89 protein-coding genes and 1 riboswitch (2 of these 90 cut by a window edge) are annotated in these 115,343 nt (G+C 61.4%); of the genes, 46 read left to right on the forward strand and 43 right to left on the reverse strand.

Annotated features, from left to right (window positions below):
- Together AC1DX3_RS14720 and AC1DX3_RS14725 are read right to left on the reverse strand one after the other, a co-directional pair.
- A protein-coding gene (locus AC1DX3_RS14720; protein ID WP_476990069.1) for an amino acid--[acyl-carrier-protein] ligase crosses the window boundary here: on the reverse strand, nucleotides 1-498 show its 5' portion. 423 nt of this gene lie to the left of the window's left edge; the window shows 498 of its 921 coding nt (coding positions 1-498); its start codon is at nucleotides 496-498; the stop codon falls past the left edge of the window.
- A gap of 12 nt (nucleotides 499-510) precedes the next feature.
- Nucleotides 511-1,710, reverse strand: coding sequence for an acyl-CoA dehydrogenase family protein (locus AC1DX3_RS14725; RefSeq protein WP_476990070.1), 1,200 nt, complete (start codon nucleotides 1,708-1,710; stop codon nucleotides 511-513).
- Nucleotides 1,711-1,952: 242 nt separating this feature from the next.
- Here AC1DX3_RS14725 and AC1DX3_RS14730 point away from each other — a divergent pair, with 242 nt between their 5' ends.
- The 3 genes from AC1DX3_RS14730 to AC1DX3_RS14740 all read left to right on the forward strand — a co-directional run bounded on the left by AC1DX3_RS14730 (nucleotide 1,953) and on the right by AC1DX3_RS14740 (nucleotide 4,162).
- On the forward strand, nucleotides 1,953-2,231 hold the full coding sequence (locus tag AC1DX3_RS14730; protein WP_476990071.1) for a phosphopantetheine-binding protein: 279 nt from the start codon (nucleotides 1,953-1,955) through the stop codon (nucleotides 2,229-2,231).
- 105 nt (nucleotides 2,232-2,336) lie between these two features.
- The gene (locus AC1DX3_RS14735; protein ID WP_476990072.1) at nucleotides 2,337-3,209 is read left to right on the forward strand and encodes an alpha/beta hydrolase; all 873 of its coding nucleotides are present in this window, start codon (nucleotides 2,337-2,339) and stop codon (nucleotides 3,207-3,209) included.
- A gap of 47 nt (nucleotides 3,210-3,256) precedes the next feature.
- Nucleotides 3,257-4,162 (forward strand): DMT family transporter, encoded by a 906-nt coding sequence (locus tag AC1DX3_RS14740; protein ID WP_476990073.1) that lies wholly within the window; start codon nucleotides 3,257-3,259, stop codon nucleotides 4,160-4,162.
- On the opposite strand, the gene AC1DX3_RS14745 is transcribed toward AC1DX3_RS14740, so the two are convergent.
- Nucleotides 4,150-4,989 carry a CHAD domain-containing protein gene (locus AC1DX3_RS14745; RefSeq protein WP_476990074.1) on the reverse strand — a complete coding sequence of 280 codons (840 nt, stop codon included), beginning with the start codon at nucleotides 4,987-4,989 and terminating at the stop codon, nucleotides 4,150-4,152. The genes AC1DX3_RS14740 and AC1DX3_RS14745 overlap by 13 nt on opposite strands.
- A 126-nt stretch (nucleotides 4,990-5,115) precedes the next feature.
- On the opposite strand from AC1DX3_RS14745, the gene AC1DX3_RS14750 reads away from it, so the two are divergent.
- Together AC1DX3_RS14750 and AC1DX3_RS14755 are read left to right on the forward strand one after the other, a co-directional pair.
- The gene (locus tag AC1DX3_RS14750; protein ID WP_476990075.1) at nucleotides 5,116-6,348 is read left to right on the forward strand and encodes a flavin monoamine oxidase family protein; all 1,233 of its coding nucleotides are present in this window, start codon (nucleotides 5,116-5,118) and stop codon (nucleotides 6,346-6,348) included.
- 184 nt (nucleotides 6,349-6,532) lie between these two features.
- Nucleotides 6,533-6,826: a hypothetical protein gene (locus AC1DX3_RS14755; RefSeq protein WP_476990076.1), complete on the forward strand. Its 294-nt coding sequence runs from the start codon at nucleotides 6,533-6,535 to the stop codon at nucleotides 6,824-6,826.
- Between the two features lie 12 nt (nucleotides 6,827-6,838).
- Here AC1DX3_RS14755 and AC1DX3_RS14760 read toward each other — a convergent pair whose 3' ends face one another.
- Entirely contained in the window at nucleotides 6,839-9,040 is a 2,202-nt protein-coding gene (locus AC1DX3_RS14760; RefSeq protein WP_476990077.1) for a hypothetical protein, read from the reverse strand.
- Nucleotides 9,041-9,091: 51 nt separating this feature from the next.
- Nucleotides 9,092-9,649 (reverse strand): cysteine hydrolase family protein, encoded by a 558-nt coding sequence (locus tag AC1DX3_RS14765; protein ID WP_476990078.1) that lies wholly within the window; start codon nucleotides 9,647-9,649, stop codon nucleotides 9,092-9,094.
- Nucleotides 9,650-9,821: 172 nt separating this feature from the next.
- Here AC1DX3_RS14765 and AC1DX3_RS14770 point away from each other — a divergent pair, with 172 nt between their 5' ends.
- On the forward strand, nucleotides 9,822-12,557 hold the full coding sequence (locus tag AC1DX3_RS14770) for a S8 family serine peptidase (RefSeq protein WP_476990079.1): 2,736 nt from the start codon (nucleotides 9,822-9,824) through the stop codon (nucleotides 12,555-12,557).
- A gap of 272 nt (nucleotides 12,558-12,829) precedes the next feature.
- On the opposite strand, the gene AC1DX3_RS14775 is transcribed toward AC1DX3_RS14770, so the two are convergent.
- From AC1DX3_RS14775 to AC1DX3_RS14785, 3 genes are read right to left on the reverse strand one after another with little or no spacing between them, the layout of a single operon-like run.
- Nucleotides 12,830-15,277 carry an ABC transporter permease gene (locus tag AC1DX3_RS14775; RefSeq protein ID WP_476990080.1) on the reverse strand — a complete coding sequence of 816 codons (2,448 nt, stop codon included), beginning with the start codon at nucleotides 15,275-15,277 and terminating at the stop codon, nucleotides 12,830-12,832.
- A 7-nt stretch (nucleotides 15,278-15,284) separates the two neighbouring features.
- Complete coding sequence (locus AC1DX3_RS14780; protein WP_476990081.1) at nucleotides 15,285-15,974, reverse strand: ABC transporter ATP-binding protein; 690 nt, start codon at nucleotides 15,972-15,974, stop codon at nucleotides 15,285-15,287.
- Nucleotides 15,975-15,976: 2 nt separating this feature from the next.
- On the reverse strand, nucleotides 15,977-17,299 hold the full coding sequence (locus tag AC1DX3_RS14785; protein WP_476990082.1) for an efflux RND transporter periplasmic adaptor subunit: 1,323 nt from the start codon (nucleotides 17,297-17,299) through the stop codon (nucleotides 15,977-15,979).
- 117 nt (nucleotides 17,300-17,416) lie between these two features.
- Between AC1DX3_RS14785 and AC1DX3_RS14790 the strand changes: the two genes are divergently transcribed.
- Nucleotides 17,417-17,986, forward strand: coding sequence for a response regulator transcription factor (locus AC1DX3_RS14790; RefSeq protein WP_476990083.1), 570 nt, complete (start codon nucleotides 17,417-17,419; stop codon nucleotides 17,984-17,986).
- Nucleotides 17,976-19,190 (forward strand): sensor histidine kinase, encoded by a 1,215-nt coding sequence (locus tag AC1DX3_RS14795; RefSeq protein WP_476990084.1) that lies wholly within the window; start codon nucleotides 17,976-17,978, stop codon nucleotides 19,188-19,190. The genes AC1DX3_RS14790 and AC1DX3_RS14795 overlap by 11 nt, the downstream gene beginning before the upstream one ends.
- A 263-nt stretch (nucleotides 19,191-19,453) precedes the next feature.
- On the opposite strand, the gene AC1DX3_RS14800 is transcribed toward AC1DX3_RS14795, so the two are convergent.
- Entirely contained in the window at nucleotides 19,454-21,610 is a 2,157-nt protein-coding gene (locus tag AC1DX3_RS14800) for an exonuclease domain-containing protein (protein ID WP_476990085.1), read from the reverse strand.
- Between the two features lie 289 nt (nucleotides 21,611-21,899).
- Here AC1DX3_RS14800 and AC1DX3_RS14805 point away from each other — a divergent pair, with 289 nt between their 5' ends.
- The 5 genes from AC1DX3_RS14805 (at nucleotide 21,900) to AC1DX3_RS14825 (ending at nucleotide 28,997) form a co-directional block, all read left to right on the forward strand.
- Nucleotides 21,900-25,298, forward strand: coding sequence for a response regulator (locus AC1DX3_RS14805; protein ID WP_476990086.1), 3,399 nt, complete (start codon nucleotides 21,900-21,902; stop codon nucleotides 25,296-25,298).
- A gap of 82 nt (nucleotides 25,299-25,380) precedes the next feature.
- Nucleotides 25,381-26,181, forward strand: a complete 801-nt coding sequence (locus AC1DX3_RS14810; RefSeq protein ID WP_476990227.1) for a CheR family methyltransferase — start codon at nucleotides 25,381-25,383, stop codon at nucleotides 26,179-26,181.
- Entirely contained in the window at nucleotides 26,178-26,768 is a 591-nt protein-coding gene (locus AC1DX3_RS14815) for a chemotaxis protein CheB (RefSeq protein WP_476990087.1), read from the forward strand. Before AC1DX3_RS14810 ends, AC1DX3_RS14815 begins: the two co-directional genes overlap by 4 nt.
- The gene (locus AC1DX3_RS14820) at nucleotides 26,765-28,399 is read left to right on the forward strand and encodes a response regulator (RefSeq protein ID WP_476990088.1); all 1,635 of its coding nucleotides are present in this window, start codon (nucleotides 26,765-26,767) and stop codon (nucleotides 28,397-28,399) included. The genes AC1DX3_RS14815 and AC1DX3_RS14820 overlap by 4 nt, the downstream gene beginning before the upstream one ends.
- 196 nt (nucleotides 28,400-28,595) lie before the next feature.
- Nucleotides 28,596-28,997, forward strand: a complete 402-nt coding sequence (locus AC1DX3_RS14825; protein WP_476990089.1) for a response regulator — start codon at nucleotides 28,596-28,598, stop codon at nucleotides 28,995-28,997.
- Between the two features lie 3 nt (nucleotides 28,998-29,000).
- Here AC1DX3_RS14825 and AC1DX3_RS14830 read toward each other — a convergent pair whose 3' ends face one another.
- Entirely contained in the window at nucleotides 29,001-29,231 is a 231-nt protein-coding gene (locus tag AC1DX3_RS14830) for a hypothetical protein (protein ID WP_476990090.1), read from the reverse strand.
- Nucleotides 29,232-29,349: 118 nt separating this feature from the next.
- Between AC1DX3_RS14830 and AC1DX3_RS14835 the strand changes: the two genes are divergently transcribed.
- The gene (locus tag AC1DX3_RS14835; RefSeq protein WP_476990091.1) at nucleotides 29,350-30,183 is read left to right on the forward strand and encodes an IclR family transcriptional regulator; all 834 of its coding nucleotides are present in this window, start codon (nucleotides 29,350-29,352) and stop codon (nucleotides 30,181-30,183) included.
- Between the two features lie 12 nt (nucleotides 30,184-30,195).
- On the opposite strand, the gene AC1DX3_RS14840 is transcribed toward AC1DX3_RS14835, so the two are convergent.
- The 3 genes from AC1DX3_RS14840 to AC1DX3_RS14850 all read right to left on the reverse strand — a co-directional run bounded on the left by AC1DX3_RS14840 (nucleotide 30,196) and on the right by AC1DX3_RS14850 (nucleotide 36,126).
- On the reverse strand, nucleotides 30,196-31,206 hold the full coding sequence (locus AC1DX3_RS14840) for a zinc-binding alcohol dehydrogenase family protein (protein WP_476990092.1): 1,011 nt from the start codon (nucleotides 31,204-31,206) through the stop codon (nucleotides 30,196-30,198).
- Nucleotides 31,207-31,287: 81 nt separating this feature from the next.
- Nucleotides 31,288-32,793 (reverse strand): tryptophan halogenase family protein, encoded by a 1,506-nt coding sequence (locus tag AC1DX3_RS14845; protein ID WP_476990093.1) that lies wholly within the window; start codon nucleotides 32,791-32,793, stop codon nucleotides 31,288-31,290.
- A 261-nt stretch (nucleotides 32,794-33,054) separates the two neighbouring features.
- Complete coding sequence (locus tag AC1DX3_RS14850; RefSeq protein ID WP_476990094.1) at nucleotides 33,055-36,126, reverse strand: TonB-dependent receptor; 3,072 nt, start codon at nucleotides 36,124-36,126, stop codon at nucleotides 33,055-33,057.
- Nucleotides 36,127-36,847: 721 nt separating this feature from the next.
- On the opposite strand from AC1DX3_RS14850, the gene AC1DX3_RS14855 reads away from it, so the two are divergent.
- Nucleotides 36,848-37,777 (forward strand): sugar phosphate isomerase/epimerase family protein, encoded by a 930-nt coding sequence (locus AC1DX3_RS14855; RefSeq protein WP_476990095.1) that lies wholly within the window; start codon nucleotides 36,848-36,850, stop codon nucleotides 37,775-37,777.
- 141 nt (nucleotides 37,778-37,918) lie between these two features.
- Here the strand turns inward: AC1DX3_RS14855 and AC1DX3_RS14860 are convergent, their stop codons facing one another.
- The 3 genes from AC1DX3_RS14860 to manD form a co-directional block, all read right to left on the reverse strand.
- Nucleotides 37,919-39,952 (reverse strand): TonB-dependent receptor, encoded by a 2,034-nt coding sequence (locus AC1DX3_RS14860; protein WP_476990096.1) that lies wholly within the window; start codon nucleotides 39,950-39,952, stop codon nucleotides 37,919-37,921.
- A 74-nt stretch (nucleotides 39,953-40,026) separates the two neighbouring features.
- On the reverse strand, nucleotides 40,027-42,222 hold the full coding sequence (locus AC1DX3_RS14865) for an alpha-glucuronidase family glycosyl hydrolase (protein WP_476990097.1): 2,196 nt from the start codon (nucleotides 42,220-42,222) through the stop codon (nucleotides 40,027-40,029).
- Between the two features lie 58 nt (nucleotides 42,223-42,280).
- Nucleotides 42,281-43,543 carry a D-mannonate dehydratase ManD gene (gene manD, locus AC1DX3_RS14870; protein ID WP_476990228.1) on the reverse strand — a complete coding sequence of 421 codons (1,263 nt, stop codon included), beginning with the start codon at nucleotides 43,541-43,543 and terminating at the stop codon, nucleotides 42,281-42,283.
- A gap of 390 nt (nucleotides 43,544-43,933) precedes the next feature.
- Here manD and AC1DX3_RS14875 point away from each other — a divergent pair, with 390 nt between their 5' ends.
- The 3 genes from AC1DX3_RS14875 (at nucleotide 43,934) to AC1DX3_RS14885 (ending at nucleotide 49,609) form a co-directional block, all read left to right on the forward strand.
- Nucleotides 43,934-46,915 carry a TonB-dependent receptor gene (locus tag AC1DX3_RS14875; protein ID WP_476990098.1) on the forward strand — a complete coding sequence of 994 codons (2,982 nt, stop codon included), beginning with the start codon at nucleotides 43,934-43,936 and terminating at the stop codon, nucleotides 46,913-46,915.
- A gap of 202 nt (nucleotides 46,916-47,117) precedes the next feature.
- On the forward strand, nucleotides 47,118-48,767 hold the full coding sequence (locus AC1DX3_RS14880; protein ID WP_476990099.1) for a GH35 family beta-galactosidase: 1,650 nt from the start codon (nucleotides 47,118-47,120) through the stop codon (nucleotides 48,765-48,767).
- An 83-nt stretch (nucleotides 48,768-48,850) separates the two neighbouring features.
- Nucleotides 48,851-49,609 carry a FadR/GntR family transcriptional regulator gene (locus tag AC1DX3_RS14885; RefSeq protein WP_476990100.1) on the forward strand — a complete coding sequence of 253 codons (759 nt, stop codon included), beginning with the start codon at nucleotides 48,851-48,853 and terminating at the stop codon, nucleotides 49,607-49,609.
- Nucleotides 49,610-49,733: 124 nt separating this feature from the next.
- Here AC1DX3_RS14885 and AC1DX3_RS14890 read toward each other — a convergent pair whose 3' ends face one another.
- Nucleotides 49,734-50,240, reverse strand: coding sequence for a GAF domain-containing protein (locus tag AC1DX3_RS14890; protein WP_476990101.1), 507 nt, complete (start codon nucleotides 50,238-50,240; stop codon nucleotides 49,734-49,736).
- Between the two features lie 318 nt (nucleotides 50,241-50,558).
- Between AC1DX3_RS14890 and AC1DX3_RS14895 the strand changes: the two genes are divergently transcribed.
- Both AC1DX3_RS14895 and AC1DX3_RS14900 read left to right on the forward strand, forming a co-directional pair.
- Nucleotides 50,559-52,079: a tetratricopeptide repeat protein gene (locus AC1DX3_RS14895; RefSeq protein ID WP_476990102.1), complete on the forward strand. Its 1,521-nt coding sequence runs from the start codon at nucleotides 50,559-50,561 to the stop codon at nucleotides 52,077-52,079.
- Between the two features lie 70 nt (nucleotides 52,080-52,149).
- A complete protein-coding gene (locus AC1DX3_RS14900; protein ID WP_476990103.1) occupies nucleotides 52,150-53,586 on the forward strand; it encodes a right-handed parallel beta-helix repeat-containing protein in 1,437 nt (478 codons plus the stop codon).
- Nucleotides 53,587-53,912: 326 nt separating this feature from the next.
- Here AC1DX3_RS14900 and AC1DX3_RS14905 read toward each other — a convergent pair whose 3' ends face one another.
- The 4 genes from AC1DX3_RS14905 to AC1DX3_RS14920 all read right to left on the reverse strand — a co-directional run bounded on the left by AC1DX3_RS14905 (nucleotide 53,913) and on the right by AC1DX3_RS14920 (nucleotide 56,871).
- Nucleotides 53,913-54,311, reverse strand: coding sequence for a hypothetical protein (locus tag AC1DX3_RS14905; protein WP_476990104.1), 399 nt, complete (start codon nucleotides 54,309-54,311; stop codon nucleotides 53,913-53,915).
- A 137-nt stretch (nucleotides 54,312-54,448) separates the two neighbouring features.
- On the reverse strand, nucleotides 54,449-55,207 hold the full coding sequence (locus AC1DX3_RS14910) for a YebC/PmpR family DNA-binding transcriptional regulator (protein ID WP_476990105.1): 759 nt from the start codon (nucleotides 55,205-55,207) through the stop codon (nucleotides 54,449-54,451).
- Nucleotides 55,208-55,404: 197 nt separating this feature from the next.
- Nucleotides 55,405-56,262, reverse strand: coding sequence for a TIGR00282 family metallophosphoesterase (locus AC1DX3_RS14915; RefSeq protein ID WP_476990229.1), 858 nt, complete (start codon nucleotides 56,260-56,262; stop codon nucleotides 55,405-55,407).
- 18 nt (nucleotides 56,263-56,280) lie between these two features.
- Nucleotides 56,281-56,871 carry a 5-formyltetrahydrofolate cyclo-ligase gene (locus tag AC1DX3_RS14920; RefSeq protein WP_476990106.1) on the reverse strand — a complete coding sequence of 197 codons (591 nt, stop codon included), beginning with the start codon at nucleotides 56,869-56,871 and terminating at the stop codon, nucleotides 56,281-56,283.
- A gap of 341 nt (nucleotides 56,872-57,212) precedes the next feature.
- Nucleotides 57,213-57,394, forward strand: a riboswitch (yybP-ykoY riboswitch).
- Here AC1DX3_RS14920 and AC1DX3_RS14925 point away from each other — a divergent pair.
- Both AC1DX3_RS14925 and AC1DX3_RS14930 read left to right on the forward strand, forming a co-directional pair.
- Nucleotides 57,395-58,408: a sodium:calcium antiporter gene (locus AC1DX3_RS14925; protein ID WP_476990107.1), complete on the forward strand. Its 1,014-nt coding sequence runs from the start codon at nucleotides 57,395-57,397 to the stop codon at nucleotides 58,406-58,408.
- Between the two features lie 20 nt (nucleotides 58,409-58,428).
- Nucleotides 58,429-58,713 (forward strand): 4Fe-4S dicluster domain-containing protein, encoded by a 285-nt coding sequence (locus AC1DX3_RS14930; protein ID WP_476990108.1) that lies wholly within the window; start codon nucleotides 58,429-58,431, stop codon nucleotides 58,711-58,713.
- A 3-nt stretch (nucleotides 58,714-58,716) separates the two neighbouring features.
- Here AC1DX3_RS14930 and AC1DX3_RS14935 read toward each other — a convergent pair whose 3' ends face one another.
- From AC1DX3_RS14935 to AC1DX3_RS14960, 6 genes are all read right to left on the reverse strand, one after another.
- Nucleotides 58,717-59,820, reverse strand: coding sequence for an aminotransferase class V-fold PLP-dependent enzyme (locus tag AC1DX3_RS14935; protein WP_476990109.1), 1,104 nt, complete (start codon nucleotides 59,818-59,820; stop codon nucleotides 58,717-58,719).
- Nucleotides 59,817-60,605: a tryptophan 2,3-dioxygenase family protein gene (locus AC1DX3_RS14940; protein WP_476990110.1), complete on the reverse strand. Its 789-nt coding sequence runs from the start codon at nucleotides 60,603-60,605 to the stop codon at nucleotides 59,817-59,819. Before AC1DX3_RS14940 ends, AC1DX3_RS14935 begins: the two co-directional genes overlap by 4 nt.
- Nucleotides 60,606-60,655: 50 nt before the next feature.
- The gene (locus AC1DX3_RS14945; protein ID WP_476990111.1) at nucleotides 60,656-61,447 is read right to left on the reverse strand and encodes a GDSL-type esterase/lipase family protein; all 792 of its coding nucleotides are present in this window, start codon (nucleotides 61,445-61,447) and stop codon (nucleotides 60,656-60,658) included.
- A complete protein-coding gene (locus AC1DX3_RS14950) occupies nucleotides 61,444-61,875 on the reverse strand; it encodes a GNAT family N-acetyltransferase (RefSeq protein ID WP_476990112.1) in 432 nt (143 codons plus the stop codon). Before AC1DX3_RS14950 ends, AC1DX3_RS14945 begins: the two co-directional genes overlap by 4 nt.
- Complete coding sequence (locus tag AC1DX3_RS14955; protein WP_476990113.1) at nucleotides 61,875-64,163, reverse strand: glycoside hydrolase family 3 C-terminal domain-containing protein; 2,289 nt, start codon at nucleotides 64,161-64,163, stop codon at nucleotides 61,875-61,877. Before AC1DX3_RS14955 ends, AC1DX3_RS14950 begins: the two co-directional genes overlap by 1 nt.
- Nucleotides 64,164-64,320: 157 nt before the next feature.
- Nucleotides 64,321-64,923: a hypothetical protein gene (locus tag AC1DX3_RS14960; RefSeq protein ID WP_476990114.1), complete on the reverse strand. Its 603-nt coding sequence runs from the start codon at nucleotides 64,921-64,923 to the stop codon at nucleotides 64,321-64,323.
- Between the two features lie 120 nt (nucleotides 64,924-65,043).
- On the opposite strand from AC1DX3_RS14960, the gene AC1DX3_RS14965 reads away from it, so the two are divergent.
- The gene (locus AC1DX3_RS14965) at nucleotides 65,044-66,585 is read left to right on the forward strand and encodes an MDR family MFS transporter (protein WP_476990115.1); all 1,542 of its coding nucleotides are present in this window, start codon (nucleotides 65,044-65,046) and stop codon (nucleotides 66,583-66,585) included.
- Between the two features lie 152 nt (nucleotides 66,586-66,737).
- Nucleotides 66,738-68,606, forward strand: a complete 1,869-nt coding sequence (locus tag AC1DX3_RS14970) for a CocE/NonD family hydrolase (protein ID WP_476990116.1) — start codon at nucleotides 66,738-66,740, stop codon at nucleotides 68,604-68,606.
- 128 nt (nucleotides 68,607-68,734) lie between these two features.
- Here AC1DX3_RS14970 and AC1DX3_RS14975 read toward each other — a convergent pair whose 3' ends face one another.
- From AC1DX3_RS14975 to AC1DX3_RS14985, 3 genes are read right to left on the reverse strand one after another with little or no spacing between them, the layout of a single operon-like run.
- Nucleotides 68,735-69,307, reverse strand: coding sequence for a DUF3237 family protein (locus AC1DX3_RS14975; RefSeq protein ID WP_476990117.1), 573 nt, complete (start codon nucleotides 69,305-69,307; stop codon nucleotides 68,735-68,737).
- Nucleotides 69,308-69,321: 14 nt separating this feature from the next.
- On the reverse strand, nucleotides 69,322-71,571 hold the full coding sequence (locus tag AC1DX3_RS14980; protein ID WP_476990118.1) for a TonB-dependent receptor: 2,250 nt from the start codon (nucleotides 71,569-71,571) through the stop codon (nucleotides 69,322-69,324).
- A 42-nt stretch (nucleotides 71,572-71,613) separates the two neighbouring features.
- The gene (locus AC1DX3_RS14985; protein WP_476990119.1) at nucleotides 71,614-72,903 is read right to left on the reverse strand and encodes a serine hydrolase domain-containing protein; all 1,290 of its coding nucleotides are present in this window, start codon (nucleotides 72,901-72,903) and stop codon (nucleotides 71,614-71,616) included.
- Between the two features lie 322 nt (nucleotides 72,904-73,225).
- Here AC1DX3_RS14985 and AC1DX3_RS14990 point away from each other — a divergent pair, with 322 nt between their 5' ends.
- Nucleotides 73,226-74,362 carry a helix-turn-helix transcriptional regulator gene (locus tag AC1DX3_RS14990; protein ID WP_476990120.1) on the forward strand — a complete coding sequence of 379 codons (1,137 nt, stop codon included), beginning with the start codon at nucleotides 73,226-73,228 and terminating at the stop codon, nucleotides 74,360-74,362.
- A gap of 151 nt (nucleotides 74,363-74,513) precedes the next feature.
- Here the strand turns inward: AC1DX3_RS14990 and AC1DX3_RS14995 are convergent, their stop codons facing one another.
- Nucleotides 74,514-75,671, reverse strand: a complete 1,158-nt coding sequence (locus AC1DX3_RS14995) for a M20 aminoacylase family protein (protein WP_476990121.1) — start codon at nucleotides 75,669-75,671, stop codon at nucleotides 74,514-74,516.
- Nucleotides 75,672-75,827: 156 nt separating this feature from the next.
- Between AC1DX3_RS14995 and AC1DX3_RS15000 the strand changes: the two genes are divergently transcribed.
- From AC1DX3_RS15000 to AC1DX3_RS15010, 3 genes are read left to right on the forward strand one after another with little or no spacing between them, the layout of a single operon-like run.
- Nucleotides 75,828-76,646 (forward strand): hypothetical protein, encoded by an 819-nt coding sequence (locus AC1DX3_RS15000; protein WP_476990122.1) that lies wholly within the window; start codon nucleotides 75,828-75,830, stop codon nucleotides 76,644-76,646.
- Between the two features lie 57 nt (nucleotides 76,647-76,703).
- Nucleotides 76,704-78,308 (forward strand): DUF4331 domain-containing protein, encoded by a 1,605-nt coding sequence (locus AC1DX3_RS15005; RefSeq protein WP_476990123.1) that lies wholly within the window; start codon nucleotides 76,704-76,706, stop codon nucleotides 78,306-78,308.
- 25 nt (nucleotides 78,309-78,333) lie between these two features.
- A complete protein-coding gene (locus tag AC1DX3_RS15010; RefSeq protein ID WP_476990124.1) occupies nucleotides 78,334-78,576 on the forward strand; it encodes a hypothetical protein in 243 nt (80 codons plus the stop codon).
- A gap of 90 nt (nucleotides 78,577-78,666) precedes the next feature.
- Here AC1DX3_RS15010 and AC1DX3_RS15015 read toward each other — a convergent pair whose 3' ends face one another.
- Nucleotides 78,667-79,527 carry a DUF4198 domain-containing protein gene (locus tag AC1DX3_RS15015; RefSeq protein ID WP_476990125.1) on the reverse strand — a complete coding sequence of 287 codons (861 nt, stop codon included), beginning with the start codon at nucleotides 79,525-79,527 and terminating at the stop codon, nucleotides 78,667-78,669.
- A gap of 177 nt (nucleotides 79,528-79,704) precedes the next feature.
- Between AC1DX3_RS15015 and AC1DX3_RS15020 the strand changes: the two genes are divergently transcribed.
- Together AC1DX3_RS15020 and AC1DX3_RS15025 are read left to right on the forward strand one after the other, a co-directional pair.
- Nucleotides 79,705-80,265 carry a HupE/UreJ family protein gene (locus AC1DX3_RS15020; protein WP_476990126.1) on the forward strand — a complete coding sequence of 187 codons (561 nt, stop codon included), beginning with the start codon at nucleotides 79,705-79,707 and terminating at the stop codon, nucleotides 80,263-80,265.
- On the forward strand, nucleotides 80,265-80,747 hold the full coding sequence (locus tag AC1DX3_RS15025) for a hypothetical protein (protein ID WP_476990127.1): 483 nt from the start codon (nucleotides 80,265-80,267) through the stop codon (nucleotides 80,745-80,747). Before AC1DX3_RS15020 ends, AC1DX3_RS15025 begins: the two co-directional genes overlap by 1 nt.
- Here AC1DX3_RS15025 and AC1DX3_RS15030 read toward each other — a convergent pair whose 3' ends face one another.
- From AC1DX3_RS15030 to AC1DX3_RS15040, 3 genes are all read right to left on the reverse strand, one after another.
- A complete protein-coding gene (locus AC1DX3_RS15030; RefSeq protein WP_476990128.1) occupies nucleotides 80,748-81,296 on the reverse strand; it encodes a cupin domain-containing protein in 549 nt (182 codons plus the stop codon).
- A complete protein-coding gene (locus AC1DX3_RS15035) occupies nucleotides 81,283-81,888 on the reverse strand; it encodes a sigma-70 family RNA polymerase sigma factor (RefSeq protein ID WP_476990129.1) in 606 nt (201 codons plus the stop codon). The genes AC1DX3_RS15030 and AC1DX3_RS15035 overlap by 14 nt, the downstream gene beginning before the upstream one ends.
- Nucleotides 81,889-82,236: 348 nt before the next feature.
- The gene (locus tag AC1DX3_RS15040) at nucleotides 82,237-83,073 is read right to left on the reverse strand and encodes an outer membrane protein (protein WP_476990130.1); all 837 of its coding nucleotides are present in this window, start codon (nucleotides 83,071-83,073) and stop codon (nucleotides 82,237-82,239) included.
- Between the two features lie 582 nt (nucleotides 83,074-83,655).
- Between AC1DX3_RS15040 and AC1DX3_RS15045 the strand changes: the two genes are divergently transcribed.
- The gene (locus AC1DX3_RS15045; RefSeq protein ID WP_476990131.1) at nucleotides 83,656-84,063 is read left to right on the forward strand and encodes a helix-turn-helix domain-containing protein; all 408 of its coding nucleotides are present in this window, start codon (nucleotides 83,656-83,658) and stop codon (nucleotides 84,061-84,063) included.
- 63 nt (nucleotides 84,064-84,126) lie between these two features.
- On the opposite strand, the gene AC1DX3_RS15050 is transcribed toward AC1DX3_RS15045, so the two are convergent.
- Nucleotides 84,127-90,216 carry a hypothetical protein gene (locus tag AC1DX3_RS15050; protein ID WP_476990132.1) on the reverse strand — a complete coding sequence of 2,030 codons (6,090 nt, stop codon included), beginning with the start codon at nucleotides 90,214-90,216 and terminating at the stop codon, nucleotides 84,127-84,129.
- Between the two features lie 173 nt (nucleotides 90,217-90,389).
- On the opposite strand from AC1DX3_RS15050, the gene AC1DX3_RS15055 reads away from it, so the two are divergent.
- The 3 genes from AC1DX3_RS15055 (at nucleotide 90,390) to AC1DX3_RS15065 (ending at nucleotide 95,002) form a co-directional block, all read left to right on the forward strand.
- On the forward strand, nucleotides 90,390-91,307 hold the full coding sequence (locus AC1DX3_RS15055; RefSeq protein WP_476990133.1) for a peptidylprolyl isomerase: 918 nt from the start codon (nucleotides 90,390-90,392) through the stop codon (nucleotides 91,305-91,307).
- Nucleotides 91,308-91,433: 126 nt separating this feature from the next.
- On the forward strand, nucleotides 91,434-92,906 hold the full coding sequence (locus AC1DX3_RS15060; protein ID WP_476990134.1) for a methyl-accepting chemotaxis protein: 1,473 nt from the start codon (nucleotides 91,434-91,436) through the stop codon (nucleotides 92,904-92,906).
- A gap of 134 nt (nucleotides 92,907-93,040) precedes the next feature.
- Complete coding sequence (locus tag AC1DX3_RS15065) at nucleotides 93,041-95,002, forward strand: putative bifunctional diguanylate cyclase/phosphodiesterase (RefSeq protein ID WP_476990135.1); 1,962 nt, start codon at nucleotides 93,041-93,043, stop codon at nucleotides 95,000-95,002.
- Nucleotides 95,003-95,238: 236 nt separating this feature from the next.
- On the opposite strand, the gene AC1DX3_RS15070 is transcribed toward AC1DX3_RS15065, so the two are convergent.
- Entirely contained in the window at nucleotides 95,239-96,873 is a 1,635-nt protein-coding gene (locus AC1DX3_RS15070; RefSeq protein WP_476990136.1) for a long-chain fatty acid--CoA ligase, read from the reverse strand.
- A gap of 448 nt (nucleotides 96,874-97,321) precedes the next feature.
- On the reverse strand, nucleotides 97,322-98,005 hold the full coding sequence (locus AC1DX3_RS15075; RefSeq protein ID WP_476990137.1) for a DUF4197 domain-containing protein: 684 nt from the start codon (nucleotides 98,003-98,005) through the stop codon (nucleotides 97,322-97,324).
- A 209-nt stretch (nucleotides 98,006-98,214) separates the two neighbouring features.
- On the opposite strand from AC1DX3_RS15075, the gene AC1DX3_RS15080 reads away from it, so the two are divergent.
- The 3 genes from AC1DX3_RS15080 to AC1DX3_RS15090 all read left to right on the forward strand — a co-directional run bounded on the left by AC1DX3_RS15080 (nucleotide 98,215) and on the right by AC1DX3_RS15090 (nucleotide 100,200).
- On the forward strand, nucleotides 98,215-99,030 hold the full coding sequence (locus AC1DX3_RS15080) for an OmpA family protein (protein ID WP_476990138.1): 816 nt from the start codon (nucleotides 98,215-98,217) through the stop codon (nucleotides 99,028-99,030).
- A gap of 94 nt (nucleotides 99,031-99,124) precedes the next feature.
- Complete coding sequence (locus AC1DX3_RS15085; protein ID WP_476990139.1) at nucleotides 99,125-99,748, forward strand: hypothetical protein; 624 nt, start codon at nucleotides 99,125-99,127, stop codon at nucleotides 99,746-99,748.
- Entirely contained in the window at nucleotides 99,745-100,200 is a 456-nt protein-coding gene (locus AC1DX3_RS15090; protein ID WP_476990140.1) for an OmpA family protein, read from the forward strand. The genes AC1DX3_RS15085 and AC1DX3_RS15090 overlap by 4 nt, the downstream gene beginning before the upstream one ends.
- A 453-nt stretch (nucleotides 100,201-100,653) precedes the next feature.
- On the opposite strand, the gene ilvD is transcribed toward AC1DX3_RS15090, so the two are convergent.
- The 4 genes from ilvD to AC1DX3_RS15110 form a co-directional block, all read right to left on the reverse strand.
- On the reverse strand, nucleotides 100,654-102,519 hold the full coding sequence (gene ilvD / locus AC1DX3_RS15095) for a dihydroxy-acid dehydratase (RefSeq protein WP_476990141.1): 1,866 nt from the start codon (nucleotides 102,517-102,519) through the stop codon (nucleotides 100,654-100,656).
- Between the two features lie 356 nt (nucleotides 102,520-102,875).
- Nucleotides 102,876-103,262, reverse strand: a complete 387-nt coding sequence (locus tag AC1DX3_RS15100; RefSeq protein WP_476990142.1) for a VOC family protein — start codon at nucleotides 103,260-103,262, stop codon at nucleotides 102,876-102,878.
- A 61-nt stretch (nucleotides 103,263-103,323) separates the two neighbouring features.
- Nucleotides 103,324-104,304 carry a helix-turn-helix transcriptional regulator gene (locus tag AC1DX3_RS15105; RefSeq protein ID WP_476990143.1) on the reverse strand — a complete coding sequence of 327 codons (981 nt, stop codon included), beginning with the start codon at nucleotides 104,302-104,304 and terminating at the stop codon, nucleotides 103,324-103,326.
- Between the two features lie 300 nt (nucleotides 104,305-104,604).
- Complete coding sequence (locus AC1DX3_RS15110) at nucleotides 104,605-105,087, reverse strand: hypothetical protein (protein WP_476990144.1); 483 nt, start codon at nucleotides 105,085-105,087, stop codon at nucleotides 104,605-104,607.
- Nucleotides 105,088-105,646: 559 nt separating this feature from the next.
- On the opposite strand from AC1DX3_RS15110, the gene AC1DX3_RS15115 reads away from it, so the two are divergent.
- The 9 genes from AC1DX3_RS15115 (at nucleotide 105,647) to leuB (ending at nucleotide 115,230) form a co-directional block, all read left to right on the forward strand.
- Entirely contained in the window at nucleotides 105,647-106,192 is a 546-nt protein-coding gene (locus tag AC1DX3_RS15115; protein ID WP_476990145.1) for a hypothetical protein, read from the forward strand.
- A gap of 41 nt (nucleotides 106,193-106,233) precedes the next feature.
- Nucleotides 106,234-107,241: a ketol-acid reductoisomerase gene (gene ilvC, locus AC1DX3_RS15120; protein ID WP_476990146.1), complete on the forward strand. Its 1,008-nt coding sequence runs from the start codon at nucleotides 106,234-106,236 to the stop codon at nucleotides 107,239-107,241.
- A gap of 228 nt (nucleotides 107,242-107,469) precedes the next feature.
- Nucleotides 107,470-109,155 (forward strand): acetolactate synthase 2 catalytic subunit, encoded by a 1,686-nt coding sequence (gene ilvG / locus AC1DX3_RS15125; protein WP_476990147.1) that lies wholly within the window; start codon nucleotides 107,470-107,472, stop codon nucleotides 109,153-109,155.
- Complete coding sequence (locus AC1DX3_RS15130; RefSeq protein ID WP_476990148.1) at nucleotides 109,133-109,417, forward strand: ACT domain-containing protein; 285 nt, start codon at nucleotides 109,133-109,135, stop codon at nucleotides 109,415-109,417. Before ilvG ends, AC1DX3_RS15130 begins: the two co-directional genes overlap by 23 nt.
- The gene (locus AC1DX3_RS15135) at nucleotides 109,414-110,997 is read left to right on the forward strand and encodes a 2-isopropylmalate synthase (RefSeq protein WP_476990149.1); all 1,584 of its coding nucleotides are present in this window, start codon (nucleotides 109,414-109,416) and stop codon (nucleotides 110,995-110,997) included. Before AC1DX3_RS15130 ends, AC1DX3_RS15135 begins: the two co-directional genes overlap by 4 nt.
- The gene (locus AC1DX3_RS15140; RefSeq protein ID WP_476990150.1) at nucleotides 110,994-111,935 is read left to right on the forward strand and encodes a branched-chain amino acid transaminase; all 942 of its coding nucleotides are present in this window, start codon (nucleotides 110,994-110,996) and stop codon (nucleotides 111,933-111,935) included. Before AC1DX3_RS15135 ends, AC1DX3_RS15140 begins: the two co-directional genes overlap by 4 nt.
- Before the next feature lie 216 nt (nucleotides 111,936-112,151).
- Nucleotides 112,152-113,564 carry a 3-isopropylmalate dehydratase large subunit gene (gene leuC / locus AC1DX3_RS15145; RefSeq protein WP_476990151.1) on the forward strand — a complete coding sequence of 471 codons (1,413 nt, stop codon included), beginning with the start codon at nucleotides 112,152-112,154 and terminating at the stop codon, nucleotides 113,562-113,564.
- On the forward strand, nucleotides 113,564-114,163 hold the full coding sequence (gene leuD, locus AC1DX3_RS15150; RefSeq protein ID WP_476990152.1) for a 3-isopropylmalate dehydratase small subunit: 600 nt from the start codon (nucleotides 113,564-113,566) through the stop codon (nucleotides 114,161-114,163). Before leuC ends, leuD begins: the two co-directional genes overlap by 1 nt.
- Nucleotides 114,163-115,230 carry a 3-isopropylmalate dehydrogenase gene (gene leuB / locus AC1DX3_RS15155; protein ID WP_476990153.1) on the forward strand — a complete coding sequence of 356 codons (1,068 nt, stop codon included), beginning with the start codon at nucleotides 114,163-114,165 and terminating at the stop codon, nucleotides 115,228-115,230. The genes leuD and leuB overlap by 1 nt, the downstream gene beginning before the upstream one ends.
- On the opposite strand, the gene AC1DX3_RS15160 is transcribed toward leuB, so the two are convergent.
- Nucleotides 115,227-115,343, reverse strand: partial view of a DUF167 family protein gene (locus tag AC1DX3_RS15160; RefSeq protein ID WP_476990154.1) — the end only. Its footprint extends 153 nt past the window's final position; 117 of the gene's 270 nt are visible here — the last part of the coding sequence; its start codon lies off the right edge, out of view — the gene reads right to left on this strand; its stop codon occupies nucleotides 115,227-115,229. The genes leuB and AC1DX3_RS15160 overlap by 4 nt on opposite strands.

A 115,343-nucleotide genomic window follows, 5' to 3' on the forward strand; every position in this document is an offset into this window, starting at 1 on the left:
GAAGGACTGCAACCGGTCGAGGTCCTTGGACGGCTCGCGGCGGAAGCAGTCGCAACCGACATCGAAAATATAACCTTCATCCGGCACCGGGCCGCGTTCGGCGGCAATCGGATAGACGGGATAGCACGAGGCCGGCGACAGGACGAGATCGCCGACACTTAAGCCTTGCGTCCAGTCGTCGCTGTTGACGGCATTGAGAATTTCGTTGGTCGTACCGCTCATGCAGGACATGCAGCCGAGCAGGTTCGGAAAGCTTTTGAGATAGCCCGAGCGCTCGATCATGGCGCGGGTCATGACCGGCGGGAAGCGGAAGATTTCGGCGCCGGCCGGACGGCTCTTGCTGATCAAAGCGGTCAGCGCCTCGACCACGCCTTCATAGAGGCCGGTACGGGCATAGACGCCGTCGGCGCCCATGGGACGGAACAGGCGCCACTTCAGGGTTTCTAAATCACGCGACGCGGCAGGGACGGCGGCTTTATTCAGCAGGGGCTTGTTCATGGGAGTCTTCCATTAATCGCGAAGGGAAAGGGGAGTTTCCGACAACATCACCGAGGCGGCGAGGTTGGCGACGATACGTTCGTTATTGATCATGATCGGCGACGACAGGATGTCGCGAAGGCTGCGGCCGATGCTGACGTCGGTGTCGTTGCGATAGCCCGACAGGCCGGTGGCGCGCATGGCGCTCATCACGGTGGCGACGGCCAATTCGGAGGCTTCGACCTTCAACATGGCGATCGAGGTCTGGAAATCGGTCGCCTGCAAGGCGGCGTGATCGTCGGCCAGGGCTTCGAAGCGGCTGAGATTGGCGATCAACAAAGCGCGCAATTGGCGCAACTGGGCCGAGGCCTTGGTATAGTGGATGGCGCCCGGGGGCAATTGACCGCCGGCGCCGCGGGCGGCTTTACGGGTAAAGAGACGGGCTCTTTCGACAGCGCCAGCGGCGATGCCGGCCCAGACCGACGACCACATCAGGTGGGCCGACGGCACCATCGAAACCGTATGGATCGAGGCATAGGCTTCCGGCAGGATTTGATGTTCGACGCCTTCTGCCTTGAAATTGAAACCAGCCGACGAGGTGCCGCGCATGCCGAGCGTATCCCACGAGGTGGTCGGGTCGAGCGTGTAGTCGGCCTTTTCAAAGGCGATCAGGACCTGGTCCGACGGCGCCGCTTCGGGCGAACGGCGGGCCGTGGTGACGACGGCGTCGGCCTGGGCGCCATAGGACATGACGGTGGCGTCGCGGGTCAGGGAGATATTGGAACCGCTGTAGACGACGGCGCCGGCGCTGGAGCGGACATCGCCGCCGCCATTGCCTTCGGTGGTCGAGGACGCGAGCAACAGTTCGTTTTGCGCGATGCGACGCATGAAATCGCCATGCCATGGCGAGTTGTGATGGTGACGAATGACGCAGAAGACCTTGACCTGATGCATGGCGAAGATCAGGGCGGTCGAAGAACAGACCTGGCCCAAGCGATAGCAGACCTCCATAACGGCGCCGGCGTCGGCGCCCTCACCGCCGAATTCGGCCGGGATCATCATGGAGAGAAGCTGTTCGGCCTTCAGAGCGGCGAAGGCTTCGGCGGGGAAGCGGGCGTCGCGATCGACGACAGCGGCGAATTGCGCGGCGACGGCGGCGGCGCGGCCGGCACGTACACTAAAGTCCTCACCACGTACCTCTGTGGCGTCAATCTTGCGAGCGGCTACGGCCATGGTGATATTCCCCATTCTGGTTCATTCATCGCAAGCGGTCCGCTTCCGAAATCAAGACAATCGACCGCTGATATTCCCCAAACAAGCAAGTGGCGTGCCACGGCACACCTATCCCCAGGGGAGCGGCTGAGCATCTGAATACCTTATAATCCTTGATAAACGATTGGCACGGAACTTGAATTCCAGTTTTTTCGAGTGGGACATGTGTCCTGCAATCAGACATCGCCCATCTGGAGAATCCCATGTCGGCTCAGCCCGTTACCCTCAATGAACGCATTATCACCCAGGTCGTCAGCGTTTTGGCGCGCCGCCATCCGGGCAAGACCCTGGCTGCCAACGACGTCACGCCGGAACGGGAATTGCGCGAACTGGGGCTGGACTCCCTGGCGACCGTCAACCTGATGCTCGCCATCGAATCCGAGTTCGACATCTTTATCCCGCAGGCCGATATGGTGCCGCAGAACTTCCGATCGGTGAACGCCATCACGGCGATGATTTCGAACATGGCCATCGCCGCTTGATTTGGCTCAAGCGCCGCCGGGCTCCTCGCATAAGCTCGGGCGGGCGCTTGCCCTTGCCAACGGCCGTGCTTACGCCGCGCCGTTGGAATCCGGATTTTTACTGATATGGCCGAGCTTCACCCTTCCGTGCAACGCCTGTTGCGCATGCTGTCGGCCGGCCGCGATAGCGGTGCCGGAGACGTCGCCGGGCGGCGTAACGGCTTGGAAACCCTAGCAAAAATGGCCGGCGGATCGAGTTGTGTCGTGGCCAATGTCGAAGATCGCCGGCTGAACGACGACGTCGGCATGCGCGTCTATACGCCGGACGGCGCCCAAGGTGTCATGCTTTATCTTCATGGCGGAGGCTGGGTGGCGGGCAGTCTCGATACCCATGACGGCGTCTGCCGCCGGCTGGCATTATCCTCCAAACGCAAGGTGGTCGCACTCGATTATCGTCGCGCGCCGGAACACCCTTTCCCGGCCGCACTCGACGATGCCTGGGCGGCATTGAACCTATTGGCCACGGAGGGACCGGTTGCTGTGGCGGGCGATTCTGCCGGCGGCGCCATCGCCGCGGCCTTGTGCCTGAAAGGGCGCGACGCGGGCGGGCCGGTGATCGATCGCCTGCTGTTGATCTGTCCCATTCTGGACCTGGCCGGCGAAACCGAGTCGCGGACCGCGTTCGCCACGGGCTATTTTATCGAACGCGCCGCCTTCGAAGCCGATGTCGCCGCCTGGTGTCCCGATATTGCGCTGCGTCAAAATGAGGCAGTCTCGCCGCTGCGGGCCAAATCGCTCGGCGGTTTGCCACCAGTCAATATCCATACGGCGGAATTCGACCCTTTCCGCGATGAAGGCGAGGCCTTCGCCAAACGGCTTGATGAGGCCGGTGTGCCGGTGCGATTGACGCGTCACGACGGCATGATCCATTATTTCTACGCCCTGCCCGACTTGTTGCCCTATGCCGAGACGGCCCTCAAGGAGATGGGCTCCTTCTGAAGCGGTAGCCGCTTGAACTGGTACGACGATCCCGTTAAGGACACGCCATGTTCGCCAAGATGACCAGCCTCCAGGCCGACGGCCTGCTGCTCCTGACCGCCGCCATCTGGGGACTGGCCTTCGTAGCGCAGAAAAGCGGTATGGTGGGATTGGGGCCGCTCGGCTTTATCGGCATCCGTTCGGCTTTTTCCGCCCTGATGGTCCTGCCGTTATTCGTCATGGAGCGCCGCGCCGAGGCCGACAAACCCCACATGTCGCGGATGGACTGGCTGTTGATGTGCGGTACGGCCCTGGCTTTTTTCGGCGGCGTATGGTGCCAGCAGGCCGGCATGGTCAGCGCCAGCGTCACCAATGCGGGCTTTTTGACCGCGCTCTATGTCGTGTGCACGCCGGTGATCGGTCTGCTGCTGTTTCGTCACCGTCAATCGGTCATAGTCTGGCCGGCCTGTCTGTTGGCCATGGCCGGCGTCTATCTGCTCAATGGCGCGTCCTTGTCACGTTTCGCGCCAGGCGATTGGCTGATCATGTTGTGCGCCGTGTTTTTCGGCGTGCAGATCAATCTGATGGGTATGCTGATGCGGCGTATCCAGCGGCCGGTGACCATCTGTTTGATGCAAAGCGTATTTTGCGCCGTTATGGGAGTGGGGCTCGGCGGCGTGACCGAGGGCGTTTCCTGGACCGGCTTTACCGCCAACCTGATGCCCCTGCTCTATGCCGGCGTGGTCTCCGGCGGTATCGGCTTTACGCTCCAGGCTTTTTCGCAGCAGCATACGCCTTCGGCCGACGCCGCCATCATCATGTCGGCCGAAGCCCTATTCGCTGCGTTGGGCGGCGCCGTTTTGCTGCGTGAACGCCTGGGTCTGATCAGCTGGATCGGCTGCGGGCTGATCTTCACCGCCATCCTGGCTGTCGAACTGTATCCCTTGCTCAGGAAAAGGCCTCAGGCGGGCTGATTGTCGCTGATACGACGGAAGAAGGCGCCCGCCTTGGCTTCGCACAGCCGGTCGCCGCGCTTGAGCGCCCTGGCCTGGACGACGGCGCGACGGCGAGCAATGACGGCGTCGGGCTTGGAAGCCGCGGCCGTCGTACTTAAGCCGTCGTGCAGGCTGGCCAGGTCGTGGTCGACGCCCAACAGATCGCCGAGTTTTTTCAGGCGCTTGCGCCAGGGCGCGGCGGCGGGCCACAGCTCGATGCAGGCCGCCAGGGCGTAGCGCAGATATTTCGCCTGTTTGCGCCATTCGTGCAGGCAGACGGTCGAGCGGCGTTTGTTCGCCTTGGCAAAACTGCGGCGGTGGCGGCGATAGAGGTGCTTGACGGCACGCTTCAGGTCGAGTTGGCCATCGACCGGCGTGGCAAAGCGCGCCTGGGCGGCGGTGATGGCGGCGGCGATGCGGGTCTTCGACATGTCCTCGCTGTCGGGCACGGGCAGGCGTTTCGCCACGGCACGCAGGGTGTCGATTTCGGCCGGCGACAGGGCATCGGGTTCGGCGGCGATCAGGGCGTCGACAGTCTGTTGCGCCACCTCGATATCGCGCAATTGACCGAATGGCCGCGCCAGATTACGGAAATAGACGTTTTCGTAGCCGTAGCGTTCCTCGCCGAGCGGCTGACGCATCAGGCGCAGATAGCTGCGGATGCGTTTGCAGCCGAGATGGATGCGGTGGGCGCGGTCATCGGCTGTGGTCGCCGCGGCGTCGAGGATCTCGGCCATCTGCTCAAGCGTCAGGCGTTGCAGGCCGGCCAGCGGGGTCTCTTCGGATTTGAGCGTGGTGGCGGACATGAAAGCTCTTTCGCGCGAACCGATGAGCTTGGGCCGCATCGCCGGGATTGGCAAGCCACCCGGACTTGACTTGCCTGCCGGGCAATCGCATTGCCTTTTTATGGCGGGGTTCCGGAAGGTGCGGGTATGACCAAGGTGATCATTATCGGCGCGGGTATGGCGGGGTTGGCGGCAGCGCTCGCATTGAAGGCGCGCGGCATCAGCTATGTCATCCTGGAAGCGGCTGGCCATCCCGGTGGCCGCGCCGTGACGGTGACGACCGCCACGGGTACGCCGGTCGATCTCGGCGCCCATTGGCTGCACGGCGAAGATACGCCTTTGAAGCCCCTTCTCGACAGCTACGGTATCGGTTACCGCGCCGACGAAGAGAGCGGCATGTTGATCTGCGAGAACGGCACGACGCGCCACGCCGACAGCGAGGATTGGCTCGACAGCGTCGTGGACCAAGGTAAGGCAGACGGCATCAGGGCCGGCACTCTGCCCGATTGTCCCCTGCCCGATCTCGGCAAGGATGCCAGGGCGCGCAGGATGCTGACCGTGTTCGGCCAGTTATGGAACGGCGTCGAGCCGCCGCTGGAGCCGTCGGCAATGGAATTCCTCACCGACGAGAACACGCCGGGCGGCCTGCAACCCGACGGCGGTGTGGGCGCGGTGATCGCGTCGATGGCCGAGGACGCGGGCGATATTCGCTACGATACGGTTGTGACCGGTGTCAGCGCCGATGCCGACGGCATCGTCGTACATAGCACTGCAGAGACCTGGCATGCGGACTATGTGCTGGTGACCGTGTCCCTGGGCGTGCTGAAGTCGGAGGCGATCGCTTTCAGTCCACCGCTCGGTTCCGCCATGACCGATTATCTCGGCGGCATCACCATGGGCACGATGAACAAGATCATAGCCGAGGTCGATCCGGCCTTTTTCCATGCGCGGAACATACCCGTCGACTTCGCGCTGGAACTACTGGACGGCGACCCACCCCATTTTTGCCATCTCCATAGCGCCGGCCAGCCGGTTATCACCCTGTTCGTCTGCGGTAAGCATGCGGCCGAAGTCGAAGCCATGGACGATGCCGCGGCCTTGGCCTACCTGATTCGCGTCCTGGCGCCGGTTGAGCAACTGACAGATTTCGAAAAACATATGGTCGGCGCGCCTACCCGTTCCGGCTGGGTCGGCAACCCCTTCACCCGTGGCGCCTACAGCGCCTGCCTGCCGGGGGGCAAACGGACAGGACCGCGCTTCGAAGGCCGTGTCGGCTTTTGCGGCGATACGTTCGATCCGCGCTTTCCGGCATCGTTGGCCGGCGCCTTTCGATCGGGTCAAGCCGCAGCCGAAGAGATCGCCAGGCTTACCGCCTTTTGACAAGCACAGCTTCATGTGGTGCGGCAATTTTATGGATGAATGCCTAGGGTGAAGGCTCCGCATTCCAGGTTGCATAAGCTAAGCGTCATGCAATCTGGCAAGGCCAAGTGGCCGCCCGAGCTTTTGCGAGGAGTCATGGGGGGCGCCCAGTCCGGCGCCTGAGCTCAAAAATGGAGAGTCCGCCATGGACAATTACACCGTCGCCCACGACATCGAACCGCCCCTGCCGCACGCCTTGGCCCCGGAAGATGCGCCGGCGCGCGAACCCGGCATTCCGCACCTCGATTACAGGGTGCGCGATTACAGCGAACCCGGCCCCAGCACCGAAATCGGCCGTGCCCAGCGCATGGATGCCGTGGCGCGCAATATCCCGAAAGCGCAAATGCTGCTGGCCGGTATGGCCGGTGCCGGCGTGCTGGCTGCGGCTATCGGCGCCGTTTTCCTGCTGCGTCCGCGCAGACCTGTCGTGGCGGCTTAAAACCGCCTCACGTCACGCCTTGGTCCAGGTCAGGACCAGGGCGGAGTCGGCGGGTATGGCATATTCGCGGAAATCCTTGCCGCGACGGTGCAAGCGAACGGCCTGGTCGTTCAGGCGCAGGGACAGGCCCGGCATGTGTTTGCGGCTTTTGCGCAGGATGCGGACGGTGGCCGTGCCGCCCTTCGGGCCGTCGACCTTGATGAAAACCGCGCCGTCGCGCTCCGTGACGGTCGCCGGGTAGTCGCAAAACAAGCGAAACGGCGCCTTGCCGCAATCGAAGAAGGCGCGCGCCGCGAAGATGAAAGCGCCGCCGCAGCCATAGACCTCCTGGCCCACCTGACCGGCGGGCTGGCCGTCGCCATAGACGTCTTCCAGCGGAAACGACAGGCTGCGATCGATATGGCCGTTGCGAATATTGTCCTTGGCGACGACCTCCTCCGGCAAGGCGTCGGGGTAGAAATACCAGGCGACATCGAGGGCATAGCGGCGGTATTCGCACAGCAGTTTGCGAACATCGGACGGCAGGCGCTCGCCGCCGGCGCGGAGGTATTCATCGAAGGCCGAAAAGGCCTCGAAGCTTTCATAGGCCGCCATGTAAGGCGCGTCGTGCAGACAGGTCAGGCCGAAGAAATTGACATAGGACTTCGCATGGTCGATCTGCGAATCCCACAGTTCGCAATTGTGCAGGCAATTGGCGATGAAGACGCAGCTCTGATCGAACCAGGCGTCATCGCCCTCGGTCAGCCACAGCTTGAGACAGGCGACGGCGCCCCACGCCGTCAGATTGGTCTGGTAAGCCAGGTTGAAGCGTACGCCTTCGAGGGCTTTCAGCGCGGCCTTGGCTTCGGCGCGATAGGTGTCGTCGCCGGTCAGGTCCCAAGCCTGGAGCATGACATAGGCGTAGAGGCCGCCGACATCGGTCTGACCCCGGCCCTGGGGACTGCGCGCCTTGGTGATGACGGAAAAGTCGGTGACCTTGAACTGGATGGGCCAGACATATTTGAAATGATGGGCGGCCTTGACGGCAAAGCCCAGCGAGTCGCGAAATATGCGTTCGGCCGTCTTGTCGCCGGCCTTGGCGAGGCGCGCCAGGTTCATCAGCGGATGGTAGAGATACCAGGAATCGACGGCCGCGGCGTCCTTATCGGGACCGATATCGGGAAGATAGCGGCGGATGGTGCCGAGATCCTTGTCGTAGAAACGGCCGATACCTTCGGCCAGGCGTTCGGCCAGGACACTCGAATGGCCAAAAGCCTGCTCGTAGGCGTGCAAGGACGCCAGGACGGTCATCTGCACCATGCTGTCGGGCACTTCGGCGCCGACATAGGGGCGCAGGTAGAGGTGGCCGTAGTGCTCTTCGCGCGCGGCGGCGGCATGGTTGAGATCGTGGACCGTGCGATCGGCGCGGTCCAGCCAGTCGTGGAAGGCGGGCTCCGGCTTATCGAGATAAGGATAGACAGCGGCGAGGAGCGATATGAACTGTTTGGCGCTATCGGTTTCGCTGACTTCGGTAGCGTGGCCGAAGGCGACCAGGGCGTCCGAAATGACGCAGGTTTCACCGGCCGGCAGCGGATTGACCGGCGGCGAATTACCCATGGGCGCCGTCGGTGGCTGATAACCCAGTTCCGGCCACTCGCCCCCGACCACACCGTCGGGCTTGGTATGGGTGGCTTTGAAATAGGGGTTCAGCGCCGTCAGGTTCTGCATATAGAGGACGCTGCCGAAGGCCGGCTGGTCGAGCGTGAAGTAGCACAGGCCGCCGTTAAAGCCGCGCTGTCCGGCTTCGACCCGGCCGATGGCGCCGGTCGGGTCGTCGTCATTGTCGAGCGGATAGAGGTCGCGCGGCCAGAAGGTCAGCAGGACGTCTTCGGATGGCGTCAGGCGCAGGGTGAGACGCATCATGTCGTTACCGAGCACACGCAGCACGATCGTCCATATACCGGTGACCGTCTCGACGCGCCAATGGACGGCGCCGCGCACCTTGCGGCCCTTGCCGACACGATAGGGTCCGGCCCATGGAATGGTGCGCAAAGCGATGGCGCCCTTGCCCCGCCTGCGGACAACCAGCCACAAGGTATCGCGGCCGGGACGGACCTCGATCGTGCGGTCGCCCAGCCTGAAAGTGGCGACACTGCGACGGCGATGACGGAATTCATCGCGCACAGCCAGGGTTTCGGGCGTGAAGCCCGGAATATCCGTAGTGACATTATCCATGGCGCCACCTTGGTCGCAGCGTCGTAAGTTCGATATAGGCGGTGACCGGCGTCACATAAATTTGGGATAAGGAGCGGTTACATCTTGCCCAGCCGCATCGTCGTGCAGGCCGCTATGGATAATGTTGCCGGGATCGATCAGCTTGCCGATGACCTTCAGCGCGCTGTCGTGGAATTCCGCGCCCTTGTCGCTGGCGCACATGTCTTCGAGTACGAGCGGCCGGATGTCGTGTTCGAACAGGTCGACCGCGGTTTTCAGCACGCACGCTTCGGTGGCGATGCCGGCGATATGGACCGTGTCGGCGTCCCAGGCCTTGAGTTGAGCCAGCAAGGCCGGTGTAACGCAGGTATAGAGCGGCCGGTCGATAAAGGTGGCGTCGGGGCGCGGCTCCAGGGCAAGCTGCGCCTCCGCGCTCTGGGGCGCCAGCTTGTAATATTTAAGAATCCGGCGAAACGGCGATCGATCAGGGTTATAGAACCGGGCAAAGACGACGTGGTCGAAATCGTATTGCAGGCTCTCCAGGGGCTCGACAATATGTTGCGAACAGGGGGTGACAAAGCCTTTCTGGACATCGATGACGAGCAGCACGTGGGGCGAATTGATCGGCATGAGGAACTCCTGAACACACAATGTATACGGAGCATTTTACATCTGCCCGGAGTCATGAATCGATACGGAAGCCTGTATACAATAACTTGGTTACGTGACTGGACAAGCCGGCGGAGACGGTAGACAGTGCCCCCAAAAGCTCAACAAAGAGCCAGCCTCAGGGAGTCAGGACATGACTGTTCCAAACGATCCGTATCTGCCCTTGCAGTGGTATATCGACCGCACGGCCACGCCCGATGTCGCCCTCGATATCGACCTGCTGCCGGTATGGGACGGCGGCGGCGGCCTGGCCTATACCGGCCACGGCGTCCATGTCGCGGTCATCGACAGCCTGATCGAAATGACCCATCCGGATATCGCGGCCAATTATAACGACTGGCTGAGGATCGAGGGGCTGAATTACGATGGCACGGCCAGCGCCCACGGCACCGAATGCGCCGGCGTCATTGCCGGGGTCGCGAACAATGGCATCGGCATGACCGGCATCGCCTATGGCGCTACCGTGACGTCAATGCCGGTTAGCTTTTCCGGCTATATCGTTACCAGTTATCTTATGCTGGCCATGCCGCATGCCCGCGATTTCGACGTCGTCAATATGAGTTATGGCAGCAGTGTCATCTTCGAAAATGAAGACGATCGCTTCCTTTGGGCGACGCAGCTGGCGGGCGATTACAAGGCGGCGGCGGATGAAGGGCGCGGTGGCCTGGGCACGATCTTGGTGGCTGCCGGTGGCAATAACCGTCAGGACCGCACCCATCCCGACGCCAATAGCAGCCGCTTCCAGAATGAGCGCCATACCATCACGGTCGGCGCTGTCGATTCGACCGGCTATGTGTCGGAATATTCATCGGGCGGGGCCAGCTATCTGGTGTGCGGCCTGACGAGCGGCGGTTATCTCAGCCGCGGCGTGACCACCACCGACCTGACCGGCATCTGGGGCAATAATGACGGTACCAATCCGGTCTATGACCCGGTGACCATCGATTACACCACCCATTTCGGCGGGACGTCGGCGGCGGCGCCGGAAATCACCGCGGTGGCAGCCCTGATGCTGGAAGCCAATCCCAATCTGGGCTGGCGCGACGTCCGCGACATCCTGGCCCTGTCGGCGCGCCATGTCGGCTCGGATATCGGCGCGGAACCGACATGGTCAGAAGCCGTGCCGTGGGGGCTGAACGCGTCGTCGAACCTGAACGGCGCCGGCATGCATTTTTCCAACACCTACGGGTTCGGCCTGGTCGACGCCAGGGCGGCCGTGCGCCTGGCTGAAAGCTGGACGGAGAGCCGCACCTCCGCCAACGAAGATTCGCGAACCGCCGACCTGGCCGAGGCGGTGGCCATGCCRGTCTATGGCGAGACGGATATCAATTTCGTCATCGCGGGCGGCATGACCGCCGACAGCGTCACGCTTTTTCTCGATATCGCCCAGGACAATATCAGCGGCTTTACCGTTACCCTGATTGCGCCGTCTGGGACGTCGAGCCTGCTGTTCTCGCACCGCAGCGGCTATACGGCGACGGCCTGGATACCGTGGACGTTTTCGTCCAATGCCTTTCTCGGTGAAGACCCGACCGGCACCTGGCAGGTGATCATCACCAATAATGGCAGCGCGCGGCCCGGCTCGCTCAATGCCGCCACCTTGTCGGTCTATGGCGACGCGGTACGCGATGACAACACCTACCTGTACAACAACGAGTTCGGCACGCTGGCCGGCGTCACGGCGTCGCACACGCTGAGTGACGGGGCAGGCATCGATACGATCAATGCCGCCATGGTGAGCTCGGCCTTGCGCGTCGACCTGCATGACGGCAAGACCAGTCTGATCAATGGCCAGGACCTGACGATCGCCCGGGGCACGATCATCGAAAACGTCATCGGCGGCGATGCAGGCGACAGCCTGACCGGCAATGCCGCCGCCAATCACCTGAGCGGCATGCGCGGCAATGACGTGCTCAACGGTGGTGGTGGCGACGATGTCCTGAACGGCGGGGCCGGCAATGACACCCTCCAGGGCGGGATCGGCGCCGATAGCCTGAGCGGTGGGGCAGGCGTCGACCGGGTCAGCTATGGCGCGTCGCTCGTTGGGGTCGTTATCGACCTCGGCTTGGGCGAGGCTTCGGGCGGGGACGCCACGGGCGATCACCTGTCGGGTTTCGAAAATGTGCTGGGCAGCGGTTTCGGCGACCGCTTCAGCGGCGATGACGGGGCCAACAGCCTGCAGGGCAATGGCGGCGCCGATGTGCTGTCGGGCATGGGCGGCAACGACTATCTGCTGGGCGGTTCGGGCAATGATACGGTCGACGGCGGCGACGGCAATGACATTATCGAAGGCGGGGTCGGCAGCGACACCCTGAGCGGCGGCGCCGGGACGGACCGGGTGAGCTATGCCGGGTCGTCGTCGGGTGTCAGCATCAACCTGGCTCTGGGGACGGCGAAATATGGCGATGCCGGCGGTGACCATATTTCCGGCTTCGAGAATATCGGCGGCAGTGCCTTTGACGACCGGCTGAGCGGCGACGGCGGCGCGAACAGCCTGCAGGGCTATGACGGCCAGGACCGGCTGGATGGCGGACTGGGCGACGACCGTCTGGAAGGCGGACGCGGCAGCGATGATCTTTACGGCGGCTGGGGACGCGACAGCTTCGTGTTTTCGGCGCTGGATTTCGGGTCGGTCGATACCGTTCACGATTTCCGTCCGGGCGACAATATCGACCTGCGCGCCGTCGACGCCATAGCTGGCGGCAGCGACGATGCGTTCAGCTTTATCGGCGAGGCTGCGTTCAGCGCCGCGGGGCAGATCCGTTTCTGGTTCGACGGCACGGATACCCATGTCCAGGCCAATGGATTGGACTTCCAACTGGTGCTTAGCCATGCGGTCGCTTTGAGCGCGGCCGACTTTTTCCTGTAGCCGGCTTTAGGCGTGAATCGGAGTAGTTCAGGCCCTATTTGCGCAAAACCCGCACTCCGAATGACGGGAGCCGCCCTTGTTTCAAGTATTATAATACCCTTTAATTGGGCGGCAGAGTTTGTACCCTGCCGCCCGGTTAAACGGCCGTAAGAGACGGCTCACAGCCAGCCATCTGGCATTCGGAGTGCGGATTTTGCGCGAAAAGGGCCCCGGCTACTCCGTTTCTTGCCAGTCACGCCGGGGGCTAACGTCAAAACCATTGGCCGTTGGTCTTATTCGTGGCGGAGAGCCTTGCCGGGTTCCGTGCTGGCACTGGCGAAGGCGAGCCATGAGACGGTGACCAGGGCAATGGCGATGGCCAGGCCCGAGGCGGCGATGAAGAAGAGCGGGCTCATGGCGATCGGGTCGTCGAACTGCGCCAGCCAGGTTTTCAGGCCGTACCAGGCGAGCGGCCAGGCCAGGAAATTGGCGAGCACGACCGGGCGCAGGAATTGCCCGACCAGGAGGCCGACAACCTTGCCTCCCGAGGCGCCCAGAACCTTGCGCAGGCCGATTTCACGAGCGCGGCGCGAGGTATTGAAGGCCGCCATGCCGTAGAGGCCGATACAGCCGATCAGGGCCGCCACGCCGGCGCCGACGCTGAAGAGGTTGGAGCGGTTGCGGTCGGGTTTGTAAAACTGTTCGACATTTTCCGTCGCAGACACCGCCTTGAACGGCACGTCGGGTGCGATGGACCGCCAGGCTGTCAGCATACGGGCGCGCATGTCGGGTTCGCTGACCCCGGCATAGCGCAGGCCGGTGATCGCGTGGTCGTTAGGCTGGTCGTCATAGACATAGAGGGTGGCGGGAATCGGGTCCTTGGGCGAACGGAAACGCATGTCGTCGATAACGCCGATAATGCGGGCCGGATGGTCGTCGAACTTGACCATCTGCCCGACCGCGGCTTCGGGGGATTTGTAGTGCAGGAGTTTCAACGCGCGGCGATTGATGACTACGCTGCTGACGGAGGTCGTGTCGAGCGGGCCCGTGCGCTTGCCGTCGGCCGCCGTATGGTAATACAGGTCTTCACCGCGCGCCGGATCGAACAGACGGCCGTGGAGGAGACGGGCCTGATAGGTCGAAAAGAAGTCGGGCCCGGTGGCGATAAAGGTGATCGACAGATCCGCTCCGGTATAGCCGGTCGGCACGATATTGGTGTTGTTGGTCAAGGAGTTGTCGCCGGGTGCACCGGTACCGGCGGTGACCGCCTGGACGCCCGGAATGGCACGGAAGGCGGCCCAGATGGCGGCGCGCTGGCTGTCGCTCAGCGCAGGATCGGTGGTCGAATCGGTCACCATGACGCCTTCGCGGCTGAAGCCGAGATCGGCGGTCTTCATGTGCTGGATCTGGCTGAGGAAGCCGGCGACCATGATGAAGAAGGCAACGACGACCGTGAATTGCAGAACGACCAGGGCTTCGCGGATGCGGATAGCGAGACGGCCGCCGCCCGGGCTGCGCGACGAGGCCAGGACCTGGGCCGGCTTGAAGCCTGCCAGGACGAAGGCGGGATAAAGCCCGGCCAAAAGGCCTACGAACAGAATGAAGGCGCCGGCAATGGCGAGGGCTACGGCTTCGCCGGCATAGTCGAGCTTGAGGTGCAGGTCGCCGAAGGTATTGATCTCCTTGAGGCTGACCTCGACCAGGCTAAGCCCAATCAAGCCGGCGATCAGGGTCGTCAACAAGGCTTCGAGCAGGAACTGTGAACGCAAGGCCCCCTGGGTCGCGCCCAAGGTCTTGCGCACCGCCACTTCCTTGGCACGCATGCCCGCGCGGGCGGTTGCCAGATTGATGTAATTGATGGCGGCGATGAAGAAGGCCAGGATGCCGACGATACCCAGGACATAGACCGAGGTCCGCGTTTTCGGATCGGAGAGATGGTCGTTGACCATGGGTAAGAGGGTCGTGGTCAGAATCTTGCTGGGTTGGTCCGTGCCGAATTGGCCGGCGGCGTGACGGTCAATGAATTTCGGAAAGGCCTTGTCGAGTTGGGCCGCCTGCTGGGGCTGGTTGAGCATCAGGACGGTTTGCATGCGCTGGGAGCCGTAGGCGTTCCAACGCCCGACCGAGTTCATGTAGGGCCTGGTCAGCACGCGGGCAAAGCCGAAATTGAGCTGGCTGTTGGACGGAAAGGTCTTCATGACGGCGCTGACGCGGTAGTTGAACGTGCCTTGTTCGTCGGTCAGGCGCACGGTCTTGCCCATGGCCTTGCCGCCGAAATACTTGTCGGCCATCTCCTGGGTCACCATGACCGAATTGGGCGAGGCCAGGGCTGTCGTCTTGTCGCCGGCGACCAACGGCACATCGAAGACCTTGAAGAAGGCGCCGTCGACCAGCATCATCTGTTCCTGGGTGCTCTGGGCGCCGATATGGACGGTGACATTGTTGCTCCACAACCGGGTGCCGGCAATGTTGGGGTAATCGGTCTGGATATCATCGAGCATGCCGCCGGAGGTGTAGGGTTGAGGCTCACCCTGCACGCCCGACATCAGCCAGGCGTTTTCGACGAAATATAACTTGTCAGCATTGGGAATCCAGCGCTCGTAGGTCGTCTCGAAGCGGTAGAACAGTGAAAGCGTGATGAAGACGGCGATACCGAGCGACAGGCCGAGCAGGTTCAGCAGGCCATAGAGCGGATGACGCGTAAAGGAACGGAAAAAGGCGGTGAAGGTGCTTTTCAACATGACTTCCTCACAGGACCTGGCGGACGGAGGCGACCAGCTGGCCGTCGAGAATGTCGACCTGGCGCGAGGCCTGATCGGCGTGGGATTGCGAGTGGGTGACCATGATGATGGTGGCGCCGGCCTTGTTGAGGCCTTTCAGGATATCCATGACCTGGGCGCCATTTTCGGTGTCGAGATTGCCGGTCGGTTCGTCGGCCAAGATCAGGTCGGGTTGACCGACAATGGCGCGGGCGATGGCGGCGCGCTGCTGCTGGCCGCCCGACAACTGATGCGGGAAGTGGCGGGCACGGTGAGCGATGCCGACGCGGTCCATAGCGGATTCGATGGCCGTGCGGCGCGAGCCTTTCAGGCCCTTGCGGTAGAGCAGACCCAGTTCGATGTTTTCATAGATGGTCAGGTCGTCGACCAGGTTGAAGCTCTGGAAGATGAAGCCAAGGTGGGCGGCGCGGTGCTTGGCGAGATTGACCTCGCTCATCTTGGCCAGGTCCTGGCCGCTGAACAAATAGGCGCCGGCGGTCGGGCGGTCGATCGTGCCGAGGATGTTGAGCAGGGTCGATTTCCCGCACCCCGACGGTCCCATGATGGCGACGAATTCGCCGCGCCCGATGCCGAGCGAGATATTGTGCAGGGCCGTGGTTTCGATCTCGTCGGACCGGTAGAGGCGGGTGATGTTTTGCAGCTCGATGAGGTTGGTCATGATCAGGACTCGGTGTTCTTGCTTTTGGTGAGATGGATGTGTTGGGCTTTGACGAGGTTGGACGTGCCGCCGGTAACGATGCGCTCGCCGGGCTTTAGGCCGCTGAGGATTTCGACGAATTCGGGATTGCGGCGGCCGACCGTGATGGTGCGGCGGTCGGCCTTGTCGCCGGCAGCGTTGAGGACGAAGACCGAGGTCCCGTTGGTGTCGTTGACCCAGGCGCCGGCCGGTGCCAACAGGGCCTGTTGGGTATCGCCCAGCGAGAGACGGACGTCGACGGCCTCGCCGCGGGTCAAACCGGTCGGCATTTGACCATCAAATTCGAGTTCGACGGTGATGCGGGCATTGGTGACCTGGGGGAAGACCTTGCTGATATGGACGCCGACGGTTTGGCCGTGGACATTGGCCTGGGCCTTTTGACCGGTCGCCAGGCGCGACAGATAGAATTCGTCGACCTGGGCGGTCAGCTTGTAGGTGCCTTCGGAATCGACTTCGCCGAGCGGATCGCCCTGTTTGACGGCCTGGCCGGGTTTGAGATCGAAGTCGGTCAGGCGGCCGGACGTCGGCGCCGAGATGGTCAGGGCGCTCAGGCCCTGGCGGACTTCGCCCAGCGATCGGCGCAGGTCGTTGGCGGAGGCCAGAATCTGCTGGCGTTGGTCCTTGTAGAAGGCGGCTTCGGAGCCCTGGCTTTGCTGCAACGCGTTGAGGCGGGACTTCTGGTACTCGACCTCGTCAAGATAGGGTTTGACGGCGGCGTCATTCAGGACGTTTTGCGCGCGCAGGGCTTGGCGTTTGGCCAGTTCCTGTTCGGCCTTGTGCAGGGCGTAGGTGACGTCGGCCGTGGTCTGTTCGCTAGCCTTTTGCTGGGTCTGCAGGTTCATCAGCTGGCTGTTGGTGTCGCTGAGGCGACCGGAAATGTCGGCTTCGCGCGAGGATACGTCGAGCGTCAGGTCGGGATTGCTGAGGCGGGCGAGCGGTTGGCCGGGCGTGACCTGCTGGCCGTCCTGGGCGATGACTGTATCGACGCGGCCGTTGGTCTGGGCCGTGATATAGATGACGTCGAGGGGCATGACCTCGCTACGCAGCGCAATATAGTCCTGATAGGGGGCGCGGACGACCTCGCCGCTGTCTATGCTGTTGCCGTCGACGGTCACCGTATTGGCCGGTGGGACAACGATCATGATGAGGACCGCGAGCGCGGCCAAGGTCGCGGCGCCGGCGGCGATCTGGAACGGACGGCGCTTCCACCATTTGCGCGCCAGGACGCGATCGGTGCGGCCGGCGGAGGCGAAGGACGGGGGCGGATTGAGAGGTGTATCGGGCATGGTAAGAAGCTAACACAGGTTTAGCAATAGGCATAAACCACTCTTTTTATTTGACTTTTAGATCATTTTCCGGCAAAATCACTGCCTGAACCACCCTTAAAGTGTCCGTTTTCGAACATGTCTAGCGATTCCCCTCACGGCCGCATCAAGGCGCTGTTTCTCGACGACGACGCCGATGTGCTCGAGTCGGCGCGGCTGGTTTTGACGCGGCATGGCTTCGATCTGAGGATGGCCCAGACGCCGGACGATGCCCGCGCGGCGCTCGATGCCGAGCCAGCCGATATCCTGCTGCTGGACCTCAATTTCCGCCGCGGCGATACATCGGGCGAGGCGGGTTTGGCTTTCCTGAAGGAACGCATGGCCGTCACACCGCAATTACCGGTGGTCGTGGTCACTGGGCACAGCGGCATGAGCATCGCCATCCAGGCCATGCGCATGGGAGCGCAGGATTTCGTCGTCAAGCCATGGAACAATGATCGCTTTTTGGCCTCTATCAAGGCGGCTTTGGCGGCGCCGCGGGTGGTGCCGCAACCCGTCGTGCCGCAGGACCTCAATCTGGAACGATCGGAGCGCGAACTGATCACCGCGGCGCTTAACCGCCATCAGTTTAACATCTCTCAGGCGGCCAAGGATCTCGGCCTGACGCGGGCGGCCCTTTACCGGCGCATGGAAAAACATGGTCTTTAGCCGCACCCTCCTCCCTCTGGCCGGCCAGCTGGGCGTCTTCGTCCTGGGCGGACTGGGCTGGCTGGCCTTCGCCCATGGCCTCTATGCCAGCGCGCTGTTGTGCGGTCTGGGTGCGGTGACGCTCGCCGCCATGGCCTTGAATACACGCGCCTTTACGCTGGGCCGCGACCTGTTGAAGCGCCATCAGGCGGGCGCCATCTTCACCGCCGAACTGTCGCGACGGCGATTGCAGGTGTTGTTGGACCAGACACCTTCGCCCCTGCTGTTGCAGCCGGATACGGGGCAATTGATCGCCGTCAACCGCGCCGCGCGAACCTTGTTCGACGTTGCCTACGGTTTGCCGGCGGCCAGCCGCAAGGTGCTGCTGGGCGAGGCCGGCGTCTTGTCCGCCCTGCCCGGCCAGATCAAGTGGAAGGGCCAGACCTACGCCGTCCACCTGTCGGAAATGGCGCAGGAAGATCATGTCTCGCACCTGGCCGTTCTGACCGACATCTCGGCCGATGTCCGCGCCGCCGAGGCCAGCGCCCTGCGCGACCTGTTGAAAGTGTTGAACCACGAACTGATGAACGCCCTGACGCCGGTGGCATCGATGAGCAAGAGCGCGCTCGACCTGCTGGCCGACGATACGCCGGAATCGCGGGCGACGGCGGCCAAGGCGTTGGAGCGGGTGGTGGCGCGGACCGAGGGGTTGACGGCCTTCGTGAACGCCTATCGGGCGCTGACGCGATTGCCGCCACCTGTGGTGCGGAGTGTGTCGTTGAAAGACTGGCTGGAGGTGGCGGTCGAAAGCTTCGAAGCGCAATGGGGTGAGCGCGGAGTCGTGCTGGAGCATGAGGCCATGGAGGCCGATGTCGACGTCATGATGGATGAAGACCAGATGTGGCTGTGCGTGTCGAACCTGTTAAACAACGGGGCCCAGGCGGCGTTGGAGAAGGAAGCGCCGCGTGTGCGGCTGAGTTTGCAGCGCGACGGCGATGTCGTGGTGTTTCATCTCGAGGATTCCGGCAAGGGCATCCCGGAGGATCAGGCGGATTCGGTGTTTATGCCGTTTTACACGACCAAGGCGACCGGCACGGGCGTGGGGTTGAGTTTGGCGCGGCAGATCGTCCAAGGCCATGGCAGCGCGTTAATTTTGGATCACGAACCAAGGCGCGATGCCCTGGGTGGGGCGTGTTTCCGCTTTCAACTGCGCTGCGATGGATAGGGCTGTGGTAGTGGCTTGTATCGTAAGGGTTTTATCCACAGATTACACAGATTACGCAGATTAAGTGGGACGCTACCGCGTCCCTGATGCGACTCCGGCAGTGGCTTTACTTGACGCGCAGCGTCTGTAGATCGTTGTCGACGCTTCGCGTCAAAGAGCGCACCAGTCGTACCGCAGCGGGCTGCGGTAGCAGCCCACTTAATCTGCGCAATCTGCGTAATCTGCGGATAAAAACCCTTACTAAACTGGGTCCCAACGCGAGATCAACCGATCTTGCGCAGACTCTCGTCGACGGCCGGCAGGCGGCGCTCATTGACCAGGTTAAGTAACTGCGCGGCGGCGCGGGCGTCGGCCAAGGCGCGGTGATGGTCGGTCAGGTCGATGGCGAAGTGACGCGTCAAGGGCGCCAGGCCATAGGCGGCAAGGCCGGGATAGTAGCGGCGCATCGAGGCCACAGTGCAGAGTTTGGGGTAGTGGAAGCGTTGCTCCAGCCGGCGATATTCGCTGGCGATAAAGCCGTGGTCGAAATTGACATTGTGCGCCACAAAGATGGCATTGCCCATGAAGGCGGCGAAGTCGTCGGCGATCTCGGCGAAGGTCGGCGCGTCAGCGACCATGGCATTGGTAATGCCGGTCAGTTGCGTGATGAACTGCGGTATGCGTCTTTCCGGATTGATCAGGGACTGCCATTCGTCGATGACCCGGCCGTGCTGGATCTTGACGGCTCCGATCTCGGTGACGCGGTCATTAGGCGGCCGCCCGCCGGTGGTTTCGACGTCGACCACGACATAGACCTGGTCAGGATCGACGCGATAGGCGACGCGGCAGATGTCCGCCTGGAAACCGGCCGTGCGCAAGAGGTTGAGGCGCGCCAATTGGTGACGGCGGATCTGGTCGCCCTCGCCCTTGATTTCGATGAAGCGGACGGTGTCGTCCTTGATGGCCAGGAGGTCGGGGAAACCGTCGCGCATGCCGCGGAAATCCTGGGTCATCTTTTCCAGAATGCTGGCCACCGCCGCAGGCGGGGCAGCGTCGAGGAATTGCCACATCAATAGCGGCAGGCCATCGAACCAGGCGAACAGGCCGTTCTCCTTGCCCTGGTGGTGCAGGAAAGTCTGCTTGATCAGGGACAGGGTACCACCTTCGCGAATGGCGGCCAGTTTTGCGCCGATTTCTTCGGCGAAGCGGATATGGAAGGTGCGGTCCTTCAAAGCCTTGGGCATCCAGTCGAAACCTGAGCTCAAGGCGCCCGGCGCTTCGAACAGTTCGCCCCAGAAGACGAGGCCGAACAGGGCCGGCCACAGGCCGTTTTCGGTATGGTGCGCCGTCCAGCCCCGGGCTTCGAAATGGCGGATGGCGGCGTGTTCGGCGTGACCGCGATAGAGTTCGTCGGCATGGATAATTTCGCAGTTGCGCAGGAGGTCGGTGAAGACGCCCGTCCTCTGGCCGCCGAACTTGCGGGCATGGAAATCGCTGGCGAAGATATATTCCTCGTCGTGATCCGGATTGGCCATCATTCTGTCGAGCATGAGCTGGACTCTTTCCATCTGACCGGTGGCGTGGAGCAGGCGGACCGTGCGCTCATGGCTGTCGAACGCGGTCGAGCGGCCGTAGAGATCGAGCGCGCGGGCGGTGTCCTTGCGTTTCTCGAAGGCTTGGCCGAGCGCGAACAGAACATTGTCGCGCAGACGCAGGGTGAAATCGGTCTCGGCCGGCGGAAAGGTGTCGACGCTATCGGCAAGCGCGAGGGCTTCACCGCCGGCCTTCAGGGTTTTCAGGGTCGAATGATAGAAATAGCCCGAACGCGCCTCGGCGATATCCTCGAAGCGCGCCTGATAGCTGTCTTTGGCGCGCACCGACACCACGCCCATGTCGCGCAGGGCGAACGAGGTCAGGTTGTTGTTGAGTTTGCCGAAATAGAGGTACAGCAGGAAGCCGACAGTGTCGCGGTGTCGCGGCACGAAGCGGTCGCTGCTCTTGTTTTCGGTGAAGGCGTCATAGGCCACGGTGTCGTGGACGACATCGACCAGGCGCGCCTTGGGCCAGCCGGACTTGAAAGCCACGCCATGATCGCGGGCGAGGTCGACCAGGTCGGGCTTGGCAAGGTCGTCGAGGCAGTCGCGATAGTCGCGCGCATCGACGGGGCGGATAAATCCGTGCTCGCGAAGTTGGTCCAGGCCGCCCCAGATATCGCCGATTTCGTCGTAGTGCAGGTCACCGACGCAAAACACCGCCTTCTTGCGGTTGCTCATGCGGATATAGAGGCATTGCGCCCATTGATCCAGGCGACCGAAATCGGCAATGAAAGCCCGTTCCGCGTCGCCCAGCATGTCGCCATAGATCGACGTGACGAAGCCGATCATTTCATTAAAATGATCGTGATAATAGAATTGCGGCAAAACGATTTGAGGACGAGGCATACACCGCGTTCTATATTCGTTCCGGCGGCAAAAAGCAAGAGTCGACCGGTCCCATGGTGCAAACGTCAAGATTGACAAAGAGTCCGGACTTCGCGCTTATGGCTAATTTATACAGGTACGCGTGCTCGTTATTGGATGCTTACCATTGTGCCCCTAGGGTCGCGGCGATCATCCGACGGACGGAGGCGCTTGCCCGGTTTTTCGGCGCGCGGATTTTTGGCGCACGGGTTCAAGGGATGACGTAATGCCAACGAAAAATTTCGCTTTGCTGCCTAATAAACAGACTCGCATGGATCTGACGGTTTCGCTCAGCCTGGCCCTGATCGCCGTCTTCTTTATCATCAGCGGAACGGTCTCCTATCTCAATATTCGTACCTATAGCCGCGACGCCACGGCGGTTACTCGTACCCACGAGGTCCTGCTGGGGCTGAGCGAGGTCCTGTCGAGCATGAAGGACGCTGAAACCGGCCAGCGCGGCTATATCCTGACCGGTGAGACCAGCTATCTCGATCCGTATAATGCCGCCCTGACCAATATCGAAGAACAGGTGCTGAAGGTCGAGCAGGAGGTCGCCGGCAATCCCGACCAAATGCGCCGCATCGCACCGTTGAAATCGCATATCGCCGCCAAGCTCAATGAGCTGAGCCTGACGATCCAGATGCGTCGCACCGCCGGTTTTCAACCGGCATTGGACGAGGTCCTGACCAATCGCGGCAAGGCGGACATGGACGCTATCCGCTCCATAGTCGACACCATGGACCAGGCCGAAACCGACCTGCGTCAGGTGCGGTTGGCCGAGATGGACAATGCCTATGCCACGGCGGTGGCGAGCACGATCGTCACCGCCGTAATCGGCGTCATCCTGTCGATCTGCATCACCTGGATGATCAGCCGGGCCTCGGCCATGCGCCGGCGTGAGGAATGGCTGCAGGCCGGTCAGGTCGGGCTGAATACGGCCATGATGGGCGAACAGACGGTGGGTGAAATCGGGGAGCATGTCCTGGCCTTCCTGGCCAAATATTGCAACGCCCATGCCGGCGCCTTCTTTGCCCGGGTGGACGGCCTTTATCAGCGTGTCGCCACCCACGGCGTGCCGGCCGGCAGCGACGTGCCGGCCAGTTTCGGCCGCGGTGACGGACTGCTGGGGCAGGCGGTCGTTGAAGCCAAGACCATCATCCTGCGCGATGTCTCGGACAGTCATTTGAGCGTTGGTGCGGCGCTCGGCCAATGGCGCCCGAAGCACCTGGTGATCGCGCCCGCCGAATCGGAAGACGTGATCGACGCTGTCGTGGAACTGGGCTTCATCCATCCCCTGGGCGACGATACGATCGAGCTGATGGCGCGGGTGTCGGAATTCATCGGTGTCGCCGTGCGATCGGCCAATTACCGCGCCACCTTGCAAAACTTCCTCGAGGAAACCCAGCGCCAGTCCGAAGAACTGCAAAGCCAGGGCGAGGAGCTGCGCGTCAATAACGAGGAGCTGGAAGAACAAGGCCGCGCGCTCAAGGAGTCGCACTTCCGCCTGGAACAACAACAGGCCGAGCTGGAACAGACCAATGCCCAGTTGGAGGAACAGGCCTCGATTTTGGAGCAGCAGCGCGACGACATTTCGCGCAGCCAGCAGGCCGTGCAGTTGAAGGCCGACGAGTTGGAGCAGGCCAGCCGCTACAAATCCGACTTCCTGGCCAATATGTCGCACGAACTACGTACGCCGCTCAATTCGTCGCTGATCCTAGCCAAGCTGCTGGCCGACAATACGGACGGCAACCTGACCGAGGAACAGGTCACTTTTGCCAAGACGATCCAGTCGTCGGGCAACGACCTGCTGACCCTGATCAACGACATACTCGACCTGTCGAAGATCGAGGCCGGCCAGATGGAAATGCGACCTGAATCGATATCGCTGGAACGCATGGTGCGCGACATGTCGCGGACCTTCGATCCGGTCGCCAACCAGAAGGGCCTGAAATTCAAGACGACGGTGGCCGACGACCTGCCCGACTTCATCGAGGCCGACCGGTTACGCTTGGAGCAGGTGCTGAAAAACCTGTTGTCGAACGCTTTCAAATTCACCGAAAAGGGTTCGGTCGAGCTCAAACTGTCGCTGATGGGCGCCGACCGGATCGCCTTTTCCGTCATCGACACCGGCATCGGCATTTCCGACGATCACCAGCAGGCGATTTTCGACGCCTTCCGGCAAGCGGACGGCACGATCAGCCGCAAATACGGCGGCACTGGCCTCGGCCTGTCGATTTCGCGCGAGCTGGCGCGACTTCTGGGCGGCAGCATCCAGCTCAGCAGCAAGCTGGGCCAGGGCTCGACCTTTACGGTCAGCGTTCCCCTCACCTACGACCCGGCCCAGGTCAGCGCCCGCGTCATCCAGCCGGTGGCGCAGCCGCAACCACGGGAACCGGCTGTCCAGGCACCGCCCCCCGAGATGCCGGCGCGCACCTTGCGTCCATCGCGCGTCCAGGACGACCGCGACCGCTTAACCGGCGATCAGCGCAGCATATTGATCATCGAGGACGACGACGCCTTCGCGCGTATCCTTTACGACCTGGCCCACGATCTCGACTTCCTGTGCCTGATCGCGCAGAACGCCGAGGAGGCGCTGGCCACGGTGCAGCAATATATGCCGAGCGCCGTCGTGCTCGATATCGGCCTGCCCGACCATTCCGGTCTGTCGGTCCTCGACCGGTTGAAGCGCGATGCCCGCACCCGCCATATTCCGGTCCACGTCGTCTCGGGCAGCGACTATACCCACACGGCCCTCTCGCTGGGGGCCATCGGCTATATGCTGAAGCCGGTCAAGCGCGAGGAACTGGTCGACGCCTTCAAGCAGTTGGAAAGCCGGCTGACCCAGCGCGTGCGCCATGTGCTGATCGTCGAGGACGACAAGGTCCAGCGCGAAAGCGTGGCCAAGCTGCTCAGGGCCCACGACGTCGAAACGACGGCGGTCGGGACGGCGGCGGAATGCCTGGACAAGCTGAAAGAACAGACCTTCGACTGCATGGTGCTGGACCTGTCCCTGCCCGACGCCACCGGCTACCAGTTGTTAGAGACGCTCAGCCACGAGGACGCCTATTCCTTCCCACCGGTCATCGTCTATACCGGCCACGACCTCAGCTATGACGACGAACAGAAGCTGCGGCGTTATTCGAAATCGATCATCATCAAGGGCGCCAAGTCGCCGGAGCGCCTGCTGGACGAGGTGACGCTGTTCCTGCACCAGGTGGTGTCGGAACTGTCACCTGAACAGCAAAAGCTGCTGAAAAAGGCCAAGTCGCGTGACGCCATGCTGGAGGGCCGGCGCATCCTCATCGTCGAGGACGATGTCCGCAATGTCTATGCCGTCACCAATATTTTCGAGCCGCTGGGCGCCACCGTCTCGATCGCCCGCAACGGATTGGAAGCGCTGGATACGCTGGAAAAATCGCAGGGCAATCCGGAAACGGCCGTCGACCTGGTGCTGATGGACGTCATGATGCCGGAGATGGACGGGCTGACGGCGACGCGCGAGATCCGCAAGAAGAGCGAATGGAAGAAGCTGCCCGTCATCATGCTGACCGCCAAGGCGATGAAGGACGACCACGAACGCTGTATCGAAGCCGGCGCCAACGACTATATGGCCAAGCCGCTCGACGTCGAAAAGCTCATATCGCTGGTGCGGGTCTGGATGCCGCGATAAGATGACAGTGCCGCCAAAATCAGTCGCCAGGACATCCGCCAAGACTTCGGCCAAGACACCCGAAAGGATTGAGGATATCGAGATGCGGCTGCTGCTGGAGGCCATCTTCCAGCGCTACCATTACGATTTCCGCGGCTATGCTATGGCGTCGATCAAGCGGCGTTTGCTGCAGGCGCGCGATCATTTCCAGTGCCGGTCGTTTTCGATGCTGCAAGACCTGGTGCTGCATGATCCGGACATGCTGGGGCAACTTCTGCCCTATCTTACCGTCCAGGTCAGCGAACTGTTCCGCGACCCGCTCTATTTCCGCACCATCCGCGAAAAGGTGGTGCCGCACCTGCGCACCTATCCCTCGCTCAAGGTGTGGATCGCCGGCTGCAGCACCGGCGAGGAACTCTATTCCTTCGCCATCCTGTTCCGCGAGGAGGGCCTGTTCGACCGCACCCTGTTCTATGCCACCGATATCAGTAACGAGGCGCTGAAACGCGCCGAGGCCGGGGTCTACGATCTCGACCGCCTCAAGCTGTTCAGCGAAAACCACCGCCTGTCGGGAGGCCGCACCTCGCTGTCCGACTACTATAATGCGGCCTATGGCGCAGCGTCGTTCGACAAGTCGCTGCGCAAGAACGTCGTCTTTTCCGATCACAGCCTGGCGACCGACGCCGTCTTCGCCGAAACCCAGATGGTGTCGTGCCGCAATGTGCTGATCTATTTCAACAAGGAACTCCAGGACCGCGCCATCGGCCTGTTCCGCGACTCGCTGTCGCGCAAGGGTTTCCTCGGGCTGGGGTCAAAGGAGACCCTGCGTTTTTCGTCGTCGGTTGACGCCTTTACGGAATTCGCCCGCGACGAGCGCCTGTACCAGAAACGGGACAAGTCATGAAGGCCGTGAAGGTAAGCCCGACAACGGCGGAAGCCGTGGTCATCGGCGTTTCGGCCGGCGGTCTTAAGGCCCTATCGGCCATCCTGCCGAGCCTGCCCGGCGACTATCCCCTGCCGGTCCTGGTCGTCATCCACCTGCCGCCGTCGGGCAAGAGCCTGGTGGCGGAACTGTTCGACAACAAATGCGCCGTCAAGGTCGTCGAGGCGGAGGACAAGGACGCCATCGCGCCCGGCACCGTCTATTTCGCGCCGCCGGACTATCACCTGCTGGTCGAACTGGACCGCACCTTGTCCCTGTCGAGCGAGGAGCCCGTGCTGTTCTCCCGCCCCAGCGTCGATGTCCTGTTCGAGACCGCCGCCGACGCCTATGGGCCGGGACTGATCGGCATAGTCCTGACCGGCGCCAATACGGACGGTGCGCAAGGGCTCAAGGCGATCGTGGCCGCCGGTGGCGTCGCCCTGGTGCAAACACCCGAAGACGCCTTCGCCAGCGCCATGCCGGAAGCGGCCCTGGAACAGGTCCCCGAGGCCATGGCGATGACACTGGAAGACATTTCCCACTACCTGCAGAAAGCCGTGGTGCCATGACTCCGTTGAAAACGAGTCCCGTTCATATCCTGCTGGTCGACGACCTGGAAGAAAACCTGTTGTCGCTGGAAGCCCTGCTGCGCCGCGACGACCTGGTCATGCTGAAGGCGCGAACGGGCCGCCAGGCCCTGGAGCTGCTATTGAAGCACGATGTTGCTCTGGCCCTGCTCGACGTCCAGATGCCCGAAATGGACGGTTTCGAACTGGCCGAACTGATGCGCGGCAGCGAACGCACCAAGCATGTCCCGATCATATTCCTGACCGCCGGCATGGCGGACCGGACGCGGCGCTTCCGCGGCTATGAGGCGGGCGCGGTCGACTTCCTGCAAAAACCGCTGGAAGCCGATATATTGCGCAGCAAGGTGTCGGTGTTTTTCGAGCTGTACCTGCAGCGCCAGCAGATCGCCGCCCAGCGCGACCATCTCAAGATCATCGCCAACGAAAACGTCCGCCTGCTCAAGGAGAGCCGCAGCCAGGCCGAGGCGTTGAAGGAGGCCGACCAGCGTAAGGACGAGTTCCTCGCCACCCTGGCCCACGAACTGCGCAATCCGCTGGCGCCCATCCGCAACGGCCTGCAGATCCTGCGCATGTCGCCGGACGGCGAGCGCGCCGAAGAGGTTCGCGGCATGATGGATCGGCAGCTGACCCATATGGTGCGGCTGATCGACGATCTGCTGGACGTATCGCGCGTCAGCCGCGGCAAGATCGAGCTGCGCCGCGAACGTATCGCCATCCAGGACGTCGTCCATGCGGCGCTCGAATCGGCGCGGCCGCTGATCGACGCCGACGGCCACACCCTGACCGTGACCATGCCGGAAGCGCCGTTGTGGGTCGACGGCGACGCGACCCGGCTGGCCCAGGTCGTCAGCAACCTGGTCAATAACGCCGCCAAATATACGCCCGAAGGCGGACGGATCGGCGTCGATGTGACGGTAAAGGCCGACACGACTGGCAAGGGCGGCAGGGTCGAGATTGCCGTCAGCGACAACGGATTGGGGATCGGCAAGGACATGCTGCCGCATGTCTTCGACCTGTTCACTCAGGTCGACTGCCACCTCGACCGCAGCCAGGGCGGGCTGGGCATCGGCCTGGCTTTGGTGCGCAAGCTTGTCGACATGCACGGCGGCACCAGCCGGGCGGAAAGCGCCGGCGCCGACAAGGGCTCGACCTTCACCATAGCCCTGCCCTTGCCGGCCCAGCATGGACCGAAGGATGCCGCGGACGATGTCGGGGCGACGCGGACCACAACGCCGCTCGATGTGCTGATCGTCGACGATAATATCGATTCCGCCCAAACGACGCGGTGGATGCTGGAACTGATCGGCCATCATTCCGCCGTCGCCCACGAGGGACGCGAAGCCATTGCGACGGCGGAGACGTCGCATCCGGACGTCATCCTTCTGGATATCGGCATGCCGGGCATGGACGGTTACGAGGTCTGCCGCACCCTGCGCCGCAACGATACTTTGAAGGATACGGTCATCGTCGCCCAAACCGGCTGGGGCCAGGAAAGCGATCGCGCCAGGGCGTTCGAAGCCGGCTTCGATCACCATATCACCAAACCGGTCAGCCTGGATCTCCTGACCAAACTGCTGAGCGACATCCAGGCGGGTGAAAAGGAAAGTATCTAGGAGGGTCGGCTTGGGTGAAATATGACGCTTATCATTATTTTATAAATAGCCCGTCCGCTCCCAGCTTTCCTCTTATATAAAAATCCGCATTGTGCCGCTTGGACAAACGGCGGTTTGATCGTATCATGCCGCCACACCAGGGGTCGGAAATTGCCAAATATATCAAGCGTTCCGCCAGCACCCAGCGGAGGTTCCCATGGCTGACGGCAGCCCAGGCGGCGCCACCATGCGCGTCATGATCGTCGAAGACAATGAAGCCCTGGCTCAGACCACGGGCTGGCTGGTCGAGATGCTCGGCTACGACTACAAGCTGGCGGCCAACGGCAAGCAGGCGCTCGAGATAGCGCCGCAATACCGTCCCGATGTCATGATGCTGGATATCGGCCTGCCCGGTATGAGCGGTTACGAGCTGTGTCAGCACCTGAAACCTATGCCCGAACTGGCCAAGACCGTGTTTATCGCCCAGACCGGCTGGGGCGAAAGCGAACACCGCCGCCTGACGCGCGAAGCCGGCTTCGATCACCACATGGTCAAGCCGCTCTATCTCGAAGCTCTGCAATCGGTACTGGGCGATATCGAGGCCAAGGTAAGCCGCTAAACCTTAATAGGTAAGGCTTTGACCGCGAACAGCGCGCCCGACCATCAGGCTCAGGGCCACCATGCCAGCGCCGAAAAGTGCCGCCAGCACGATGCTGGTGACCGGAAAATTCTCGACATTGGCCTGCAGGCGGCGCGCCGGATTGGGGCGCTTGACGTCGTCTTCGTCGATGATCAGGGCGGTGTCGATACTGTCGTCGAACGGTTCTCTCACCAGCGGGGCAGCGGTATCCATCGTGTCTCTCCTGTTCAGCCCGATATTCAGCCCTGGCACCTTAGCAAATGCGAGATAAGGAAACGCAGGCCAAGTCTGGCGTGAGCATCAAATATCGGTAAGGACATTGACCTCACCCATGCCTTTGCGGCAGATCTGGTCTTGCCTCATCAACCGCAACATTCTATCCACTTCTATGGACGAAAAAATTATTCCCCAAACCAACACGCAAACCACCAGCGCCTCTTATGTCGCGCCGGCGCTTGAAAAGGGATTCAATGTCATTGAACTCCTGGCGAAAACTCCGCGTGGCTTGACGATCTCCGAGATCGCGGCAGGGCTCGGGCTGTCCATGGGCGAAATTTTCCGCATTATAATGGTGATGGAGCGCCGGCGTTGGCTCAGGAAGGATGACGGCGACAAATATCGCGTAACGCCCCTTGTCCTGGATCTGGCGTTTAAAGCGACACCAGCCGAAGAACTTGCGGCAGTCGCAACCCCTTTCATGAAGGCATTCTCCCACGCGACGGACCAATCGTGCCATCTGGTCATCCGCAACAACCGAAAGGGCCTGGTTGTAATGCGCTATCAAAACCCGGGCCCAACGGGATTTCATGTCCGAATCGGCAGCGAAATCGATCTCGAGACGACCTGCTCGGGGCATGTCTTATTGGCGTTCGACCCTTCAGAAAACTCCGTTGCCGACGCCAGCCAGCCGATGGATCCTCGTCTGAAAGCTCTTCTAAACGCTGTCCGCCAACGCGGCTACGAGCGCATGGAGAGCGCCAGGACCTTGGGCGTGACCGACATAAGCTATCCGATTTTCGATTTCCACGGTGGCATTGCCGCCGCCCTCACCGTGCCGTTTCTCAAGATGATAGATGGCTCGCAGATCGTGCATATGGACCGCGCCCAGGAATTGCTGAGCGAGGCCGCCAAACATATTACCCTGGAGATTTCAGGGAAGGAATAGCGTCAGGTGCGATCAAAATGTTCCGATCGCCTTCAACACGGTGGAAAGCCGTTCCTTTAAGGCCGGGATGACCGTTGCAGCTTCCGCGAGTTCGAAGGCGTGGGTTTGCAAGGCATCAGTCGGGATATCACCCGCCCGCATCAGATCGATGACCATTTGGAAGTCATGGCGGGTAGCGTTCCGGCTACCGATCAATTGCATTTCTCGCTTGTGGAACTCCGTGTCCTTAAAACTGATCATGTCCTTGACGACGCTGACCAGGACATAGCGGCCGCCGTGCGCCACATAACCAAAGCCCGTTTCGATCGCTGCGGCGCTGCCGGTTGCGTCGAAGACGGCGTCGAAATACTCGCCCCGGGTTCGCGCCTCCAACCAGGCGGCGACCTGGTCATCCGCTACGGCGACATTCGCGATGCCCACGACATCCCGGGCATAGGTGAGCCGTTCAATACTGGTGTCGATCAAGGTCACCTCCGCACCGGCCAGGCCGGCAAAGATAGCCACGGCCACGCCAATCGGCCCGGCCCCGACCACCAGGACCGACTCCTCATGCAAGATAGCGCCGCGACGCACCGCATGTAAGCCGATCGCCAGGAATTCAACCATGGCCGCCTGCTCCAGCGTTAGCCCCTCCGCCGGCACGATCGCCGCTTCCGGGACGGAAATATATTCCGTCATGCCGCCGTCGATATGCACCCCCAGGACCTTGATGTTGACGCAGCAATTCGGCTTCTGCTTCCGGCAGGCGACACATCGACCACATGGCAGGTAGGGATTTATCGTTACCTGGCTTTGCGGTTTAAGCGGTGAATTTTCATCGACCTCGACGATATACCCCGCCAATTCATGCCCCATCACCCGCGGATAGGAGAGAAAGGGTTGATTGCCCGAAAAGATATGAAAGTCCGTGCCGCATAGACCCACGCGCTTGATCTGCACCAGGGCTTCCCCCGCCGCTCGAACCGGGCGATCCCGTTGCGCCATTTCAAGAGAAAACGGCCGCTCGCAAACGATGGTCTTCATGGTCTCGACTCCACTGATTTTCATATACGCAATCTATTCTCATAAGCGCCATTAAGGCAAGCCCCCATCGCTGACGACCAGTCATAATTTCAGGTCACCGCCGCAAATGTTTTTAAGAAAGTCCCGGTGGCTTGGCATGTAGGCGCAGCAGTTGGCGATGACCTCACGCGTGTCGGATAGCCAGCGGTTCATGTCGGCCGTCTTGATGCTTAGCGCCAGTGGGTCGGGCGCGCGCGGCCTCAAGCCCTGCCCGTACATGACCGCGAACCAACTGGGGACGCGAAATTGCTCGTTGCGTTCAACGGGGATTCGGCCGCGGCTTTTGAATAAGGCAAGCCTGTCGGCCAGGCTTTCGGGAATGCTCATATGGCGGCAATGGCGCCAAAATTCCGAGTCGTCCCGTTCGCCGACATGATAGTGGAGGATCAGGAAGTCACGGATCTCTTCGTATTCCCGGACCATGTCGCGATTATAGGTATCGATGTCGGCCGGCTCGAAGGCCATGTCGGGGAAGAGATACTGGAGGCGTACGATACTGTTTTGAATCAGCATGATCGATGTCGATTCCAGCGGTTCGAGGAATCCCGCCGACAGTCCGACCGCCACGCAGTTCTTATGCCAGAACTTTTCCCGGCGTCCGGTCGCGAAGCGTAGAAGGCGCGGATCTGCCAATCTCTGGCCCGGCAAGTTCGCGCACAAACGGTCGAGCATTTGGCCCTCGTCGGCAAAGGCACTCGAAAAAACAAGGCCATTGCCATCCCTGTGCTGCAAGGGAATACGCCATTGCCAGCCGTCCGCGTGGGCGATGGAGCGCGTGAACGGCGGGATCTCGCCTTGCCTTTGGGTGGGGACCGCGAAAGCGCGATCTGCGGGCAGCCAGCAGCTCCAGTCGACAAAACCGATGTTCAATGTTTCCGCCAGGAGCAACGCCCTGAAACCTGTGCAGTCGATGAAAAGGTCCGCCTCAAGGCGTCTGTCGCCATCCAGGACAAGGCCTTCAATAAAGCCGTCATCTTTCAGCAGAACACGGCTTATCTTGCCCTCTACGCGCTTTACGCCGCGTTTTTCGGAAAAATCGCGGAGGAAGAGCGCATAGAGAGAGGCATCGAAATGATAGGCATAGGCCAGTTCCGCCAGGGGCGAATTGGCGCCGGTCGGACGCATGAATTTGTTGTGCGAGGCCGCAAGCGCCGCCAGGCTGTAGGGTTCAAGCCCCGGCGCGTTGTTTTCCAGGGCATGCCGCAACCACACTGAGTGAAAGGGCAGAGAGCCGAACTCGCGACCATATTTGCCGAAGGCATGATGATAGGTGTGGCCAAGCTTGCCCCAGTTCACGAACTCTATGCCGAGCTTGAAGGTGCCGCGGGTAAACCTGATGAATTCGTCTTCGTCGATGCCCAGGGTCTTGTTGAAAATCTGGATATAGGGGGTCGTGGCCTCGCCGACGCCGATGGTCCCGATGTCTTCACTCTCGACCAGGATGATCTCTTCGAGGTCGTCGCGCAGGACCTTGGAAAACCACGCCGCCGTCATCCAGCCGGCCGTTCCGCCACCGGCGATGATCACCCTTGTGACCGGTTTGCGCATGTCGACTCCTTGGCGAAGATTCGGTGGGCCCTCGGTTGCCGCAGCCGGCGATCGGAAGGCATCTGAAGTGGAAAAGGAAGCCTGGCCCCTTAAGGCCAGGCTTCAAGTTTGCCGGCGCCGCCAGGAAAGAGCATTGCCGGCCGGAACCTCGGTGGAAAGGGCTGCAGAGCCCTTGCGATCTTTTGGGGCGATAGCAACGGCCACGCAAATGGCCATTGATTCTCGCCTCTCCCGTACGGCCGGGTGAACCAGCCGCAGAATTTAGAAGGTGCCCTTCAGGGTGAAGGTGTAGGTACGGCCGTCATACTTGATCGATCGCACGAGACGCGGATCGACTTCGAATTCCTTCACGGGAGAATTCGTCACATTGTAGCCGTCGAACGAGAGGGTCAGCCTGTCCGTCAGATTGTACGACGCGGCAATGTCCAACTGACCACGTTCAGCCGCGTTGCGGGAATTGCCGGTATAGGTGCCGGCCGCCGTCAGCGGATAGGTGGTGCGGTGGTTGTAGACGCCGCGGATGCCGAACTTCGGCGTTTCGTAGTACAGGATGGCGTTATAGGCGAACTTCGAAATACCCGGGAACGGCGCGGCTTTCGCTCCGGCTCCGCGTTGCTTTGCCGTCGTGAAGGCGTAGTTGAAGGCACCGCCGAAGTTTTTCCAGAAGCTTGGCAGGAAGTCGAAGTTTTGCTGGATGTTGAGCTCGAGGCCGTTCACATAGGTCGGCTTATCGACGTTATACGACCCGTTGGCGTTGATATGATACTCAAGCGCCGCAGTCGACGAACTGGCCTTACAGAAGGTGCCGTCCCAGGTCAGGGTGCCGTACCCCCAGCCGCCGCCGTTTGCCGGACACAATATGGCCGGATCCGAAATGCCCTCGACGCGGTTCTTGAGGATTTTTTCGAAAACGGCGACCGAGATCAGACCACCCGGACGGTTGTACCACTCCCAGGACAGGTCCTTGGATGAAGCCGTATAGGGCTTCAGGCGGCTGTTGTTGAAGCTGATATTGACGTCCTTGACCGTCTTTGTCGTGGTCGATTGCTGGGTATTGGTCGTTACCGTGGTATAGGACGAGTTGTTCGACGTGCGCGGATCCGGGCGGACATAGGTGTCGTAATAGGCGCCGCGGATAACCATGTCGTCACGCAGGTCCATCACGAAGATGGCCGACGGCAGCAGGTGGCTGTATTTGCGCTTATAGGTCGTCGTGCTCATATCGCTGGGGCTGCCGTACCCGGCCCAGAAATTCGACTCGACGGTGGCGTTGGCGAAAATCGGACTCAAGGTCGTGTAGGTCTCGTCCGTCGCTTCACTGCGCACGCCGAGATTGCCGCGCAGGCGATGGCCGATAACCGAGGTGTCGAACTTGGCCTGAACATAGGCCGACGTCAGAGTACTTTCGATATCGAACTGGTGTTCGTAATAGGCGCCATCCTCGTAGTAGTTGTTGAGGCCGGTGCTGGACAGGGGGTGATTCATCCACACCGATACCGGACGGACCGCTGAGAGGAAGGCGAACGGATCGATGGCTTGCCAATTGCTCGAAATGGCGACCTTGCCGTCCATGAAATCCGACGCTCCGGGCGGTGCGATGATCATCGACTGGGTAATTTTGTCCGACTGGATGCCATAGGCCATGTTACGGAAACCACGTTCGTGATAGCCGTCCTTTTCCAGACGAACCCCAGCCTGGATGCTGGTGACGGGGCCGAAGTGCAGTTGCCGTTCGGCATCGAACTGCGCCGCATCGACCGAGTTCCACGCCTTGTTGACCGTGCCGGAGACATTCAGGGTGTAGCGGCCGTCGGCGGTGTAGAGGTCTTCCTGATCGCCGGCAGTCCAGTTCCAGTAGCCGGGTTGATAGGCGCCGCCTGTCGCATCGTGGAACGGCATGGCGAAAATAACGTTTTGCGGTGTCGGCGTAATGACCTGGGAGACCGCCGACGCGTGGCCGAGACCATTGCTGATCGTCGTACTCAAACCATTGCCGCCGGGGATTGAATTGGTGACTAGGTCGAGTTCTGTTTCTGACGAGGTGTTGGTGCCGCTCGACGAGGCGAGGACGCCGGTCAGGTTCCAGTCTTCATTATGCCATTCGGCATTGGCGAACAGCCCGTGATCGCCGGCGTGCTGCGAGTACAGACGGGTCGATGACTTGCCCGGATAATTATTCCAGGTCACGGTCTGGTAAAGCGCGCGGCCGTCGCTCATCATGACCGGCGTGCCAACGGGGCTGACAGTGCCGGCGCCGTCCCAGAACGAGTTGATCTGGAAATATTGCACCGTATCCGGCAAATTCCGGTCGGTATAGAAGCCGGTCAGGCCAAGCTTGGTATTGTCGTTGGGCCGCCATTCCATGCCCGCCGAGGCGGTCCACAATTCCCCGACATTCATTCGCGTATATTGACGCAGGGTGTTGAGGACGTAGAGGCCTTTTTGACCGCTGGTGCCCGTCGCCGCGGTATTATAGTCGGACGTGCCCAGGACCGACGACAACGAGCAAGTATCGACACCGGAGCAGGAATCGCCCGTCGCCGAATAATAGCTACCGTACTGCGAGGCGAACTGGGCGTTGCTCAGGCCGGTATTGGTCGGGTTCAAACGCGAATAGCCGTTAAAGCGGAGCTCATCGCGGCGGAAGTTCTCCTTTTTGTAAGCCACCGTGCCGAACACGGCGAAATCACGCGAAAGATGCTTGTTATAGCCAAGCGTATAGGCCGGTGAACTCAGGCTGCCGAGCGTGTTATATTCCAGGGCGGCCTTGAAGAAACCGCCGTCCTTGCGCGACAAGGCCGGCGCGATCTGCATATCGATATTGCCCGACAAGCCGCCGGCCGGCGCGTTCGCCATCGGCGACTTTTCGATCATGAAGGCCGAAAAGATGTCCGAATTGAAAGACCCCATGGCAGCGCCGTCCGACCCGCCGGTGGCGCCCTGGATCGGCGGCGCCGCGATGGCCTGACCGTTCAGGGTCAGACGCGCATAGTTGCCCGGCATGCCGCGCAGATTGATCGATGCCTGCCGGCCCTCGGCTTCGCGATTGAGTTGGATGCCGGGGATGCGTTGCAGCGCCTCGCCCACGTTAAGATCCGGGAAGCGACCCAGACCGTCGGACGAAATACCGTCCGTAATTTCGATGTTCGTACGCTTCGCCCTTACGGCGTCAGCATAACTTTTCTTGAAGCCGGTGATGACGACGACCTCGGCCTGGTCGCCGGTATCCGCCTTGGGTGCGGCATCCTGGGCGTGGAGCACGCTGCCATAGCCGCCCATCAGCATCGTCGCGCCGAGAAGCACGCACTTAAAGGGCTTTCCCCTGGTTCTCATTTCTTCCTCCAATGTGGTCTGGTTCATGTCTTGTTTTCAACCCAACTGCGCCGGCATCGCGATGATCGCGGCTTGCCGTTGCTTTGCTCGCCCGCAACCATTCGGCCGGTGCCTATTGGCTACTCAGGACTTTTCGAACCAAAATTTACGCGCGTGAGTGAAAATTACTTTTCATCACGTAATTTATGCAGTCCAATTTGGAGGCGCGTCACTCGCTAAAACTGGCACGCCTCCGATCCTGACCCTAACCGCCCGCCATCAAACTTAAATCCGATACGTTACTCATATGATTGATATTAAAGGTAGTTTGGCCAGGTGAAGCTAATTCCATGGAATTTAAATGTCAATTGCATGTTATTTAGAACAAAATTTTTATTTTTTAAAACGAACCAAAATGTTACCAATGGCAAAAACTATAAAACCAATTTTTAATTTCATTAATGCAAATAACTTTTTAAAATCAAGACACAGATGCGTCCTCCGATGACTCGGCCTGACCACGCCTGCGGTATTGAAGCCAAAACTGCAGTTGCGAAAATGCCACATGAAAATGAGGACAACGGCTGTCCGCAAGGCAATATCGGCTAAGTGACTGCGCCGAGTCGACGCGGGATTCGCAGGGCCTGGATGCGCCAACGGCCGCAGTCCCGACCGGTTGTTATCGATTACAATCCGTGCTTTAAGGCCGGCTATAAACGATAAAAACCGAGAGGAAATCGTCATGGATCATGGCACTTTGAACCGCCGTCACCTTCTGTTGGGCGCTGCCGCGGGATTGGGCGCCGCGGCCACGACTGGCGCCGTCTCAGCGAAAGGGGTGCTGAAAATGTGGCCGCTGGGTGTACAATTGTGGGCCGTCAATGCGCAACTTCAGACAGACGTTCCGGGCACATTGAAGGCGGTGAAGGACGCGGGTTACGACGTCGTCGAAACCGCCGGCACGATCGGCCACACGGCGGCCGAGTTCGGCGCCATGATCAGGGATGCCGGGCTGACCTGCCGTTCGGCGCACACCAGTATGGGCGACCTGATGAGCGGGCTCGATCAGAAGATCGCCGATGCCAGGGCACTGGGTGCGGAATGGCTGGTTTGCTCGTCGCCCAAACCGCTGGCGGCGCTGGATTCGGCCAAGGACTGGGTTGCTGCCATGATCGAGGCCATGACTCTGGATGCGTGGAAAGCCAATGCCGAGCAGTTGGCGATGATGACGCCGAAGGTGAAAGCGGCCGGACTGAAATTCGCCTATCACAACCATCCGATGGAGTTCCGTGATTTACCAAGCGAAAACGGGGATGGGACGACGGGCTACGACATCCTGGTCGGGTCGAGCCCCGACCTGCGTTTGGAGATGGATCTCGGCTGGGTGGCGGCTGGCGGGCGCGATCCGGTGGCGATGATGAAAAAATATGCCGACCGCATCGATTTGCTGCACGTCAAGGACATGGTGGCGGACGCTTCGGCGCCTGTCGGCTATCGCTCGGTCGAGGTCGGCGCCGGCATGATCGACTGGAAAGCGGTGTTCACGACGGCGCACAGGATCGGGGTCAAGGGCTATTTCGTCGAACAGGAAGCGCCCTATGTGAAGCCGATTATGACGTCGTTGAGCGAAAGCCGTGCCTATCTGGCGGGGTTGAAGCTGGGTTGGTTTTGAACGTTTGGGCACTACTCGGCAAGCTCGGACTACGTCATTCGCCCAAGGTAATATATTACTATTTTCTGCCCCAGCCTCCGAGATTCGGAGCGCCGGTTTTCCTTGAAAAGGGTAAAACTACTCCGAATCTCGTCGGCAGCCCTACTGCCGAAAACTAAGCCCTACCGTCACCATGCGGCGATTGTCGAAGCTCAGGGTGCCGTCGCCGCTGTGGGCGATCTGGACGCGGTCGTCGAGCGCGTTGTTGATATCGGCATAGGCCGTCAGGTGATCTGTTAGGGTATAATCGGCGCGCAGGTTGAGGCGTCGCGACGGCTTGAGCGTCAGGGTGTTGAGATCGTCCTCATAGGCTTCGCCATCGAAGGCCAGATCGGCGGAAAACGTCAGCGGATGGAAATCGGCGCTCAGGCCGAGCGTGGCGCTATTGTCCGGCGCCTGGGCCGGGCGTTTGCCGTTGAGTTGCGGATTTGTGACGGCCTTTCGCACGCGGGCATGGGTCAGGGTCGCCGACAAGGTCAAGCTCAGGTGGCTCGTGAGCGGTGCGGCCCCCTGCATTTCCAGCCCGTAAGCCTCGATCTGACCGACATTCCGGCGTTGCCGGAGGGTGCCACCGGCCGGGATAAAACCCGCCGTCGGGAAGGTGGCGGGACCAGTGCCGATGGTGACATTGCTGACCGGATCCTGGACGACATTGTAGAACAGGTCGGCGTCGATCAGCGAACCGTGGCGGATGCCGGCTTCGATACCGGTGAGGATTTCCGGCTTCAGGTCGGGATTGGCCTCGGTGACGTCATTGCCGACGCGGAACGGCCGGTAGAGCTCGTTGAGCGACGGCGGGCGGAAACCGGTATAGGCGGCCGCGCGGACGGACGTGGCATCGGACAGGGCATAGTCGGCGCCGAGGCGGCCGGATGCGATGACATAGCTGCGCGCCTCAGGAGCCAGGTCGAGGATGGTCAGGCTGGTCGTCAGGTCAGTCTCATGGCGGTGGCCGTCATAGGTTTTCCATTGATCGACGCGCAGGGCGCCGGTCGCCGTCCATGGGCCACTTGCCATGCTGCCTTCGCCGTAGAGGCCGACCAGGGAGGCATTGCCGCCGGCCTGGCGAAAGCGGGTGGCGGCCGGCATATAGCGGTAATATTCCTCGGACTTGCCGCGACTGGTTTGGGCGTTGACGCCGATTTCCCATTCATTGCCGGCGGTCTGGTGGCGGATGGCCCAGGCGACGCCGTCGCCGGAGGCCGGGGTCGCCACCTGGTCGTTGGCCAGGGTGGTGGAGACGCGACCGGGCGCCACCGAGACCGAACGGTTCGCAAGGTCCGAATCCTTGTGCCAGATTTGCAGGCGGAAACCGTTGGCATCGGCGGTCGGGGCTTGGGTAAAGCTGAGGCTATAGTTTTCGCCTTGCGACAGGGCGGTGGCGCCTTTGAGGCCGGTTTCGCGGCGGCTGTCATAATGGCCGGCCAGCAGGTCGAACTGACCGCAAATGCCGAAGGGACAGAGGGCTTTCTGGTAATTCAGGAGCAGGCTGTTGTCGTGGCCATACGTGCCTACGTCGGCGGCGCCGCGTTGCGGGTCGCGCACCGCTGCATCGCCGTGCAGGGTCTGGCTCGAGGCGTAGAGGGAGAGGTCGCCGATCGCACCGCCTACCGCCAGGCGGTTATTACCGCCCTCGCCGGCTTCGACGGTGCCGTAAAAGCCGACACTTTGCGGCGGCGCCAGGTCGAGATCGACGACACCGGTCAGGGCGCCCGCCCCATAGGCGCCGCCGCCGGCGCCGCGGACAATATGGGCGTGGGAGATGGCGTCCTGGGGCATGGCGGCCCAGATGACCCAACCACCGAAGGGATCGTTCTGCGGGATGCCGTCAAGCGTCACCAGGGCGCGGCCGGCGCCGGACGGCGCGATGGCGCGCAGGGACAGGCCCTGGACGGTCGGATTGGCGGTCAGGCTGGAGGAACGGCGAAACAGGGACGCCTGGCTGTACAGTTTCAGGGTCTGGTCGACCGAGTCGCTGCGGCCAATGCCCGCCTTGTCGATATCGACCGTGCTGAAGGCCTTGTCGCCACGATAGACAGCGAAGCGGTTGGCGTGGATGACCACCTCGGTCGGCGCTTCGGCATGGACGGGCGCCGCGGCCAAGCCGGCCGCCAAAACGAACAGATATCGATACATGCGCCGCAATCCTCAGGTTCAGGCGACCTTACAGGCCCGGCACGAGAAGTCCATATGGCGCTATTTGCATGGCACTATTTGCCTTGGCCCGGCGCAAACGGGAATTTCAGCGATTCATAATAGTCGAGCGACTGCGGCGGCGGGGCGTAACCGGCCGGCAGGGGCAGGCCGGACTTCGACTGGAAATAGGCGATGCAGGCGTCGCGCCACCACTGGGCCTCGCGTTGTTGCGTGGCGAGGTTCGCCGACACCGCTTCGAAGCGCTGCGGGTCGACATAGGCGCCTAAGGTCGCCCAGGTCTGGCGCATGGTGGTGACCTGGTCGACGCCGGTCTGATAGTGGATGACCAGGTCGTCCCACAGGGTATGACCGTCCTGCATGCGGAAAGTCCACGGTTCGTGGTGGAACCACAGGAGATAGCGCTGGTCCATTTTATTGGGGTCGAGCCATGGTTTAGCGGCCTGGGGGGCATAGAGCGACAGGGCATTGCTGCCGGTCCGGGTGCGGTCGAAGCCGATGCCGTTAGCGTCGGCCTGATGGTAATAGACCGGGTTCCATTCCGGGCGCGCCTGGTCGTGGACCCACGGTGCCGGGCCATAATGGTGCCCCGTGCCCATGATGTGGTGCAGGCCCAGCGGCGTCATGTAATTGACCACGGCTTCGCGCGAGGTCATCATCATGTCGACGACCGGGGCGACGAAGGCGGGGTCGTTCGAAAAGGTCATCTTGACCCAGTCGGCGGCGATATCGCGGCTGGAGGCTTCCGGATCCCAGGCCAGGCGGCCGAAGGCGTACCAGTTGGCCTGGTCGAAATCGTGGCCGGTCCAGTTGCGGTCGTCGCCGATATTGGAGACGCCGGCCATGGCGGTCAGGCCGTGGTGGTCGAGTTCGCCATCAATGACTTTCGCCACGGTCGAGCCCTTGCCGCGGGCGAAAGTGTCGGCCTTTAGCGTCTCTTCATAGAGGGCGCCGAGATAGACGAGGTGTGTCGCCTGGCCGGTATATTCCTTGTTGATCTCGACCTCGAGCATCTCGTTGGTCTTTGGCATGGCGCCGAACAGCGGCGAGAACGGTTCGCGCGGCTGGAAGTCGATCGGGCCGTTCTTGATCTGGACCAGGACATTGACGGCGAATTGGCCGTCGAGCGGCTTGAAGCCGTCATAGGCCTGTTTGAAACGGTCCTCGGGGTTTTCCGAGGCGTAGACGAAGGCGCGCCACATGATGATGCCGCCGTGGGGCGCCACGTCTTCGGCCAGCATATTGGCGCCGTCGGCATGGGTCCGACCATAGTCGCCGGGTCCGGGCTGGCCCTCGCTGCTGGCCTTGACCAAAAAGCCGCCGAAATCGGGGATCGAGGCGTAAATTTCCTCGTTTTTGGCCTTCCACCAGGCACGCACGGCCGGGTCGAGTGGATCGGCGGTCGGCAATCCGCCGATTTCCTTGGGGGCCGAGAAACGCACCGACAGATAGACTTTGATGCCGTAGGGGCGCAGGATATCGGCGATGGCGGCGGCCTTGGCGATATAAGGCGCGGTCAGCGAATCGGTCTTGGCGTTGACATTGTTGAGGACGGCGCCGTTGATGCCGATCGAGGCATTGGCGCGGGCATAGTCGGTATAGCGCGGGTCCTTCAGGTCGGGCAGCCGCCACCAATCCCAGATCGAATTGCCGGCATAGCCGCGCTCGACATGGCCATCGAGATTGTCCCAATGGTCGAGTATGCGGTTGGATATTTTGGGGGCGTCGCTGATGTCGAGCTTGTCGAGACTGGCGCCAGTCTGGATCAGGCGCAGGAAACGAAAGACGCCATAGAGCACGCCGGTGTCGCTGTTGGCCGCGATGACGGTGACCGGATGGCTGTCCAGGGTCGTCGAACGGATGAGATAGCCGTCGTGGCCGAGATTGGCGAGCGGCAGGTCGAGGCCGTGCAGGTCTGCGGGCGTGATGAGGACGATGGCGCCGTCGGTGGCTGTCGCTGACATTACGGGTGTGGTGCCGAGCAGGCCACCGAGGCCGCGCTGCAGTTCGCTTTCGGCAGCTTTCAGGGTCGGGCTGTCGCCGCCGACGATCGCGGTCGCGCGGGGTTGATAGGACGCGGCCGCGGCGACCGGACGATAGCGCAGCCAGAGGTCATAGCCGTCTTCTGCATGAGCGGCAGTGGTGAACAGCAACAGGACGAAAGCAGCGGCGATCCAGCGGATAATGCCGGCGAGTTTTGGCTTGGCGGATGGCAGCGCTTGGGCGGTCGTTTCCCCAAAAGTCGTTTCCATGTGGTATCCTGTGTTTTTTATCGCCAGATCACTTGCCGCGCCTGCCGCCGTCTTCGTCTTACCAGTTGAACATCGTCCCGTCCTGGAGACGGTTCACCGGCAGGTAAGCGCGTTTATAGGGGTAGTTGGCGGCTTTCGCTTCGTCGATGTCAACCCCGAGGCCGGGCGTTTCGGAGGTGAAGAGCATGCCCTGGTCGAAATGGTAGCCGTGCGGGAAGACGTCATCGGTCTCTGGCGTGTGGCGCATATATTCTTGGATACCGAAGTTCGGGATCGACCGGTCGAAATGCAGCGCCGCCGCCATGGTCACGGGTGACAGGTCGGTGGCGCCGTGGCAACCGGTGCGGACATTGTGGATGTCGGCGAAACCGGCGATGCGGCGCAGATGAGTGATGCCGCCAGCATGGACGACCGTGGCGCGGATATAGTCGATCAGTTGGTTCTGGATCAGGTCCTTGCAGTCCCACAGGCTGTTGAAGATCTCGCCGACCGCCAGGGGTGTCGTCGTATGGCTGCGGATCAGGCGGAAGTTGTCCTGGTTTTCGGCGACCACCGCGTCCTCGAGCCAGAAGGGCCGGTAGTGTTCGAGATCGCGGCCGAGGCGACCGGCTTCGATCGGGGTCAGACGATGGTGGACGTCGTGCAACAGGTGGACGTCATCGCCCAGGGCGTCGCGCGCCGCTTTGAACAATTCGGGCACGATGCGCATATAGGCCGATGTCGACCAGACGTTTTCGCTCGGCAGGTCGCTGTCGGCCGGTTCGTAGAACAGCTTGTCCTTCGACACGCCGTAGGTCGAAGGCAGGCCCGGCACACCGCACTGCAGGCGGATCGCCTTATAGCCCATGGCCTGATAGCTTTGCGCCACTTCGATCGTGTCGGCCACGCTGGTGCCGTTGGCGTGGCCGTAGACCATGATGGCGTCGCGGCACGACCCGCCCAGCAATTGGTAGAGCGGCAAGCCGGCAGCCTTGGCCTTGATGTCCCACAACGCCATGTCGACGGCGGCGATGGCCGACATGGTCACCGGCCCGCGCCGCCAATAGGCTCCGCGATAGAGATACTGCCAGATGTCTTCGATACGGTGCGCATCGCGACCGATCAGGCAGGGGATGACGTGGTCCTCGAGATAGCTGACCACCGACTTTTCGCGGCCGTTGAGGGTGGCGTCGCCGATGCCGTAGACACCCTGGTCGGTCATGATCTTGAGCGTAACGAAATTGCGCCCCGGGCAGGTGACGATCACGCGGGCCGAACGGATGATCAAAGCGCCGGCGCTGGTGGCGGACGCCGTCTTGTCGGCGGGATAGGTCGAATCCATCATCTTACTCATCACAAATTATTGGTATTACCAATATATTGGTTTGCCGCGGGGGAAGGTTGAATGCAAGGACTTTTTGGCGATCGTCGCATAAATGGCACATCTGACCTATATCCGCACAGCTGAAACCTCGTCCAATTCGGCCTGACGCATGGCCACAAGCCTTTGAAACAATCGTTTTCTTAGAAAATTTCACGACGTCCGATGGTAATCGACGAGCCGATACGTCGCCTTTCAACTGTTATTGAACTGCAATAATCAGACATATTGGTCAGGCCATTATTGACAAAATGACATTGTCCAATTACCAAAGGGCGATGTGACCGCTACCAGCGGCTTCACGACAAGACCTGCACTGTAATGCAAGCTTAAAACAGGAAAGAGGAAATCATGCCCACGTCAAAGGCGCAGCGCCGCCATAACCTGAAATTCGCGCTGCTGGGCGCGACCTTGCTGACGGGCCTGTCCGCCCTCGGCGCCACAGTCACTTTTGCCCAGGACGCCGCTCCCGCTGCTGCGGCCGACGACACCACGGTCGTGGTCGTCACCGGCTTTCGCGGATCGCTGCAAAGTGCCACCAAGGCCAAGAAGGACTCGACCAATTTCGGCGAAACCATCTTCTCGGAAGATATCGGCAAGTTTCCGGACCTGAATTTGGCGGAATCGATGCAGCGCGTCCCCGGCATGGTGGTGCAACGCGATCCCCTGACCGGCGACGGTTCGCAAATTTCGGTGCGCGCCCTGCCGTCCAGCTTCACCTTGGTCAGCATGAACGGCAACCGCGTCGCGGTGGCGTCCGATTTCGGCTTCACCGGCCAGAGCTCACCGAACCGCCAGGTTGACCTGGACATGTTCCCGACCGGCCTGTTTAATCGCATCGACGTGGCGAAGAGCCCGAGCGCCGATACACTGGAAGGCGGCATCGCCGGTACCGTCAACATCCAGAACGCCCGCCCGTTCGACCGCAAGGGCGACCATGTCGTCCTCGCCCTGCAGGACAGCTATAGCCAAAACGCGCGCAAATTCTCGCCACGCATCACGGCGGTCGCTTCCAAGACCTGGGACAAGTTCGGTGTTCTGGCCGGCTTCACCTCGTCCGAAAGGAAGATCTATTCCGACGGTTTCGAAACCGTGGGCTGGGGCGACGCGAACCTGTCCAACTTCTGCCCGAGCTGCGATCCGGGTGCGCAATTTCCGTCGTCGGGCGGCTTCAACACCGGCGAGGTCATCAATCCCGCCGGCTCGAACCAGTTCAAATTCAGCAATACGGTTTACGGCTATACCGGCAACGGCCTGACGCCGGGCGCCTTGTCCGAAGCGCAATTGCTGGCGCTGAATCCCGACGTCACCGAAGACCAGCTGAAGGGTGCGTTGTTGCCGCGCCTCGGCCGCACCTATTTCCTCGACGGCACCAGCAAGAACAAGGTCGGACTGCTGGCCTTCGAGTACCGGCCGTCCCAGGACCTGAGGTTCACCCTCGACATTTTGGGCGGTGACGCCAGCCGGATCGCCGAGCGCTCCGACATGATGTGGGCCGTGCGCAATACCGGCCCCGGCGACGATTATAACGGCGGCATGATCCCCATCGGCATGACGGTCGACGCCAATGACGTCGTCACCGCGGGCACGTTCGCCAACTCGAACTTCTTCGAGGAAAGCAATTTCTACCGCGACAAGACGGCCTATGGCAGCGCCAATGCCGGCTTCGACTGGCGGATTTCGGACACCCTGAAATGGGACGGCGAATTTGCCTATATGCGGTCGACCTATGAACGCGATGTCACCTTCTTCAAGATGCGCACGCCGTTCCAGACGACGCTCAATACGACCTATGTCAATGATTCAGGCAATGACATCCCGACGATCACGCCCAGCGTCGACCTGAACAACCCGAACCTCGGCTGGCGCATGTTCATCGGCAATATCTTCTTCCAGCGCGACAAGCGTGTCGTCGATACCAAGTCGTTCCACACCAATCTGACCAAGGAGGTCGGCGACTGGACGTTCAAGGGCGGCTGGGCGCTCGACAATTTCAATCGTCAGATCAATGTCTATGACAACTCGGTTGCCTTGCGGAACGCCTATTCAGCGGCGGTCACGGACGCCACCCTCCCCGGCTTCCTGAAGACCATGACCACCCCGATGTTCCGGGATGGCGTGTCGGGCGCCGGCTTCACCACCTTCGTGACGCCCGACTTCGACAAGCTGGCGCCGGCGATCGGCTATGACGCCATCGCCAGTGCCCGCGGCGTCGTGACCACCGGCACCACCTATAACGGCGCCGGCGCGACCAGCATCGAAGAAAAGATCAGCGCCGGCTACGGCATGGTCCTCAACCGCTCGACCCTGTTCGGCGTGCCGACCAAAAGCAATATCGGCTATCGCTTCCAAACGACGGAACAGACCATTACCTCGCCGTCGAGCGTCAACGGTCAGATCGTCAACATCACGACCCATCGCAAGTACAAGGACGTGTTGCCGTCGTTCAACTTCGTCGCCAATGTGACGGACCATTTGAACCTGCGTCTGGCCGCGTCGAAGACCATGACACGCGCCAACCCGTCGCAAATGACGTCGCAACTCGGCTACAGCGATCCGGGCGCCCAAAACGCCAGCCAGGGCAATCCAGGGCTCAAGCCCTTCTATTCGCGGAACCTCGACATCGGCGGTGAATACTATACCGGCAAGACCGGCTATGTCGGCCTGACCCTGTTCCAGAAGATCCTCACCAACTACACGATCAACCAGACGCAGGTCGTGCCCTTCCCCACCCTGGGCGTGCCGTTCTCGGCGCTCGGCGGCAATCAACAGCAGGCCATTGGCGTCGCTCTGGGCAAGACGGTCGACCAAATTACGGCCGATCCGTCACTATTGAACGGCTTCAACGTCAATCTGTCGCGCCCGATCAACATCCCGAAGAAGGTGAAGCTGACCGGCCAGGAATTCATGTGGGTCCAGCCCCTGGACAACCTGGTCGCAGGCCTCGGCTATACGTTCAACTACACCCACTTCGGTTTCTCGGACGCCCATATTCTGACCGGCATTCCCGAATATACCTACAACCTGACGGGTTATTACGAACATGGCGGGTTCTCGACCCACATCAGCTATGTCAATGTCGGCAAGATGACGATCGGCACCCTGCCGTCGCCGAACAGCATCCCCTATGACTGGTATCAGAAAGCCCGTCACCAGATCGATCTGTCCGCCGCCTACAAGTTCCACGCTTTCGGTATCGATCAAAGCATCACCCTGGACGCCACCAATCTGGATAACCAGGGCTTCAGAAGCTATCTCGGCTTCGAGAATGTCCCTTATCAGTTCAACAACCCGGGCCAGACCATTATCCTGGGCTGGCGCGCACAATACTAAATGCGGGCACGGCTTCTGGGTGCGGAGCCTGGGTGATCCCCAGGTTCCGTCGCCCGCAGGCCAACCCCACTCCCCTCACTCCCAACTGTGATGCACTTCCGGGTGCATCACTTTTTTATACGCTTGTGCAGGATGGGCGGCGGTTTCATAGTCGCCCTATGCGGTGCAAAAAACCTATCTCGCCATATGACGGAGACCGACCGTGACCCTATCGCCAAAATCATGGGCCTGGGCCCTTTTCGCGTCGACGGTCCTGACGGCGCCCGCGCTGGCCGCCCAGCCTGCCCCCCCGCATCTCGCGGCTCACGGGACAACACAGCAGCTGGTCGTCGACGGCAAGCCTTTCCTCATTCTCGGCGGTGAATTGAGCAATTCGAGCGCCTCCAGCCTCGATTATCTGCAGGCCCAGTGGCCGGCCCTGAAGTCCGTCGGGCTGAATACCGTCATTACGCCCGTCGAGTGGGACCAGATCGAGCCCGAGCAAGGTCATTTTGATTTCACGGTGATCGACGGCGTCATCCGCCAGGCGCGGCAGAACAAGGTCAAGCTGGTCCTGTTGTGGTTCGGCGCCTGGAAGAATTCGATGTCGACCTACGCCCCCGCCTGGGTCAAGCACGACTACGCCACCTATGCGAAGGCGGAGGACGACAAGGGCCAGGCCCAGGACATCTTGTCGGCCTTCGATCCCGACACCCTGAAGGCGGACAAGGCGGCCTATGCGGCGCTGCTGGCGCACCTGAAAGTCTTCGACACGGACCATACGGTGGTCATGATGCAGGTCGAAAACGAGATCGGCATGTTACCGGTCGTGCGTGATTACAGCCCGCAGGCCCAGGCCGCCTTCGACGGGCCGGTGCCCGCCGCCCTCATCGCCTATCTCAAGGCCCACCATGACGGCCTCGATCCCTATGTGCGTAACCTGTGGGAAGGCAACGGGCTGAGAGAGAGCGGTTCGTGGCACGAGGTCTTCGGCGATTCGACGGCCGCGCAAGAAGTCTTCCAGGCCTGGTATTACGCCGTCTTCGCCAATGACCTGACTCAGGCCGGCAAGGCGCAATATCCCTTGCCCATGTATGTCAATGCGGCGCTTATCCGGCCCGGCAAGACGCCCGGCCAGTACCCCAGCGCCGGTCCGTTGCCCCACCTGTTCGATATCTGGAAGGCCGCCGGCCCGGACATCGACATGTTGGCCATCGACATGTATTTCCCCAATTTTACCGACTGGGCCGATCGCTTCAAACGCCCCGACAACACCTTCTTCATCCCGGAGGCCAATTCGGCCGGCAAGCCGGAAGCCGGCGCCAATGCCTTCTACGTTACCGGCCAGCTCGATTCGATCGGTTTTTCGCCCTTTGCCATCGACAAGATCACGCCCGACAACAGCGCCAACCTGACCCAGGCCTATGACACCCTCTCTCAGCTGTCTCCACTGATCCTGGACGCCCAGGGCACCGGCCGTATGCGTGGCTTCCGTCCGCGCGTCTCGTTCGACGGCGTGGTCGACGAAACCCCGCAGTCCTTCGTGCTGGGCCATTACCGTTTCACAGTTAGCTTCATCGATCCTTGGACGCCGAAGGACAAGCAGAACATCGCCGCCAATGGCGGGCTGATTATCCAGACAGGGGACGACAGCTTCGTCGTGGCCGGCACCGGTGTCGTTGTAACGTTTGAGGATGCTGGCGCGGACAAGATGGCCGTGGGTATCGAACAGATCGTCGAGGGGCGTTATGTTAACGGCGTCTGGACACCCGGACGCTGGTTGAATGGCGATGAAAACCATCAAGGGCGCCATTTGAAGATCAATGCCGGTGGATTCGGCATCCAGCAGTTGAAACTATACCGCTTCAAGTAACCTGGCGTGGCCGTTTTGACTTTGTTCCGCGTCATGTCATAGATAGGCGGCGATTCCGCCGTTTTGGCGTCATATTCAGAGCCATGTCAGATACCAAGAAACTTTATCGTCAGATAGCCGACTCCATCGCCGCGGAAATCGAATCGGGCCGTTACAAGCCCGGCGAACGTCTGCCGACGGAGCGCGACCTGGCTCTCCAGTTCGGGGTATCGCGGCCGACCCTGCGCGAGGCGCTGATCGCTCTTGAAATCCTGGGTCTCATCGAAGCCAAGCACGGCCACGGTATTCTGGTCCGGCGCAACAAGGTGACGGCGACGCCGATCACCGACTCCGAAATCGGCGCCTTCGAACTCATCGAGGCAAGACGGCTGTTCGAGGGTGAGGTTGCGGCCATGGCGGCCACCCTGGTCACCGACGAGCACATAGCCGAGCTCGAAAAGCTGCTCGACAGGATGGACGACAGAGACCCGGTCAAGGCCGAAAAGGCCGATCGCGAATTCCATCTGACCATCGCCAATATCACCGGCAACGGCGCGCTGATCAGCTGTGTCGAGAATCTGTGGGACTGGCGTTACCGTTCGCCGCTCGCCAAGAACATCCTGGCGCGGGCCGCCGACCTCGGCATGAAACAGCGTATCGACGAGCACGCCGGCATCCTGCGCGCCCTGAAGAAGCGTTCGGCCGGCGACGCCCGCGAAGCCATGCACGAACATATGGATCGGGTCATCGAACACCTGCTCAACGCCACCGAGGTGCTGGCGGTCGAAACGGCCAAGAAGGCCAGCCATGAACGCCGCAAGGCCATGGCCACGCGGTTTAAAGCTCTGTCGTCTGACGCTTAATACTGAGGCGCGACTTTGCCAATCCGAGATGGCCGCTGGGAAGATTCGGAGTAGTTGTGGCCCGATTCATGGGAAATCCGCACTCCGAATCTCGCGGCCATGCTCGAGTCTGGTGGCCTTCGGCCTAACCAAACACCGCCTTCATCAGCGCTTCGAGGTACGTGGCGTCCTCCTCGTCGAAGGTGGCAAACTGCTCGGAATCGACATCGAAGACGGCGATCAACTCGCCTGATGCATCGATGACAGGCACCACGATCTCCGAATTGGAGCGCGAGTCGCAGGCGATGTGGCCGGGAAAAGCGTGGACATCCGGTACGATTTGCGTGGTCTTCGTCGCCGCCGCAGCGCCGCAGACACCCCGGCTGAAGGCGATGCGCAGGCACCCCAGTGTGCCCTGATAAACCCCCACCACCAGCTCGTCGACGCCCTGAGATTTCTTAACGATATCGACGCTGTAGAAGCCGGTCCAGAACCAGTTTGGAAAGGCCTGGACCAGAAGGGAGACGCAGGTTGCCATGCGGGCGATACGGTCGCTTTCGCCGTCCAAAACCGCCAAAATATCGCGGGTAACCTCTTGATATATTTCGGCTTTGCTTAGACCTGAGGTGGCAGTTTGTTTGGGCTCGAACACAATTTTCTCCTGGTACGCGTATTTGCCGGACCTGTGTGCCCGCCATAGCACGCCCTGCGGGAAACCTTAAGCCGACGCCATAGTCTTAACACTTTTTTCTTCCCAAGACGCTCGATTTGACGCATGATGCATGGGTGGGTGTTTACTCACGGGGTTTGGGTTATGCGGCCTTTATCGCGTTCTTACTTTTTCGCGACAATCTGGCAACGCTCATTGATATAACGGGGCCAGAGGGGGTGGCGCGCTTGACAGTCTTCATAATCCTTAACACAAGATGCGTTAACCATATTTTTGCCGACGCCGTCGGAGCGATTGCTGATGTCAGAACGTAATCAGACCGGATCGGTTTTGCGGCCCCTGAGTGAGGGTGCGAAGCAGGTCTTCAAGAGACAGGGGGGAAGCGTGCGTCACTGGACGGCGTTACTCTTCGGTCTTGGTTTTGCGACGACTCTCACCGGTTGCGACGATTCGACCTTCGGCTGGTTGCATCGCTCGAACGGCGTCGACCCGCTCCAGGCTGCCTATGCCTGTCCGCGTCCGCCCGACATGTTCCAGATGCAGGGCTTCAACGGCCAGGAACGCGAAATCCGCTATTACCGCCACCTCGGCTTCAGCAATGATTTCTTCGCCCAGCTCGAATTGGCCAACCGTTATGCGGCGCTGAACGCTGCGGATAAGAACCTCGAAGATCATATCGAATCGTCGGTTTGGCTGGTTTTGGCATTGGCCAATCAGTCCGGCTACGCGCCGATGAGCCGGGCCATGGATCCGCGCGGCGGCACCATGGCGTCGCGTTACGACAAGTGCCGGGCCTATGAGCGCGCACGTGCTTACAAGATGCTGGACGATCAGTTGTCAATGATGGATTCCGGTGAACGCGACAAGGTGCGCGACCGTGTCATCTATGTCATGTCGACCATGGGTGCAGACGGCTTCCGTACGCTGGGCCGCCTCTATGACGACCAATACGGTCCCATGGGCGAGCCGGCCGATAATCCGCAGGCCATCCGCGCCATGTTCCGCGGCAATAATTACGGCATGACCAATGTCCGTTCGCTGTTCGAACGCTCCGATGTCGACGCCTATCTCTATAACTACAAGGCCTCGGAAACCGGCGATGTCGGCGCCTATGTCCTGTTGAAGGATTTCGAAAAGTCGGCGCCCGACCGTGCCAAATACGCTTCCTTCGTCGAAGCCAAGGCCAAGCGCTGGGTCGCGCCCTACGAATTCTATCCGCCGGAAGCGCCCAATGGCGGCGTGCCGCACTCCGACGACAGCCAACTCGATGACGGGGCGACCTATGCCCTGTCGCGCATGGACGAACTGCCGTTCATCCATGTCGTGCGTGCCCTCGACTATCTCGACCTGCTGCATGCGGCCTGTTTCGAGCCCAAGGACGTGCCGAAGCAGACGCTCGACGGCCTGCGCGGCATGATCGGTATGCCGAGCGGCGACCGCTTCACCAATCTGGACCGCGTCCGCGCTATCCAATTGGCCGCCGTCAACGGCGACTCGCGTTCGCAACTGGTCCTGGCCGTCATGTATTCCGAAGGGGTCGGCGTCGATATCGACTATGCCCGCGCCTTCTATTGGTACCAGCAAGCCGAAAAGCAGGGCTCGCCCGAGGCGCGCTATGCCATGTCGACCTATTTCGATCTCGGCCTGCAAGGTGTCGCCGATCAGGACAAGGCGCAATCGGTAGTCATGCAGCTCGACTCGGCCCTCGCCGGCTTCCAGCCCTCGGCTGATCGCCTGCAGGCCGTTCTCGCCCAGGTATCGCGTAACCCGTCGGATCCGACGCCGTCGCTCAGCAGCACGCCGTCGAATGATTCTCGGTAATTATTGATTTTGCCATTATTTGGTTTGCCGGGGGTCTGCGTTCAGGACTCAAGGTGCAAGGAAAAGAAGCATGTGGATGCGCGCACGGACTGAAACTGTATCGACACCGGAGCGGGGCTTGCGCTTCGGCCTGGCTGGACTGATGCTGGCGGTCGCCACCGCGCTGTCTCCCGCCGCCCCCATCGCCGTATCGGCCGCCCATGCCGATACCTATACCGGCAACAATGCCGCGCGCCTCAGCGGCTATATCAAGCCGTGCTTCGGCATGTTGCTGGATGCTCAGCTGCGGACGTGCGGTTATGAGCGCCACTATCGCTCGCGCGGTCAGAACTATGGTTATTACGGCCGCGGTTCAGCCGATGCCGTCGTCGATTGTGATCGCGCCCACGGCGGCTATGTCGAAGAGGTTGTGCGCCGCATCCGTTCGGGCGGCATCCTGTACCTTAAGGCCAAGACGCGTTCCTGCATCGCTAGCCTCGACCTCAACCGCTCGATCACCATTATCGGCGAAGGCTACGGGCCGAACCAGATTCCGGTCCTGGTGGCGCCCGACGGCCAGCCTTGCGTTCGCGTCCATCCGGGCGCTGACCACGTCATCCTGAAGAACGTCTATTTCAGCTCGCCACGCGGCCAGGATGCGCCCTGCGTCGACGCCGCCAACAGCGAAGTGACGATCCAGAATTCCGAGATCCGCTATCAGGGTGACGGTGCCGCCGTTCACCTCGCCGGCGGCCGTCTCAACCTCACCGAAAACTCGCACGTTATCGCCAAGACGCGCTCGGTCGCCCTGGCTGTGACCAATGCCACCCTGTTTGCCGAAAACTCCGAAATCGCCACGACCTCGGGCGGCATCTATGCCACGCTCGACGGCGACTCGGCCATCCAGGGCGTCAGCATCCAGCAACTGGCCGACTGGCACGGTTTCGAACGCGGCGAAGGCGCCACCGGCATCGAAGTCACACTTGACAGCGGCGGCTCGATTCTCAGCATGAATGACCTGAAGGTCCTGTACTTCTCGCAGGGCGTCCTGCTGGAAGGCTCCGGCGAAGCCCTGCTGTCGCACAGCATGATCGCCCGCAGCGACCACGGCATCACCTCGTCGCTGAAGCGCACACGCATCATCGAAAACACCATCATCGCCAATGAAATCGGCGTCAATGTCGAAGACGGCACCGCCTATATCGGCCGCAACCAGATCGCCAATATGCGCACCGCCGGCATCCTGGCCAGCAGCGATGGCGAAATCCGGGCGGTCGATAACGAAGTCGATCCCAACGGCGCCGCCTGCCCGACCCTGCAATGGGGCAAGATCGAACCGTCGCAACGAGTCTGCACGCCCTGGTACAAGGGCTCGGAATTCGACGTGCCGGGCGATGCCAATGATCAATACCTGTTCGACGATTTCTGGCCGCGCATGACCGAGATCGCCATGGCGCCGGTCACCGGTACGCCGATCCCGCCGGCCGCACCGGTGGCGCCGAATACGAGCGACGCGTCGCGCCCCTAAGCGGGTAAAGGTTTATCACGGATAGATACGGGTGTTGTTCGCCCACTCGTGCCATTATTGGAATGGCGGGACTTACGGCGCGTAGCGCAAATCAGGTTTCGATCCACAGATCAGCCGGATAAGCACAGATTTCAGGACAATGTCCTCTCACCGCAGGCTTTGTCAGGCGCGAAGCGCCATCTGTGCTTATCTGGCTGATCTGTGGATTACAGTCTTGCGCTACGCGCGACACTCAATAGCCGTTGTTGCCCGTCCCTTCCCCGTACAAAACAAAAGCCCCGAATCTTGCGATCCGGGGCTTAAAATTGTGTCGGCGGCTAAAAGGCTTAGTGGTAGCCGTTATAGGCGTTCTTGTTATGCACGGAACGCGGAATGGCCGGGCCGGGACGCGGGTCGGCATCCGTACAGGCTTCCGGGATACCGCCACCGACCTTGCCGCCCATGCCGAGCGAAGTGTTGTTGCGGTTATTCTGAGCCGTCACGTCGACGCGCTTGCCTTCGGTATTCATATGCACTTCGGTGCCGGTGTCGCTATCATAGGTCATGACCTGCGGGGCCTTGCCGTTCGGCTCGAAGGCGGCGACGCATTCCTGCGCCTTTTCCTGCTGGTTGCGCGGATCGACATAGCCGTAGTCCGCGTGGCGACGGCCATAGGTTTCACAGCCCGACAGGCTTACAGCCAAGCCAATCCCCAGGCCGGCTAAAATCACAATCGACGCTCTCATTCAGGCCCCCACAAAAATGGTTAACGAGGCATATTCGCATACTTTAAGCGCTAAACAAAGCCTTGAATCCAGCGGAAATGAAAATTGGCGATGCGGGAGTCTCCCCCGCGCCACGCTTTTTCCCGGGTTAGGAGAAACTATCCCCCCAGGGCTTCCAGTTCTTCGTCGCTGATGTCGAAATTGGCGAAAACGTTCTGCACGTCGTCGTCGTCATTGAGCGCATCGATCAGCTTCATCAGGGTCTTGACCGGGTCGCCCGACAACGGCGTCAAGGTCTTCGGTTTCCACACGAACTTGGTCGCCTTCGGGTCGCCCAGCGACTTGGTCAGGGCTTCGGCGACGCTATTGAGATCCTCATAGGCGGTATAGATGATGTGGCCGCCCTCTTCCGGATCCTCATCGGTCTCGACATCGGCGGCGCCGGCTTCGATGGCCGCGTCCATGATGGCGTCGGCGCTGCCGGCCTTGAGCGGATATTCGATTTGGCCCAGGCGGTCCCACATGAAGGCGACGCTGTTGGATTCGCCCATATTGCCATTGTACTTGCTGAAATAGCTGCGCACATTCGACGCCGAACGGTTGCGGTTATCGGTCAGGACTTCGACGATAATGCCGACGCCGCCGGGCCCGAAGCCTTCGTAGCGGATGTCTTCGTAGGTATCGGCTTCACCCATCACGCCCTTTTTGATGGCGCGTTCGATATTGTCCTTGGGCATGGATTCGGCCTTGGCGTTATTGACGGCCAGGCGCAGACGCGGATTCATGTTAGGGTCGGGCATACCCGACTTGGCGGCGACGGTGATGTCGCGCGACAGCTTGGAAAACATCTTCGAGCGCACGGCGTCGGCGCGCCCCTTGCGGTGCATGATGTTCTTGAATTTGGAATGGCCGGCCATAAAAACCTCTTCACGAAGAAAGTTTTTGGCCAAGTGGCCAAAATACTTTTTCGTGTTTGTCGATGTGGAGAAAAATTTTCTCGGGCTGTGCGCCGCAGGGACGGTCCTTCAAAAATTTTTCGCATGTTGGTGAAGAGCTATGAGCTGGTCAGCTCATAGCTGGAATCCCCGGCTTTTATCGCGCCAAAAGCGCTTTGTCACGTGCCAACAGCAGACAGCACGTTGACTTGCGGAATGCTCTGGCTCAACCGGCCACCGACGCGGATCGGTTCGATGCGCGTAGCCAGGCCCGTCAGGTCGTCGCTTTCGACATAGACGCCGCACACCGTCGCCGAGCCCGAAGCCGGCTTGTAACGGTCGCGCGAAATCCGCGTCGTGAAACGCCTGAGCGGCTCTTCCTTGTCCATGCCGATGACGCTGTCGTAATCGGCACAGGCGCCGGCGTCGGTCTGGTAGGCCGTGCCCGCCGGCAGGATTTGGTGATCGCTGGTCGGCACGTGGGTATGGGTGCCGACGACCAGGGTGGCCCGGCCGTCGCAGAAATGGCCCATGGCCATCTTTTCCGAGGTCGCTTCACAGTGCATGTCGACGACGATGGCGTCGCACGCCATGCCGATCGGACAGGATTCGAGCTGCTTATCGACGGCGCCGAACGGATCGTCCATCGATGCCATGTGGACCAGGCCCAGCACGTTCATGACCAGGATGCGCTTGCCCGACTGGGTTTCGAACAGGTTGGCGCCGCGCCCCGGCGCATCGGCGAGCGGCGGATAGTTCAACGGCCTGATCAGGCGCGGTTCGCGCACGATATAGGTCAGGGCCTCTTTCTGATCCCACGAATGGTTGCCGAGGGTCAGACAATCGGCGCCGGCGTCGAACAACTGGCGCGCGGAATTTTCCGACAGCCCGAAACCGGCCGAGGCATTTTCCGCATTGATGATGACGAATTCCAGGTCGAGCTGACGCTTCAGACCGGGCAGGTATTCGCTTAAGGCATCGCGACCCGCGCGGCCTACCACGTCACCGAAAAAAGCAAAACGCATTACACTTCCAATTCCAAGACGGGAAACCGTCTAATGTGGACGCGCCTCGATCGCGCCCTGGTCCGTAAATATACCATCCAGTTGCTGATCATGCACCTCAAACGGTATCTCGGCAAGTTGCTGAGCGGAAAAAGCGATTCCGATCGCCTGTATGGCTTTTTGGCCACGCAGGGCGCTGACGGCACGATCATAATACCCGCCGCCATAGCCAAGCCTCTGCCCAGATGCGGTAAAGGCCAATAGCGGCATCAGCACGATGTCGGGGTCGACCTCCTCTGGGCCTTCATCAGGTTGCAGGATGTCGAACGGCCCGGTGATGAGCCGGTCGCCGATGCGGAAACGGCGAAAAACCATGCGAAACGAATCGCCGTCGGCCACCAGGCAGGGCAGCGCCAGGGCATAGCCACGGTCGGCAAAGGCTTCCATCAGCGGGAACGGGCTGATCTCGCTCTGGATCGGCCAATAGCCGGCAACGATCGCCGGTTTGGCGGGCCATCCGGAGGCGTCAAGGGCATCGACGGCGTGTTTGGCGACCGATTCGCCGGCGACGGGATTGGCGACGGCCAGCGCGGTCCGGCGCTTTTTCATTTCCGCCCGCAGGAGCGGCTTCGACTCATTCATCAGCATCCGCACCTCGGAATTTGGCCGCAGCCACAGGTGACTCAGAGTCGTTATATTGTAAAGGGGGCAAAGAAAGTTGGCGGCGCCATAAGAACCGTGTCGATGCGTTTAAATCCTCTCAGACCTGACTAGTCAGGTGGGAACCATGTAACTAGGACCAGGGTCCATATCAGGGACAGTCCCCGTTCTAAGTGATTAAGGTCAGAAGGAATGTTGATCGCCACGGGAGCCACAGCAAGACCCGCCGTTGTATATAATAGGCTCCGCTCACGGCGAACTCAAGGCCGCGTGGAAAAGATACCCTGCCCCTTCCCAAAGCCGGCAAAATCCGTCATAAGGCGCGCATTGTCATTGGGGAGTAGCCGCTTCCACCCGGAAGGACCGCGTCAACATAATCGGAACCATAGTTCCGTGGCGCGATCATAAGAGGCGAGACCTTTGGCCATGTTGCGATTGCCTTTGCCGGGCAAGCCGCTGCATTGCGCCATTGGTTTTTGTATCGCTTGCCCGGCCCGGAATGACCATGCTCCTGACTCTCATCCTGTTCCTGGGCTCCGCTGTCGCCATCTATCTGGCGTGCGAATATTTCGTCAATGCCATCGAATGGTGCGGCAAGCACATGAACCTCGGCGCCACTGCCGTAGGCTCGGTGCTGGCGGCCTTCGGTACGGCCCTGCCCGAAAGCGCGGTCACCTTTACCGCCGTCGTCTTCGGCCAGACGGCACAACAAAAAGATATCGGTGTCGGCGCCGCCATGGGCGGACCGCTGGTGCTGGCCACCATCGCCTATGGCGTGGTCGGCCTGGCCTTGTGGCTTAATCAGAAGCGTCTGAAGCGCGCCGACCACGCCGTCGAAGTCGACCACAAACGGCTGGGCCACGACCAACTGGCCTTCCTGGCCATCTTTGCCGTCAAGGTGACCGTGGGCCTCGTCGTTTTTTCCATCAAACCGTGGCTGGGCATTCTTTTCCTGGCCGCCTACGCCATCTATGTCTGGCGCGAAATGACCGCGGAAGAGATGGCGGACGAAGAGGAAGAGCTGGAACCGCTGAAGATCCGTCCCGGCAATCCCAATTTTGCCTGGGCCGCCCTGCAGGTCGTGGCGGCGTTGGGTGTTATCGCCCTCGCCTCGCATGTTTTCGTCGCCCAATTGGAGGCCATCGGCACGGCTCTGGGCATGGCGCCGCATCTTGTCGCCCTGTTGCTGAGCCCGGTCGCCACCGAACTGCCCGAAACCATGAACGCCATCATTTGGGTGCGTCAGGGCAAGGAACGGCTGGCCCTGGCCAATATTTCCGGCGCCATGATGATCCAGGCAACCGTCCCGTCGGCACTCGGCATCTTCTTCACGCCGTGGAAGTTCGACAATACGCTGCTGGTGTCGGGCATGGTGACGGCGCTGGCCATTGTCGTGTTGTGGGCGATGTTCCGCCGCGGCAAGGTCGATAGCCGGGCCCTGGCCTGTATCGCTGCGCTTTACGGCCTGTTTGCCGGCTGGCTGGTCTTCGGCCACTTGCTGGGCTTGCCGCAGTTATAGGGGCGGTTTACAAGGTCTGCATGGCTGAGCCTTCGTGCAAACAGGAACCGGGCGTCTTCGCGCCGGTCATCGACCGCAGCCGCTGCGAAGGCAAGGCCGATTGCGTCGTCATTTGCCCGTACGAGGTGTTCGAACTGGATATCTTGCCGGCGGAAGAGCGCGCCGGTCTCGGTTTCATGGCCAAGGTCAAGGGTACGCTGCATGGCTGGAAGCAGAGCTTTGCCGTCAATGCCGATGCCTGCCGGGCGTGCGGATTGTGCGTCTCGGCCTGTCCGGAAAAGGCGATCAAGCTGGAAAGACGGTAGAGGTCAGAGCAGACACGCTGCCACTATATCCGCATCGCCCTCGTCGTTCCACAGGTGGAAGGACAACCGCAACACTGCGCCGCGACGATCGAAGTGGCAACCGGCGGCGGTCAGTTTGGCGAAGATGTCGTCCATGCGGTCACCGGGCTTCAGGCACAGGGTTCCGCCCTTGCCGGCGCGGTCGATCTGCGACGACCATTGCGGAACCCTAGCGGCAATGCGGCTGAGCAGGCGACGGTTGTGCGCCAGGACCTTGTCGACACCGATCTCGTGGATTTCGTGCAAACCCTGGGTCGCCAGCACGCACGAGGCGATGGCCGGTGAGCCACCCCAGAAACGGCGGGCATCGGGGGCATAACGGAAGTCGCGGATATCGAATTCGAACGGGCTTTCATGCGAAAACCAGCCGACATTGGCCGGCCGGAAGTCGGACGTCTTCACCGGATCTGACCAAAGCCAGCCGGCGCCCGGCCCACCGCACAGCCATTTGACGCAGGAACCGACCAGGGCGCCGGCGCCCCAGGCCTTGACGTCGATCGGCAAAATGCCCGCCGATTGCGCTACATCGACGATCGAGAAAATGCCGCGCTCATCGGCCATGCGGGCGATGTCGGCGACGGGTGCGACAAGACTGGTATTGGAATGGACGTGCATGACGAGGACAGCGGCGACTTTTTTGGTCATGGCCCTATCCCATACCTCGACGTCGCCCGGGTCGGCGTCTTCGGGCAACAGTTCGACACGAAAACCGAAGCGCTCGGCCTGTTGCAGGACATAGCCCAGCGACGGGAAGCTGTGGGCCGAGGCCAGCAGGACATCTCGGCCGGGTTGGCGCGGCAGGCCGGACAGCAGCGAAAACAGACCGGCCGAGACATTGGCCTGGGGGCAGATCTCCGCCATGGCGCCCTTGACGACGGCGGCCACGGCGGCGCGGAAATCGTCGACGGCCGACAGCCACAACGGCCAGGCTTCCCCGCCCCTCGCCGCCCACGGCGTGAACATGGCGGCTTCCAGCTCACCGCGCGCCGCTGTTGGCAGGCAACCGACGCTGTGGGCCATCAGATAGGGCCCGCCCGGCGGTATTTCGAAGCGGTCGCGGAAGCTCATTCGACAGTGGCCGATAAACTGTCGCGCACCTTGCCGTATTCGCCGCCCCAGGCGTCGGTCATTTCATGGCGAACCGCCCACAACTGCGGGAAGAAGCGGTGGCGGGCGCCGGAATCAAGCAATTCGACCGGCCGGCCTTTCAGCGAGGCGGCGCCCATGCCGATCGAGCGCTGGATCAGCAGGATGTGGTTGCTGCGGAACCTGGCCATGCGTTCGTCAAATTCGATCAGGCATTCGGCGACGGTATAGGCGTCGTCGTGGGCATAGTTCGTGTCGTAGATATCGCGCACGCTCAGGCCGCGACCGGTCAGGTAGCGATCCTCGAAGGTCTCCCACAATTCCGGCGGCATGCGCATCAGGGTGCGGAAACCCGGCGATTCCTGGCCTGAGCCGTTGCCGAGTTGCAGACGGATCTGCTGATAGTCGCGCGGCGACATGGTCTCGAGCAGGTCGAGTTGCTCACTCATCAGCTTCAGGACCATGTTGGCGCGGGCGAACAGGGTCACGACCTTATGGACATGTCCGGCCTGCATGTGGTCGTCGATATCGAGCAGGGTCGCAATGATCAGCTTCATCCACAATTCCTCGACCTGATGGACGATCTGGAACTGCAGTTCGTCGGCATTGACGAAGGCGCTGAACGGCTTCTGGCAGGACAGCAGTTTTTCGGTCGACAGATAGATTTCGTAGTCGAGCTTTTCGGATTCGGAAATGAGATCGTAATAGTGCTGGCGGTTCATGGCGGCTTCCTCAGCGTGTTGCGGCGCGACCGGCAGGGTGCGCAAACATCGTTTCTATTGTATCTTGTTTACGCCTATTTCGGCGGCGACACACGCTATTTTTGCGCGCTTATCGTCTTGTCGATCACGCCTTCCGCCACCGGCGCCATGGCGGCATAGGCTGCGTCATTGGGATGGATGCCGTCGGTCGTATAATCGGCGCGCAGCAGGCCGTTGGCATCGCGCAGGACCGGACCATAATCGATAAAGCCGTAATGATGCTGCGCGCAGAAGGTCCTCAGCCAGATATTGAGACGGTAGAGAATCTCCGGCCGGCGGTCGCGCAGGGCGCTTTTGGCGTTGTCGGTGTAGTTGTTGACCGGCAGGATGGCGGTGAAGATCAGCTTGATGTGATTGGCGTCGGCGATCTCGGCCATGGCCAGGTAATTGGCCTCGATCTGCTGCTCGGTTTCGACCTGGAAGACGCCCTGGACGTCGTTGACACCGCCCAGGATAACGACGGCGGCCGGATGCAGGGCGACGACGTCGGCATGGAAACGCACCAGCATTTGCGGCGTCACCTGTCCGCCTATGCCGCGATTGATATAGGGTTTACCCGGAAAGAAGCGGCCCATATCCCAGCGATCGGTGATGGAATCGCCGATAAAGACGACGCGCTTTTCGCCGGTGGCCGGCGGGGCCAACGCGGCGTTGCGCGGGGCGTAGAGATATTGCTCGCCGAAGTCCTCGAGCATCTTGGCCGTTACCTTGGCGCGATAGGGCCCAAGCCATTGCCCCCAGTCCTTCTGCACGGCTTCGACGCGCGGCGGCGAACTTTGATAGTCTTCGGCCATGGCGGGGGCGGCGCACAGCAGGGCGGCCAGGCTGAGGAAAGCGGCGCGTATCATGGCTGGACCTTATAGATATCGGGATCGTAGCGTTCCATCAGGGTGTCCGGGAAAAGCGGCGCATGGAACCCGAAGCGAGCATAGAGCGGATGGGCGTCGCGCGTCGCCAGGGTAAAACGGCGCAAACCCTGCAGGTCGGGATGGGCGAAAACGGCCTCCAACAGGCGCGTGGCATAGCCCTGGCCGCGATATTCGCGTTCGACGAAGACGTCGACCAGGTTGGCGAAGGTGGCATGGTCGGAAATGACGCGGGCAAAGGCGATCTGTTCGCCGCCGAGAAACCCTGCGAAACACAGGGCGTTGGTCATCGCGCGGTCGAACAGGTCGCGCGGAATGCCCTGAGCCCATGCCGATTCCTCATTGAGGAAACGCCAGACAAGGGCGAAATCGATTCGCGCCTTGTCCGACGTGACCTCAAAGACGAGCATTAGTGACCTTTGACATCCAGTGTCTGGGCGCCGAGATGCACGGTGACCGTGGAGACGATATCCGTGGCCGAGGTCGCCAGCATGACCTGATAGTCACCTTCGGCAATCGTCCAGGTCTTGCTGGCTGAATCGTAGGTGGCGAGCAAGCGCGGATCGACGGTGACACTGACCTTGCCGATCTTGCCGGGTTTCAGCATGACCTTCGAGAAGGCGCCGAGGCGTTTGGGTGCTTCCCAGCCATTGCCAGCGACATAGACCTGGGCGACTTCGGCGCCTGCGGTCTTGCCGGTATTCTTCACCGAGAAGTTGACCGCCAGGCCCTTGCCGGCCGCTTTGGCCGTCAGGCTCGACAGGGCAAAGGTCGTATAGCTTTGACCGTAACCGAACGGGAACAATGGCTTTGCGCCCTTGAGGTCGAACCACTTGTAGCCGACCGCGGCGCCTTCGATATCGTAGTCGCTGTGCGGATGGGAATTGTCGTCGAGCTTCGGGTCGCCGTCGAGGACGGGCCGCGGCGTCTGGTCGAGCGAGGCCGGGAAGGTCGCCGGCAGGTGGCCGGACGGGTTGACCTCGCCGGTCAGGACGCGGGCGATGGCCTCACCGCCGGAGGAGCCGGGATACCAGGCTTCGATGACGGCGCCGGCCTTGTCGAGCCATGGCATGACGACAGGTCCGCCGGTCTCCAGCACGACCGCGGTATGCGGGTTGGCCGAGGCGACGGCGTCGATCAGGGCGTCCTGGCCGTCGGGCAGATTGAGGTCGGCGGCGTCGATGCTTTCACCCGTCCATTGGGTAGCGAAGACGATGACGAGATCGCTCTTGGCCGCCGCAGCGGTAGCCGCCGCGACGTCCTTACCGTCGAGATAGGTGACTGTGGCCTTGGTGCGCGCCTGGATGCCTTTCAGCGGCGAAGACGGGTAGTAATAGAGCGGCCCGGGGAAGCCTTCTGGGCCTTCGCCGTCGAAGCGCTTGCCGCCGGCCGTATAGACCTGGGACGAGCCGCCGCCGGAAATGACGCCGAAATCGGCATGACCGCCGATGACCGTGATGGTTTTGGCGGTCTTGGCGATCGGCAGGATGCCGCTGTTCTTCAGCAGAACCAGCGATTCTTCGGCATCAGTTTGGGTCGTCTTGGCGTGGGCGGCATAGTCGATGGTGGTGGCGACGTCGCCCTTGACCGGATCGTCGATCAGGCCATTGTCGAACATGGCATAGAGGACGCGATGCGCCATGTCGTCGACGCGCGCCTGGCTGACATAGCCGTTATTGAGGGCTTCACGCAGGGCGCCGGCGAAATAGGGCGACTTGTCGAAGGCCCAGCCCGATTCCTGATCGAGGCCGGCATTGGCGGCTTCGACGGTCGAATGGGTAGCGCCCCAGTCGGACATGACATAGCCCTTGAAACCCCAGTCGTTTTTCAGGACCTGATTGAGCAGCCAGTCGTTTTCGCAAGAATAATAGCCGTTGACGCGGTTATAGGCGCACATGACGCTGCCTGGATTGCCGATCTCATAGGCAATCTGAAAGGCCAGCAGGTCGGATTCGCGCGCCGCCTTGTCGTCTATCTTGGTGTCGATGGTGAAACGGTTGGTTTCCTGGGCGTTGAAGGCGTAGTGCTTCATGGTCGAGATGATATGGTTCGACTGGATGCCCTTGATTTCGTTGCCGGTGATGACGCCGGCCAACAGGGGGTCTTCGCCGCCATATTCGAAATTGCGGCCGTTGCGGGCCTCGCGCAGCAGGTCCATGCCGCCCGCCAGTTGCACATTGAAGCCGGACAGGCGCGCTTCATTGCCGATCATGGCGCCGCCGGCAAAGGCGGTTTCAGGATTCCAGGTGGCGGCGGTGGCGATGCCGGACGGCAGGGCGGTGCGCTCACGCGGGGTGGGCGAACGCTGGGTGGCGACGCCGACACCGGCATCGGTTTGCCACTGATTGGGGATGCCGAGGCGCGGAATGCCCGGCACGAAGCCGGCCGAATCGGGCAGGCCATCCTTGGGGAAGACGAAATTCTTTGTGGCATTGGCCTGCCACGGCGCATTGGTCGAGAAATAGCCGAAGACCATCTGCAGCTTCTCGTCCGGGGTCATGGCCTTGACGACCATGTCGGCGCGGGTGGTAGCGTCCAGCTTGGCATCCATCCACGGCAAGGATTTGACATCCGGGGCCGGGGCTGGGGCGTCTTGAGCGGAAACGGAAAAAGCGGTGAAGGCCAGGGCGCCCATCAGGGCAGTTGTGGCGGCCAGTCGTGCTAAGCGGCCGCGGTGCGCGGCGCGTGGAAAGGTCATAAAATACTCCCAAGTTTGTGTTGTCGGTGACCGGGTGTCTTTGGCGACACCTCTGCGTGATTGATGGCAAACTGGCACGCCTCTTATAGCCGAAAAGTTTCAGCGCCAAAGGACAAAATAATTCGCAGGCGTCCTATTTTTTGGGCTAATTTTTTGGCTAATTTTTCGGCAATTTAGCGAGATCGTAGCCGGGACCGAAGTCGAGCATGAAGACGGGCCCCAAGGCTATGGTCTGCTGGGCGGTCGCCAGTTGCAGCCCGGCGCCGGCCTGGCCCTTGTCGTAATCCATGGTGGCGGTGCCGGTGGCGTAATAAAGCTTCCAGGCGGAGGAGATCGTCAAATTGGCCGTGCCGATCTCGGTGTAGGGCGCCGTCACCTGCTGGGCGCGGGCGACGATGTTGATGGTATCGGCGCCCGGCGGCGGCGTGACGGCGCGCGCCCAGAAGGCCATCAGAATCACGTCGCCCTTATGAATCGGCGTGTCGTTGACGACGCCCGATTCGACGTCCCAGGGATTGGCGCCTGCCGAAGTGACATTGACGGTGAAGGCATAGCCGCCCGGCACGCCCGCGTCCTTGACCAGGTTGTGCGCCTGACCGTTGCCGTAAATACTCCATTGATCGGCGCCGGGATGGTGGGCCACGGCCTTCTCCATCAGGTCATGGTCCGTCACGCTTTGGGCCATCACGCTCTGAGTCTGCGCGACAAAGGGCAAGAACAGGCAGGCGGCGACGAGCCGTTGAACGGTAGGACGGAACATGGCGCCTCTCCTGAGGGTATCTTTTCGAATTCGGCCAGCAAAGGCCATGGCCGCCGCCAAGTCAAGCCTTGCCCTCGACGATGGCCGGGGGGTAAAGTTATAACAAACGGAGATCCGACCATGAGTGAGACGCACGCCGCACCCACCCAACCGGTGCCCATGGATAGCAAGGAAATCCGTGCGGTGATCCTGGGGCTCATGGTCGTCATGCTGCTGGCGGCGCTGGATCAGACCATCGTCTCGACGGCCATGCCGACCATCGGACGCGAGTTGGGCGACGTCGAACACCTGCCGTGGATGGTGACGGCCTATCTGCTGTCGTCGACGGTCGTGACGCCGTTATATGGCAAGCTGGCCGACATTATCGGCCGGCGCACGACCCTGCTGATGGCCATCGGCGTCTTTCTCCTGGGCTCGCTGTTGTGCAGTCTGTCGCCCAACATGTTCATGTTGATCGCGGCGCGGGCGGTTCAGGGCCTGGGCGGCGGCGGACTGATGTCCCTGGTCCAGACGGTGATTTCCGACATCGTCACGCCCCAGGAGCGCGGCCGTGTCCAGGGTCTGTTCGCCGCCGTCTTTACCTCATCCAGCCTGGGCGGACCGATTCTCGGCGGACTGATGGCGGAAAAACTGGGCTGGCCGTCGATCTTCTGGGTCAATTTGCCGGTCGGCGCCGTGGCGCTATGGATCGTCTATAAGGGCCTGACCAAGCTGCCGCGTTATGAACGCGCGCACAAGATCGACTGGATCGGCGCCCTCTTGATGACCGTGGCGGCGGTGACCCTGATGCTGGCCATCAATACGCGCGGCGCCGCCATTATGGGCGTGCCCTTATGGGCGGCCTATGTCGTGTCGGTGGTCTTCTGGCTGCTGTTCGGCCTGCGCCTGCGCCTGGCGGAAGAACCGCTGATTCCGACGGGCATCCTGAAAAACGGCACCATCGTGCGCGCCATCGCGGTCGCGACCCTGGCCATGGGATCGCTGATGTCGGTCGGCGCGTACAATCCGTTATATATTCAGCTGATCTACCATTTCAGCGCCACCCAGGCCGGTCTCGCCATGACCCCGCTCAGCCTGGGCGTAGTGGCTGGATCGATCCTCTCCGGCCAGATGATGGGCCGCAGCAAGACCGGCCGCGGTTACAAGCTTTTGCCCATGGTCGGCCTGGCCCTGGGTGCGGTGATGTACGGTCTGCTCGCCCTGATCTCCGACCGGCTGCAATGGTGGAGCTATATCGGTTGCCTAGTCGTCGCCAATGCCGCTGTCGGCTCGACCTTCCCGGTCTCGACGGTGGTCGTGCAAAGCGTCGTCGAACGCCACCAGATGGGCACGGCGACGGGGGTGATGAACTTCTTCCGCTCATTGGGCGGCGCCATGCTGGTGGCCGTCTTCGGCGCCATACTGTTCGGTGAGCTTTATGCACTGCTGGGCAATAGTTTCAACGGCGCTCTGACGCCCGAGGCCCTGGCCCATGTCGACGATCCCGGCCGCATCTACCGCCCGGTGTTTATCGGTGCGTCGGTCGCCATGGCGCTTGCCTTCGTCCTGCTGTGGTCGATGGCGGAACCGCCTCTGCGCCAGCGCGAAAACGCCATCGCCAAGGATGCCGAGGAGGCGTCGGGCGAAGTGCTGGAAGGCGCCGATTTTTCCGAGAGAAAGTAACCATTTGGCAAATTCCGCCAACGGAGTCGCCGCGGAAATCCAAGTGTAGGTCCATATCCCGTTTGGGATATGCAGGACGCGTCAGTGACGGGCAAATGTGCATCCGCCGGCGCAGTTTCGCCCGGTGATAGCCTCCGCGCGAGACACTCTGCATGACCTTGAAAAACCTGGCGTTCGGCGCCGCCTGCCTGGCCGTGATGACGGCATCCGCGGTTTGCGGCCAGGATACCTCATTCGACGCCCAGACCAGCGATCTGTTTCGCGTGGCGCCGGATACGCCGGTCATGGCGCCCTTCTGGGCCAAACGGCTGACAGGCTATGTGACGACACACGACGGCGTAAGGCTGCGCTACAGCGCCCTCTTGCCGCAGGGCAAGGGCCCCTTCCCCGTCATCGTCAACTACAGCGGCTACGATCCCGGCAGTATCGGCGGCAAGTCCTACCGGCAGAACGACCAATCGATGTCGACGACCCTGGACCGCCTGCTGATCGACCATGGCTATGCCGTGGTCGGAGTCAATGCCCGCGGCACGGCCTGTTCCGAAGGCGTTTTCGATTTCCTCGGGCCGGATTACGGCCGCGACGGCCGCGACGCCATCGAATTTATCGCCGCCCAGCCGTGGTCGAATGGCGCCGTCGCCATGGGCAACTGGTCGTGGGCCGGCATGTCGCAACTGGCCACTGCGTCGGAGCGGCCGCCGCACCTGAAGGCGATCGCGCCGGGCATGGTGCTGGGCGATCCGCGGCTGGACAGCTGGGCACCCGGCGGCGTGCCGGCGCCGCTGTTCGTCGCCAACTGGTGGCAATATCTCCACAGTCGTTGGGAGGCGGCGCGCGACAGCGCCGTGGCCGAAGGCGACCAGGCCTGCATCGCCGAGGTTCAGGCCAATATGGCGAGCGCCGAACCGCACGCCCTGCCGACCTTTTTGCTGCAACATCCGCTGCGCGACGAGACGATCGAGCAACGCCGGCTGGCGGCGCGAACGCACAATATCACCGTGCCGGTGCTGTCGATGGAAGCCTTCCAGGACGAGGCGGTGACCTCGCGCGGCGGCTATTACCAGGATACGCTGGACCCGGTGAAGTTGTGGCTGGTGCAGACCAATGGCGGGCACGACCTCTATGATTCGGCCGTGTTCCAGCAGACCCTGCTGGCCTTCTACGACCATTTCGTCAAGGGCGAGGACAACGGTTTCGAGCACAGGCCGCATGTTCAGGTGTGGATGCAGACGACCAGTTCGGCGACGCCGGGTAAGCTGAATATCGACGCCAAACCCAGCTTTGTCATCACCCGGCCGATCTATCCGGTGGCGGTGACACCCTATGTGCTCAATCTAGATACGGGCGGTCGCCTGGGCGACACGGCGGGCGGCGGCGATCCGGATAAATACGCCTATCCCCGGCCCGGCGTCGCCGTCGATACGGACGAGGCCGATACGGGCGAAGACGGCTGGTCGGCGCTGGATCCGGACTGGCGCGCCGGCACGGCGGTCTATACCAGCGACCCGATGGACCGCGACCTGGTCGCCTATGGCTCGGGCAGCGCCGACCTGTGGATTTCGGCCACGACGTCGGACACCGATGTGCAGGTGACCCTGACCGAGGTGCGTCCCGACGGTCAGGAAATGTTCGTCCAGCGCGGTTGGCTGAGGATGTCGGATCGCGCCCAGGACGACGGGCAGGCGACGATGGTGCGGCCGGCGCCTTTGGATCGGCCGGCGACCATGATCGCCCTGACGCCCGGCGTCCCGGTTCTGGGGCGCGTCGAGCTCAACAAGTTCGCCCACGTCTTCCGCACAGGGTCGCGTATCCGCATCTGGATCGATACCCCCAGCCGTTGGGGGGGGTATGGCTTCACGCCGGTTTCGGCACCGTCGACCAACCGGGTGTGGCACGACGCGGCGCATCCGTCACGGTTGGTGTTGGGGGAATTGCAGGGCATTGCGGTGCCGGCCGGCCTGCCCGCCTGCGGCACGATCCTGAAGCAGCCGTGCCGCCCTGATCCGCTGGCAGGTCAATAAAAACCTGCTGAGAGCAGGCCTCCGAAATGGCTGGCGCAGCGAGATTCGGAGTAGTTTTGGCGCTATTCACCCAAAACCGACACTCCGAATCGAATACGGGCCGGCTGTATATGGTATTATAATACTTGTCAGTTGACGCGGTAAACCTGGATCAGGCGGTCGTTTTGCCCCGGTCCAGCCAGCTTCATAGTCTCGGGCACCTCGACCAGGGTCGACAGGAAGATGGCCCGATTCAGCCAGTCGTACTTGCCGACCGGCGCCGTGAAGTCGGGCACCAGGCGGAACCTTTGCGGTGCGCCGGCCGTTGCGGGATAGTAGAGCCCTTTATTGTGGATGATGATCTGCACGCCGTCGTCGGTTTTCAGGCGATAGAGGGCGTCGATGACCTCAACACCGTCCGGCCGCGTGACCGGGAAATCGCCGCCACCGGGAATGACTTCGCCGCGGATGCCCTTGCCTTCGAAGCGGCCGCCGACGATCGGCCAGATCTCGGTGCGTTTGCCGTCCTTGCTGGCGGCGTCACCGCCGACGGCTTGCGGATCGGTGCAGGTGACGACGAGGTTCATCACCAGTTCCAGGCCTGGCGTGTCGAAAGATGTCATCTCTGCCGCGCAGGCCATTTTGGGCAGGGCACTCCCGGCCAGGGCGATGAGGCCCAGGCCGAGACATTGCCGGCGTCCCATTGTGTTTTGAGTCGTCATGGTTTCTCTCCGCGTCAATAGGACAGGCGCAGGCGGACACCAACCTGGCGCGGTGTGCCGTAGAATTCATTGTCGACATATTGGCCCGACGTATAATTTTGGTCAGTCAGGTTGGTGGCGTAGAGCTCGATGCTGTAGGTGTCGCGTTTATAGGTGACGAGCGCATTCCACAGGCCGTAACCATCGATCAGGTCGGTTGCCGGATCATAGGCGATATAGGTCCACTGCTTGCCGACATAGGCATAGTTGAGGCGCGGCGTCAGGGTGGCGTCAGCGATATGGAAGACGTATTCGGCGCCGAGATTGTACGACAGTTCCGGCGAATAGAGGTTGGGCTTGCCCGACACCGTGTGGGTCACCGAACCGTAGTTGTAGCAGAAGTTGGGCACGTCCGGCACGCCGGCCGGGCATTGCGGCAGGGTCGAGGCGCCGGGGTGGTCGCGAGCGAAGGCGCGCAGGTCGATAAAGGTGACGCTGCCCATTTTCGAGCTGACGACCGAGAGACCGCCATCGATGTGGAAGTCGCCGAACCGTCCCTGGGCGCTGGCTTCCAGTCCCTTGATGGTGGCGTCGGCGATATTGCCGGGTGTCGCCACGCCGGTGATGGCATTGACGAGATTGTACTGGAAATCCTTGTAATCGTAATGGAAGACGCCCAGCTGCGTGCGCACCCGGCCGCCGGCGAAGGCCGATTTCCAGCCAAGTTCGTAATCGGTCACGGTTTCGGGGCGAAACTTGTCGACGACCGAGGCATAGCCGCCCGACTTGTAGCCGCGCGCCACGAAACCATAGACCAGGTTGTTGTCGTCCGGCGTCCAGTTCAGCGATATCTTGCCCGTCGGTTTCGAGTCTTTCTCCTTGCCGGCGACGCTGGCAACCGCGATGCCGTCGGGCGGGAAGCCCGGGATACCGGCGCCGATAATCACGTCGCCCGTGCCCGTCACCTTATAGGTCGAGTTTCTCACCCCGACATCGAGCGCCAGGGTGGGCGTGATCTTGTAGGTGCCCTGGGCGAAGACACCGGTCGTTTCCTTGCGCGTCAGGCTGTCGACAGCCGTCGGGAAACCGTCGGACAGGAACAGATACTGGCTGTAGACCTTGTTGCGCTGGTAATAGGTGCCGAGAATCCAGCTGAAGCGGCCGGTGGTCGGCGAAATCAGGTTGAATTCCTGCGTCCAGATCTGTTCGCGGGCATAGTTGTTCTCCATGGCCCTCGGCAATACCGTGGTGTAGCGCGCCGCATTGGTGGCGTCGTAATCGTCCTGGGTGTTGAAAGCCTTGTCTTGATAACCCGACATCGAGCGCACGGTGATGCCGTTGCCAAACTGGTATTTGAGCTCGAGCGTGTCCTGGGCCGCCCTTTGATTATTGAAGACGATTTCGTCGAAATCGACCGTGCGGTTGGGTGAGCGATAGGGCCCGTAGGGCTGCGCGACGATCGGGGCGAAGGCAAAGCCGCCGTTCTGCAAGCGGTCGGTTTCGACCTTGAACAGGGCCTGGAAGGCCTCGGTCGGCTTCCACAATATACCGAGACGACCGCCGACCTCGTCCAGCCGGCCGGGTTGGTTATGGTTGGGCCCGAGGTCTTCGAAATAGGCGTCGTGCTGTTTGGAATCGACGGCCAGACGGACGGCCAGTGTATCGCTCAAGGGCAGGTTGACGGCGCCTTCGAACCCCTTGAAATCATAATTGCCGAGCGAGGCTTCGAGATAGCCTTCATGGGCGCCCAGCTTCGGGCTCTGGCTGTTGATGAAGACGGCGCCGCCGGTCGAGTTGGAACCGACGAAGGTGCCCTGAGGTCCGCGGAAAACCTCGACCGAACCGATGTCGTAAAAGCTGTTGGTCGAAACGATCGGCGGCTGGAAGACGCCGTCAACATAGGTGGCGACGCCGTTGACGACATTGGGCGTATTGGCCGACAGGCCGACGCCGCGGATATTGACGTTCTGGGTAAAACCCGAGTCGGTGAAAGACAGGGAGGGCACGGCATATTGCAGGTCACTGGCGCGCGATACGCCCTTGCCGGCCAACGCGCCGCTGTTCAGCACGACGGCGGAGACGGCGACCTTTTGCAGGTTTTCCCGGCGTTTCTGCGAGATGACGACGACGATAGCCTGATCGTCGTCGGGTGTCGTGGCCGTGTTTGGAGTGGTTGGGGGGGCGGCTTCGGTCTGCGCAAAGGCGCCCGTCGCCGTGCCGGCGGCCAGGACCGCAAGGGCCGAAGCGCAACCGAGGCACCATGTCCTGGTAGGTGTGTGTGTCATGTGATTATTCCTTTTTCCCTGAAGCGATGTTTTTTTATGTGCTTATTGTGCGGGCCAGGCCGCGGCCGCCGCCATGAAGCTGAGCGCCTCGCCATAGGCCTTGTCGTTGTCCGGTGGGAAATAGCTGAGCTTGACGACCACGGTCTTACTGTCCGGATCGACATAGATGAATTGCCCTTGCAGGCCGACGGCGTAATAGGCGTTGGAATTCGCGACCGTCCACCACTGATAGCCATAACCGCCCGCCGCGGTTTCGGGCGTCGCCGGCCGGGTCGATTCCGCAACCCAGCTTTCCGACAGGATGCGCTTGCCGTTGGCGACGCCGCCGTTCAGCATCATCAGGCCCAGCCGGCCGTAGTCGCGCAAGGTGGCGTTGTAGCCGGCGCCGGTAAATTCGCGGCCGGTGCCGGGCTCGCCGTCCAGGATGTAGAACCCGTTGGACTGTGCCCCCAGCGGCTCCCACACCCGGCTGGCCAGATAGGCTGAGGCATTCATGCCGGCGACACGTTCGACCAGCCAGCCGAGGACCGCGGTGTCCAGCGTCTTGTATTCGAACAGGGTGCCGGGCGCTGCCTTGGACTTGATCGTCCGCGCCGCGTCGGCGAAACGCGTGACGTTTTCCACCAGGCTGGTTTCATGGTTACGCGCCGCGGTGCTGGGGTTGGTGAAGTCGTAGCGTTCTTCGTAGTCGACGCCGGAACGCATTTCCAATACCTGGCGCACGGTGGCGTCCTTATAGCCGCTGTCTTTCAGTTCAGGCAGGTAGGTGACGATCTTGTCGTCGAGCGACTTGATGCGACCCTCTTCCAAAGCCTTGCCGACCAGGATGGAGGTGATCGACTTGGCCATCGACCAGGACATGAAATGGGTATCGGGGCCGGTATTGTTGCGATAGATTTCGCTGACGATCCGGCCGTTCTTGATGATCAGCAAGGCATTGGTGAAGGTACGCTCGAGGAAGTCGTCCTGGCTGTAGGTTTGACCCGCGAAACTGTAGCTGACCTTGAGCGGCACCGTCGCCGACGGCAAATCCCACACGGGGCCGGAGCGGCCCACGGTACGTGTGGTGAAGAGCTCATCCATATTATGGAAGGTCAGGGTCGAGACATCGCTATCCAGCATGTGGCGGCGCAGTTGCTGGATGGCGACGGGGACCGTGCTGGTATTGACCGGCGCCGCGGCGGCGGCCGTCACGGTGCCGGTGCCGCCGGGATAGGCCGTCCTGTCCTGCTTGCCGTCTTGCTTGCCGTCTTGGGCGTGCGCCGCACCGGACAGGCCGTACAGGCTTAAGACGAGGGCGGTCGCGAAGCGGGCGGATTTAGGCGAAATCATGAAGGGAAGATCCTGGAACGGTGACTGACCGGACCACGCTACCGGCGCCATACCCGGCCGGCATATCCCGTTTGGTATATGCCGTGCGCACCGGGCCTGTTGGCGCCAGGGCGACACTTCGATAAATGGCTTATCTTACAATGAATTACAGCTTGGCTAGGCGAGGACGACACAGGCCATGCCGCGCAAAATTAGGTATATCATGTAACATTTATATCATAGTTATACGCGTTCATGGCGGTCGCACGGCGATGGCGGTGGACAATAATCCGTTGCGGAGTACCCTGAGCACTATTCAATGACCGGAGACATGCTCAGGCTCATGCTGGCCTCACATCACGATCTGCTACTGACGCTGTATGAAACCGTGCATCGGCCCGATAGCTGGCGCACTTTCCTCGACCAGGTTTGTGCCGGCATCAATGTCCGCAGCGCCGTGGTCCAGCGCCTGCGCACCGGCGGGCCGACCCTGCAAACGACATGGCTGGCCTTCGATTCCTATTCCGAAGAATATGCCGCCCAACATGCGCCCGTCGTCAACGACGTCATGAATCCGCGCCTCCAGGCCGAATACGACCTGCCGCCCCTGGCCATCGGACAGGTCGGTATCGCCTGCGATGAGGACCTGCCCATGCCGGCCCATGTTCGCCGGCGGTTTCAGGACGATCTCGGCGATGTCGGTCTGGGCAAGGGCATTTTCGCCGGCATGGACATAGCGCCGACCGAAGGGTTCAGCCTGATCCTGCATCGCCACCCCGGCGAAAAGACCGGCTATTCATCGCGGGACCGCGCCTTCCTCATGGATCTCGTGCCCCACCTGTCGCAGGCCATCGTTCTGTCGGACAAGCTCAACCGGACCGTCCGTCAGTCCGCGGCGATGCAGCAGGTCCTCGACCGGGCGCGACCGGCCCTGATTATCTGCGACCCCCAGGCGCGGCTGATATGGTCTAACCAGGCGGCGCAGCAGGTGCTGAAATCCTCGGACAGCCTGAAGGTCATTGCCGGGCGCGTCAGTTGCAAGCGTCACGACCGCACGGCGGCCCTGCACGCCCTGATCCGCCGGACCTGCTTGCAAGGGGAGGACGAGACCCTCGATCAGCGCTGCCTTGTCGTCGACGACCACGGTTTCAACCCCATGCATGTCATGGTCATGCCGTTGCCCAAAACCGAGGACGACGGTGAGGACCAAGTGGCGCTCTTCCTGACGCAAACCGGCGCCGCCTTCGATATCCCGGCCCGGCTGCTGGAAAAACTTTTCCGCCTGTCGCCGGCCGAGGCGCGGCTGGCCAAGGCGATCGTCGAAGGCGGCGCGGTCAATACCTACGCCCTGGCCCAGGGCCTGGCCGAGGGCACGGTACGGTTTCAGCTCAAACAGGTGCTGGCGAAAACCGGCTGCCCGCGGCAATCCGACCTGGTGCGTTTGGTCTGTTCGACCATGATGAGCCAGTTCGGCCATTAAAAGCTGATGGCATGTAAAAGCCCCCGGGGCATCGCTCCGAAGGCTGAATTCCATTTCGCCAAGGCGGGCAAGGCTTGGTGGCCTGTTAAACCCGCAGGTCAGGGATGAAAAGCCGCTTCTTCGTCGAGCTTTCGTGCAACCATGCCCGACGTTAAACGCCCAGCCGTTCGGCGACAACGGCCTTCCAATAGGCGATTCCGGTCGGCAGGACGGCATCGCTGAAGTCGTAGGTCGGGCTGTGCAACATGCAGGTATCGGGGCCGTGGCCCTGTCCCAGCCAGACGTAACAGCCGGGACGGGCTTCGAGCATGAAGGCGAAGTCTTCCGCGGTCATGGAGGGCGGCTCATGGCGGCGGACATTAGCCTCGCCGACGACTTTTGCCGCGGCCGCGGCGGCATGGGCCGTCTGGTCCGCTGCGTTCACCGTCGCCGGAAAGCAGCGCCGGTAGTCATAATCGACCGTGACTCCCAGGGCCGCACCGACGCCGGCCGCGATCTCACCCATCCTTCGTTGCGCCATATCGCGGATTTCGGGCCGGAAAGACCGCACCGTACCCCGCAGCTCCGCGGATTCCGCAATGACATTGTCGGCGCTGCCGCCATGGATCTGCGTCACCGAAACCACCAGGGCCTCGTGCGGCGGTGCATTGCGGCTGACGACGGTTTGCAGGGCCACGGCAAGGTGCGCCGCCGCCACGACCGGATCGACGACCAGGTGCGGCATGGCGGCATGCCCACCCTTGCCTTTTACACGCATGGAGAAGAAATCGCAGGACGCCATGACCGGCCCCTCACGGACGCCGATCGTGCCGGCCGGCAGTTGCGGCCAATTGTGCAGGCCGTAAACCTCTTCGATATTGAAACGGTCGAACAGGCCTTCGTCGACCATGACCTGGCCGCCGCCAAGCGCCTCTTCGGCCGGCTGAAAGATGAAGCAGACCGTACCCCTAAACTCGGGATCGCGCGCCAGGTCGCGGGCGGCGCCCAGCAGCATGGCGGTATGGCCGTCGTGACCGCAGGCGTGCATGCGGCCGGCAAAGGTCGAGGCGTGGCCGAAGCGGTTCATTTCCTGCATCGGCAGGGCGTCCATGTCGGCGCGCAGACCGATGACGCGTCCGGGACCATGACGGCCGTGTAAGACGCCGACCAGGCCGGTTTTGGCCCAGCCGTCGTGGGTTTCGATACCGAAGCTGCGCAGCTTGTCGGCCACGAAGGCAGAGGTCAGAATCTCTTCATACCCGAGTTCCGGCCGGGCATGGATATGGCGACGCCACAGGACGGTTTCGTCGAGATTATTGCTGTCGGCCATGATGTCCTCTGCGGGAGCCTCAGCCTAGCACCGGCGTCGGGGTTTTTAAACCGGCGAGATGAACCGATTGAAATTGACGTGAGCGTGCATCCAGAGGCGGCCGGCCGACGTAAGGGCTGTGACGTCCGGGTTTCGGCGTCGCAACCGGTGGCAGGCATGAGGTGGCTGGACAAGCTCCGCAGGATGGTGAACCGGCGTTCGGTCGAGCGCGCGGGAATCGTTTGCGCCGTCGTCGTGGCGCACGTCTTCGTCTTTATGGCCATGGCGCTCCAATTCCGAAGCGATCGTACCCCGGTCGGTATCGAAGGCCAGGTGGTGATGGCGAGCCTGGTTTCCGCCATGCCGGCACAACATCCGTCACCGCCTGCGCGACGATCGCGGCCCAAGGCGGCCAAGCCGAAGACCGTCGAAGTCCATCAAGACAATCCGGCGCCGGACGGTTTGAGGCCGCCTGAGCCGGAATGGGTCGCCGCCGCCCAACCCGACGCGGACGATCCGGGCGACGACGACACCTTGCATTTATCGGACAGCGACGCTCTCGCTCTGGAACAGTTCCAACCGGCCGCGGCGGCGGCGGGGGAACCGAATACGCCTTGCAATCTGACCGCCATGCTCGCCACCGGCTTTGCGCAAAGTCCGGCCGTGCGTCAGGGCTTGAACGAGCTTCCGGCCGATCAACGTTCGGTCGCCAACGCCGTCAACTTGTGGGACGGGCAATGGCCGGGAGACTCGACAGCCGGCGGCAAGGCCTTGCTGCGCGCCTTGCTGGTCAAGGCAATCACCGGCGCCCGGGCCGACTGTTTGACCCAGGCCAACCGCGGTCCAGTCCTGTTCCTGGTTCCCGAACGCCAGACCACGGTCGTACTGGCCGTCGGCTCCGGCGAATGGACCTGGGGCGATTTGCTGGCGGCGCCCTCCGTTACCGACGACAATTATTTCCTCACCCTCGCATCCGAAATTCCGGCCGCCCCGTAATCCAACCAAGGGCCGAACAGATACAATTAACGATCGTTCGCGATCAGGAGGGTTTTCGTGAGAATTCTGCAACGCGGTGGCTTGGCCATCCTGACCACAGTAAGCGCCATAGGCCTATTGGCCGGTATTTCACCCAGTTTCGCCTCGAGCCACCGTGAGGCCCCCGGCATCACGAAATCGCCGAAGGTCGACGGTACCGACTTTTATATGTTCCGCAGCTATGAGCCGGGCCGCGACGGCTATGTCACCTTCCTGGCCAATTATCAGGGCCTGCAGGATCCCGGCGGCGGGCCGAACTATTTCACCATGGACCCGGATGCGGTCTATGAAATCCACGTCGACAATGTCGGCGACGCCAAGGACCACCTGACATTCCAGTTCAAGTTCACCAACACCCTGGTCAATGACAAGGGCATTACGCTGAACATCGGCGGCACGACCAACGCCATCGCCGTGCGCGCAGCGGGCCAGATCAGTGCCGCACCGACCGATCCGAGCCTCGGCGAAACCGAGTCCTATACCCTGACCCTGATCACCGGCGACCGCCATACCGGAACCCGTGCGGCCGTGACCGACGCCAACGGCGGCGGTATGAGCTTCGCCAAACCGTTGGACAATGTCGGCAACAAGACGATCCCCGATTACGCCGCCTATGCCAACAAATTCATCTATAACGTCAATATTCCTGGCTGTGCAACGGCCGGCAAGGTCTTCGTCGGCCAACGCGCCGACGCTTTCGCCGTCAATCTCGGCGCCGTCTTCGACCTGGTCAATTTCGTGCCGATCGAAGGCGACAGCGCGCCCGGCGCCCATGACGGCGGCGGCTTCCCCGGCGGCGTCACCCAAAGCCATGCCAATGACGAGGTCATGGGCAAGAAGAATGTCACGACCCTGGCGCTGGAAGTGCCGATCTCGTGCCTGACGGGCGACGGTAACGGCGTCATCGGCGGCTGGACGACAGCCAGTTTGCCGCAGGCCCGCCTCGTCGATCCGAACCCGAGTTACAAGGCGCCTACCGTCTCGGGCGGCGCCTATACGCAGGTGTCGCGTCTCGGCATGCCCCTGGTCAACGAACTGGTCATCGGTATGCCCGACAAGGACAAGTGGAATGCGTCGGAGCCTTCCGGCGACGGCCAGTTCGGCGCCTATGTCACTAACCCGACCTTCCCGGCGATCGCCAACCTGCTGTTCCGTGCGCCGGTCAACGCCACCTTGCATGCCAATATCGCCGACCTGGCACCGACCAACTTCCCGCGGAACGATCTGGTGGCGACCTTCCTGACTGGTATCGCTACGCTGAACCAGCAAAAGACTGTGACGCCGTCGGAAGAGCTCCGGCTCAACACCGCCGTGGCCGTGACGCCGCGCGCCAGCCAGGCCAATCTGGGTGTCGCCGGCGACGATCTGGCTGGTTATCCCAACGGCCGCCGTCCGGGCGACGACACAGTCGACATCACCTTGCGCGTTGCGATGGGCGCCCTGTGTTATCCGGTGCCGATCAATGGCCATCCTACCGCCCTGGGTCTGTGCACGCCGGCCGATGCGTCGGTCGGTAACGTCCCGTTCACCGACGGCGCACCTGTTTCGGCCACCGACGTTCAGAACAAGTTCCCTTACCTGAACGATCCGCTGCCGGGTGCGCCCTACTCGGCCCGTCATTGATCCATTTCAGACAAGGATTCACGCCATGAAGAAACTGATCATCCTCGCCGCCTTAGCCGGACTGGCCCTGGGCCTGTCCGCCTGCGGCGGCGGCAGTAGCGGCACGACCGTCGTCGTCACGCCGCCGCCCCCCGCCGATCCGAACGCCAAGTTCGGCACGGCCTTCGCGGCCGATTTCAAGAAGGACCCGAACTCGGCGCCGGCCTCGGTCGCCGCCGGCGACGTGGTGCCGGTCGATCCGACCGCCAAACCCTCGGAAGTCCATTAAGACTGTGGTTTAGCCAAAGCGAAAGGCCTGCATCATCCGGGATGCAGGCCTTTTTACTATCTGTCCGCAGGAAAACTTGCCGTCCTGAAATCAATGCGAATTCGGCGCGTAGCCGAAGGTCAGGCTGGAGAACATGGTCTCGTAATCTGCCTTTGGATCGCCAGCGATCGGCTTGGTCCACACGACATTGGCCTGCCATTCCCCTATACGAGGGATGTTCAAGGTCGCATTGCCTTGGGCGTCCGACTTGATGATCTGAGTAGGACGGTCGTCGAATTGCAGGTTATTCATCATCACCGTCGCGCCGGCCAGGGGTTTGCCGTAATAATAGATGCGCACCGGCAGGGTACCCTTGAACTCCGGCGCGTATGGATTGGCCAGGGGGACAATCTCCAAGGACATGCCAATCGGTCGGGTGGCGATGGCGTCGTCGGATTTGGTGTACGGCCCGACCTGGATCAGGGCCTTGGCGCGTCGGCTATAAACCTCCTTGCCATCAGCAGTGGTGGTATTGGTCTTCTGGCGCAGATCGAGCGCCGGCGTCATGCCTTCGAAGGTAATATAGTCGTTGAAACGGATATCCGGCAGCTCACTATAGGTGCCGTTGGTTTCGAAGACGAGGAGTTGCAGGCCGGTCTTGGGGAAATGCAGAGTCGTATCGACATTGGCGTCGCCCAGTTTGAGCTCGGGCCGGCGATCGAGATGGCTGCCGACGCTGAAGCTGTCGAAGCGGGTAACGCGATCGGCGGTGATCAGCGATTTTTGCCGGTTGGCGCCGTGGCCGACCTGGATGCTCATGGTCGTCGTGGCGCCGGGCGCCAGTTGGAAGGTGTTGGGCTGTAGCCAGAAATCGTGCGCCGAGGCGGCGATCGGCAGGCAGGTAAAGGCCGCCGTCGCCAAAAGGCCGACGGCCTTGCGCGCGATGTGTGGAAATAAGCTGGTGGTTGTCATCGCTTCGCCCTCTTCAAGCGTATCAGTGTCATAACGTCAGCACAGGACATCTGCATGTCATCGACCGGTCCGCGCCCGCCTCTCACCTATACGTACGAGCCGGCCATTCGGTCGCATGACCGGCAAAATTTCCCGCATTCCCCAGTTTCTTTGGCCCTAATCTTTTTAGCAACGGCCATGACCGTGATGGCCTTGGCCTGCCCGGCGGAGGCCCATGTCGGCACGGGCCTTGCCGGCGGTTTTGTTTCCGGCTTTTTCCACCCGCTCACCGGGTGGGATCACCTGCTGGCCATGGTGTCGGTCGGGTTGTGGGGCGCCATTCTCGGCCGGCCGTTGATCGTCGCCCTGCCGGTCATCTTTCCGGCCATGATGGTGGTCGGCGCCCTTATGGGTATGTTGCACGTGCCGATGCCGCCGGTCGAAATCGGTATAGCCTTGTCGGTCTTGGGGTTGGGTGGGGTGATTGCCTGCGGTTACAAGGCGCCGGTATGGCTGGCCTGTGTCCTGGTCGCCGTCTTCGCCATCTTCCACGGTTATGCCCACGGGCGGGAACTGCCGTCAGCCGCCGATCCGGTCGGTTACAGCACCGGCTTCGTGCTCAGCACCGGCCTGCTGCATGTGTGCGGCATCGTTATCGGCCTGATCTACGCGCATCCGAAGGGCAAGCTGGTCGTCAAGGGCCTGGGCGCTGCTATCGTCCTGGCCGGTTGCTTCTTCATGTACCAGGCAGCGGCCTGATGCGCGGGGCCATTCTTCCCGATGCCCTGCTGGCGGCGGCCGTTGGCATGGTCCTGAGCTACGCCGAGCCCAGGATTGCGCGCCAATCGGCAGTTGTCATGGTTGTGGCGGCCACAGCGATTGCGGTGCTGCCGTGGGCTGGGGTGTCGGACGATATCGCCTTTAACGGTTGTTGGGTCAGTCTCCTGCTGACGGCCGCCAGCGTGCATATACCGAAGGCCCCGAACCCGTGGCTGTCGCGCGGTCTGGCGCTCAATGCCGGCTTCTGGGCTGGGCTGGTGACGCATGTTCAGGGCGGGGCTGTGATGGTGCTGATGGGTTTGCCGCTGCTGTTGCTGGTCGTGCCCGGGCAGATGGTTGTCAAGCGTGGCTGGGGGATCGCCATCAAGGTGGCGTGCAGTTGGCTGATCGCCATCGCAGCTTTGGAAATCGGATTGATGATGGTACCGACGCCCGGCTATGCCCCGGATCACATGGATTAATTACGGCTGAATGTTCAGGTCGCCTCGGATATAGACCAGGGCACCGGGGCGACTGCTCAAAGGACCATGGCGCGAGCCCGGCAGGGCCATATGGAGTTCGCCGGCGCGAATAGTCATGCCGTCGACCTCGATTTCGCCTTCGAGGACCAGGCACTCCTCGATGAGCGCGTGACCATGGTTGGGAACCGAGGCGCCGGCCGCAACCCGGTAAAGGATGCCGCTGACCATGGCCGCCTTGTCGACGAACAGAACCTTGCGCTCGATGCCAGGCAGGAACGGTTCCCAAGTCAGTTCGTTGGTGCGAACATTGCGGGTATTGGGAGATTTTTCATCATCGTCGATGGCGAGTTCGATGCGCTCCCAAAGACCGGCTGGCGGGTCTTGCGGTGAAACGTGGCGATCGAGGATGGAAAAGATATCTTCGTAGTGCGATACGCGGGCTGCAAAGTGCTCGTCATTGGCCATGCGCTTTTCGGCCGCGACGAGCTCGCTGAGGTCGGCTACGCCGAGGGCGTAACGTGCCGCCAGGAAGTCGTCAGGTTCGCTCATATCCGTTTAAAGCGTCTCTCAGTTGCGCCAGTCCACGACGGATCCAGCTTTTTGCAGTTCCGACCGGAACCTGCATTTCGGCGGCCAGTTCCTCATGGGTAAGGCCAAACGTATAACAAAGATGAAGCGCCCGGTTGACGTCCGGTTTCAGGGCGTCAAGGCACTTGCGCACCGTTATATAGCTCTCCGGATCGCCAAATCCAGATGTAATCTCATATTGCGGCTCAAGCGTGGCGACGTCCTCAGCTAAACCCAACACTTCACGCCTAGCGATCCGCAGGCGGTCAATGGCCTTGCGCCGCGTCACCGAAAATAGCCAAGTCTCGGCATTGCCGCGGCGAGCATCAAACTGATGCGCCTTGCGCCAAACCGTGACGAAGACGTCCTGCAGCAAATCTTCCGCAACTTCCCTTCGCCTTACCATACGCAGGAGGACGGCAAACAGACGCGCGGATATTAGGCCATACAGCGATTTCAGGGCCAATTTATCGCCATTGGCGACGCGTTCGAGCAGGAAATTGAGATTGACGGGCTCAGGCACACGCGCCCTCACTACCGGAACGGACTGGATTTCCAGGATGGCACTGATCATTCCAGCTCTCCCAATATGACGAATCCATTTCCGCCCGCAGGCGATAAAGATTCAATGTGTCAGTGTCGAAGTTAGATGGGCGCATGGACAACAAAGCCCTTCCCTGGCGTACTGTGGTAAAAAGGCCTGAAATGCGGGAGGCACAACCTCCCGCACCCCGACCAACGGCCAGGACTTGCACACCACGTCGCGAGGGCCGCTGCGAGGCAAGGCTGTCCTGGTCCGTCAATCATGCTGTCCACCGGACGGCAGAACAGATACGCTGCTTACGCAGGGTAAGATGACTCAAAAGGCAAAAAAATCACCGGGCCTGGTGGTCCGGTGATTTGTGGCAGGCGTGGTCGGGAATTACATGGCGCCGAAGCGATAGGTTGCGGTGACCATCACAGCGTCGTTCTTGAACTCGTCGTCACTTCGGCGAATGTCGGTGCCGGCGGTGTTGACGATCAGGAAGGGGTTGGAGGCAAAAGTATTGGCGCTAGGGCCAGCCAGCACTGAGACGCCGCGGTCGCGCAACGAGGTGTGGAGATATTCCAAACCGACAGACCAATGATCGTTGAAGGCCTTTTCGACCCCGATACCGACCTGATAACCGCGGCCGTCCTTGCCATTGCTGGCGGTAAAACTATTGAAGGCGTTGGTGGTTGAAAACGTGCGGTCGATGTCGGCCCAGGCGAAGCCGGCCGTGCCGTACATCAGCCAGTTGTCATAGGCATAACCAATGCGGCCGCGGATGGCCGTAACAGCGTCCGCCTTGCGGGTAAAGACATAGTTGTCGGGTGCGGTGGAGAAGCCGGAAACACTGTCACGCATCTTCATGCCGGTGACGTCGGCGACGATGCCATAGACGAAGGCGTCGCTTTGCCAGTCATAGCCGACACGAAGGCCAAGCGCGCTTTCGCCGCCGGCCTTATGACAACCATCAGCCGGTGCCGTGCCTTGGGCGGTGCCGCGGCAGAAGCCCGGCTGGAAAGCGTTGCTGCCGGTAAAGGTATTGACTGTGTCGCCATATGTACCGTTTCGGTCAGTATCGAACTCCAGCGTTTCGCCGTGACCGGTTGCATGGCCCCACCCGGCTACCCCGGAGACATAGGGTCCGCTCCAGGTCTGGGCAGAGGCGAGGGATACGGTCGCGCCAAGAGCGGTGACGGCGAGCAAGGATACAGTGAGCGCTATCTTTTTCATGGCAAGACCCCGAGTTGAAGCCAGCCGAAAACCGGCTGATTTTCACACTACGGGCGAAAGCGGCTTTCGGATGCAGCCGCTGCGTCTTGCGCTCCATAACAGGGCTGATTATTCTCACTTTCCCGATCTGACTAGCATCTTCTATGGCAATGGCGCTCCCCGGCGGACACAACGAACAACAGGCCCGAAATGCGGGAGGCAGAACCTCCCGCGTCCCGACGGATGGACGAAGAACGCCATACCACGTCGCGAGGGCCGCTGCGAAATTAGGCTGTCCCTCGCCATCTGTCGTACCATCCAGCGGACGGCTGAACAGATGCGCTGCTGACGCGGGGTAAGATGACTCGCGAGCAAAAAATCATCCGCCCGCCCGTCGAAAGCGTCACCGCGACGGCGAATATCGACAGCCAGCGATGGATTTGGCTGCCAATTATGTTCAAACTTTCCGCCAAAGCACCCTATCCGTAATAAAGTTGCAATATTTTTGCCCCTTTCGAGTGTTTATGATATCAAGCGTCGCAGAAGTTGCTACGCAAAGTTAAGAATTGCGCGTATCAGTGCGAATCCCCATTTGAGGCATTCATGACTACCGAAGACAACAAATCCAATCCTGTCGATCTGCACGTCGGCGGCCGCGTCCGTATGCGACGTAAATTCCTTGGCCTGAGCCAGACCGATCTCGCCGATGCCCTCGGCCTGACGTTCCAGCAGGTGCAAAAATATGAGCGCGGTTCCAATCGGATCAGCGCGTCGAAACTGTTCGAAATCGGCCGGACGCTGAAAGTGCCCGTCGCCTACTTCTTCGAGGGCTACGGCCAGAACGAAGCGGTCGAAGGTTTCACCGAATCGCAGTCCGAGCAGGCGGTCCACGGCTTCCTCATGACGACGGAGGGCATCGAAATCGCTGAAGCCTTCCCGCGCATCAAGAATGCCAAGCATCGCCGCAAGGTAATGGAACTGGTCCGCACCCTCGCCGAAGACGACGCGTAAAGAATCAAGGCCAGGGGCAAGCTCCTGGCCTTTTCTTTGGCGGTCACGTCACCCAATCGCGCATTACCAAACGATATGGCTGAGGAAGGCGGCATCTGTAGATGTCGTGTTCTGCACGGTGATGACGTTCCCTCCGCCCAGGTCGATCACCGAATCGAGTCCCACCTGGGTGATGAAGGCCGTGTGCGGCGTGCCGTGGGCATAGGCGGTGACGTCGATCTTATCCCCCTCGCCCGCCGAAAAATCGGTAATGATGTCGAGGCCACTGTGGACGCCGAAAGCGAAGGTGTCGGCACCCGTTCCGCCGGTCAGGGTATCGTTGCCGGCGCCGCCGGTCAGGCTGTTATTCCCCTTGGTGCCGACCATGACATTGGCCAGGCCGTTGCCGGTTCCGTTGAGATTGGCGGCTCCGGTCAGGGTCAGGTTCTCAACATTGTTGCCGAGGACGAAGCTGACCGAGCTGAAGACATTGTCGACGCCCTGGCCGGAATATTCCGTGACGGTGTCGCCGATATTGTCGACATAGAAGATATCGTTGCCGTTGCCGCCGCGCATGGTGTCGGCCCCCTTGCCGCCATCGATGACGTCATTGCCGTCGGCGCCGCCCAGCGTATTGTTGCCGACATTGCCAGTCAGGTGATTGTCGAGCGCATTGCCGGTGCCGAAACGAACGCCGGAGCCGGTGAGGATCAGGTTCTCGATGTTTAATCCCAGGGTGTAGGTACCGTTGATCGCGATCGTATCATTGCCGGAATTGCCGTATTCGGTGACGACATCGAGCTTGTTGTCGACATAGTAGCGGTCGTCGCCCTGGCCACCCTTCATGGTATCGCCGCCCTTGCCGCCGTCGAGCGTATCATTACCCAGGCCGCCACCCAGATTGTCGTTGCCCTCACCGCCGATCAGCTTGTTATTGCCGTCATTGCCGATAATAGTGTTGTTCAAGGCATTGCCGGTGCCAGCGGTATTGCCGGTGCCGGTCAGGGTCAGCTTCTCGACAAACGCGCTCAGGGTATAGGTGCGTGTGCTGATAACGGTGTCGCTGCCGCCGCCGTTTAGCTCGGTCACGACATCGCCGGCATTGTCGACATAGTAGGTGTCATTACCGGTCCCGCCGGTCATCCTGTCGGCGCCAGCGCCGCCATTGATGACATCATTGCCGTCCAGGCCGACAAGTATGTTTCTACCGGTGTTTCCGGTCAGGGCGTTGTCGTCGGCGGTGCCCGTGCCGTTGAGATTCGCCGACCCGGTCAGAACGAGATTTTCGAGATTGGCGGCCAGGGTCGTTGTGAACGACGTCCTCAGGGTGTCGTTGCCCTGGCCGGTGGATTCGATGACCCGGTCAAAGACATTGTCGACGACATAGGTATCGTTGCCAGCCCCGCCGGCCATGACATCGCCGCCCGCGCCACCGTCCAGCCAGTTGTCGCCGACATTGCCGGTCAAGTTATTGGCGAGATAGTTACCTATGGCATTGATTGAGGCCGCACCGGTGAGGACCACGTCTTCGACGGACTTGACGAGGATCAGGTCTAAATTCACCGTAGAATAAACGGTATCGTGCCCTTCGTTTTCATTTTCACGCACCACATCCAGCACATTGTCGACATAGAAGCTGTCATTGCCTTTGCCGCCGATCAGGATGTCGACGCCGGCCCCGCCATCCAGCCTGTTATCGCCGTCATTACCGCCCAGTGTATCGTCGTAGGCAGTGCCGATGACATTTTCGATGCTGAAGACGTCGGGCGAATAGTAGGTGAAGAGCATACCGGATGCGAGGTAAAAATATACTCCGCCGGCAAAATTGGCCAGGCTCAGCGTGTCACTGCCGGCGCCGCCGTCATACCACCCCTGCCCGTCCGCCAACAGCACGTCGTCGCCGGTACCACCGTACAACAGGTCGCCCGCCCCACCGGTGAGCGTATCATCGCCGCCATTGCCGAAGATGGAATCGAGCCCCGCCGTTCCGCTCACCGCGTGTCCGGCTTCTCCGTCATTGATGATCTTGCCGGTCAGCACGCGCACCGTGAACTGGTGAGTCGTATTGCTGCCGATATCACCGCTGACCGAGAACTGGAACCCGGGCGTATAATAGGGCGAGTAGATATGGTGGAAACTGACCTTACCGGCTTCTAGTTGAGCCTCGGTGAAGGTGGACGCAGATACGCCATCGACCAGGATCTCGCAATCGTTGATATTATAGGCTTGGAAGGTGGCTGTGCCGCCCGACACGGCATTCAGGTCGTCCGTCGTGAGCACGGTGGTGCCGTTTTTGAATAGCGTGGCGGTCCAGTCGCCGGACACGACTGACGGGCTGATAGTATGCGCAATATTGACAGTCTGATCGTTGAATTTCAGCGTCTCGAAGTTGCGCATGTAAAATTCGCGACTGCCTGTCCGCACGATCCACAGATCGACCCGGCTTTCCGTCAAGGTATAATCGGCGTAGTTCCCGGCCAGGATCAGCGTATCGTTGCCCGCGCCACCATCGACGTCCGTCGTCGCCGCGCTCATGGTTATGGTATCGTCGAAACGGGAGCCCGTGGCGTTTTCGATGCCGATCAGGGAATCCATGCCCTCGCCGGTATTCTGTGCCGTGGTGAGGTTGAGATCGAGGGTGATGCTATGGCCGGCTTGGCTGAAATCCACCATGTCGACACTGTCGCCACCATCCAGTCGGTCATTGCCGAGACCACCGGCCAGCCAGTCGAAGCCGGCATTGCCGACAAGTATGTTGTCGGCATCATTGCCGATTAGCATGTCGTTGCCGGCGCTCCCCGTGGCGTTCTCGATGACGACGCCCGCGGCGATGGAAAATCCGCCGGCGACACCGGTATTGTAGGAGATGTAGCCGCCACCGCCGACCGCATCCAGCAAGGACGCCGGCCGCAGATCGATAAGTGCATCGCCGGCGCCGGCGACGATGGTGTCCGTGCCGCTGCTGTCCCAGATGGCCACATAGCCGGTCGAACCCGTCGCCAGGCTGGGCAGGTTGTAGATGGTATTCCCGGCATGGGCCGTCACCGCGCCATAAAGCTGTTGCGCTGCGGCGATATCCAAAGCCATCGGCCCCATCGGCCAACCATAGGTAAAGTCGTAGTAGCCGTCTGGCACGTAGGACGGCGGATTGGTCCACAGGGCGGTCGTCGCCATGACGGTGAAGATACCCTGGTTGAGCCCGTCATCGCCGTATTGCGGCGCGTTGTGCACCGGCTCCAACGGCACGTGGGTGGCGCTCCAGCTGTCCGGATGGACCAGGCCCATGGCGTAGCCCGCCGCCTGAAGAAATTCGGCATACCATACTGATCCGGGATTGAGCCCGTCGGCAGTAGTCCAGTTTTGCGGCACGGACACCACATGCTGACCGGAAACGGACGCCACGGGCACATTGCTGAGGTGGGAATCGATGACCATGACGAGGTCAGCCTGGCTGGCGCTGGCGACCTGGCTGAAGGTCACGTCGGCGACGCCAGACCAGGCGTCGGCCGCCGCCATGAAGGCGGAGACGTCTGAGGCTTTCCACGACGCGGTCCCCGTGTGGCCGTCATAGGTCTGGCCGCTGGTGGCAAAATAAACCTTGAGCGTGTGGCCGGTTACCGGCGCACCGGATTCGATGGCGGTGACCGGATTCGGGGGCGGTGCGGACTGAGCCGTGACGGCATAGCCACCGGTCGCACCGCCCTGGCCATGGACGGCGACGAAATAGCTGCCGGTGGACGGCACGGTCCAGGAGAGCCCGGCCGCGCCCGCGGTGGCGCCCAGATCGCTGGATGCGATGAGTTGGCCATTGCCGTCCATCAACGCGATGGCTGCGTCGCCCAGAGGACTGGCGCCATCGGGCGTCGCCGTGAAATAATAGCTTTGGCCGGCCGTCAGTTCGACCCGGAACCAGTCGGCGTCCGCCGCAGCATCGATCGTGCTATGCGCGGCGGCACCGAGAGTCAGGCTGGTGCCGGTGTTGACCCCACTGAAGATGTCGTTGGTTGCCGCGGCGCTGACGGTATAACCGCCGCCGACATTGCCCCCCCCCTTGATACTCAGATAGTAGAGGCCGGACGTGGGTGCGGCGAATTCGAGATGCGACGAACCGCCCGTGCCGTGTTGGCCAGCGATCGGGTTCCCGTCGGCATCGCGAAGGTCGACTTGGGTGGTGATTGGTGACGCGCCGGTGCCCTGGACATCGAAGACATAGGACTGCCCGGCCGTGAGCGCGACGGCATACCAGTCGCTTTCAGGGGTCGAATATCCGGAATAGACGCTCCCGTCCGGTTGATAGATGGTGCCGGCGACCGGTTGGCCCAAGGTCAGGACTGCGGTCGTGGCTGGTGTGGACGCCACCGTATCGGTCACACCAAAACTTATCGTATAACCGCCGACACCGGAATTGGCGGTTGTGTGGAAATAATAGGTGCCTGTCGCGGTGGTTTCGAACCGGTACGTAAGGGTCGGATTGTTGAAGTTCGACACCAATGGGACCTCGATATAGGCCGGGGCTTCAAATTCCAGCGACGTCGTAAGGACGCCATTGTCGCCACGCACTGATAGGTCGTAAGTATAGCCAGCGACGAGGTCGACAGCGAACCAATCGGAATCACCGACATAATCGATAGCGCCATGAAATGCCTGAGCGACCGACACGGGCACGGCCGTCGCGTGCGTCGATCCCTCCAGATCATTCACCTGAGTCATGGTGAGGAAGTAGTCGCGTTGCGTGGCGTAGCTGGTATCGGTGGCCGAAAGATAAACGGTTTGGTCTGTGGTGGAGGTATAGACAAGCGAGTCAGGATCGCCGTAACCGCCAACCTTGACATAGCTCAGGGCTTTGCCATTGGCATTAACCAGCGACAAAGCCTCATTGCTGTAAACGGGCCCGCCCTGCGTAAATACGTAGGTTTGGCCGGCTTTTAGGTGAACGGCATACCAGTCGACATCACCACTGGAATCAATAAAGCCGTGCGTCATTTTGCCGGAAGTTAAGGTCTGGCTTGTAGCCGAGCTGGCTGGAAGGTCGGGGAGGACCAGTTCGCTAATAACCGTGTAATCAAAGATATGTGTACCGCCGCTGACGACCAGATCATAGGTGCCGGTGGTGGCTGCGGTAAAGGTGATGTGAGCGGCCCGGCCGGCACCGAATTCCCTGGGACCATATAGAGCGTCTACGCCAGTGTCGCTGGCAACGCCGTCAAAGGACAAGGTATTGCTTGAAGGACCGTCGAAATAAAAACTATAGGTCGAACCCGCGGTCAGATGGAAGGCGAAGGTATCGGTATCGGCGGAACCGGCAAGCGTGCTGGATATATCGTGTCCAACCACCGCGTCAACTGGGCCGGCAGCGTCTATATCGGGCGCTGCCTGGGAGAAGCCTACGGAATAGCCGCCACCGTGGGCATTGACGTAGGGATAGTTGTTCGGATTGTTGACCACCGTGGAGCCAACAGCGATGAAGTACTTGCCGCTAAAATCGGCCGTGAAATAAAAGGTGGCCGACCCAGTGCCATCTCCAGCGAACGAAGCGCTGGCGACGTTCCACGAAATTCCGTCGCTTTTTCTAACGTTAAGCGACAGGATGCCATCGGTCAGCGCCTCGATATCGCCCTGTTGCTTGGAGTTCAGAACGAACATGTATGTCGTGTTGGCGACCAGGTCGATGCCATACCAGTCGCTATCGTGGATGCCTTGTGCCACACCGTCGACCATCTGCCCTTCGGTGGCCGTCGCGGTCGTCGTTTCCCAGCCGTCGATCTGGTCGGCAGGCATCTGAACGGCTTTGACGGTATAGTGACCCTGCCCCCCCGTACCGGAGGCGGACACATAGTATTTGCCGGTCTGAGTGACCTCGTAACTCACCCAAGCGCTGCCCCCCAAACCATCGGCGTGATCGCTGGCGAGAGTGGCTGTCACCTCTCCAAACAAATTGGGTCCATAAAGTGTCAGAGAAGGATTCGCCAGGGCCGAGACGCCCGAACCACTGACCATGAAGTAATAGATCTGGCCCGCGATCAGGTCGACTTCATACCAGTCCTGGTCATCGGCGGATTGTACATCCCCTGCGACGGCGACACCCAGTGTCAACTTCGCCGGTGTGGTGGTATCGGCGGGCAGGTCGGCGCCGTTGATATCCGACGCAATTTCGCCGTGAACCGATTTCAGCATGTCTTCCCCCCTGGTAAGCGCAACCGCGATGGCGCACACACGCAGCAAGGCATACCAGAATCTCGCACGCGGAAAAAGGGTGTTCCATCTTTTTCGGCCGGCCGGCTTGAACATTTTATCCTTGCGGGATCGCTCCTACAGGTTAGTCTCACGCGAAACGAAGGAGACAGCCCATGCGTAACCCTACCGCCCTTGCCATGTCGGCCTGTCTGGCTATTGCCGCGCTCGGTTTGATGGCCGCGGCGCCGGTGACGCAACAGGGCACGCCGGCGGCGCCCAGCCCGCAGGAGGTGCTCGACGCAGCGCCGGTCGACGCCTGGCGCGATGTGCCGGCCGAGGACCTTGTGGTCATGACCCTGGCCGACGGCAGCGTGGTCGATTATCAACTGGCGCCTGATTTCGCGCCCGTCCATGTCGCCAATATCCGCCAGCTGGTGCGCAGCGGTTATTTCGACGGCGCCTCGATTCTGCGCGTTCAGGACAATTATGTCGTGCAGTGGGGCCGCCCCGACGAGGACAAGACCGAAGCCAAAGGCATCGTCGCCGTGCCGCCTGCCGAATATGATTTCCCGGCTGCCGGCGTCGCCATGAAGGCCCTGCCCTATCGCGACGCCTATGCCGACCATGTCGGCCACGTCAAATCCTGGCCGGTGGCCGGCGACGGCACAACCGATTGGCTGATCCATTGCTACGGCATGATCGGGGTGGCGCGCGACGTGCCTCCCGACACCGGATCGGGCACACAGCTCTACACCATTATCGGCCATGCGCCGCGGCACCTGGATCGCAACCTGGCGGTCGTCGGGCGCATCGTTTCCGGCATGGACCTGTTGGCCGACCGGCCGCGCGGCACGGAAGAGCTCGGTTTTTACAAGGATGACACGCAACGCATCAAGATCGTGTCGGCGAAGATGGCCAGCGATATGGACGCGGCCACCCGGCCAGCGTTCCAGATTCTCGACAGCGACACCAAGACTTTCGATACCTGGCTGAACGCCAAGGCCAACCGTTCCGGCGCCTTTTTCGTCCGCCCGGCCGGCGCGGTCGATATCTGCAATGCCTTGCCGCCGTTCCGTGTCAAGACGTCCTGACCGACATCTCACGCACAACCCGGAGCAACGGTCGCCGGTAAATCTCTTGTTAAACTTAAACGTCCATCATTTAAACCATAAGTATATATGGCGGCAAGATCGTCATCGGTTTATGAGGGCGCGTACATGTTTTTTAAACCTGCCAATGCCGACCATCAGGGCATTGTCGACGCTCTGAATGCGTCCCAGGCTGTTATCGAATTCACGCCCTCCGGCAATATTTTGACGGCCAACGCGAACTTCCTCAAGGCGGTCGGCTATAGCCTCGACGAGATTTCCGGCCGCCACCACAGCCTGTTCTGCAATCCGGATGAGGTCAAGGGTGAGGCCTATGGCCGCTTCTGGCAGGACCTTGCCCAGGGTCATTTCGCCTCGGGCGTTTTCAAGCGTTTCGCCAAGGGCGGGCGCGTGCTGTGGCTGCAGGCGACCTATAATCCGATCCGCGATACCTCGGGCAAGATCGTCAAGGTGATCAAGTTCGCGTCCGACATCACGGAGCAGAAGCTGCGCGAAATCGACTTCAACGGCAAGGTCGACGCCATCAGCCGCGCCCAAGCGGTCATCGAATTCACCCCGGAAGGCGTGGTGCTGACCGCCAACCCGAACTTCCTCGACGCCGTCGGTTACAGCCTGAATGAAATCGTCGGTCAGCACCACCGCATGTTCTGCGACAAGGTCCAGGCGGGTTCGCCGGAATATGCCGAATTCTGGAACGCTCTGCGCCGCGGCGAATTCAAATCCGCCGAGTATCGCCGCATCGGCAAGGGCGGCCGCGAACTGTACATTCAGGCGACCTATAATCCCGTGTTCGACGACACCGGTGCCGTGGTCAAGGTCGTTAAGTTCGCCATCGACATCACCGACACCGTCGAACGCCGTATGCGCGGTGCGGCGCTTAACCGGAACCTCGGCAGTGTCGTCACCCGCATTTCCGACGCCCATCAGCGCGCAACGATCGCCGCCACGGCCTCGACCGAAACCGGCGCGATTATCAACTCCGTCGCTGCGGCCTCGGAAGAGCTGAGCCAGAGCGTGCGCGACATTTCGCACAGCATGGGCTTTACCCGTCAAAGCGTCGAAGGCGTCTTTCGCCATACCGAGAACGCCACCAGCTCGGCAGGATCGCTCAACCGCACGGCCGCGGCCATGAACAATGTCGTCGCTCTGATTCAGAGCATTGCCGGCCAGATCAATCTGCTGGCGCTCAACGCCACGATCGAATCGGCGCGCGCCGGTGAAGCCGGCAAGGGCTTTGCCGTCGTCGCTTCGGAGGTCAAGCAATTGGCTAATCAGGCGGCCAATTCCACCAAGACCATCGCCAGCGAAATCGCCAACATGCAGTCGGTCACCGGTGAGGTCGTCGAGGCGCTGTCGCTGATTTCCGGATCGATGAACAAGGTCATGGAAAATGTCACCTCGGTCGCCAGCACGCTGGAGCAACAGAACGCCGTGACCCAGGAAATTACGCACAACATGCAGTCGGCCGTCACCGCCGTCAACGATATCAATGAAAGCCTGGACACGATCAGCGTGACCTTCTCCGAGGTCGCTGAGGCATCGGAAAAGGTCAAGAAGGAGATGGACGAGTTAGCTGCGTAAAATTTGGTACGACTAACGGAATCTACACCTAACCGCATTAGCGTGAGCGGACATAAGGACCGGGGGTCGGCGGCCGGGTCGAAGAGCGCCAAAAGTCTTACCCGGATTTTAGGGCACCAGAAACGGTAGCGGAAGTGAAACCCATCAGCGTCAAACCTTTTGTCGATCTCTTTCGCAGCCCGACCGACAATATGGAATTGATGCGCGCGCAGTACGCCGCTTTTTCCAAGCAAATCCCGCTGCTCTATTTCATCCTGACGACCAATTCTCTGGCGGCCGCCTATACCTTTACGCATTTCGCGCCGGCCTGGCTGGCGCTCTACGTGCCGTGCGGCCTGTCGGCCATCTGCATCATGCGCTGCGCCTGGTGGTGGCGGATGCGCAACAAGACATTCAGCGACGCCTATATCATCAAATATACGCGGATGACGACGCGGCTGGCGGCAGTCCTGACCTTTTCCTTCACACTTTGGGGCATCACGCTCTACCCTTACGGCGATCCCTATGCCCAGGGCCAGGTCGTCTTCTGCACATCCCTGACCGTCATCGGTTGCGTCTTCTGCCTGATGCACCTGCGGCCCGCGGCCTTGACCGTCACCATCGTCGCCAATACGCCGTTCATCCTGTATTTCCTGTTTTTCGAGCCCCATGCCAGCCTGAAGGCGGTGGCGATCAATCTGGCCCTGGTATCGGCCGCCATGATCATCATCCTGCTGGTCTATTCGCGCGATTTCGCCAAGCTGGTGGCGTCGCAGGCCGAGACACGGCGCTTAAGCGAAGACAATCTGCGCATCGCCAATCTCGACAGCCTGACGGGCCTGGCCAACCGACGCTGGTTCTTTACCGAACTGGACAAGGCGCATCAGACAGCGGCGGCGAAGGACCACGGCTTCGCCGTCGGCATTATCGACCTCGACGGCTTCAAGCCGGTCAACGATACCTATGGGCACATGACGGGCGACAAGGTCCTGGTCGAGGCGGCCCAGCGCCTGAAGGCGGCGTGCGGCAACGGCGTCGTCTTGGCACGACTGGGCGGCGACGAGTTCGGCATCATTATCGGCGACAGCCCGGGCGAAACGACGCTGCGGCGGCTGGGGATCGCCATCCGCGATACTTTGCGCCTGCCCTACGCCATCGGCACGTCGCATGCCTTGCTGGGGTGCTCGATCGGCGTCGCCGTCTATCCGGAATCGGCCCAGGATCCGGCCTCGCTGTTCGAACGCGCCGACTATGCGCTCTATCACGCCAAGCGCCACCTGCGCGGCCAGACCGTGCTGTTTTCCGCCGAGCACGAAGAACAGATCCGCAGCCACGGCGTCATCGAACAGGCCCTGCAAAATGCCGATCTCGAGCACGAAATGTCGCTGGTCTTCCAGCCGATTGTCGATATCCGCACAGGCCGCGCGGTCGCTTTCGAGGCCCTGGCGCGCTGGCATAGTCCGACGCTCGGTTTTGTCGCCCCGGACAGCTTTATTCCGGTCGCCGAACGCGCCGGCCTGATCCGCACCCTGACCAAGGTTCTGCTGGGCAAGGCGCTGGCGGCGGCGAAGACCTGGCCTGACGACATCCGGATTTCGTTCAACCTGTCGACCCACGACATCTGCAATGCCGAAAGCGTGGTGCAACTGATCGCCTTGATCAACCGCAGCGGCGTGGCGCCGAAACGCATCGATTTCGAGATCACTGAGACCTCGGTGTCCTATGATTTCACCCAGGCCCATGCGGCGGTACGGACGTTCAAGGCGTTGGGGGTCGGGATATCGCTCGACGATTTCGGCACCGGATTCTCCAGCCTCAGCCACGTTCACCGTTTGCCGCTGGACAAGCTGAAGGTCGACCGCAGCTTTATCACCGACATCAATACCAATCCGGCCAGTTTGAAGATCGTCAAGTCGCTGACGGCGCTATGCGCCGATATGGGGCTGACCTGCATTATCGAAGGCGTCGAGACCGACGCGCAATTGCAGACCTTGCGCGATCTCGGCTGCACCATGATCCAGGGCTATCTGTTCGCCAAGCCGATGCCGGCCGGCGAGGTCGTGCCTTACCTGTCCATGGAAGACAAGCTGCCGTCGCGGCGGCGGATGAAGCGGTAGTCTGCCGCCGGGCGATTCGGAGTAGATGTGGTCGTATTGGGGCTTTAGGCCGCGCTCCGAATCTTTTATGTTATTGATTTTATTATATTTTTGTGAATAAGCAGCGCTCCGAATAGCGTTTCCGGGGCGTTTATTTCGATGCCTCGACCCCAGACATGGCCCTGATCTGGCCAGGATTTGGGCACGATAAGGCGCCGCTATCGCCGGCACTCCGATTGTCGGTCGGACTTGTTAGGCTAAAGCTTCTGAGCCAGGGGATGGTCCTCGGCGCCGTAGAGGGCGCGCAGTTCGGTCTTGAGGATCTTGCCGGTGGCGGTATGCGGGATCTCGTCGACGATGATGTAGTCTTCCGGGATCCACCACCGCGCCACGTGGGGCTCGATGACCTTGCGCAGGTCGGCGGCCTTCAACGTGGCGCCGGGGTGCAGGGCCAGGATGAAGCGCGGTCGTTCGCTCCATTTCTGATCGGCGCGGGCGATGACGGCGGCTTCGCGCACCGCCGGGTGTTGCATGGCCAGGTTTTCCAGCTCGATCGACGAAATCCATTCGCCACCGGTCTTGATCACGTCTTTCGAGCGATCGACGATGTTCATGAAGCCTTCGGCGTCGATCGTGGAGATGTCGCCGGTGCGGAACCAGCCGTCGGCGGTGAACTGGTCGCTGTCGGGATTGTTGAAATAGCCCGAGACGATCCACGGGCCGCGGACTTCCAGTTCGCCGCGCTGGATGCCGTCCCATGGCAAGGGCTTGCCGTCGGGGCCGGTGATGCGCATCTCGATGCCGAAAGGCGCCCGCCCCTGTTTCAGCTTCAGCCGCATCTGGTCCTGAGGGCTGAGGGCGTCGTGCTTCGGGTCGAGGACGCTGACCGAACCGAGCGGCGAGGTTTCGGTCATGCCCCAGGCATGGACGACCAGGGCCTTATGGGCGGCAAAGCGTTCGATCAGGGTTTGCGGACAGGCGGCGCCGCCGACGACGACGCGGCGCATGGGCGCGACGCTTTGGCCTTCCTTGTCGGCATGGTTCAGCAGGTTCATCCAGATGGTCGGCACGCCGGCCGAGACGGTGACGCCTTCGGCACGGATGATTTCGAGCAGGCCCGGTCCGTCGAGGCGCGGTCCCGGCAGGACGAGACGGGCGCCGGCCAGGGCGGCGGCATAGGGCACGCACCAGGCATTGACGTGGAACATCGGCACCACCGGCATGACGGTCTCGTTCGGCGTGAAGCCGAACAGGCCCGGTTGGTTGATGCCCATGGCGTGGAGCACGGTCGAGCGGTGGCTGTAGAGGACGCCCTTGGGGTTGCCTGTCGTGCCCGAGGTGTAGCATAGGCCGGAGGCGGTGCGTTCGTCGAATTGCGGCCAATCGAAGGTGTCGCTTTCGGCCGCCAGCAGGTCGTCATAGCATAATGCCCGGTGCAGGATATTGCCGGGCATTTGCGCCCGCGTGCCCATGACAATGACCCCGCGCACGGTCGGCAGGTTGATGATCATGGCCTCGACCAGCGGTGCGAAGCACGGGTCGACGAAGATGTACTGGTCCTGGGCGTCGTTGATAATGAACTCGATCTGTTCCTTGAACAGGCGGGGATTGACGGTGTGACAGATAAAGCCGGCACCGGGGACGCCATAATAGAGCTCGAAATGGCGGTAATTGTTCCAGGCCAGGGTGGCGATGCGGTCGCCGCGCTTCAGGCCGAGACGAACGAGGGCATTGGCCAGTTGCCGCGTGCGTTTGGCGGCATCGGCATAGGTGTAATGATGGAGGCTCGAATCCTCGTTGCGAGAGACGATGTCCTTGGCCGGGTGATATTTGGCGGCATATTCGAGAATATTGGGGATGAGCAAAGGCGCATCCATCATCAAGCCCAGCATGGCGTTTCCCTTACATCTGCTTGCGGCGTCGTTGATCGGCGCTCGCCGGGGAACTTAACTACATCTTGACGCGAAGGTAAACTTATTTTTTGCGGGCTTGAGGCGATGATTTTGCGACAGGGAGGAGACGTTAGGTGTGGGCGAAGGGAGGCAAGGGGCGATTTCGGGCACGATTGTGACGTGTTTGAGGGCGGATAAAAGGGGCTTTGGGACGGGTTTGAGGCCCTTCAGGCGCCTTTGTATCTATAAAAGCGGGCGATAATGTTCAGAATTGCGGAGGTAATTTTGGACAGAGGTGGGTCGAACATGGCGTTTTGCAGCCCAAGTCGGAAAAAGTTCATCCAATTCTGTCCAATTATTTGGCCAATTATTTGGCCAATTAACTGGCCAATTATTTAGGCGGCTGTGCGCAGTTTCTGCCGTCAATAATACCCTCGGCCATCGCCAACTATCCGAAAATCGACTTCAGGATATCGGTCGTGCGTTTCAATGGATCGCGGCGGATGGCGATTTCCTCGGTCCCGACATAATGGAACAGGCCATTGAGCGCCAAACCAACGGCATAGGTGCCGAGATAGGTCCGGGCGTCGGTCTTGACCAGACCTTGCAGGTTGTTGCGCTTGATGGCGCGGTCGAGATAGTCGACGGCGCCGGTCGATTGCATGGCGTTTTCCATCGGCGGGGTGAAGGCCGTGGTCAGGCGCGGCGTCGTGGTCCTTTGCAGGTAATCGGTGCCCGAAGTGTTGCCGCCACGGATAATACCTGTCGCGTCCTTGATGGTCATGGAGGTAATGGCGTCGACGAACAGCCCCTTGGCGACCGGGGCGGCGCTTTCGGCGGCGCGGTTCATGCGCAGGTGGAGGTCGTCGAGCAATGCCGATTGGCCCAGCGGCTTTAGCAGCTTTTGCAGGTTGGCCATCGGCTTGGGCAAAGGGATCTTGATGGCGGGGTCGCCCCAGTAGCCGTCGGGTTTCGACACACGCGCCACGGCGGCTTCGGTGCCCTGTTTCAGCATTTGACGCAGGCCGTCCTGAGCCGTCTTGTCGCTCAGCAGTTTTTTCGCCAGGGCGTCGTCGGCGACGGCGAAAAGTCCGAAGCTAGCCAGGCCTGTCAGCAGATACCGGCGATCCATCGTGCCCTCCCCAAGGATGAAAACCCGACACTATCGCAAAGGCCGTGATGTTCCGAATGAAAATTTCTTTAATTTATGCCTGACAAAGAGGCGGCCCCGGGTAAGGACCGGAGCGCCAAAATGGCGACACTTCGAGCATAATTTGTGCCCCCGGTTGTGTTGCACCCGTCTGTTCGTTAACCTTCGTTAATTCGTAGCGGAGGGCTGCCGTGAAGAAGGCCTATATCCATGCCGCCGGCGTTTGTGCGCTGGGCTTGCTGGCGATTCTGACCTTGCCGGGTGCCGGCGGGCGTCTCGAATCACGCTTGCAGGCCGAGCTGGATAGCGCCCTCCAAGGTAAGGGGTTGACGGGCATCGAGGCCCGTTTCGACGGCCAGGCGGTCGACCTCGGCTATGGCGACGACGCCATCAAGGTCGTGCACGTCGATGACCCGAGCGCCCTGGGACCGCGCATGGCCTGGGCGGTCGATACGGCGCGCGATCTGCACGGCGGACTTTATGCCGACGGGCGCAGCGGCAAGCTGTGGGGACCGGTGACGCGCATCACCATCGACCAGCCGTCAATCGATGGCTTAAACGAAAAGATGAATGCGCAATTGCGCGATCGCGCCGCGGCCGCGGCCCAGGCGCGCGCCTGCACCGACGACGTCACCCAGGCGGTGGCCAGCCGCAAGCTGAGCTTCGTGTCGGGCAGTTACCAGCTGACGGCGGATAGCGGCAAGATACTCGACGATGTCTATGCCGCCATCCATGCCTGCCCGGGGCGGCTGGTGCTGCATGTCGATGGCTTTACCGACGATGTCGGCGACGATGAGGCCAATGTCGTGTTGTCGTCGGCGCGGGCCGATGCGGCGGCCAAGGGTTTGATCACGCGCGGGCTTGCGGCCAGCATGGTGCGCTCGGCCGGCCATGGCGAGGGCGATCCGGTCGCCGATAACACAACGCCCGAGGGCCAGGCCGCCAACAGGCGGGTGACCTTCACCATGACGGTGCCACCAGACTCGCCTTTTGGGGTGAAGCCATGATCTATCTGATTTATGAGCTGCGCTGGTTGATCGTCATCGCCCTGTTGCTGGGTGTGTTGTGCGGCTTCGTCGCCAAGCGGTTCGGGAAGTAGCCATGGTGATCCTGTTGCTGCAATCCCTAGCTGTGCTGGTATTGGCCTATCTCGTCGGCCTGCCGATCGGTAGCATTTTGGGGCGATGGCTGACACCGGCGAAGCGGCCGGTGGCGGTGCCTGAGCCGGCGGTTGAAGAGGTGCCAGCGGAGCCCGTGCCGCGGCCCCTGCCCGTCTATCGTGGTATCGATCTGGCGCCGGCGGTGGTGGCTGCCGCCGTCGCGCCGGTTAAACCGAAATGGGAAGAGACCATCTACTTCCCGACCTCGACATTCGGGATCGCCGTGCGGTGTTGCCCTCCGGAGATCAATATCGTCCGCCGTCCCCAGCGCTCGCCTTTGGCCGATCTGGCGCCGGCGGAACAGCAGGATATCCTGGCGCGGACGCGATTGTCGGAGGAGCCGGAACGGCTATGGAAGCCGCAGGACAGGGCTGACGACCTGACGGGATTGGGGATGAATGCCGACGAGGCACGGACCTTGAACGGGCTGGGGATTTTTCATGCCTGGCAAATCGCTGAATGGTCGCCGCAGCATGTGTTGTGGATCGCCCGGCGTTTGAAGGACCCCAGCCGGGTGGTCAATGACAACTGGATCGGCAAGGCGGCAAGGATGGCGGCGGCATGAGGAAGGTTCTTGCGATTTTTACCACCCTGATTCTTGCCATCATTGGCACGGCGCCGGCGTGCGGTTGGGAAGCAAGAGAATTCGCCGTAGATTTCGAAGATGGCAGTTCTGTTTTAACGACACGCGCTCTGAACGAAATTCAATTTGCCGCAGCCTATTGGAAAACGGCCGACACCGCGGATCGCCCAGTCGGTCATTATGCGATGGTTGTCGTAGGTCATGCCGACATCGATGAAAAAACATCCGACGTCGTCGAACTATCGCATCAGAGAGCCATCGCCGTCGCGGATGCGCTGGTGGCTTCCGGGATACCCTATGGCGACATTGCCGTCGATTGGAAGGGAGTGGAACGGCCGGCAACCTGGTTAAACGGCAGAACCCAAGTAGAGGCCAATCGCCAGACGACGATCGACCCGCAGTTCTTCAGCTCCCGTCCTTTCCCACAAAATTGAATGTCCTGAGATTGGGTGAGGCGCGACGATTGACGCCGTACATTGTGTCTTCGTCGGTGATCCCCTCACCCAACCTTCGGCCACCGGCGCCGGCCGCCCGGCCTCTCCCCTTAAAAGGCTAGAGTGGAATGACTTTGGACGGAATCGCCAGCAGGAATAAAGTACCCCTCACCCGGCAGGCTGAAGCCTGCCACCCTCTCCCCTTGAAAGGGGAGAAGGGATATAAGGAGCGTTTCCATTTAATTACATCACGCTCTAGGCGATTCATGCATCTCATAAATAACGGATAAATAACGTCTTTTTAAGTTTGTTTCAGCTTGAAGACACCCCACCACCGCATCTAGAAAGCTGCGCTTTCGTCGTGCGGTCCCCCTCCCCGGCAAGCGGGGAGGCACAAGAAAATAGCCCGCCCAACCGCCGGGGCACGGAGGTGTCTGCGATTAAGCAGCTTTATTAACGCTTCAACTGATCCAGATCCCTGACGGCGCCGGTGTCGGCCGAGGTGACCAGGGCGGCATAGGCCTGCAAGGCCGCCGAGACGTAGCGGTCGCGGTTTTTCGGCGTATAGGCGTCCTTGCCGCGGGCGTCCTGGGCGATGCGGCGCGACAGGATGACGTCGTCCGACACGGCCAGCTTGATCGAGCGGTTGGGGATGTCGATTTCGATGCGGTCGCCGTCCTCGACCAGGGCGATCAGGCCGCCGGCCGCGGCTTCGGGCGAGGCATGACCGATCGACAGGCCCGATGTGCCGCCGGAGAAACGCCCGTCCGTCAGCAGGGCGCATTGCTTGCCGAGGCCCTTGGATTTGAGATAGGTCGTCGGATAGAGCATTTCCTGCATGCCCGGGCCGCCCTTCGGGCCTTCGTAGCGGATGACGACGATGTCGCCGGGGACGATCTTGTTGTTCAGGATGGCCGCGGCCGCCTCGTCCTGGGATTCGAAGACACGCGCCGTGCCGTCGAACTTCCAGATTGATTCATCGACGCCGGCGGTTTTGACGATACAGCCCTTTTCGGCGATATTGCCGGTGAGAACCGCCAGGCCGCCGTCCTTGGTAAAGGCGTTGTCGACGCTGCGGATGACGCCCGTTTCGCGGTTGCTGTCGAGTTCGTCCCAGCGCCGGCTTTGCGAAAAGGCCTGGGTGGTGCGGACGCCGCCGGGCGCCGCCTTGAAGAATTCGGCGACGGTGGAATCGTTGGAAGATTTGATGTCCCAATGGGCCAGGGCCGCCGACATGGACGGACTATGCACGGTCGGCAATTCGCCGTGGATCAGGCCGCCGCGGTTCAGTTCGCCGAGAATCCCCATGATGCCGCCGGCGCGGTGGACGTCTTCGATATGGACGTCGGACGAGGCCGGCGCCACCTTGCAGATGCAGGGGACCTTGCGCGAAATGCGGTCGATATCGGCCATGGTGAAGTCGATCTTGGCCTCTTGCGCCGCTGCCAGGATGTGCAGGACCGTATTGGTCGAGCCGCCCATGGCGACATCGAGCGCCATGGCGTTCTCGAAGGCTTCTTTGCTGGCGATGGAGCGCGGCAGGACCGAGGCGTCGTCCTGGCCGTACCAGCGCTCGCACAGGTCGACAATGGTGCGGCCGGCTTCGCAGAACAGGCGTTCGCGGTCGGAGTGGGTGGCAAGCGTCGTGCCGTTGCCCGGCAGGGAGAGACCGAGGGCTTCGGTCAGGCAGTTCATCGAATTGGCGGTGAACATGCCCGAGCACGAGCCGCAGGTCGGACAGGCGGCCTCTTCGACGGCGGCGACCTGCGCGTCGGAAATGCGTTCGTCGCCGGCTTGGATCATGGCGTCGATCAGGTCGAGCGCGTGGGTCTTGACGACACCGTTTTCGTCGGCCCAGGTGACCTTGCCAGCTTCCATCGGGCCGCCGGAGACGAAGACGACGGGGATATTGATACGCATGGCAGCCATCAGCATGCCCGGCGTGATCTTGTCGCAATTGGAGATACAGACCATGGCGTCGGCGCAGTGGGCATTGACCATATATTCGACGCTGTCGGCGATCAGGTCGCGGCTGGGCAGGCTGTACAACATGCCGCCGTGGCCCATGGCGATGCCGTCGTCGACGGCGATGGTGTTGAATTCCTTGGCGACGCCGCCGGCGCGTTCGATTTCACGGGCCACCAGTTGGCCGATGTCCTTGAGGTGGACGTGGCCGGGGACGAACTGGGTGAAGCTGTTGACGACGGCGATGATGGGCTTGCTGAAATCGCCGTCCTTCATGCCGGTCGCCCGCCAGAGCGCCCGCGCGCCCGCCATGTTGCGGCCGAAGGTGGTGGTGCGGGAGCGTAAAGCGGGCATGGGATAGTTACCTGTGTAAGCAAATAGAGGCGCAGCAAGGCTTTGCGGGATGCGCCCTATATAGGCTTGTAGTGGTCTTAATCAACGCATTTTGGGGTTTTGGGTCGAAAACGTCTGTTGTGGGGCGCTAAGTTTAAGAAGAAGGGGATCCGCAGATTACGCAGATTACGCAGATTTTTCAGAGCTTGGGGCGGCCTACGGCTGTGGAAATTCAAACCACGAAATGATCGCTACGCGATCGGTTCACGAAAGGGACGGGCGCTGAACATTACGAATAAGCTCTGAAAAATCTGCGTAATCTGCGTAATCTGCGGACCCACTTATAGCCATGGCTCAACCCGCACGGCGTTCCGAGATTAACCGAACGCTTTCAGCGGCGATGTGTCGCCGACATGCCATTCATAGCCGAACGGGTCGGTGAAACTGCCCTGGCGATGGGTGCCCCACGGCGCTTCATAGTCGCGAATATCGCCGCCGGACGCACCGGCTGCCACAGCGCCGGCAATGACGGCGTCGGGGTCGGCGACGAAGAGCTCGACACGGACAGTCGATGTGCCGAGTGTTTGCGGGTTTTCGAACTGGCCCGGCTTCGGCGGATGGAGGAAAAACGGCGCGCCGGCGATCTCCAGGCCGGCGACCGAGCCCATGTCCCACAGGACGCTGGCCTTCAGGGCCTGCCTGTACCAGGCGATGGCGGCGGGCGTATCAGCGACGGCCAGCATGAGGGAGATTACGGCGGTCACGACGCCTCCTGAAATTCCATGCGCAATACTACATCGCCGGCACAGGCCATGGCTATAGTCCTTAGCGGGCCCGGCTGCGAACGCCGCCGGGGGTGTCGTCATAGCGGGCGCGGAAGACGCGATAAAACGCCGAGACGTCGTTGAAGCCGCACAGAAAACCGATCTCGCTGACGGGAACATGGTCGAGCGCCGGATCGAGCAGGAGGATGCGCGCTTTTTCCGCCCGCAGTTTGCCGCACAGGCCGGAAAAACTTGTGCCGGCCGCGGTCAGGACGTGTTGCACCATCCGTTCCGAAATACCGAGCGCGCGTCCCGTGGTCGCCGCGCTCAAGTACGGATCGGCGCTGTGACGGGCAATATGGCTGCGGATAGCGGCCAGGCGAGCGGTGCCGATCGACCGGGCGTGTTTTTCGCCGGCCTCGCGCGGTTTCAGGGCAGAAAAACCGCTGCCGATCAGCCAGGCCAGGTGGCGCGTAGCGCCGGCGATCAGGTCGTCGTCCGCGTCGGGTTCGGCGTGGAACAGACCGGCATAGTGCTTGAGCAGACGCATGGACGGCTGGTCGAGGCTGATCACGCGGCCGGCGAGGTCTTCGGGCGCCAGGCTCCAGTCCTCGGTCAGGTGGCGCGGCAGGGTAATGCCCAGGAGGCCCATGCCCGGGTGACTTTGGATGTCGAGGCTGGCATTGTGGACGCTGATCGTGCCGAAGCCGGGCGCCAGATCGTAGTCGCGGCCGAATTGGCTGCCACCGATGGCCGCGCGACCGTGGTTCAGCTGGACGAACAGCGAATCGTCGCCGTCCTTCTGGATATGACGTCGCCCGCGGTGGCAGGTAATGGCAAGTTCCTCAAGATAACCGACGACGATTTCCGGCCCTGCCCACAAGGCCATCGCGGCGTGACGGCTGGATTCGATATCGCGGCAACGCATGACGCACAGATCGCCGACAACAGTATGCAGCCGATCGTTGACGACGCGTTCGCGGCGACGCAGATCGCCGTCCGCGCCAAGGTCTTTCGTCGTAAAGCCGATCCGGTGAAGCATTATGTTATAATGCCCGCTTTCGCATACAGCGCAACTGCTTTGCGCCATTGTCATTGTCGTCCGCCGTTTTTGCCGCCAGCATGGAAACCTGTCCTCACGCGCGAGCTGTGAAGGCACGGAGTTTGAGCGTGCGAACCCTTTACGCACCGAGTTTTTTCAGTTTAGTTTGAGGCGGGTTTCCAACGATCCGCCATCGGCGATCCATACCGTGTCTTCTCTTCTCCCGCGTGCCGGCGCCGCGAGGGGTATCGGCACCTCCTTAAGTCAGTGATAATTCTATCGCGAGACTGGTGGACGACATTATTTCAAGATTGTGCACGCAACCTCCTCACCGGGAAAATATTGATAGTTGTCCTGAGAATCCACGTCCTGGAGGTACTTCCAAAAGAAGCGAAAGCAAACCTGCCTGCCATGCAGATCATACTCACGAAATATTTTTGAGATGTCGTAGGCATAGTGCAAGGCCTTTCCTCTTTTCAGTTTGTCGCAGCCTGGCGTTGGGCGCCCCACGATACCGTTTTCTTCGTGTCTACTCGTTCCATCCACATCCAACTCCAGAGCATAATTTGAAAAAACAGTATTGCTAATGCAGATGGTTTCGCCCTTCACGTTGGTGACCACGACCTCTACGGATGTTTTACCACCACCGTCCGCCAACTGCTCGATGTGCACGAAATGAAGTTCACTCCCTTGGTCACGAGAGGGCTCGTCAGCCACTGCGGTCAGAGCAAAAGACAGGCTACAAAGACTAAGGCTCGCAAGCAACAGCACCACCTTTCTCATATTCTCTCCTACGGGTTTTGCTTGTCAGCATAGACTGCAGGTATGCCTTGGCAAGGCCGGCGACATGGTATCAAATGAAACCGGGGGAGATTGTTGCGGCATTTCGGCCGCAAGCCTGTGCTTTTCGGGCATTTTGCGGCGCAAAATGAAATAATTGACCGAGAAACGGTCATTTTAAGAAATTATATGTCCCGGCCGGGGGCTAATACCTTGATATGCTGAAAAAATTTTCCAGAATTCAGTTGCTTTTTGTTCAAGCTTAACGCTATATGGTTTCAACGCATCCAATCACGGACGCGCGGAGTACGGCCATGACCTCGGCGAAAGCCATTGCGATTAAGGAAGACAAGGCCCTGAACCTGAAGGTTCTGACGGCTTCCGTAATCCTGTCGGTCATCGTACTTGACGTGGTATCGCTTCTTATTGGGGGCGTACTTCGCCCCCTACACCCGGAGTGGTAGCGCAGGTTTGAACACCCGCTAATGAGGATACAGTCCTCCCGCTCCGATCCGAGCGGGATTTTTTTGCACATCAAAACTTAGCCTTTAGAGCACCCACCATGACCGCCTTCGCCCCCATCCGCCATCACGACGCAAGCCAGAATTCCGGCTTCGCCATTCTTCACGGCTCGTTCGCGCCGGACGGTTGCGTGGTCCGTTTGGAAGGTTTCGGTATTGAGGCGTTCGATAGCCCGGCGCGCGTGTTCGATTGCCAGGACGACGCCTTGACCGCGATCCGCTCGGGCCGGGTCCGTGCCTGCGACACCGTCATCATCCGTCACGACGACGACACGGTCAAAAGCGATCTGTCGGCCATCACCGCAGCCCTGAGCGAAGCCAGGCTGGATCGCGTCACCGTGATCACCGACGGCCGCGTCGGCGGACATGACGGCGCCATCATCGGTCATGTCGCGCCATCGAGCTCGGCGCGCGGCCCGATCGCCTATGTCCAGGACGACGACATCATCCATATCGACATCGCCGCCCGTCGCATCGACGTCATGGCCGATATCGACATGCGCCGCGCCAGCAAGACCATCCGCCCGGGCAAGGTCGCCTTCGGCGCCGGCGCGCTCGACAAGTATAACCGCCTGTTCGGCGCCTGATTTCATCCCCACCCCTCTATCCAGACCATTGGAGCTACACTGTGAAGATCTATACGAATGACGACGTTTCCCCCGACAGCCTGAAGGGTGAGCGCATCGCCATCATCGGCTATGGCAGCCAGGGCCGCGCCCACGCGCAGAACCTGCGCGATTCCGGCGCCGACGTCATTGTCGGTGTCCGCAAGGGTGGCTCCGGTTACGACAAGGCGACGCATGACGGCCTGGCCACGGCGGAAATCAAGGACGCCATCGCCGACGCCACCATCATCGCCATCCTGACCCCCGACATGTCGCATGCCGACATCTATAAGGACATCATCGAGCCCTTCGCCCCCAAGGGCACGGCGCTCCTGTTCGCCCACGGCTTCTCGGTCCTGTACGGCCGCGTCATTCCGCGCCCCGACATGGACGTTATCCTGGTCGCCCCCAAGGGTCCGGGCGATCTGGTCCGCCGCGAATATCAACGCGGCCGCGGCGTGCCGTCGCTGTTCGCCGTCGAGCAGGACAAGTCCGGTGAAGCCGCCCGCAAGGCCCTGGGCTATGCCCGCGGCATCGGCGGTACGGTCGGTGGCGTCATCGAGACGACCTTCAAGGAAGAAACCGAAACGGATCTGTTCGGCGAACAGGCCGTCCTGTGCGGCGGTACGACCGAGCTGGTCCTGATGGGCTTCGAGACCCTGGTCAATGCCGGCTATCGTCCGGAAATCGCCTATTTCGAATGCCTGCACGAGCTGAAGCTGATCGTCGACCTGCTGTATGAAGGCGGCTTCGCCAAGATGCACTCCTTCGTTTCGGAAACCTGCAAGTATGGCGACCTGGTCTCGGGCCCGCGCATCATCAATGAAGAAACGCGCGAGCGCATGGAAGAAGTGCTCAACGACATCCAGTCCGGCGATTTCGCCCGCGACTGGATCCTGGAAAACATGGCCGGCCGTCCGCGGTACAACGCCCTGATGCGCCAGGACCTGGAACATCCGATCGAAGTGGTCGGCAAGGATCTGCGCGGCCGCATGTCGTGGCTGCAGAACAAACAAAACGTCGACGCGTAACTGTCGGCGCTAAATGGTGGGGGATGTAGGCGCGTCCCCCACCGCCCCTTTTTCCTCTCCCGCGGCGAAGTTTGCGACGGAGGGGGCCGCTGACGGTGGGATGGCCCCCTCCGTCATCGACTTTGGCCCATGAAGAATGGGCCGCGCGATGCCACCTCCCCCGCTTCGCCTGAAGAAGGCTCGCAAGGGAGGAGAAGTTAAAGAAACCCACGGACACCGAGTTCAAAGATGAGCAACCAACCCACCGGAGCGCAACTGGTCATCTCCACGCTGAAGGCGTTGGGGGTCGAGACCGTATTCGGCTATCCGGGTGGCGCCATCATGCCCATCTATGACGCCCTGGCCGGCTCCGGCCTGAAACACATCCTGGTTCGTCATGAGCAAGGCGCTGCCTTTGCCGCCGACGCCTATGCCCGCGCCACCGGTGGGGTCGGTGTGTGCATGGCGACCTCGGGTCCCGGCGCCACCAATTTGATCACCGGCATTGCTAATGCCTATATGGACAGCGTTCCCCTGGTCTGCATCACCGGTCAGGTCGGCACGCATTTGCTGGGCACGGACGGCTTCCAGGAAGTCGATATCCTGGGTCTCACCCTGCCCATCGTCAAGCATTCGTGGCTGGTCCGCGATCCGGCCGACATCCCGTCGATCATCGCCGAAGCCTTTGCCATCGCCACCGAAGGCCGCGCCGGTCCGGTGCTGATCGACATCCCGAAGGACGTCGCCGCCTCGCGCGTCGGTGCTTCGCATGCCGCCACCTTCCCGGCCTGGACGCCGCCGGCGCCGAGTGCGCAGGCGATCGAAGACGCGAAGAAGCTGATCGAAGCGGCGAAGAAGCCCCTGCTCTATATCGGCGGTGGCGTCGAAATGGCCGGCGCGTCGCAGACCCTGCGCGATTTCCTCGCCCGCACCGGCATTCCGGCCGTCTCGACCCTGAAGGGCCTGGGCACGATCCCGACGACGCACGATCTGTTTTTGGGTATGTTGGGCATGCACGGTACGCGCGCCGCCAATATCGCCGTTCAGGACACGGATTTGCTGATCGCGCTGGGCGCTCGTTTCGACGACCGCGCCACCGGCAAGCTCAACGCCTTCGCGCCCAATGCCAAGGTCATCCATTTCGACATCGATCCGGCTGAGATCAGCAAGCTGCGCCACGCCCACGTCGCCGTCGTCGGCGATCTGAAGGCGGCTCTGGAGGCGTTGTCGCCCAAGGTCAAGGACATCCAGAAGTGGGTCGAGAAGTGCAAGGCCGACAAGTGGGAGCACCGCTTCCGTTACAATGCGCCGGGCAAGGGCATCTATGCGCCCGGTCTGCTGAAATCCCTGTCGGAAAAGGCCGGTGACAGTTTCACCGCCTGCTGCGACGTCGGCCAGCACCAGATGTGGGTCGCCCAGCATTGCGAATTCGCCCATAACCGCGGGCACCTGACGTCGGGCGGTTCCGGCGCCATGGGTTACGGCCTGCCGGCCGGGGTCGGCGCCAAGCTGGCCAAGCCCGACGCCCATGTCGTCACCATTTCCGGCGACGGATCGTTCATGATGAACATCCAGGAAATGGCGACGCTTAACCGCTACAATATCCCGCTGAAGATCGTCCTGTTGGACAATTCCAGCCTGGGCCTGGTGCGGCAATGGCAAGAGCTGTTCTACCAGGAAAACTATTCCGAGATCGATCTGTCGGACAATCCCGACTTCGTCGAGGTCGCCAAGGCGTTCGGGTTGAGCGCCTTCCGGATCACGCACCGCCACGAGGTCGAGGGCGCGCTGGACCGGTTGTTGGCCGCTGACGGCCCGACCCTGTTGCATGTGTTGATCGACCCGCGTGAAAATGTCTGGCCCCTGGTGCCGCCGGGCGCGTCGAATGCCGAAATGATGGAGGAGCGTTGGGATGAACCACTTGATTCATATTGAGCTGGATCGTCTCGAAGGGACGCTGCTGCGAATCTTGGGCCTCGTCGAGCGTAGAGGGTTCTTTATTGAGGGGGCCGAACTTTACGACCTCGGCGAGGACAAACGGGGCTTGACGCTGGCCGTGCGCCCGCGCGACCCTTCGCGCAGCCTGGATACTCTGGGCCTCCAAATCGACCGCCTTTATGGTATCAAGCGCCTTGCAGGCGACCCCCGGGTGGAGGTCGCGGCGCAGCCAAAGGCCAAGCAGGAAATTGCCGTATGACGTCTGTTATCCGTGACCCGAACAGGGTCGTCATCTTCGATACCTCGCTGCGTGACGGCGAGCAGGCGCCCGGCTTCTCGCTGGGCGTCAAGGACAAGCTGATGCTGGCCCACGCCCTCAAGGACCTGGGCGTCGACATCATCGAGGCCGGTTTCGCCGCCTCGTCGCAGGGCGATGAAGAGGCCATCCGCACGATTGCGAAGGAGGTCACCGGTCCGACCTTCTGTTCGTTGTCGCGCGCCCTGGAAAGCGATCTCGACGCCGCCGCCCGTTCGTTGGCGCCGGCGCGGCGCAAGCGCGTCCATATCTTCCTGGCGACGTCACCAATCCATCGCGCCGCCAAGCTGAAGAAGTCGCGGTCGGAAGTCCTCGAAATCGGTGTCAAGGCCGTGTCCTATGCCGCCAAGATGTTCGACGAGGTCGAGTTCTCGCCCGAGGACGCCATCCGCACCGAGCCGGATTTCCTGGCCGAGGTCTGCCGCGCGGTCGCCGAGGCGGGTGCCGGTACGCTGAACATTCCGGACACGGTCGGCTATTCGACGCCGCCGGAAATGTTCCGCATCTTCACTGATTTGCGCACGGCGTTGAGCGATTATCCCGACGTCGTCCTGTCGACCCACTGCCACAACGATCTGGGTTTGGCCGTCGCCAACACCCTGTCGGCGCTGGAAGCCGGGGCGCGCCAGGTCGAATGCACGATCAACGGCATCGGCGAACGCGCCGGCAATTGCTCGCTGGAAGAGGTCGTCATGGCCTTGAAGGTCCGGCCGGACCTGTTCAACCTGACCACCGGCATCGACACCACGCGGTTGGCGCAGACCTCGCGCCTGCTTTCGCGCGCCACCGGCAGCGTCGTCGTCCGCAACAAGGCCATCGTCGGCAAGAACGCCTTTGCGCACGAATCGGGCATCCATCAGCACGGCATGCTGAACGACGCACGCACCTATGAGATCATGCGCCCCGAAGACGTCGGGGTCGAAAAGTCGAACATGGTCCTGGGCAAGCATTCCGGCCGCCACGCCATCGCCAAGCAGGTCGCGGCCCTGGGTTACGACCTGGGCGAATTGGAGCTGGGCGATCTGTTCACCGCCTTCAAGCGCCGTGCCGACGAAATCGGCGAGATCGACGAGTTCGAGCTGCGCTCTTTGTTGACGCGCAACAATTCCGACAAGGACGACGCCCGCATCCAGGGCGTTACGAGCCATGTCACCAAGGACAAGGTCGAGATCACGCTCGACCTGCGTCGCGATAACGGCGATCCGCTGACCGTCACCGCCGAGGGCATCACGGCCTTCGAGGCCGGTCTGGCAGCGCTGGTCGACGCCTATCAGATCGACGCGAAAGTGGTCGATTGCGAAATCATTCAGTCGGGCTTCGGCTTCGAAGGCGGCGCCTTCGCGGAGATCAGCCTGCGAATAAAAGGGGTTGGGTATCGGGGCCGTGGTCGCGGCCCCGACCCGGTATGGGCCGGACTTCGGGCGTTATGCGACGCCTTCGAAAAATCCGTCTTTCTGGCGCCCGCCAAAGGGCGTACAGACTCCGCCGATACCAAATCCAAATTCGAAGAACAGACATCATGACAAAGCTTGCTGACAAAATCTGGTTCAATGGCCAGATCATCAATTGGGAAGACGCCAAGGTCCACGTCCTGACCCACGCCCTGCATTACGGCACCTCGGTGTTCGAAGGCATCCGCGCCTATGATACGCCGCACGGTCCGATCGGTTTCCGCCTGGGCGATCACCTGAAGCGCCTCGAAGACTCGGCGCGTATCTATGGCATCAAGGTGCCCTACAGCCTGGATCAGATGGTCAAGGCGTGCAAGGACATCCTGGTCGCCAACAATCTCAAGAGCGCCTATTGGCGTCCGGTCGCCTTCCTCGGCGAAAACGGCATGGGCGTGACGCCGAAGGGTGAGGCCAAGGTCGATTTCGCCATCGCCGCCTTTCCGTGGGGCGCCTATCTCGGCGAAGAAGGCATCAATCAGGGCGTCGACGTTTGCGTTTCGTCGTGGCAGCGCGCGGCGCCGAACACCATTCCGAACGCGGCCAAGATGGGCGGCAACTACCTGTCGTCCTACCTGATCGGCAAGGAAGCGCGCGGTCGCGGCTATGCCGAAGGCATCGGGCTGGGCACCGACGGCCGGCTGTCCGAAGGTGCGGGCGAAAACCTGTTCCTGGTCATGAACGGCAAGATCCACACCCCGCCGGTGGCGTCCTCGATCCTGGGCGGCATTACGCGCGATTCGATCATCAAGCTGGCCAAGGCCGACGGCATGGAAGTCATCGAGCAGGCCCTGCCGCGCGAGATGCTGTATCTCGCCGACGAGGTCTTCATGTGCGGCACGGCGGCGGAAATCACCCCGATCCGCAGCGTCGACGACATCCCGACCCGCGCCAATGGCCCGGGCAAGGTGACCAAGCGTTTGATCGCCCTGTTCCACGGCCTGTTCAACGGCACGACGGAAGATCGTTTCGGCTGGCTGGACCCGATCGAAGCGGCCGTTCCGGCGGAGTAATATTCACAAGTAAAGTACCCCACCACCAACGCGCAAGAAGCGCGTCGGTCCCCCTCCCCGGCAAGCGGGGAGGAACAAGAATTAAGTCGCCTCTTCTGGTTCCTCCCCGCTTGCCGGGGAGGAGGACCGCGAGCCGACTTTTCAGAAGACACGACATGAATGGCTCGTGGTGGTGGGGTATCTTGCTTCCTTTTAAAAAACGATGTGAGCGCAATAATGACACCTAAATCCTTGTTCGAAAAAGTCTGGGACAGCCACGTGGTCGAGGACCAGGCCGCCGACCGGCCGGCCGTGCTCTATATCGACCTGCACCTTGTCCACGAAGTCACCAGCCCGCAGGCCTTTTCGGCCCTGGACGAGCGCGGGCTGAAGGTCCGCCGCCCGGACAAGACCTTTGCGACCTTGGATCACTCGATTCCGACCCTGCGCCCCGACGCCCAGGGCAACCGCCCCTATGTCACGCCCCAGGCCAAGACCCAGGTCGAGACGCTGGAGCGCAACGCCGCCCATCATGGCGTCCGCCTGTTCGGCTATGATGCTGAAAACCGCGGCGTCGTTCACGTCATCGGGCCGGAAATGGGCCTGACCCAGCCGGGCTATACGGTCGTTTGCGGCGACTCGCACACCTCGACCCACGGCGCCTTCGGCTGTATCGCCTTCGGTATCGGCACGTCGGAAGTCGGCCACGTCCTGGCCACCCAGTGCCTGGCCCAGCGCAAGCCCAAGACCATGCGCATCACGGTCAATGGCAAGCTGCAGCCTGGCGTCACCGGCAAGGATGTGGCGCTCGCCATCATCGCTCGCCTCGGCTTCTCCGGCGGCACCGGCTATGCGCTGGAATATGCCGGCGAGGCCATCCGCGACCTCGACATGGAAGGCCGCATGACGGTCTGCAACCTGTCGATCGAGGCCGGCGCCCGTTGCGGCATGATCGCCCCCGACCAAAAGACGGTCGACTGGCTGCGCGGCCGCCCCTATGTGCCGCAAGGCGATGCCTATGATGCTGCCGCCGCCGAATGGCTGAAGCTGGCGTCGGACGAAGGCGCCGTCTTCGACAAGGAAATCGAACTCGACGGCTCCGCCATCACGCCGATGGCGACCTGGGGCACGTCGCCCGACATGGGCGCGCCGATCTCCGCCGGTGTGCCTCTGGCGCACAGCGAAGACGACGAACGCGCCTTGAAATATATGGGACTGCATGGTGGCGACAGCCGCGACGTCGCCAAGGTCGATGTCGTCTTCATCGGTTCGTGCACCAATGGCCGCATGTCGGACCTGCGCGCCGCCGCCGAGATCTTCAAGGGCCGCAAGGTAGCTCCGGGCGTCCGCGCCCTGGTCGTGCCGGGTTCGGAATGGGTCCGTCTCGAAGCCGAAGCGGAAGGCCTGGACAAGATCTTCCTCGAGGCCGGCGCCGAGTGGCGTCTGCCGGGTTGTTCGATGTGTATTGCCATGAACGGCGATTTCGTCAGCCCCGGCCAGTTGGCGGTCTCGACCTCCAACCGCAATTTTGAAGGCCGTCAGGGTCCGGGCTCACGCACGGTCCTCGCCTCGCCGGCCACCGCCGCGGCTTCGGCCATCGCCGGCCATGTCGCCGATCCCCGTCAATTCATGGTTTTAGAGGCCGTTTGATGTCTGTACCCAATCAAGAACCGATCAACACCTTTTCGTCGCGCATCGTCGTCATGACGGAAGCCAATATCGACACCGACCAGATCATTCCGGCGCGCTTTTTGACCACCACGACCAAGGTCGGCCTGGGCAAAGTGGCGTTCAACGACTGGCGCTACAATGCCGACGGTTCGGAAAAGGCCGACTTCATCCTCAACACCATCGACGCCAACGAGCACCGCATCCTGGTCGCCGGCAACAATTTCGGCTGCGGTTCGTCGCGCGAGCACGCACCGTGGGCCCTCACCGATTTCGGCTTCAAGGCCGTTGTGTCGACCGAAATCGCCGACATCTTCACCTCGAACAGCCTGAAGAACGGCCTGCTGCCGATCATCGTCGATCAGCCGACCCACGCCAAGCTGCTGGCCAATCCGCAGCAGCGCGTCACCATCGACCTGCGCGCCAATGAACTGCGTCTGGAAGACGGCACGGTCTTCGTCTTCAAGATCGAGGCCTTTGCACGCGAATGCCTGCTGGAAGGCGTCGACGCCATGGGCTGGCTGCTGAAGCGCCTGCCGCAAATCGAACAGTACGAACAAAGCCACGGAAAGGCCGCCTGATGTCCTCTTTCAATATCGTTGTCCTGCCGGGTGACGGCATCGGTCCCGAAGTTGCCGCGGCCGGCGTGCAAGCGCTGAAGGTCATCGGCGAGGTCTATGGCCACGACTTCCAGTTTTCCGAACATATGATCGGCGGCATCGCCATCGATACCGTGCAGAATCCGTACCCGGATGAAACCGACAAGGCGTGTCTGGCGGCCGATGCCGTCCTGCTGGGTGCTGTCGGCGGACCCAAATGGGACCTGGGAAAAATGCGTCCGGAACAGGGTTTGCTGGCCGTGCGCAAGTCGATGGGGTTGTTCGCCAATTTGCGTCCAATGGACGTCAAGGCGTCGCAGGTGCACCGTTCGCCGCTGCGCCCGGAAATCGTCGAAGGCGCTGACATGCTGATCGTCCGTGAACTGACGGGTGGTCTTTATTTCGGCAAGCGCACGCGCACCGAGACCCAGGCGACCGACGAATGCCTCTATACGGTCGAAGAAATCGAACGCGTGTCGCGTGTCGCTTTCGAAGCCGCCCGCAAGCGCCGCAATAAGGTGACCAGCGTCGATAAGGCCAATGTCATCGAGACAAGCCGCCTGTGGCGCGAGACGGTGATCCGCCTGCATAAGGAAGAATATAGCGATGTCGAGTTGGAGCATGCCCTGGTCGATTCCATGGCCATGCACCTCGTCACCCGCCCGAAGACCTTCGACGTCGTGCTGACGGAAAACATGTTCGGCGACATTCTGTCCGACCTGGCCTCGGTGCTGCCGGGCTCGATCGGCCTCTTGGGCTCGGCCTCGCTGGGCGCCACGGGTCAGGGTCTTTATGAGCCGATCCACGGTTCGGCGCCGGATATTGCCGGCAAGGACCTGGCCAATCCGATCGGCACCTTGAAGTCGGTCGCCATGATGCTGCGTTTCTCGCTCAACTTGATGCGTGAAGCCGATGCCCTGGATGCGGCCATCGATGCCGTCGTCGAAACGGGCTTCCTGACGCGCGATCTCGGTGGCACGGCCTCGGGCTCGCAAGTCGCCAAGGCCATCGCCGACCAGGTGCGCGAAAGCGCCGCCGTCGCGGCTTAAAACATTTCCGATAAAGCGTCGTCGCTCAGGCCATCTATCTCGATGGTCTTGAGCCGCGCTGTGTCGCCGCCGACCAAGGACAGACGCGACTTCGGCAGGTTCAAATTTTTGGC

Source organism: Asticcacaulis sp. P2_B1 (assembly GCF_056404915.1).

What these genes read in the sequence shown, in the direction of transcription:
- AC1DX3_RS14735 (WP_476990072.1), top strand. Translation starts at nt 2,337, where the DNA reads ATGGCCGAGCTTCACCCTTCCGTGCAACGCCTGTTGCGCATGCTGTCG.
- AC1DX3_RS14975 (WP_476990117.1), bottom strand. Translation starts at nt 69,307, where the DNA reads ATGACGACTCAAAACACAATGGGACGCCGGCAATGTCTCGGCCTGGGC.
- AC1DX3_RS14850 (WP_476990094.1), bottom strand. Translation starts at nt 36,126, where the DNA reads ATGAGAACCAGGGGAAAGCCCTTTAAGTGCGTGCTTCTCGGCGCGACG.
- AC1DX3_RS15045 (WP_476990131.1), top strand. Translation starts at nt 83,656, where the DNA reads ATGACTACCGAAGACAACAAATCCAATCCTGTCGATCTGCACGTCGGC.
- AC1DX3_RS14980 (WP_476990118.1), bottom strand. Translation starts at nt 71,571, where the DNA reads ATGACACACACACCTACCAGGACATGGTGCCTCGGTTGCGCTTCGGCC.
- AC1DX3_RS15085 (WP_476990139.1), top strand. Translation starts at nt 99,125, where the DNA reads ATGGTGATCCTGTTGCTGCAATCCCTAGCTGTGCTGGTATTGGCCTAT.
- AC1DX3_RS14750 (WP_476990075.1), top strand. Translation starts at nt 5,116, where the DNA reads ATGACCAAGGTGATCATTATCGGCGCGGGTATGGCGGGGTTGGCGGCA.
- AC1DX3_RS14965 (WP_476990115.1), top strand. Translation starts at nt 65,044, where the DNA reads ATGAGTGAGACGCACGCCGCACCCACCCAACCGGTGCCCATGGATAGC.
- AC1DX3_RS14920 (WP_476990106.1), bottom strand. Translation starts at nt 56,871, where the DNA reads ATGAATGAGTCGAAGCCGCTCCTGCGGGCGGAAATGAAAAAGCGCCGG.
- AC1DX3_RS14765 (WP_476990078.1), bottom strand. Translation starts at nt 9,649, where the DNA reads ATGCCGATCAATTCGCCCCACGTGCTGCTCGTCATCGATGTCCAGAAA.
- AC1DX3_RS14800 (WP_476990085.1), bottom strand. Translation starts at nt 21,610, where the DNA reads ATGCCTCGTCCTCAAATCGTTTTGCCGCAATTCTATTATCACGATCAT.
- AC1DX3_RS14740 (WP_476990073.1), top strand. Translation starts at nt 3,257, where the DNA reads ATGTTCGCCAAGATGACCAGCCTCCAGGCCGACGGCCTGCTGCTCCTG.
- AC1DX3_RS15140 (WP_476990150.1), top strand. Translation starts at nt 110,994, where the DNA reads ATGACAAAGCTTGCTGACAAAATCTGGTTCAATGGCCAGATCATCAAT.
- AC1DX3_RS15050 (WP_476990132.1), bottom strand. Translation starts at nt 90,216, where the DNA reads ATGCTGAAATCGGTTCACGGCGAAATTGCGTCGGATATCAACGGCGCC.
- AC1DX3_RS14865 (WP_476990097.1), bottom strand. Translation starts at nt 42,222, where the DNA reads ATGGAAACGACTTTTGGGGAAACGACCGCCCAAGCGCTGCCATCCGCC.
- AC1DX3_RS14835 (WP_476990091.1), top strand. Translation starts at nt 29,350, where the DNA reads ATGCCTTTGCGGCAGATCTGGTCTTGCCTCATCAACCGCAACATTCTA.
- AC1DX3_RS14930 (WP_476990108.1), top strand. Translation starts at nt 58,429, where the DNA reads ATGGCTGAGCCTTCGTGCAAACAGGAACCGGGCGTCTTCGCGCCGGTC.
- ilvG (WP_476990147.1), top strand. Translation starts at nt 107,470, where the DNA reads ATGAGCAACCAACCCACCGGAGCGCAACTGGTCATCTCCACGCTGAAG.
- AC1DX3_RS14905 (WP_476990104.1), bottom strand. Translation starts at nt 54,311, where the DNA reads ATGAGAGCGTCGATTGTGATTTTAGCCGGCCTGGGGATTGGCTTGGCT.
- AC1DX3_RS15025 (WP_476990127.1), top strand. Translation starts at nt 80,265, where the DNA reads ATGCGCGGGGCCATTCTTCCCGATGCCCTGCTGGCGGCGGCCGTTGGC.
- AC1DX3_RS14825 (WP_476990089.1), top strand. Translation starts at nt 28,596, where the DNA reads ATGGCTGACGGCAGCCCAGGCGGCGCCACCATGCGCGTCATGATCGTC.
- AC1DX3_RS15015 (WP_476990125.1), bottom strand. Translation starts at nt 79,527, where the DNA reads ATGACAACCACCAGCTTATTTCCACACATCGCGCGCAAGGCCGTCGGC.
- AC1DX3_RS14745 (WP_476990074.1), bottom strand. Translation starts at nt 4,989, where the DNA reads ATGTCCGCCACCACGCTCAAATCCGAAGAGACCCCGCTGGCCGGCCTG.
- AC1DX3_RS15020 (WP_476990126.1), top strand. Translation starts at nt 79,705, where the DNA reads ATGACCGTGATGGCCTTGGCCTGCCCGGCGGAGGCCCATGTCGGCACG.
- AC1DX3_RS14875 (WP_476990098.1), top strand. Translation starts at nt 43,934, where the DNA reads ATGCCCACGTCAAAGGCGCAGCGCCGCCATAACCTGAAATTCGCGCTG.
- AC1DX3_RS15000 (WP_476990122.1), top strand. Translation starts at nt 75,828, where the DNA reads ATGAGGTGGCTGGACAAGCTCCGCAGGATGGTGAACCGGCGTTCGGTC.
- AC1DX3_RS15110 (WP_476990144.1), bottom strand. Translation starts at nt 105,087, where the DNA reads ATGAGAAAGGTGGTGCTGTTGCTTGCGAGCCTTAGTCTTTGTAGCCTG.
- AC1DX3_RS14855 (WP_476990095.1), top strand. Translation starts at nt 36,848, where the DNA reads ATGGATCATGGCACTTTGAACCGCCGTCACCTTCTGTTGGGCGCTGCC.
- AC1DX3_RS14990 (WP_476990120.1), top strand. Translation starts at nt 73,226, where the DNA reads ATGCTGGCCTCACATCACGATCTGCTACTGACGCTGTATGAAACCGTG.
- AC1DX3_RS14790 (WP_476990083.1), top strand. Translation starts at nt 17,417, where the DNA reads ATGTCTAGCGATTCCCCTCACGGCCGCATCAAGGCGCTGTTTCTCGAC.
- AC1DX3_RS14795 (WP_476990084.1), top strand. Translation starts at nt 17,976, where the DNA reads ATGGTCTTTAGCCGCACCCTCCTCCCTCTGGCCGGCCAGCTGGGCGTC.
- AC1DX3_RS15040 (WP_476990130.1), bottom strand. Translation starts at nt 83,073, where the DNA reads ATGAAAAAGATAGCGCTCACTGTATCCTTGCTCGCCGTCACCGCTCTT.
- AC1DX3_RS15030 (WP_476990128.1), bottom strand. Translation starts at nt 81,296, where the DNA reads ATGAGCGAACCTGACGACTTCCTGGCGGCACGTTACGCCCTCGGCGTA.
- AC1DX3_RS15135 (WP_476990149.1), top strand. Translation starts at nt 109,414, where the DNA reads ATGACGTCTGTTATCCGTGACCCGAACAGGGTCGTCATCTTCGATACC.
- AC1DX3_RS14860 (WP_476990096.1), bottom strand. Translation starts at nt 39,952, where the DNA reads ATGTATCGATATCTGTTCGTTTTGGCGGCCGGCTTGGCCGCGGCGCCC.
- leuD (WP_476990152.1), top strand. Translation starts at nt 113,564, where the DNA reads ATGTCTGTACCCAATCAAGAACCGATCAACACCTTTTCGTCGCGCATC.
- leuC (WP_476990151.1), top strand. Translation starts at nt 112,152, where the DNA reads ATGACACCTAAATCCTTGTTCGAAAAAGTCTGGGACAGCCACGTGGTC.
- AC1DX3_RS14805 (WP_476990086.1), top strand. Translation starts at nt 21,900, where the DNA reads ATGGATCTGACGGTTTCGCTCAGCCTGGCCCTGATCGCCGTCTTCTTT.
- AC1DX3_RS14985 (WP_476990119.1), bottom strand. Translation starts at nt 72,903, where the DNA reads ATGATTTCGCCTAAATCCGCCCGCTTCGCGACCGCCCTCGTCTTAAGC.
- AC1DX3_RS15075 (WP_476990137.1), bottom strand. Translation starts at nt 98,005, where the DNA reads ATGGATCGCCGGTATCTGCTGACAGGCCTGGCTAGCTTCGGACTTTTC.
- AC1DX3_RS15130 (WP_476990148.1), top strand. Translation starts at nt 109,133, where the DNA reads ATGAACCACTTGATTCATATTGAGCTGGATCGTCTCGAAGGGACGCTG.
- AC1DX3_RS15090 (WP_476990140.1), top strand. Translation starts at nt 99,745, where the DNA reads ATGAGGAAGGTTCTTGCGATTTTTACCACCCTGATTCTTGCCATCATT.
- AC1DX3_RS14925 (WP_476990107.1), top strand. Translation starts at nt 57,395, where the DNA reads ATGCTCCTGACTCTCATCCTGTTCCTGGGCTCCGCTGTCGCCATCTAT.
- AC1DX3_RS15115 (WP_476990145.1), top strand. Translation starts at nt 105,647, where the DNA reads ATGACCGCCTTCGCCCCCATCCGCCATCACGACGCAAGCCAGAATTCC.
- AC1DX3_RS14730 (WP_476990071.1), top strand. Translation starts at nt 1,953, where the DNA reads ATGTCGGCTCAGCCCGTTACCCTCAATGAACGCATTATCACCCAGGTC.
- AC1DX3_RS14815 (WP_476990087.1), top strand. Translation starts at nt 26,178, where the DNA reads ATGAAGGCCGTGAAGGTAAGCCCGACAACGGCGGAAGCCGTGGTCATC.
- AC1DX3_RS14895 (WP_476990102.1), top strand. Translation starts at nt 50,559, where the DNA reads ATGTCAGAACGTAATCAGACCGGATCGGTTTTGCGGCCCCTGAGTGAG.
- manD (WP_476990228.1), bottom strand. Translation starts at nt 43,543, where the DNA reads ATGGATTCGACCTATCCCGCCGACAAGACGGCGTCCGCCACCAGCGCC.
- AC1DX3_RS15105 (WP_476990143.1), bottom strand. Translation starts at nt 104,304, where the DNA reads ATGCTTCACCGGATCGGCTTTACGACGAAAGACCTTGGCGCGGACGGC.
- AC1DX3_RS14970 (WP_476990116.1), top strand. Translation starts at nt 66,738, where the DNA reads ATGACCTTGAAAAACCTGGCGTTCGGCGCCGCCTGCCTGGCCGTGATG.
- AC1DX3_RS14950 (WP_476990112.1), bottom strand. Translation starts at nt 61,875, where the DNA reads ATGCTCGTCTTTGAGGTCACGTCGGACAAGGCGCGAATCGATTTCGCC.
- AC1DX3_RS14755 (WP_476990076.1), top strand. Translation starts at nt 6,533, where the DNA reads ATGGACAATTACACCGTCGCCCACGACATCGAACCGCCCCTGCCGCAC.
- AC1DX3_RS15035 (WP_476990129.1), bottom strand. Translation starts at nt 81,888, where the DNA reads ATGATCAGTGCCATCCTGGAAATCCAGTCCGTTCCGGTAGTGAGGGCG.
- AC1DX3_RS15010 (WP_476990124.1), top strand. Translation starts at nt 78,334, where the DNA reads ATGAAGAAACTGATCATCCTCGCCGCCTTAGCCGGACTGGCCCTGGGC.
- AC1DX3_RS14775 (WP_476990080.1), bottom strand. Translation starts at nt 15,277, where the DNA reads ATGTTGAAAAGCACCTTCACCGCCTTTTTCCGTTCCTTTACGCGTCAT.
- AC1DX3_RS14840 (WP_476990092.1), bottom strand. Translation starts at nt 31,206, where the DNA reads ATGAAGACCATCGTTTGCGAGCGGCCGTTTTCTCTTGAAATGGCGCAA.
- AC1DX3_RS15060 (WP_476990134.1), top strand. Translation starts at nt 91,434, where the DNA reads ATGTTTTTTAAACCTGCCAATGCCGACCATCAGGGCATTGTCGACGCT.
- AC1DX3_RS14900 (WP_476990103.1), top strand. Translation starts at nt 52,150, where the DNA reads ATGTGGATGCGCGCACGGACTGAAACTGTATCGACACCGGAGCGGGGC.
- AC1DX3_RS14820 (WP_476990088.1), top strand. Translation starts at nt 26,765, where the DNA reads ATGACTCCGTTGAAAACGAGTCCCGTTCATATCCTGCTGGTCGACGAC.
- AC1DX3_RS14935 (WP_476990109.1), bottom strand. Translation starts at nt 59,820, where the DNA reads ATGAGCTTCCGCGACCGCTTCGAAATACCGCCGGGCGGGCCCTATCTG.
- AC1DX3_RS14955 (WP_476990113.1), bottom strand. Translation starts at nt 64,163, where the DNA reads ATGACCTTTCCACGCGCCGCGCACCGCGGCCGCTTAGCACGACTGGCC.
- AC1DX3_RS14780 (WP_476990081.1), bottom strand. Translation starts at nt 15,974, where the DNA reads ATGACCAACCTCATCGAGCTGCAAAACATCACCCGCCTCTACCGGTCC.
- AC1DX3_RS14945 (WP_476990111.1), bottom strand. Translation starts at nt 61,447, where the DNA reads ATGATACGCGCCGCTTTCCTCAGCCTGGCCGCCCTGCTGTGCGCCGCC.
- AC1DX3_RS14910 (WP_476990105.1), bottom strand. Translation starts at nt 55,207, where the DNA reads ATGGCCGGCCATTCCAAATTCAAGAACATCATGCACCGCAAGGGGCGC.
- AC1DX3_RS14810 (WP_476990227.1), top strand. Translation starts at nt 25,381, where the DNA reads ATGCGGCTGCTGCTGGAGGCCATCTTCCAGCGCTACCATTACGATTTC.
- AC1DX3_RS14845 (WP_476990093.1), bottom strand. Translation starts at nt 32,793, where the DNA reads ATGCGCAAACCGGTCACAAGGGTGATCATCGCCGGTGGCGGAACGGCC.
- AC1DX3_RS14760 (WP_476990077.1), bottom strand. Translation starts at nt 9,040, where the DNA reads ATGGATAATGTCACTACGGATATTCCGGGCTTCACGCCCGAAACCCTG.
- AC1DX3_RS14785 (WP_476990082.1), bottom strand. Translation starts at nt 17,299, where the DNA reads ATGCCCGATACACCTCTCAATCCGCCCCCGTCCTTCGCCTCCGCCGGC.
- AC1DX3_RS15070 (WP_476990136.1), bottom strand. Translation starts at nt 96,873, where the DNA reads ATGCTGGGCTTGATGATGGATGCGCCTTTGCTCATCCCCAATATTCTC.
- AC1DX3_RS15055 (WP_476990133.1), top strand. Translation starts at nt 90,390, where the DNA reads ATGCGTAACCCTACCGCCCTTGCCATGTCGGCCTGTCTGGCTATTGCC.
- AC1DX3_RS14885 (WP_476990100.1), top strand. Translation starts at nt 48,851, where the DNA reads ATGTCAGATACCAAGAAACTTTATCGTCAGATAGCCGACTCCATCGCC.
- AC1DX3_RS14725 (WP_476990070.1), bottom strand. Translation starts at nt 1,710, where the DNA reads ATGGCCGTAGCCGCTCGCAAGATTGACGCCACAGAGGTACGTGGTGAG.
- AC1DX3_RS14960 (WP_476990114.1), bottom strand. Translation starts at nt 64,923, where the DNA reads ATGTTCCGTCCTACCGTTCAACGGCTCGTCGCCGCCTGCCTGTTCTTG.
- AC1DX3_RS14830 (WP_476990090.1), bottom strand. Translation starts at nt 29,231, where the DNA reads ATGGATACCGCTGCCCCGCTGGTGAGAGAACCGTTCGACGACAGTATC.
- AC1DX3_RS14995 (WP_476990121.1), bottom strand. Translation starts at nt 75,671, where the DNA reads ATGGCCGACAGCAATAATCTCGACGAAACCGTCCTGTGGCGTCGCCAT.
- ilvD (WP_476990141.1), bottom strand. Translation starts at nt 102,519, where the DNA reads ATGCCCGCTTTACGCTCCCGCACCACCACCTTCGGCCGCAACATGGCG.
- leuB (WP_476990153.1), top strand. Translation starts at nt 114,163, where the DNA reads ATGTCCTCTTTCAATATCGTTGTCCTGCCGGGTGACGGCATCGGTCCC.